The 115,343-nt window shown below is 36.0% G+C and carries 111 protein-coding genes and 1 other annotated feature (2 of these 112 cut by a window edge); of the genes, 80 read left to right on the forward strand and 31 right to left on the reverse strand.

Annotation, left to right across the window (positions count from 1 at the left end):
* Both AMD00_RS21780 and AMD00_RS21785 read left to right on the forward strand, forming a co-directional pair.
* Positions 1 to 683, forward strand: the 3' portion of a protein-coding gene (locus AMD00_RS21780; protein WP_053419101.1) for an NAD-dependent epimerase/dehydratase family protein. It extends 211 nt beyond the left edge of the window; 683 of the gene's 894 nt are visible here — the last part of the coding sequence; its start codon lies off the left edge, out of view; the stop codon is at positions 681 to 683.
* A 132-nt stretch (positions 684 to 815) separates the two neighbouring features.
* Positions 816 to 1,328 (forward strand): DUF2179 domain-containing protein, encoded by a 513-nt coding sequence (locus AMD00_RS21785; RefSeq protein WP_038186334.1) that lies wholly within the window; start codon positions 816 to 818, stop codon positions 1,326 to 1,328.
* A gap of 55 nt (positions 1,329 to 1,383) precedes the next feature.
* Here the strand turns inward: AMD00_RS21785 and AMD00_RS21790 are convergent, their stop codons facing one another.
* Positions 1,384 to 1,785: an NUDIX hydrolase gene (locus AMD00_RS21790; protein ID WP_053419102.1), complete on the reverse strand. Its 402-nt coding sequence runs from the start codon at positions 1,783 to 1,785 to the stop codon at positions 1,384 to 1,386.
* A 283-nt stretch (positions 1,786 to 2,068) separates the two neighbouring features.
* Here AMD00_RS21790 and AMD00_RS21795 point away from each other — a divergent pair, with 283 nt between their 5' ends.
* From AMD00_RS21795 to AMD00_RS21865, 15 genes are all read left to right on the forward strand, one after another.
* Positions 2,069 to 2,674, forward strand: coding sequence for a lysophospholipid acyltransferase family protein (locus tag AMD00_RS21795; RefSeq protein WP_038186330.1), 606 nt, complete (start codon positions 2,069 to 2,071; stop codon positions 2,672 to 2,674).
* 121 nt (positions 2,675 to 2,795) lie between these two features.
* Positions 2,796 to 3,077, forward strand: a complete 282-nt coding sequence (locus AMD00_RS21800) for a helix-turn-helix domain-containing protein (protein ID WP_053419103.1) — start codon at positions 2,796 to 2,798, stop codon at positions 3,075 to 3,077.
* A 203-nt stretch (positions 3,078 to 3,280) separates the two neighbouring features.
* Positions 3,281 to 3,817, forward strand: coding sequence for a signal peptidase I (lepB, locus tag AMD00_RS21805; protein WP_053419104.1), 537 nt, complete (start codon positions 3,281 to 3,283; stop codon positions 3,815 to 3,817).
* 280 nt (positions 3,818 to 4,097) lie between these two features.
* Complete coding sequence (locus AMD00_RS21810; protein WP_053419105.1) at positions 4,098 to 7,235, forward strand: MMPL family transporter; 3,138 nt, start codon at positions 4,098 to 4,100, stop codon at positions 7,233 to 7,235.
* A 146-nt stretch (positions 7,236 to 7,381) separates the two neighbouring features.
* Positions 7,382 to 8,236 carry a KPN_02809 family neutral zinc metallopeptidase gene (gene ypfJ, locus AMD00_RS21815; RefSeq protein WP_053419106.1) on the forward strand — a complete coding sequence of 285 codons (855 nt, stop codon included), beginning with the start codon at positions 7,382 to 7,384 and terminating at the stop codon, positions 8,234 to 8,236.
* A 197-nt stretch (positions 8,237 to 8,433) separates the two neighbouring features.
* Complete coding sequence (locus AMD00_RS21820; RefSeq protein ID WP_053419107.1) at positions 8,434 to 9,147, forward strand: YebC/PmpR family DNA-binding transcriptional regulator; 714 nt, start codon at positions 8,434 to 8,436, stop codon at positions 9,145 to 9,147.
* Between the two features lie 753 nt (positions 9,148 to 9,900).
* Positions 9,901 to 11,001: a glycosyl hydrolase family 8 gene (locus AMD00_RS21825; RefSeq protein ID WP_053419108.1), complete on the forward strand. Its 1,101-nt coding sequence runs from the start codon at positions 9,901 to 9,903 to the stop codon at positions 10,999 to 11,001.
* Positions 10,976 to 11,833 (forward strand): diguanylate cyclase domain-containing protein, encoded by an 858-nt coding sequence (locus AMD00_RS21830; protein WP_053419109.1) that lies wholly within the window; start codon positions 10,976 to 10,978, stop codon positions 11,831 to 11,833. The genes AMD00_RS21825 and AMD00_RS21830 overlap by 26 nt, the downstream gene beginning before the upstream one ends.
* Positions 11,823 to 13,538, forward strand: a complete 1,716-nt coding sequence (locus AMD00_RS21835) for a DUF2334 domain-containing protein (protein WP_053419110.1) — start codon at positions 11,823 to 11,825, stop codon at positions 13,536 to 13,538. Before AMD00_RS21830 ends, AMD00_RS21835 begins: the two co-directional genes overlap by 11 nt.
* Positions 13,531 to 14,802 carry a glycosyltransferase family 2 protein gene (locus AMD00_RS21840; protein WP_053419111.1) on the forward strand — a complete coding sequence of 424 codons (1,272 nt, stop codon included), beginning with the start codon at positions 13,531 to 13,533 and terminating at the stop codon, positions 14,800 to 14,802. Before AMD00_RS21835 ends, AMD00_RS21840 begins: the two co-directional genes overlap by 8 nt.
* Positions 14,799 to 16,925 carry a cellulose biosynthesis cyclic di-GMP-binding regulatory protein BcsB gene (locus AMD00_RS21845; protein ID WP_053419112.1) on the forward strand — a complete coding sequence of 709 codons (2,127 nt, stop codon included), beginning with the start codon at positions 14,799 to 14,801 and terminating at the stop codon, positions 16,923 to 16,925. The genes AMD00_RS21840 and AMD00_RS21845 overlap by 4 nt, the downstream gene beginning before the upstream one ends.
* A gap of 185 nt (positions 16,926 to 17,110) precedes the next feature.
* Positions 17,111 to 17,824, forward strand: a complete 714-nt coding sequence (locus AMD00_RS21850; protein WP_053419113.1) for an AAA family ATPase — start codon at positions 17,111 to 17,113, stop codon at positions 17,822 to 17,824.
* 13 nt (positions 17,825 to 17,837) lie between these two features.
* On the forward strand, positions 17,838 to 18,272 hold the full coding sequence (locus AMD00_RS21855; RefSeq protein ID WP_053419114.1) for a GNAT family N-acetyltransferase: 435 nt from the start codon (positions 17,838 to 17,840) through the stop codon (positions 18,270 to 18,272).
* Between the two features lie 97 nt (positions 18,273 to 18,369).
* Positions 18,370 to 18,930: a YdcF family protein gene (locus AMD00_RS21860; protein ID WP_053419115.1), complete on the forward strand. Its 561-nt coding sequence runs from the start codon at positions 18,370 to 18,372 to the stop codon at positions 18,928 to 18,930.
* An 18-nt stretch (positions 18,931 to 18,948) separates the two neighbouring features.
* A complete protein-coding gene (locus AMD00_RS21865) occupies positions 18,949 to 19,368 on the forward strand; it encodes an NUDIX hydrolase (protein ID WP_322787057.1) in 420 nt (139 codons plus the stop codon).
* A gap of 37 nt (positions 19,369 to 19,405) precedes the next feature.
* On the opposite strand, the gene AMD00_RS21870 is transcribed toward AMD00_RS21865, so the two are convergent.
* Positions 19,406 to 20,443, reverse strand: a complete 1,038-nt coding sequence (locus AMD00_RS21870; protein WP_053419116.1) for an SEC-C metal-binding domain-containing protein — start codon at positions 20,441 to 20,443, stop codon at positions 19,406 to 19,408.
* A 210-nt stretch (positions 20,444 to 20,653) separates the two neighbouring features.
* On the opposite strand from AMD00_RS21870, the gene AMD00_RS21875 reads away from it, so the two are divergent.
* Positions 20,654 to 22,351 (forward strand): M3 family oligoendopeptidase, encoded by a 1,698-nt coding sequence (locus tag AMD00_RS21875; RefSeq protein ID WP_053419117.1) that lies wholly within the window; start codon positions 20,654 to 20,656, stop codon positions 22,349 to 22,351.
* 183 nt (positions 22,352 to 22,534) lie between these two features.
* Here AMD00_RS21875 and AMD00_RS21880 read toward each other — a convergent pair whose 3' ends face one another.
* Positions 22,535 to 24,388: an LTA synthase family protein gene (locus AMD00_RS21880; RefSeq protein ID WP_053419118.1), complete on the reverse strand. Its 1,854-nt coding sequence runs from the start codon at positions 24,386 to 24,388 to the stop codon at positions 22,535 to 22,537.
* 208 nt (positions 24,389 to 24,596) lie between these two features.
* Here AMD00_RS21880 and AMD00_RS21885 point away from each other — a divergent pair, with 208 nt between their 5' ends.
* Complete coding sequence (locus AMD00_RS21885; RefSeq protein ID WP_053419119.1) at positions 24,597 to 25,676, forward strand: AI-2E family transporter; 1,080 nt, start codon at positions 24,597 to 24,599, stop codon at positions 25,674 to 25,676.
* Positions 25,677 to 25,685: 9 nt separating this feature from the next.
* Complete coding sequence (locus tag AMD00_RS21890) at positions 25,686 to 26,306, forward strand: NUDIX hydrolase (protein WP_053419120.1); 621 nt, start codon at positions 25,686 to 25,688, stop codon at positions 26,304 to 26,306.
* Positions 26,307 to 26,763: 457 nt separating this feature from the next.
* Here AMD00_RS21890 and proS read toward each other — a convergent pair whose 3' ends face one another.
* Positions 26,764 to 28,194, reverse strand: a complete 1,431-nt coding sequence (gene proS, locus AMD00_RS21895) for a proline--tRNA ligase (RefSeq protein ID WP_053419121.1) — start codon at positions 28,192 to 28,194, stop codon at positions 26,764 to 26,766.
* A gap of 40 nt (positions 28,195 to 28,234) precedes the next feature.
* Positions 28,235 to 28,434: a binding site (T-box leader), on the reverse strand.
* A gap of 81 nt (positions 28,435 to 28,515) precedes the next feature.
* On the opposite strand from proS, the gene AMD00_RS21900 reads away from it, so the two are divergent.
* The 5 genes from AMD00_RS21900 (at position 28,516) to AMD00_RS21915 (ending at position 30,840) form a co-directional block, all read left to right on the forward strand.
* Positions 28,516 to 29,055 (forward strand): histidine phosphatase family protein, encoded by a 540-nt coding sequence (locus tag AMD00_RS21900; protein WP_053419122.1) that lies wholly within the window; start codon positions 28,516 to 28,518, stop codon positions 29,053 to 29,055.
* A gap of 46 nt (positions 29,056 to 29,101) precedes the next feature.
* A complete protein-coding gene (locus tag AMD00_RS21905) occupies positions 29,102 to 29,569 on the forward strand; it encodes a hypothetical protein (protein WP_053419123.1) in 468 nt (155 codons plus the stop codon).
* 152 nt (positions 29,570 to 29,721) lie between these two features.
* A complete protein-coding gene (locus AMD00_RS24360; protein WP_407701132.1) occupies positions 29,722 to 29,865 on the forward strand; it encodes a hypothetical protein in 144 nt (47 codons plus the stop codon).
* Between the two features lie 113 nt (positions 29,866 to 29,978).
* Positions 29,979 to 30,206: a hypothetical protein gene (locus AMD00_RS23340; protein ID WP_169786380.1), complete on the forward strand. Its 228-nt coding sequence runs from the start codon at positions 29,979 to 29,981 to the stop codon at positions 30,204 to 30,206.
* 28 nt (positions 30,207 to 30,234) lie between these two features.
* Entirely contained in the window at positions 30,235 to 30,840 is a 606-nt protein-coding gene (locus tag AMD00_RS21915; protein ID WP_053419124.1) for an alpha/beta hydrolase, read from the forward strand.
* Positions 30,841 to 30,881: 41 nt separating this feature from the next.
* On the opposite strand, the gene AMD00_RS21920 is transcribed toward AMD00_RS21915, so the two are convergent.
* The 3 genes from AMD00_RS21920 to AMD00_RS21930 all read right to left on the reverse strand — a co-directional run bounded on the left by AMD00_RS21920 (position 30,882) and on the right by AMD00_RS21930 (position 34,771).
* Positions 30,882 to 32,999 carry an MMPL family transporter gene (locus tag AMD00_RS21920; RefSeq protein WP_053419125.1) on the reverse strand — a complete coding sequence of 706 codons (2,118 nt, stop codon included), beginning with the start codon at positions 32,997 to 32,999 and terminating at the stop codon, positions 30,882 to 30,884.
* 138 nt (positions 33,000 to 33,137) lie between these two features.
* The gene (locus AMD00_RS21925) at positions 33,138 to 34,136 is read right to left on the reverse strand and encodes an inorganic phosphate transporter (protein ID WP_053419126.1); all 999 of its coding nucleotides are present in this window, start codon (positions 34,134 to 34,136) and stop codon (positions 33,138 to 33,140) included.
* Positions 34,137 to 34,150: 14 nt separating this feature from the next.
* On the reverse strand, positions 34,151 to 34,771 hold the full coding sequence (locus AMD00_RS21930) for a DUF47 domain-containing protein (RefSeq protein ID WP_053419127.1): 621 nt from the start codon (positions 34,769 to 34,771) through the stop codon (positions 34,151 to 34,153).
* A gap of 240 nt (positions 34,772 to 35,011) precedes the next feature.
* Between AMD00_RS21930 and AMD00_RS21935 the strand changes: the two genes are divergently transcribed.
* From AMD00_RS21935 to fumC, 4 genes are all read left to right on the forward strand, one after another.
* Positions 35,012 to 35,545, forward strand: a complete 534-nt coding sequence (locus AMD00_RS21935; RefSeq protein WP_193741098.1) for an NfeD family protein — start codon at positions 35,012 to 35,014, stop codon at positions 35,543 to 35,545.
* An 18-nt stretch (positions 35,546 to 35,563) separates the two neighbouring features.
* Positions 35,564 to 37,129, forward strand: coding sequence for a flotillin family protein (locus AMD00_RS21940; RefSeq protein ID WP_053419128.1), 1,566 nt, complete (start codon positions 35,564 to 35,566; stop codon positions 37,127 to 37,129).
* A gap of 172 nt (positions 37,130 to 37,301) precedes the next feature.
* Entirely contained in the window at positions 37,302 to 37,817 is a 516-nt protein-coding gene (locus AMD00_RS21945) for a PCYCGC motif-containing (lipo)protein (RefSeq protein ID WP_053419232.1), read from the forward strand.
* A gap of 150 nt (positions 37,818 to 37,967) precedes the next feature.
* Complete coding sequence (fumC, locus tag AMD00_RS21950; protein ID WP_053419129.1) at positions 37,968 to 39,350, forward strand: class II fumarate hydratase; 1,383 nt, start codon at positions 37,968 to 37,970, stop codon at positions 39,348 to 39,350.
* 63 nt (positions 39,351 to 39,413) lie between these two features.
* On the opposite strand, the gene AMD00_RS21955 is transcribed toward fumC, so the two are convergent.
* Together AMD00_RS21955 and AMD00_RS21960 are read right to left on the reverse strand one after the other, a co-directional pair.
* Positions 39,414 to 40,304, reverse strand: a complete 891-nt coding sequence (locus AMD00_RS21955) for a DUF3298 and DUF4163 domain-containing protein (protein ID WP_053419130.1) — start codon at positions 40,302 to 40,304, stop codon at positions 39,414 to 39,416.
* The gene (locus AMD00_RS21960; RefSeq protein WP_053419131.1) at positions 40,301 to 40,798 is read right to left on the reverse strand and encodes an RNA polymerase sigma factor; all 498 of its coding nucleotides are present in this window, start codon (positions 40,796 to 40,798) and stop codon (positions 40,301 to 40,303) included. Before AMD00_RS21960 ends, AMD00_RS21955 begins: the two co-directional genes overlap by 4 nt.
* Before the next feature lie 220 nt (positions 40,799 to 41,018).
* Between AMD00_RS21960 and AMD00_RS21965 the strand changes: the two genes are divergently transcribed.
* A complete protein-coding gene (locus AMD00_RS21965; protein ID WP_053419132.1) occupies positions 41,019 to 41,705 on the forward strand; it encodes an ABC transporter ATP-binding protein in 687 nt (228 codons plus the stop codon).
* A 1-nt stretch (position 41,706) separates the two neighbouring features.
* Positions 41,707 to 43,041: an ABC transporter permease gene (locus AMD00_RS21970; RefSeq protein ID WP_053419133.1), complete on the forward strand. Its 1,335-nt coding sequence runs from the start codon at positions 41,707 to 41,709 to the stop codon at positions 43,039 to 43,041.
* A 52-nt stretch (positions 43,042 to 43,093) separates the two neighbouring features.
* Here AMD00_RS21970 and AMD00_RS21975 read toward each other — a convergent pair whose 3' ends face one another.
* The 6 genes from AMD00_RS21975 to AMD00_RS22000 all read right to left on the reverse strand — a co-directional run bounded on the left by AMD00_RS21975 (position 43,094) and on the right by AMD00_RS22000 (position 51,735).
* The gene (locus AMD00_RS21975) at positions 43,094 to 44,830 is read right to left on the reverse strand and encodes an FTR1 family iron permease (RefSeq protein ID WP_053419134.1); all 1,737 of its coding nucleotides are present in this window, start codon (positions 44,828 to 44,830) and stop codon (positions 43,094 to 43,096) included.
* Complete coding sequence (efeB, locus tag AMD00_RS21980; protein WP_053419135.1) at positions 44,805 to 46,082, reverse strand: iron uptake transporter deferrochelatase/peroxidase subunit; 1,278 nt, start codon at positions 46,080 to 46,082, stop codon at positions 44,805 to 44,807. Before efeB ends, AMD00_RS21975 begins: the two co-directional genes overlap by 26 nt.
* A 7-nt stretch (positions 46,083 to 46,089) precedes the next feature.
* A complete protein-coding gene (gene efeO / locus AMD00_RS21985) occupies positions 46,090 to 46,956 on the reverse strand; it encodes an iron uptake system protein EfeO (RefSeq protein ID WP_053419136.1) in 867 nt (288 codons plus the stop codon).
* Between the two features lie 232 nt (positions 46,957 to 47,188).
* Positions 47,189 to 48,349, reverse strand: a complete 1,161-nt coding sequence (locus AMD00_RS21990) for a class I SAM-dependent methyltransferase (protein WP_053419137.1) — start codon at positions 48,347 to 48,349, stop codon at positions 47,189 to 47,191.
* A gap of 84 nt (positions 48,350 to 48,433) precedes the next feature.
* Complete coding sequence (gene nhaC, locus AMD00_RS21995) at positions 48,434 to 49,819, reverse strand: Na+/H+ antiporter NhaC (protein WP_053419138.1); 1,386 nt, start codon at positions 49,817 to 49,819, stop codon at positions 48,434 to 48,436.
* Positions 49,820 to 50,265: 446 nt separating this feature from the next.
* A complete protein-coding gene (locus tag AMD00_RS22000; RefSeq protein ID WP_053419139.1) occupies positions 50,266 to 51,735 on the reverse strand; it encodes a methyl-accepting chemotaxis protein in 1,470 nt (489 codons plus the stop codon).
* A 240-nt stretch (positions 51,736 to 51,975) separates the two neighbouring features.
* On the opposite strand from AMD00_RS22000, the gene AMD00_RS22005 reads away from it, so the two are divergent.
* From AMD00_RS22005 to hflX, 4 genes are all read left to right on the forward strand, one after another.
* Positions 51,976 to 53,607, forward strand: coding sequence for an AMP-binding protein (locus AMD00_RS22005; protein WP_053419140.1), 1,632 nt, complete (start codon positions 51,976 to 51,978; stop codon positions 53,605 to 53,607).
* Positions 53,608 to 53,786: 179 nt separating this feature from the next.
* A complete protein-coding gene (putP, locus tag AMD00_RS22010) occupies positions 53,787 to 55,274 on the forward strand; it encodes a sodium/proline symporter PutP (protein WP_053419141.1) in 1,488 nt (495 codons plus the stop codon).
* Between the two features lie 78 nt (positions 55,275 to 55,352).
* Positions 55,353 to 56,045, forward strand: coding sequence for a VOC family protein (locus tag AMD00_RS22015; protein ID WP_053419142.1), 693 nt, complete (start codon positions 55,353 to 55,355; stop codon positions 56,043 to 56,045).
* A 240-nt stretch (positions 56,046 to 56,285) separates the two neighbouring features.
* Entirely contained in the window at positions 56,286 to 57,554 is a 1,269-nt protein-coding gene (gene hflX / locus AMD00_RS22020; protein ID WP_053419143.1) for a GTPase HflX, read from the forward strand.
* A 41-nt stretch (positions 57,555 to 57,595) separates the two neighbouring features.
* Here the strand turns inward: hflX and AMD00_RS22025 are convergent, their stop codons facing one another.
* The gene (locus AMD00_RS22025) at positions 57,596 to 59,314 is read right to left on the reverse strand and encodes an ABC transporter ATP-binding protein (RefSeq protein WP_053419144.1); all 1,719 of its coding nucleotides are present in this window, start codon (positions 59,312 to 59,314) and stop codon (positions 57,596 to 57,598) included.
* Between the two features lie 228 nt (positions 59,315 to 59,542).
* Here AMD00_RS22025 and AMD00_RS22030 point away from each other — a divergent pair, with 228 nt between their 5' ends.
* From AMD00_RS22030 to AMD00_RS22060, 7 genes are all read left to right on the forward strand, one after another.
* Positions 59,543 to 61,030, forward strand: coding sequence for a peptide MFS transporter (locus tag AMD00_RS22030; RefSeq protein WP_053419145.1), 1,488 nt, complete (start codon positions 59,543 to 59,545; stop codon positions 61,028 to 61,030).
* A 374-nt stretch (positions 61,031 to 61,404) separates the two neighbouring features.
* Complete coding sequence (locus AMD00_RS22035; RefSeq protein ID WP_053419146.1) at positions 61,405 to 62,355, forward strand: ABC transporter permease; 951 nt, start codon at positions 61,405 to 61,407, stop codon at positions 62,353 to 62,355.
* Positions 62,348 to 63,298, forward strand: a complete 951-nt coding sequence (locus AMD00_RS22040; protein ID WP_053419147.1) for an iron chelate uptake ABC transporter family permease subunit — start codon at positions 62,348 to 62,350, stop codon at positions 63,296 to 63,298. The genes AMD00_RS22035 and AMD00_RS22040 overlap by 8 nt, the downstream gene beginning before the upstream one ends.
* On the forward strand, positions 63,295 to 64,056 hold the full coding sequence (locus AMD00_RS22045; protein WP_038186197.1) for an iron ABC transporter ATP-binding protein: 762 nt from the start codon (positions 63,295 to 63,297) through the stop codon (positions 64,054 to 64,056). The genes AMD00_RS22040 and AMD00_RS22045 overlap by 4 nt, the downstream gene beginning before the upstream one ends.
* A gap of 19 nt (positions 64,057 to 64,075) precedes the next feature.
* Positions 64,076 to 65,056 (forward strand): siderophore ABC transporter substrate-binding protein, encoded by a 981-nt coding sequence (locus AMD00_RS22050; RefSeq protein ID WP_053419148.1) that lies wholly within the window; start codon positions 64,076 to 64,078, stop codon positions 65,054 to 65,056.
* Between the two features lies 1 nt (position 65,057).
* A complete protein-coding gene (locus tag AMD00_RS22055) occupies positions 65,058 to 65,366 on the forward strand; it encodes an antibiotic biosynthesis monooxygenase family protein (protein ID WP_053419149.1) in 309 nt (102 codons plus the stop codon).
* 148 nt (positions 65,367 to 65,514) lie between these two features.
* Positions 65,515 to 66,141, forward strand: coding sequence for a phosphatase PAP2 family protein (locus AMD00_RS22060; protein ID WP_053419150.1), 627 nt, complete (start codon positions 65,515 to 65,517; stop codon positions 66,139 to 66,141).
* A gap of 110 nt (positions 66,142 to 66,251) precedes the next feature.
* On the opposite strand, the gene AMD00_RS22065 is transcribed toward AMD00_RS22060, so the two are convergent.
* Positions 66,252 to 67,445: an MFS transporter gene (locus tag AMD00_RS22065; RefSeq protein WP_053419151.1), complete on the reverse strand. Its 1,194-nt coding sequence runs from the start codon at positions 67,443 to 67,445 to the stop codon at positions 66,252 to 66,254.
* Between the two features lie 248 nt (positions 67,446 to 67,693).
* Between AMD00_RS22065 and zupT the strand changes: the two genes are divergently transcribed.
* Positions 67,694 to 68,503, forward strand: a complete 810-nt coding sequence (gene zupT / locus AMD00_RS22070; protein WP_053419152.1) for a zinc transporter ZupT — start codon at positions 67,694 to 67,696, stop codon at positions 68,501 to 68,503.
* 44 nt (positions 68,504 to 68,547) lie between these two features.
* On the opposite strand, the gene AMD00_RS22075 is transcribed toward zupT, so the two are convergent.
* The 4 genes from AMD00_RS22075 to thrC form a co-directional block, all read right to left on the reverse strand.
* A complete protein-coding gene (locus AMD00_RS22075) occupies positions 68,548 to 69,183 on the reverse strand; it encodes an NAD(P)-dependent oxidoreductase (RefSeq protein WP_053419153.1) in 636 nt (211 codons plus the stop codon).
* Between the two features lie 69 nt (positions 69,184 to 69,252).
* Positions 69,253 to 69,666: an Rrf2 family transcriptional regulator gene (locus AMD00_RS22080; protein ID WP_053419154.1), complete on the reverse strand. Its 414-nt coding sequence runs from the start codon at positions 69,664 to 69,666 to the stop codon at positions 69,253 to 69,255.
* 153 nt (positions 69,667 to 69,819) lie between these two features.
* The gene (gene thrB, locus AMD00_RS22085; protein WP_053419155.1) at positions 69,820 to 70,719 is read right to left on the reverse strand and encodes a homoserine kinase; all 900 of its coding nucleotides are present in this window, start codon (positions 70,717 to 70,719) and stop codon (positions 69,820 to 69,822) included.
* Positions 70,716 to 71,768, reverse strand: a complete 1,053-nt coding sequence (gene thrC, locus AMD00_RS22090; RefSeq protein ID WP_053419156.1) for a threonine synthase — start codon at positions 71,766 to 71,768, stop codon at positions 70,716 to 70,718. The genes thrB and thrC overlap by 4 nt, the downstream gene beginning before the upstream one ends.
* A gap of 209 nt (positions 71,769 to 71,977) precedes the next feature.
* Here thrC and AMD00_RS22095 point away from each other — a divergent pair, with 209 nt between their 5' ends.
* The 12 genes from AMD00_RS22095 to menC all read left to right on the forward strand — a co-directional run bounded on the left by AMD00_RS22095 (position 71,978) and on the right by menC (position 84,781).
* The gene (locus AMD00_RS22095) at positions 71,978 to 73,195 is read left to right on the forward strand and encodes an MFS transporter (RefSeq protein ID WP_053419157.1); all 1,218 of its coding nucleotides are present in this window, start codon (positions 71,978 to 71,980) and stop codon (positions 73,193 to 73,195) included.
* Positions 73,196 to 73,490: 295 nt separating this feature from the next.
* Positions 73,491 to 73,832: a DUF6054 family protein gene (locus AMD00_RS22100; RefSeq protein WP_053419158.1), complete on the forward strand. Its 342-nt coding sequence runs from the start codon at positions 73,491 to 73,493 to the stop codon at positions 73,830 to 73,832.
* Between the two features lie 23 nt (positions 73,833 to 73,855).
* Positions 73,856 to 74,395 (forward strand): P-loop NTPase family protein, encoded by a 540-nt coding sequence (locus tag AMD00_RS22105; RefSeq protein ID WP_053419159.1) that lies wholly within the window; start codon positions 73,856 to 73,858, stop codon positions 74,393 to 74,395.
* A 133-nt stretch (positions 74,396 to 74,528) separates the two neighbouring features.
* Entirely contained in the window at positions 74,529 to 75,275 is a 747-nt protein-coding gene (locus tag AMD00_RS22110) for a gluconate 2-dehydrogenase subunit 3 family protein (protein ID WP_053419160.1), read from the forward strand.
* A gap of 17 nt (positions 75,276 to 75,292) precedes the next feature.
* The gene (locus tag AMD00_RS22115; protein ID WP_053419161.1) at positions 75,293 to 77,005 is read left to right on the forward strand and encodes a GMC family oxidoreductase; all 1,713 of its coding nucleotides are present in this window, start codon (positions 75,293 to 75,295) and stop codon (positions 77,003 to 77,005) included.
* 17 nt (positions 77,006 to 77,022) lie between these two features.
* Positions 77,023 to 77,217 (forward strand): twin-arginine translocase TatA/TatE family subunit, encoded by a 195-nt coding sequence (tatA, locus tag AMD00_RS22120; RefSeq protein ID WP_038186132.1) that lies wholly within the window; start codon positions 77,023 to 77,025, stop codon positions 77,215 to 77,217.
* A gap of 15 nt (positions 77,218 to 77,232) precedes the next feature.
* Complete coding sequence (tatC, locus tag AMD00_RS22125; protein ID WP_053419162.1) at positions 77,233 to 78,114, forward strand: twin-arginine translocase subunit TatC; 882 nt, start codon at positions 77,233 to 77,235, stop codon at positions 78,112 to 78,114.
* Positions 78,115 to 78,324: 210 nt separating this feature from the next.
* On the forward strand, positions 78,325 to 79,122 hold the full coding sequence (locus AMD00_RS22130; RefSeq protein WP_053419163.1) for an MIP/aquaporin family protein: 798 nt from the start codon (positions 78,325 to 78,327) through the stop codon (positions 79,120 to 79,122).
* A 30-nt stretch (positions 79,123 to 79,152) separates the two neighbouring features.
* On the forward strand, positions 79,153 to 80,646 hold the full coding sequence (gene glpK / locus AMD00_RS22135) for a glycerol kinase GlpK (RefSeq protein WP_053419164.1): 1,494 nt from the start codon (positions 79,153 to 79,155) through the stop codon (positions 80,644 to 80,646).
* Between the two features lie 343 nt (positions 80,647 to 80,989).
* The gene (locus AMD00_RS22140) at positions 80,990 to 82,285 is read left to right on the forward strand and encodes an acetyl-CoA hydrolase/transferase family protein (protein WP_053419165.1); all 1,296 of its coding nucleotides are present in this window, start codon (positions 80,990 to 80,992) and stop codon (positions 82,283 to 82,285) included.
* A 176-nt stretch (positions 82,286 to 82,461) separates the two neighbouring features.
* Positions 82,462 to 83,607 carry a M20 peptidase aminoacylase family protein gene (locus AMD00_RS22145; RefSeq protein WP_053419166.1) on the forward strand — a complete coding sequence of 382 codons (1,146 nt, stop codon included), beginning with the start codon at positions 82,462 to 82,464 and terminating at the stop codon, positions 83,605 to 83,607.
* Positions 83,608 to 83,674: 67 nt separating this feature from the next.
* On the forward strand, positions 83,675 to 84,781 hold the full coding sequence (gene menC / locus AMD00_RS22150; RefSeq protein ID WP_053419167.1) for an o-succinylbenzoate synthase: 1,107 nt from the start codon (positions 83,675 to 83,677) through the stop codon (positions 84,779 to 84,781).
* 41 nt (positions 84,782 to 84,822) lie between these two features.
* Here menC and AMD00_RS22155 read toward each other — a convergent pair whose 3' ends face one another.
* On the reverse strand, positions 84,823 to 85,629 hold the full coding sequence (locus AMD00_RS22155) for a GNAT family N-acetyltransferase (protein ID WP_053419168.1): 807 nt from the start codon (positions 85,627 to 85,629) through the stop codon (positions 84,823 to 84,825).
* Between the two features lie 314 nt (positions 85,630 to 85,943).
* On the opposite strand from AMD00_RS22155, the gene AMD00_RS22160 reads away from it, so the two are divergent.
* Positions 85,944 to 86,870, forward strand: coding sequence for a manganese-dependent inorganic pyrophosphatase (locus tag AMD00_RS22160; protein WP_053419169.1), 927 nt, complete (start codon positions 85,944 to 85,946; stop codon positions 86,868 to 86,870).
* Positions 86,871 to 86,939: 69 nt separating this feature from the next.
* Here the strand turns inward: AMD00_RS22160 and AMD00_RS22165 are convergent, their stop codons facing one another.
* Positions 86,940 to 88,319, reverse strand: a complete 1,380-nt coding sequence (locus tag AMD00_RS22165; protein ID WP_053419170.1) for an FAD-dependent oxidoreductase — start codon at positions 88,317 to 88,319, stop codon at positions 86,940 to 86,942.
* A 117-nt stretch (positions 88,320 to 88,436) separates the two neighbouring features.
* Between AMD00_RS22165 and AMD00_RS22170 the strand changes: the two genes are divergently transcribed.
* Both AMD00_RS22170 and AMD00_RS22175 read left to right on the forward strand, forming a co-directional pair.
* A complete protein-coding gene (locus AMD00_RS22170; RefSeq protein ID WP_053419171.1) occupies positions 88,437 to 89,144 on the forward strand; it encodes a DsbA family oxidoreductase in 708 nt (235 codons plus the stop codon).
* 133 nt (positions 89,145 to 89,277) lie between these two features.
* Positions 89,278 to 89,919: an FMN-dependent NADH-azoreductase gene (locus AMD00_RS22175; RefSeq protein ID WP_083446339.1), complete on the forward strand. Its 642-nt coding sequence runs from the start codon at positions 89,278 to 89,280 to the stop codon at positions 89,917 to 89,919.
* A gap of 63 nt (positions 89,920 to 89,982) precedes the next feature.
* On the opposite strand, the gene AMD00_RS22180 is transcribed toward AMD00_RS22175, so the two are convergent.
* The 3 genes from AMD00_RS22180 to AMD00_RS22190 form a co-directional block, all read right to left on the reverse strand.
* On the reverse strand, positions 89,983 to 90,381 hold the full coding sequence (locus AMD00_RS22180) for a DUF2500 domain-containing protein (protein ID WP_053419172.1): 399 nt from the start codon (positions 90,379 to 90,381) through the stop codon (positions 89,983 to 89,985).
* Between the two features lie 307 nt (positions 90,382 to 90,688).
* Complete coding sequence (locus AMD00_RS22185; protein WP_053419173.1) at positions 90,689 to 91,213, reverse strand: YceI family protein; 525 nt, start codon at positions 91,211 to 91,213, stop codon at positions 90,689 to 90,691.
* A 123-nt stretch (positions 91,214 to 91,336) separates the two neighbouring features.
* Positions 91,337 to 92,194 carry a VOC family protein gene (locus AMD00_RS22190; RefSeq protein WP_053419174.1) on the reverse strand — a complete coding sequence of 286 codons (858 nt, stop codon included), beginning with the start codon at positions 92,192 to 92,194 and terminating at the stop codon, positions 91,337 to 91,339.
* A gap of 147 nt (positions 92,195 to 92,341) precedes the next feature.
* On the opposite strand from AMD00_RS22190, the gene AMD00_RS22195 reads away from it, so the two are divergent.
* The 6 genes from AMD00_RS22195 to AMD00_RS22220 all read left to right on the forward strand — a co-directional run bounded on the left by AMD00_RS22195 (position 92,342) and on the right by AMD00_RS22220 (position 97,721).
* Positions 92,342 to 92,647, forward strand: a complete 306-nt coding sequence (locus AMD00_RS22195) for a winged helix-turn-helix transcriptional regulator (protein WP_053419175.1) — start codon at positions 92,342 to 92,344, stop codon at positions 92,645 to 92,647.
* Positions 92,648 to 92,724: 77 nt separating this feature from the next.
* Positions 92,725 to 93,648, forward strand: coding sequence for a UDP-N-acetylmuramate dehydrogenase (gene murB, locus AMD00_RS22200; RefSeq protein WP_211258691.1), 924 nt, complete (start codon positions 92,725 to 92,727; stop codon positions 93,646 to 93,648).
* A gap of 90 nt (positions 93,649 to 93,738) precedes the next feature.
* Positions 93,739 to 94,491, forward strand: a complete 753-nt coding sequence (locus AMD00_RS22205; RefSeq protein ID WP_053419177.1) for an exodeoxyribonuclease III — start codon at positions 93,739 to 93,741, stop codon at positions 94,489 to 94,491.
* 116 nt (positions 94,492 to 94,607) lie between these two features.
* Positions 94,608 to 96,983: a penicillin acylase family protein gene (locus AMD00_RS22210; RefSeq protein ID WP_053419178.1), complete on the forward strand. Its 2,376-nt coding sequence runs from the start codon at positions 94,608 to 94,610 to the stop codon at positions 96,981 to 96,983.
* 19 nt (positions 96,984 to 97,002) lie between these two features.
* Positions 97,003 to 97,374 (forward strand): fluoride efflux transporter FluC, encoded by a 372-nt coding sequence (locus AMD00_RS22215; protein ID WP_053419179.1) that lies wholly within the window; start codon positions 97,003 to 97,005, stop codon positions 97,372 to 97,374.
* Complete coding sequence (locus AMD00_RS22220; protein WP_053419180.1) at positions 97,371 to 97,721, forward strand: fluoride efflux transporter FluC; 351 nt, start codon at positions 97,371 to 97,373, stop codon at positions 97,719 to 97,721. Before AMD00_RS22215 ends, AMD00_RS22220 begins: the two co-directional genes overlap by 4 nt.
* Before the next feature lie 39 nt (positions 97,722 to 97,760).
* Here the strand turns inward: AMD00_RS22220 and AMD00_RS22225 are convergent, their stop codons facing one another.
* A complete protein-coding gene (locus tag AMD00_RS22225; protein WP_053419181.1) occupies positions 97,761 to 98,741 on the reverse strand; it encodes a P1 family peptidase in 981 nt (326 codons plus the stop codon).
* Positions 98,742 to 98,905: 164 nt separating this feature from the next.
* Between AMD00_RS22225 and AMD00_RS22230 the strand changes: the two genes are divergently transcribed.
* From AMD00_RS22230 to AMD00_RS22240, 3 genes are read left to right on the forward strand one after another with little or no spacing between them, the layout of a single operon-like run.
* Entirely contained in the window at positions 98,906 to 99,271 is a 366-nt protein-coding gene (locus tag AMD00_RS22230) for an ArsR/SmtB family transcription factor (RefSeq protein WP_053419182.1), read from the forward strand.
* Positions 99,231 to 101,366: a heavy metal translocating P-type ATPase gene (locus AMD00_RS22235; RefSeq protein ID WP_053419183.1), complete on the forward strand. Its 2,136-nt coding sequence runs from the start codon at positions 99,231 to 99,233 to the stop codon at positions 101,364 to 101,366. Before AMD00_RS22230 ends, AMD00_RS22235 begins: the two co-directional genes overlap by 41 nt.
* Before the next feature lie 29 nt (positions 101,367 to 101,395).
* The gene (locus tag AMD00_RS22240; RefSeq protein ID WP_053419184.1) at positions 101,396 to 102,505 is read left to right on the forward strand and encodes a GNAT family N-acetyltransferase; all 1,110 of its coding nucleotides are present in this window, start codon (positions 101,396 to 101,398) and stop codon (positions 102,503 to 102,505) included.
* A 42-nt stretch (positions 102,506 to 102,547) separates the two neighbouring features.
* Here the strand turns inward: AMD00_RS22240 and AMD00_RS23345 are convergent, their stop codons facing one another.
* The gene (locus AMD00_RS23345; protein WP_157059314.1) at positions 102,548 to 102,703 is read right to left on the reverse strand and encodes a lmo0937 family membrane protein; all 156 of its coding nucleotides are present in this window, start codon (positions 102,701 to 102,703) and stop codon (positions 102,548 to 102,550) included.
* 96 nt (positions 102,704 to 102,799) lie between these two features.
* On the opposite strand from AMD00_RS23345, the gene AMD00_RS22245 reads away from it, so the two are divergent.
* The 9 genes from AMD00_RS22245 (at position 102,800) to AMD00_RS22285 (ending at position 109,035) form a co-directional block, all read left to right on the forward strand.
* The gene (locus tag AMD00_RS22245) at positions 102,800 to 103,108 is read left to right on the forward strand and encodes a late competence development ComFB family protein (RefSeq protein WP_245639582.1); all 309 of its coding nucleotides are present in this window, start codon (positions 102,800 to 102,802) and stop codon (positions 103,106 to 103,108) included.
* 83 nt (positions 103,109 to 103,191) lie between these two features.
* Entirely contained in the window at positions 103,192 to 103,611 is a 420-nt protein-coding gene (gene mntR, locus AMD00_RS22250) for a transcriptional regulator MntR (protein WP_053419185.1), read from the forward strand.
* 26 nt (positions 103,612 to 103,637) lie between these two features.
* Entirely contained in the window at positions 103,638 to 104,498 is an 861-nt protein-coding gene (locus tag AMD00_RS22255) for a CvfB family protein (RefSeq protein WP_053419186.1), read from the forward strand.
* Positions 104,499 to 104,749: 251 nt separating this feature from the next.
* Positions 104,750 to 105,682 carry a DUF1002 domain-containing protein gene (locus AMD00_RS22260; RefSeq protein WP_053419187.1) on the forward strand — a complete coding sequence of 311 codons (933 nt, stop codon included), beginning with the start codon at positions 104,750 to 104,752 and terminating at the stop codon, positions 105,680 to 105,682.
* A 187-nt stretch (positions 105,683 to 105,869) separates the two neighbouring features.
* Entirely contained in the window at positions 105,870 to 106,844 is a 975-nt protein-coding gene (locus AMD00_RS22265; protein ID WP_053419188.1) for a ring-cleaving dioxygenase, read from the forward strand.
* A 36-nt stretch (positions 106,845 to 106,880) separates the two neighbouring features.
* A complete protein-coding gene (locus AMD00_RS22270) occupies positions 106,881 to 107,162 on the forward strand; it encodes a GNAT family N-acetyltransferase (RefSeq protein WP_053419189.1) in 282 nt (93 codons plus the stop codon).
* Between the two features lie 135 nt (positions 107,163 to 107,297).
* Entirely contained in the window at positions 107,298 to 107,756 is a 459-nt protein-coding gene (locus AMD00_RS22275; RefSeq protein ID WP_053419190.1) for a DUF4064 domain-containing protein, read from the forward strand.
* Positions 107,757 to 108,160: 404 nt separating this feature from the next.
* The gene (locus AMD00_RS22280) at positions 108,161 to 108,610 is read left to right on the forward strand and encodes a GNAT family N-acetyltransferase (protein ID WP_053419191.1); all 450 of its coding nucleotides are present in this window, start codon (positions 108,161 to 108,163) and stop codon (positions 108,608 to 108,610) included.
* 101 nt (positions 108,611 to 108,711) lie between these two features.
* A complete protein-coding gene (locus AMD00_RS22285; RefSeq protein WP_053419192.1) occupies positions 108,712 to 109,035 on the forward strand; it encodes a hypothetical protein in 324 nt (107 codons plus the stop codon).
* Positions 109,036 to 109,161: 126 nt separating this feature from the next.
* Here the strand turns inward: AMD00_RS22285 and AMD00_RS22290 are convergent, their stop codons facing one another.
* Positions 109,162 to 110,682 (reverse strand): acetyl-CoA hydrolase/transferase family protein, encoded by a 1,521-nt coding sequence (locus AMD00_RS22290; protein ID WP_038186003.1) that lies wholly within the window; start codon positions 110,680 to 110,682, stop codon positions 109,162 to 109,164.
* Positions 110,683 to 110,909: 227 nt separating this feature from the next.
* Positions 110,910 to 111,560 (reverse strand): LytTR family DNA-binding domain-containing protein, encoded by a 651-nt coding sequence (locus AMD00_RS22295; RefSeq protein ID WP_038186000.1) that lies wholly within the window; start codon positions 111,558 to 111,560, stop codon positions 110,910 to 110,912.
* Positions 111,561 to 111,984: 424 nt separating this feature from the next.
* Here AMD00_RS22295 and AMD00_RS22300 point away from each other — a divergent pair, with 424 nt between their 5' ends.
* The 4 genes from AMD00_RS22300 to AMD00_RS22315 all read left to right on the forward strand — a co-directional run bounded on the left by AMD00_RS22300 (position 111,985) and on the right by AMD00_RS22315 (position 114,850).
* The gene (locus AMD00_RS22300) at positions 111,985 to 112,770 is read left to right on the forward strand and encodes an AraC family transcriptional regulator (RefSeq protein WP_038185997.1); all 786 of its coding nucleotides are present in this window, start codon (positions 111,985 to 111,987) and stop codon (positions 112,768 to 112,770) included.
* 92 nt (positions 112,771 to 112,862) lie between these two features.
* Positions 112,863 to 113,627, forward strand: coding sequence for a membrane protein insertase YidC (gene yidC, locus AMD00_RS22305; protein WP_053419193.1), 765 nt, complete (start codon positions 112,863 to 112,865; stop codon positions 113,625 to 113,627).
* 52 nt (positions 113,628 to 113,679) lie between these two features.
* Positions 113,680 to 113,925, forward strand: a complete 246-nt coding sequence (locus tag AMD00_RS22310) for a hypothetical protein (RefSeq protein ID WP_053419194.1) — start codon at positions 113,680 to 113,682, stop codon at positions 113,923 to 113,925.
* A 169-nt stretch (positions 113,926 to 114,094) separates the two neighbouring features.
* Positions 114,095 to 114,850 carry a M15 family metallopeptidase gene (locus tag AMD00_RS22315; RefSeq protein ID WP_053419195.1) on the forward strand — a complete coding sequence of 252 codons (756 nt, stop codon included), beginning with the start codon at positions 114,095 to 114,097 and terminating at the stop codon, positions 114,848 to 114,850.
* Between the two features lie 54 nt (positions 114,851 to 114,904).
* Here AMD00_RS22315 and cls read toward each other — a convergent pair whose 3' ends face one another.
* Positions 114,905 to 115,343: the 3' end of a cardiolipin synthase gene (gene cls / locus AMD00_RS22320; protein WP_053419196.1), read on the reverse strand. It continues 1,016 nt past the right edge of the window; 439 of the gene's 1,455 nt are visible here — the last part of the coding sequence; its start codon lies off the right edge, out of view — the gene reads right to left on this strand; the stop codon is at positions 114,905 to 114,907.

Here is a 115,343-nt window from a genome sequence, read left to right on the forward strand (position 1 = left end):
ATAATATTTGTTATTCACCAGATGATGCAGCAGTGGCTTGTGCTATCTTTGATAAAAATGTAGGCCATTATATTTTCACTTCGACATTATCAGTGTATTCAGCAGATGGGGTTGCTAAGATAGAAGCGGATTTTGATCCTTATACGTATCCAATTCAAATGGGAGATCAACATGCATTTTCATATAGTGAAGGGAAACGTTTATCAGAAGCTGTATTTTTTCAAAAAGCAACGTTTCCAGTGACAGCAGTCCGATTCCCAATAGTAATTGGTGAAGAGGATTATACAGAAAGACTACTTTTCCATGTTGAACATGTGAAGAATGAAGAAGAAATAGGAATGGTTAATACAGAAGCGCGTATGTCCTTTATCTCATCGGATGAAGCAGGCTCTTTCTTAAAATGGGTTGGACAAGAGCAGGTTACTGGGCCTATAAATGCGACATTAAAAGGCACATATTCATTAGCAGAAATGCTAGAAATTATTGAAGAACAAGTCGGTAAAAAGGCAATTGTTTCAGCTGTAGTGGAACAAGAAAATATTTCACCTTATAATATTCCGGATTCTTGGTATATGGAAACGTCAAAAGCAGAGTCTGCAGGTTATACATTTGCAACATTGGATAGTAGTTTTCCACAACTTGTCCACAAGCTTGTACAAGGAATACATCACGAAACTAGATAAATAAATCATGGATATTAGGGGAGCTACTATTTTTTAGTGGCTTCTTTCAGTTTTAAGTGTATAAATCTATTTTTCGGGAACTATAAAAATATGTAGAGAATTTATTTTGAATGCGACTAGGAGTTGATAACTATGATAGAAATGATTTTACTAATCATTGTGATTAACATTTCTTATATGACTTTAACAACTCTACGGTTGATTTTGGTCATTAAAGGCTATCCGAAAGTTGCGTCCCTGCTCTCGATGGTAGAAGTATTTATCTATTTGATGGGGTTAACTATTGTATTAGACAATTTGGATAATCCGTGGAATATTGCTGCGTACTGCCTAGGTTGGGGATTAGGTGTTTATTCGGGAAGTTTAATTGAACAGCGCCTGGCATTAGGTTATGTACTATTTGAAGTAATAGTTGATGCAAGTGAAGCGGCACTAGTTGGAGAGTTACGTGCTAAAGGTTATGGCGTCACTTCATGGTTTGCAGATGGTAAGGATGGCAAGAAAATAAGCATGACAGTAATAGCTAAGCGCAAAAATGAAGCGAAATTACGGGCAACAATAATAGGTATATCGCCAAAGGCATTTGTTATCTCATATGAACCAAGTAAACTCAATGGAGGGTTTTTAGTAAAGCAAATGCGATAAATAAAAAAAGAGGAAGCATCATATTGTCTAGTTTTCTAGACAGTATGATGCTTTTTTAGTCAGTAGAATCATTATCCATAAGAATCTTCACTACTTCTAATGGGCGTACATCTAATTCGCTTATTTTTGTGAGGGGTATCCAGACAGCTTCATATGTACCATCTTCAATTGAAGATTTTGTGAATTCTTCACCATTTCCTGTGCCAAATTCGCCTGATATTATTTGAGCTGTGAAATAATATTGTGTACCATTGAATGGAACGGTTGTGAGTAACTTTTTGAGCTCTACATGAACACCTAATTCTTCTAAGGTTTCCCTAATCGCTGCCTGTTCAGCTGTTTCGCCATACTCAATTCCACCCCCAGCGAAAACATAATAGTTACCATGACCTTTATTTCTTTTCAATAAAGCTACTTTATCTTCTCGGATAATGACTGTAGCTGCTCGATTTCGCATAAAAATACCTCATTTAACTTAAAATGTTTGAAAAAACAATTAATTATAACCTTTTTTTGTACATTTGGTACAAATTTTATAAATATCGATTACAATAATAGGTAGGGGAATGTAGAATTATGGATTCAATGTATGAACCACCTATTCGTTGCTATCGTTGAATATAATTTCTTTTGTAGATACTATCTCTAGTATAGTATTAGAGCTCTTCAAAATAGTAACAATCGCAGTAAATGAATATCGCTGAAGATAGATATTTATAGTGCAAGTAAGGAGTAGAAAAGTGTATAGATTTGTAGGTCTTTTTGTAGTAAAGTTTTTAGGTTTATTTAATAAGGTGAGAGTTTTTGACAAGCATAATGTGCCAACAGAGGGTGGTTATGTTGTAGCTTGTACTCACACAGGTTGGATTGATATTTTGAATCTTGGTGTTTCTATATACCCGAAACCTATTCATTTCATGGCTAAGAAGCAACTTTTTGATCATAAGCTACTAGGTTGGTTTATTACGAAGATGAATGCTTTTCCTGTAGATCGTGATAACCCAGGTCCAAGTGCAATTAAAATACCAATGAAGTTGTTAAAAGAAGGTGAAGTAGTAGGTATTTTCCCAAGCGGAACACGAAATGCGGAAGGAAACTCTTTAAAGCAAGGTGCGATTACAATTGCTCAATTATCCAAAGCACCTATTGTACCAGCTGCATATATTGGGCCGAATACACCGCGTGAAGTGTTTGCTCGTGAAAAGGGCTACCTTATCTATGGTGAACCCATTTATATTACGGCTAAAGGTAAAGCTGGAAGAGAAGAATTTACGCATCTTCTTGAAGAACAATTAGCTACGTTACAGAAGAAGCTAGAAGAGAAAATTGCTCATGACGCTAGCTGATTTTTATCAGTTAGTGACTATAAAACAACATAGAGTATATCTACTTACTGCGGGGGCAAATCAACTTTAAAGTAGCTGAAAAAGAATCGTTAATACACAATTTCTTTTAGGGGTGGAGCGTATGGTTACTGTTGATTTTTATGAAAAAGACGAGAAAGTTGGAGGTAAGTCTCCGTTAGAAGTAATGGCAGAAAAGCGTAGTCAACTGATTTTCAAACAAAGAATGTCAGTGGGGCTTACGCAGTCTGAATTAGCGGTACAGGCAAATGTAACGCAGAAAACGGTAAGTCGAATTGAACGTGGAGACACAAAGGTTCGTGAAACAACTTTACAAAAGGTTTATGATGTTTTGGGGATAACTGAAGAACATCTTATTGTATTAAAGGGCCATCCAAATACATAAAGAAATACTACTTTTAAGTGCCATATCTGATATGATATGGTGCTTTTTTTTAAGTTCAATTACATAGAAAAAGGATTAATTGGTTGATATGCATAAATAGTTGTAGTGAAAAATTGCGTTAATGAGCTAATAGATGGGATAATATAACTAAAGTTAAGTTATAATGAGATATAAGGAATACCTTTAGTAGGAGGAGAGTTTGAGTGGAAAAAAGTCAAAAAAAAGAAATACTTTCATGGTTACGTCCCATTCTCATCGCTATCATTATCGCTGTTATTTGTCGCCAGTTTTTGATTGCACCTATAACAGTTCGGGGAGAGTCAATGGAGCCAACATATTTTGATGACAATAAAGTGTTGATAAGTAAATTAAGTCATATTGAAAGATTCGATATCATTGTATTTGATGCGCCTGACTCAGACGAGAAATATATTAAAAGGGTAATTGGCTTACCTGGTGACCATGTAGCAATGAAGGATGACACTCTTTACATAAATGGGAAGGTATACGATGAGCCTTACTTAAATATTAAGAAAGAAAATTTATTGGAAGGCCATTTTACATATGATTTTACGTTAGAAGATATAACAGATGAAAAAGTAGTGCCTTCTAATAGCTATTTTGTGCTTGGGGATAATCGTTTGGAAAGCTCAGATAGTAGAGAATATGGCTTTATTTCAAAAAACGCAGTGAAGGGCGAAGTGAAGCTTAAGTTTTTCCCTATATCAATAGTTAAATAACAGAACCTTAATTGATATTTTGTGATGTAAAAAGGTATATTCAATTAAATTGTAAAAACGAGACTCATAGTATGAATATAAAAGGTCTTCCTATTAAGGGAGGTCTTTTTGTTTTTGTATTATTTTGTGTAAAGTGATAAAAAATTGTTTATATATATTTGTATTCATCAAATAATTATAATAGATATAGGGTATGCATTAAAAATAGTAAAGAGATAGTGAAATTGAATGAGAGAGTGTTTAATAATATGCAGTTTTATAGAATAAGAGGTGTAAAGAGTTGAAGAAGTTCATAAATGTTAGGTCAGTAGCATTATTAGCATGGCTAATCATAACAATAGTTATGATTTTGACAATGCCTAATATGGATCGGCTTGTTAAGGAAAAAGGGCAACTGAATATAAGTAATGCAGTGCAAAGTGGAATTGCAGCTGAGATGATGAAAGAAATGAATGATAAAAGTGGTGAACACTATTCCTTCACGGCAGTCTTCCATAGTGATACGGATAAAAAATTATCTGGTGAGCAATTAGAAGAAATTCGTACAGTGATTACTCGTTTAAAAGATCACCAAAATGATTTGGGTATTACTTCCATAATGTCGCATACAGACAATAAGGAAGTGAAATCGCAGCTTGTTTCAGAAGATGGGACGACCATCTTGACGCAAATTACAATAGATAAAAAGCAAGGTGAAATTTCAAATGTTGAGAAAGAATTAAATACATATTTTCAATTGAATAATATAGATACATATTTAACTGGAAATGACTTGGTGATTAGAGATTTTGCAAAGTCTACACAAGATGGCGTTGCGAAGACAGAAGTTATTGCCATTATGTTTATTATAGTTGTATTAATTCTAGTTTTTCGTTCACCGGTAGTTCCATTGATTTCTTTAGTAACAGTTGGCATAGCTTACATCGTTTCTTTAGGAGCTATTGCACATTTAGTGGATAAGTGGAATTTTCCATTCTCCAATTTTACTCAAGTGTTCCTAGTTGTTGCGCTATTTGGTATCGGTACAGACTACAACATCTTACTATACACCCGCTTTAAAAAAGAACTTAGAAATACTAGCGATTATGTAGTGGCTGTAAAAGCAACTTATAAAACTGCTGGGAAAACGGTCCTTTATAGTGGAGTGGCAGTGTTTATAGGTTTTATAGCATTGAGCCTTTCAGACTTTCCTTTATATAAGGCAAGTTCATTAGTAGCAATAGGTGTGGGGGTTTTATTACTTGTCCTTGTCACGTTGAATCCATTCTTTATGGTGTTTCTAGGTAAAAAGATGTTTTGGCCAGTTAGAAATTTCGAAGGTCATGGTGATAGTAAATTATGGTCAATTTTAGCGAAATATGCATATTTTAGACCCGTTTTAGCGCTGCTTTTAGTAGCTATTATATGTACACCGTTTATAATGAAAAATTCTGGTGAATTGAATTACAATGATTTATTTGAGATTGCTGATAGCTATGAATCGAAGCAAGGGATTAAAGTTATTGAAGAGCATTTCCCACCAGGTTTCTCATCCCCAACAAATATTGTTATTAAAGGAAGCAAGACTTTAGATAACCAAAAGTCTCTTCAAGCACTTGATGAATTAACGCAAGCTATTGCAGAAATAAATGGTGTTTCAAAGGTATATTCATCAACTAGACCTGAAGGGAATCGAGTGAAGGAACTTTATTTGAACCGCCAAACTTATCAAGTTAATAGTGGCTTAGGAAATGCACAGGATGGCATTGGTGCAATTCATAATGGTTTATCGACTGCTGGGGATGGACTTAGTAAAGCAGATGATAGTGGGATTGAAAATGTCCAAAAGTTAATTGACGGTACTACAGAAGTAAAATCAGGCATTTTAGCATTGAACTCTGCTATGGAGAAAGTTACAAATGGCTTCCAACATGGAGTAACAGGAGCAGGTCAAATTCAAACAGGTTTACATGAATTAAATACCAATATTACGGAATTATCCGATGGTACCAGACAATTACAGAATGGTTATGCAGATTTATATACAGGCCTTAATACATTTTCACAATATTTTTCATCATTGAGTGATGCAATTATCGGCGCTAGACAAGGATATACACAGATTGAAGTTTCAATGAGGGCTCTGATTAAAACAAATCCAGAATTAGAAAATGATGAAAATATAAAAACTACTCTACGTATAGCACGAGCTGGCCAGCTAGAGTTTTTGGTATTAAAAAACCAAATGAATAGAATTGAACCACAGTATAATGAGGCGATGAATTCATTCAATAAAGCGAATATTTCATTCTCAAAAATTAATAATGGCTTAACGTATGTTGAGCAGGGAGTGAAGCAACTTGAAGATGGAGCACGAGAATTAAAAACAGGATTAGATAAAGGAGAAAATGGATCTGAGCAAATTGCTAGTAATCTACCCTATTTACAAACGGGACTAACTCAAATTAATAATGGTCAGGAGCAATTGAAGTCAGGGCTTTCTGATTTACAACAACACATGAAAACTTTGCAAAAAGGTCTTGCTGATAGTACAGATGGTTTAGATGAAGTTAGTGCAGGTCTAGCGAATGCTCAAGATTATTTAGGAAACGTTAGTAACTCAAAATCAACTGCGAAATTCTTTGTTCCTAAGAATGTTTTAGAGGGTGAAGATTTCCAAAGAAGCTTGGATATGTACATGTCTGAAAATCGGGAAATGACCAGGTTAATGGTTGTTCTTGATGTTAATCCATATTCCAAAGAAGCAATGCACATTGTTGAGAAAATCAATAAACGTATTGAATCAATTTCAAAAACTGGCGAGTTGGAAAATACACAAATTGCAGTAGGTGGAAAGTCTGCTCAAAATCTAGATTTACAAGATGTTTCGAGCAATGATTTTACGAGGACTATTATCATTATGCTTATCGGTATTGGAGTGGTACTAGTTATTATTACTCGTTCACTTTGGAGACCAATAATCATTATTGCTTCATTAATTATTGCCTATTACTCATCACTTGGAATTAGCGAGTTAATTAGTAAATACATTTTAGATATTGATGCCTTAAGCTGGAATGTTCCTTTCTTTGGCTTCATTATGCTAATTTCATTAGGAGTAGATTATAGTATCTTCATGATGATGCGCTTAAATGAACTTGAACAGAAATCGAGTGAAGCAATAATAGAAGCAGCAAAAAATATCGGTGCGGTTGTATTATCAGCAGCGATTATTTTAGGTGGTACATTTGCTGCATTGATTCCTTCAGGCATTTTGACATTGATACAAGTAGCGTTAGTTGTCATAGTAGGTCTTGTATTAATGAGTTTACTATTGATGCCAATTTTCATTCCGTCAATGTTTGGTCTAACTAGTAAACTTATACGTTTTGGCGATAAAAAGAAATTCACTCATAAAAAGAGTTCTTTAAAAGAATAAAATGTAGGCTACTTTACCATTTAGAAAGAAATGTGTAGAGTAGCTTATATTTTTATCTTGAATGGTTTTTCCGGCTATTCGTGACTAAGTACATATATAGATGGGTAAAAATATATGAAGTTAGAGTAATAAGGAGATGTATTACGATGAATTGGAAAGGTAGAAGGCAAAGCTCCAATGTAGAGGATCGGAGAGGCATGAAGAGCCCTGCCGTAATCGGAGGGGGCATAGGCGGTATCGGTATAATTATCGTCCTCCTATATACATTGCTTGGCGGTAATCCACAAGATATTTTGAATGGTTCCGAACAGTCTATTCCTACAGAGCAGCAAAGCTCTACTTATATTCCAACTGCTGAGGAAGAAGAACTAGCGAGTTTTGTCAAAGTTGTCCTCGCAGATACTGAGGATGTCTGGACGGAAATCTTTAAAAAAGAAGGCATGACATATAAAAATCCTACGCTCGTGTTATTTTCAGGTAGCGTACAGTCAGGATGTGGAACAGCTAGTGCGTCTGTAGGTCCATTCTATTGTCCAGCTGATCAAAAGCTATATATTGATTTAAGTTTTTATCAAGAATTAAAGAACCAATTTAAAGCACCAGGTGATTTTGCCATGGCCTATGTTGTTGCTCATGAAGTAGGTCACCATGTACAAACATTGTTAGGAACTTCTGAAAAAGTACACGCGATGAATGGTAAGGTACCGCAAGCTGAATACAATAAATATTCCGTTATGTTAGAACTCCAAGCAGATTATTATGCAGGTGTATGGAGTCATTATGTACAAGGAGAGGGCCTTTTAGAAGAAGGAGATATTGAAGAAGCACTTACTGCTGCGAATGCTATTGGTGATGATACACTCCAAAAAGAAGCACGTGGTTATGTCGTACCAGAAAGTTTTACGCACGGTACATCTAAACAGCGTGTAAAATGGTTTGAAAAAGGATTCGATAATGGGACAATTGAAGGTGGAGACACTTTCAACGCCAAAGACTTATAGGAACTAGAAAAGGGTATAAAACATTGAAAAATACGAAAGAAGGCTAGTTTAGCACCTTTTTCGCATTTGACGAATATATTAATTGCTATGAAAATAGTGTATAATACTACAGTAAATTAATGGCTTATCCTCAAGTGGGCAAAAGTAATGCCCGCGCGTCATTTATATGTAGACTATTTGAAAGAGAGTGAAAATACATGGGACGTAAGTGGAACAATATCAAAGAGAAAAAAGCTGCTAAAGACCAAAGTACAAGCCGTATTAACGCTAAATTTGGACGTGAAATTTATGTAGCTGCTAAACAAGGGGAACCGAATCCAGAATCTAACGGTGCATTAAAAGTTGTTTTAGAACGTGCTAAGACATACAGTGTACCAAAACATATTATTGATCGTGCAATTGATAAAGCTAAAGGTGGCGGGGACGAAAACTTTGATGAACTTCGTTATGAAGGTTTCGGTCCGAATGGCTCAATGGTCATCGTTGATGCTTTAACAAATAACGTAAACCGTACTGCTGCAGATGTACGTGCTACATACGGTAAAAACAACGGGAACATGGGTGTCAGCGGTTCTGTAGCCTATATGTTCGATCCTACAGCTGTATTCGGTATCGAAGGAAAAGAAGCTGAGGAAGTACTTGAAATGCTAATTGAAGCTGATGTTGATGTACGTGACGTATTTGATGAAGGTGAAGCAACAATTATTTATGCTGAACCGTCTCAGTTCAACGCAGTACAAGAAGCATTAAAAGCACAAGGTATTACGGAATTCACAGTAGCAGAATTAACAATGCTACCACAAACTGAAATCCAACTTGAAGGCGAAGATCTAGCAAAATTTGAAAAGCTAATTGATGCACTAGAAGAACTTGATGATGTTCAACAAGTTTATCATAATGTTGAACTTTAATAGCTGAAGGTTCTCTGGTTCAAGAAATGCAATTTATGACTTGAACAATTTAAAGCCAGTGGCAATTTCGCCACTGGCTTTTTTATGAACTTTTGGGGCGTGGACAGTAAATAATACTGATTCCATATATCGGTAACAATAATTAGAGCGGTGATAAATAAAAATAAAACTAAGAGGTATCTCATAAGTCGATTTTTTGGCTTGGGGATACCTCTTTTATATACAAGAATAGAAGGTTTATAGATATTTTTTGCTGTTATTCAAAACTTGTTATTAGAGAAGAGTACAACTATTTTGTATTAAAAAACAATAATTATTTTAACCAAATGTCTATAATTTAGTTATATATTCCTTAATTTTTAATTGTTAAAATAAGTTATAGAGAAGTAAAATAGAATTAAACAATAGAAAGTAATAGTAAATAATTGATTAAAAAGGGTTTTGATATACCGTATTTATATATTGATATAGGAAAAATGTTTTCCTGAATATAAAAAATGTAAGGTATTAATATCTTTATCAAGATAAATTATTTTTAATAAATCAATATAATAGCGAACCGTAATATAGATTGAAAAATATTTAAATCATGAAGTGTACTTAAGAATAGATGCCATTATATTATTTCAATATATGCGAAGAGTGGAAATTTAACTGATGTTTACTAATGACATAAAAGGGTAGCTGATAAACGTGGAAATCTGATTTCCTAATTTTGGTCATCTAGTAGACCTGATAGGAAGGGTATTATATATGAGAATACTAACAATGTTATTGCTATTTTCTGCGCTTATTTTAAGCTCGTGTTCTTCATTTGAACAATCAGATAAGCAATTAAAAGTGCTTCAAGCAGAGGTACCTAAAGTTGAGACAGAAGCATTTACTCAAAAGTACCTTATCCAAAAGGATGGACGTATACGCACTAATTTGACAGATCGAACTGATAACTATTTATCCGAATCAGTTGGATTATGGATGCAATATTTAGTTGAAAGAGATAGCTATAATCAGTTCCATAATCAAGTTGAAGTGCTCCGAAGCTATTTTTTAACTAACGATAATTTAATTGCTTGGGAGCTAAATGGAGAAGAGAAGGCAGCTGCAAACGCTGCTATTGATGATTTGCGTATTTTGGATGCACTATTTAATGCAGGTGAGCGATGGGAAAATCCAGCATATACAAAACTCGCTCAACAGTTAGGGGAAAGTTTTGTTAGTGTCCAATTGAAAGATAACCTAATGGTTGATTACGTAGATTTAAAAAGTAAAAAACAGAGTAATGAAGTAACTCTTAGCTATATCATTCCTTCTAGTTTTGAACATTTACAAAGTGTGGGATTAATATCTTCTGATGTATATGAAGCAAACCGTAATTTACTATTAAAGGCTCCGCTCTCTAGAAATGCATTTTATCCAAAGTATTACGATGTGGAAAAAGCTACTTATTACTATGATGAAGAAATCAACTTAATTGACCAGCTATATGTCGGGTATCATTCGACTCAATGGAAAGGTAATACGGACAAGCTAATGAAGTTTTTGAAAATGGATTTTGCAACAAACGGAGGAAAGCTATTTGGCCGTTATGATGCAGAGACTCTTAGGCCAACCGTAAATTATGAAGCTCCTTCAGTCTATGCATTGGCGATCTTATTTTCATTAGAACGTGGTGATAAGAAGTTTGCTCAGCAACTTTATAATAGAATGCGGATTTTACAACAAAGTAATAAAAAGCAGGAATTTTACGGAGGATACATTGATGTAGAAACGCTAGAAACACATGCATTTGATAATTTATTGCCCTTAATTGCAGAAAGGAAGGGATTGAATGGGGCGGTTTTTAAACACAAATAAGCAAACTCTATTGCTTATTACGATACTTATTTTGTTATTACAAATTCCTTCTTATTTCATGTGGGATTATGAGAGAGAAGGAATTCTTTTATATATTTTTTTAATCCTTTTAATTATTGTGAGCTTGATATTGGGAACAGTAACAGGTCTGATTTTTAGTTTAATCTTTATCTTCATTATTGGTAGTGCTCTAATTTACTTTAATTACACTGATAGTGCGATTGCAAATAGCTTTACGATGCCGATACAACTGTTTTTGGTATATGGACTAATGCTGATTGTTCTAGTGTTAATTGGAGGACGCTTGCAAGAAGTTATTATTGCCCGGGAAAAGCTGAATCAGCGCTTGCAAGAAGAAGTACGCAATTTTATCGCTGTTGATGTAGAAACTGGTTTTGATAACAACTATCGAATGGGAATAACGATAACAGAAGAGATGATGCGTGTTGATCGTTACGGTAAATCATTTACTCTAATTCTATTACAGATCGACCATTTAAAAGATTTTAATAGACTTTATGGTGCTAAAGAGACAAAACATTTGCTTCAGGGATTAGCTCAAACAATGGATAAGGCAATGCGTTTGACAGATAAAAAATTCAGATATGATACAGATCGTTTTGCTATTTTATTGACAGAAACCGGTGGCGATTCAATTGATTTAGTAATCGATAAACTGGCTAGCAAAATAAAAACGCACCAGCTTTTAAGTGGCAAATATGTAACTTTGACATTCCGTACTGGTTATTTTGTATATGAGCCGAAACTAGACACTTCATATGAGGAGATTATCAGTAGGGTTGAAAGTGAGATGGTTTCTCATGAACTATAAACGGTTGATTCTAGGGATTTCCATCATAATTGTGATGTGCATTCAAAGTATACCTACATTCGCTTCAGTCTCAAAAGATCAGAAGAAACCAGCAATATTAGTAGTTTATCAGTCAACGGATGGTATTGCGAATTCAGACACTCTATTCCTTGAAGCAATTTTTGCAGGAATATCTGATCAAGTTCAGTTGTCGAGTGTGCAACAAGTAACAATAGAAACCATAAAAAATATAGATGTCGTCGTATTTGTAGGAGAAGACAGAAGTAATCTACCAACGCAATTTTTAAATGCTATAAAGCAATTTAAAGGCCATTTGATTGCTCTTGGTAAAAATGCTGAACAACTCCCCCGCTTTGAAAAATGGCAATTCTTCGGTAGCAAATCGTTACGTACTTTGGATGGAGAGCCTCTTTCTAAGTTAATGAATATAGAATATGTTAAACCGCCAAAAGGTAGTGAAGTGCTAGTTGAAGGTACTAATTTAAATGATAAATATCCTGTTATTGTGAAAGACAGAAATACATCATATATAGCAAAAACAAATTTTTTATCCAATGATAATTATATTTTGTCACGAGAATTATTTAATTTACTAGACTTGCAAGAACCAATAAAACATCTAGCCTATATTCGTCTAGAAGATATTTCCCCTATATCAGATCCGAAACTTGTGAAGGAAACAGGTGAATATTTGGCACAAAAGGGTATTCCTTTTTACATGGCACTAATTCCTGTTTATGTGAATAGTGAGTCAGGTGAGCAAGTGCAATTAAAAGATAATAAAGAGCTTGTGAAAGTACTACAGCATTTACAAAGCTTAGGCGGTATGGTTATTGCTCATGGCTATACACATACGTATCGATATACAGAAACAGGCGAAGGTTTCGAGTTTTGGGATTCAATAAACAATCAAAAAATTTCATCGATTAGCGCTAGTGATGACCCTATAAAAATGAAAAAAAGAGCTGATTTTTCGACAAAGGAAGCATATCGACACTATTTGGGATCAATCGATGAGATAGAGAAGAAATATATTGAAGATAAAATAAAGCTCTCTATTGAAAAATTAACAGAATTAAAATTGTACCCAATTTCCTTTGAAGCGCCACACTATGCAATGAGTTCAACGGGATATGACATTATTGCACAACATTTCACATCTATATTCGGGCAAGTTCAATTATCAGATGATACGTGGAAAAGAATGGGCGCGCCGTTAATGATAAGTAAGCCATCACTACTAAGTGATATGACATTATATCCTGAAACGATTGGCTTTATTGATCCAAGTAGGCCAGAGCCATTGAAAGAAATGGAAGAGAAAATAAAAAAAGTGCAGCAGGTTCCTGGCTCAGTCATTGGCGGTTTTTATCATCCATATTTAGGGTTGGAGTATTTGCCTGAAATGGTGAGTTTAATAGAAGAGGTACCCAATTTAGAATGGCTCGACTTACGGAAATCGAAACAAATTGTACAGTCTGAAAACATCATGATTCAGCAAGAAGATGGAGAGTTAAAAGTAGTCTCCCATATTAAATGGACAGATAAAGTAAAGCAAAGGATGGGAGAAAATCCATTTGAAATGGTGTTATGGATTTTAGCAATCATTGTCGCATTATTTGTTATAGCATTCTTTATTTATGTTGTGAGTTTACGTACAAAGCTGCGAAAACGATTGTTTGAGGAGCGAAATATAAATGGCTAATATATTATTCTACATTGCGCTATTTTTAATATGGATTATGCTTTTATACCATATGTTCTTAATGCAAGGTGGCTATCTTCACTTTAAGACATTTGAGCGTGTTATTCCTGAGTGGGAAAAGAAAATGGTTGATTTACCCACAGTTAGTGTTTTTATACCCGCACATAACGAAGAGGTTGTAATTGGGCAAACTTTACAAGCAATGTCGCGGTTACATTATCCGAAAGAGAAACTTGAAGTAATTGTTATAAATGATAATTCTTCAGATAGAACAGGTGAAATTGCAAGGCAGTTTTCAGAAAGGTACTCCTTTATTCGCGTCTTAGAAACAGAGCCTCCAAATAAGGGGAAGGGTAAGTCATCTGCGTTGAATGAGGCGTTAAGAAAATCATCTAGTGAAGTAATTGTTGTTTATGATGCAGATAATACGCCGGAGAAAATGTCAGTTTGGTATTTAGTCATGGGGTTAGTAAATGATCCGAAGGCAGCTGCAGTGGTTGGTAAATTTCGAGTAATTAATGCGGCAAAAACATGGCTTACACGTTTTATTAATATTGAAACGATTTGTTTTCAATGGATGGCGCAAGGTGGCCGATTTAAATGGTTCAAGGTGGCGACGATTCCGGGGACTAACTTTGCGATTCGAAGAAGTATCGTAGAAGAACTTGGTGGTTGGGATGTTAAAGCATTAGCTGAGGACACTGAGCTAACCATTCGTGTTTACAATAAAGGCTATCATATTCGATTCTTTCCTAAGGCTATAACATGGGAACAAGAACCTGAAACACTAAAAGTTTGGTGGAAGCAACGAACTCGCTGGGCACGAGGGAATCAATATGTCGTCCTTAAATTCTTGGGTCAATTTTTTAAGTTAAAACGCAAAAGTATTATTTTTGATTTATTTTATTTTTTCTTTACGTACTTCCTATTCTTTTTCGGTGTTATTTTATCAAATACTCTGTTTATCATTAATCTCTTCTATGATTTAAATCTATCAATTGGAAATGTAGCTCTTGCACTATGGATCCTGGCATTCCTTTTATTCTTAGCTGAGGTGATGATTACGCTAAGTATAGAAAAAGCAGAGATGAATCGAACAAATTTCTTTTATGTAATATTAATGTACTTTACGTATTCACAAATGTGGATTGTTTTAGTTGTTTATTCATTATTTTTAGAGATGAAAAGGGTGTTATTTAAACAAGAAGTGAAATGGTACAAGACAGAGCGCTTTGAACAAAAAGATAAAGGGGAAAAAAAATGAAGCAATATCAGTTATTAATAGCGAGTTTATTATGCATAATTATAGTGGCTTTGGCACCGATAAAGACTGAGGCTAACACTATAATTTCAGTCGATGGAATAAAAGTGAATAATACTAAAGGCACGAACCAAACACAACCGATTACCAATTCGCCTATTACATTAAACGGCCCAGCAGGTGAGGTCACTTTCTACTATGAATTAGTAGCGGATGCAAAAGGGCAAGAAAGTAAAATTGTATTGAATACTGAAAACTCTGAGTTACTAATTGCACCATCATCTCTGTCAGTTAGTATAGATAATAAAATGGTAAAGTCGATCGCAATTAATGGGGATAAGCCTGTACGTGAAATGACTGTTCCAATTAAAGGTGATGCTCTGAAAGAAGGAGTTCATGCTGTAACTGTTAAATATTATGGTGTGCTAAAAGAAGGTATTTGCGTTAAGCAAGGTACCTCAGCTAATTGGCTTACACTTAATATCAATTCATATTATCAGTTGAATGGTCTAGTAAAAAAATCAGATGTTTCGTTAGGTGAATATCCAACTAAATTTGTTGGAACTGAGGAACAACCTGTATATATTGTAATACCAGATAAGGCTTCAACAAGTTCGTTAAACAGTGCACTTCAGATGACTAGTTTCTTAACAAATCAATCAGGTAGAAAAAATACAGTACAAATTATTAGAGAATCTAAAATAAAAGAATTAAATCAGAATGTAGTATTTATAGGTGTACCTTCTGAATTTTCAAATTCAAATATAAAAAAACTATGGCAAGATGCTAATGTGAAGCAAACAGCAAATGCACTTAACCTATCCATTCGTACGTTAAAACAAGGGCAGAAAGAAACTTCAGCAATGTTTGTAACAGCAAACAAGGCAGCTGATTTAGAAGATAGAATGGCTATTTTAACTAATCCACAATTTTCAAAACAACTGAGCGGCTTAGATTTGTCAATAAAGGATATACCAAAACAATTAAAATTGACACAGAATGGTAGTGTCACATTAGAACAATTTGGTGCAGAGAATATTACCCTTGATAGTCAGAGTACTAATAGCGCGCATTATTATTACTATGTTTCAGCTGATACGCAACTAAATAAAGCATTTACACTCAATCTAAAATTAAAGAAATCCGAGAGTATTACATCTATAAAAGAACAAACGGAATTAGACACTAGTACGAATATGGAGTTAATCGTAAATGTAAATAATATACCGCATTCGGTGAATCTACGTACCTTAGCAGATAGTAAGGATGGAATTTATAATGTAAGTGTACCAATTGATGCCAAAGCTATTAGAGATAACCGTTTAATAGATTTGCAATTCCAAACTACTGGTTTGGGCGTGAATAATCCTTGTAAAGAAACAGATGAAAAACGTTGGATTTATATTGATAAGGATAGTAGTTTTACATTCCCAATAATACAAAATACAAATGAACAAAAGCGGATTACATTTGCTGCATTTCCTTATCCGTTTGTAAGTAAGGAAGGGATGACGGTTGTTGTCTTACCTAAAAAAGCAGATGTTTCAGATGGACAATTACTCAAGTTATATAGTGCGATTTTGCAAGGTGTTCAACAACCGACTATACAATTAAAAACTGCTGAGCAAGTAACAGCTAATGATGTTGAAAAAGCGAATGTTATATTTATTGGCGGGCCGAATGAACAACCTTTGCTACAAAAAAAGGCAACTGATTTGATAGTCTCATATAATGGGAATAAGGCTGTACTAAGTGATGAGGGCTTTGTTTCGGAAACGGCTCAACAATTTAGCTGGATCCAAAATAACCCTTGGAGTAAAGGCAATAATTCAATTCTTGTAATAGATCATCAAGGGTCAACTCTAGATTATATGGAAAATAATTTTCTTGAAGAAATAATAAACTCAGATGAATTGGCAACAGTCGTTGTACAATCTAGTGACAAGCAATTTTTTACTAATGCTGAATATGTGAAAACAAATAAGCAATTAAGTATCGATAGTAAAAATGGAAATAGTAATAACTCAATTTCAAAATGGTGGATTGTTGGGTTCGCAGGATTACTCTTACTAATTGGATTGTTGATTTTTAGGGTTAAAAGAAGAAAGTATAAGAAGTTAAGATAGATTGAGACAAGACTAGTTCAGATTAAATGGGCTAGTCTTATTTAGAAATGAATTACTAATGAAATCAATAAAAAGGCAGATATTAATTATTATACTTTAGCTATATTTAAATACCCTTGGAGCATTGATAGCTCTTAGGGTATCTTTATTATAATTATGAAAATGTTCAGAAGGAGGGAAATGGCATGTTTCTAAAGAAAGTAACTTTATTAAAAGACGGTACTGAAAATTTAAGTGAATATCCGTTCAGCATTCCTTCATTACAAGTACTTGAAACATTAGAATTTACGCAAAATGTAACATTTTTTGTAGGTGAAAATGGTTCCGGGAAATCAACATTACTAGAGGGTATTGCTGATAAATGTGAGTTTAATACAGCAGGTGGAAGTCGCAATAATTTATATGAAGTACATGCTGCAGAATCTGTATTAGGGAACCACTTACGGTTATCTTGGTCACCAAAAGTGATGAATGGTTTTTTCCTTCGAGCGGAAACGTTTTATCAATTTGCATCACATATCGATTCGGATCCTATGCATTTAAAAGCATACGGGGGAAAATCATTACATCAACAATCCCATGGAGAAGCGTTTCTTTCACTTTTCAAAAATAGATTTGGCAAAAAAGCCATTTACTTATTAGATGAACCGGAAGCAGCATTATCACCCGCTAGACAATTATCATTAATGCGCATTATGAAAGATTTAGAAGGTGAAGCACAGTTTATTATTGCAACACATTCACCTATTTTACTTGGTTATCCAGGAGCGACTATTTATGATTTTGATAGTCAACCGATTCAAGGAGTACGTTATGAGGAAACATTGCATTATATTTTAACAAAACGTTTTTTAGATAATCGGCAAGCTATCTTACATGAGCTTTTTGCCGATGATTAGGGGAGAGAGGAAAATGAATTATACATACATTAAGGGCGTTCCTAATGAAGAGCTTGTCAAAGGCATGCAAGACCTTCATAAGCATATATTTGAAGGCGCAGAGCTAGAGGTAAGCGAGCTGAAGGAGAAGCCTCAATTGTTGTGCTGTGTTGCTATAGATAATGCTAGGTTAGCAGGATTTAAATTGGGGTATGAGATAGAAGAAGGAAAGTTTTACAGTTGGCTTGGCGGAGTTCATACGGATTTTCGTGGTCAAGGAGTTGCTTCTCATTTAATGGAGCTACAGCATAAAGTAGTACAGGAGAGCGGATATAAGAAAATCCGTACAATAGGGAGAAACCACCGCAGAGCAATGCTTATTTTAAATCTTAAGCATGGTTTTAATGTTATCGAAACATTTATAAGTAAAAAAGGTACTCATAAAATAATACTAGAGAAGGATTTATAACGATTTTAATATGTGAATCTTTTCCATCATCTTTATCGTTAACAAATAAAAAGTGGAAGAGGTTGATATGTTGAAAGGTTTAATAAGGAGGCTTTTAATGATTGGAGGAGGCATTGTTGTCGTAGTCGGTTTAACTTTTTGGGTTGTGACAACTAGATGGCTATCTGATGGTGCAGAGCCGAAAGCAGATGGCTCCAATGAGTATGCACTTGTGCTAGGTGCCAAAGTGAAGAAAGGGAGCGTACCATCAAAATCTCTTTCCTATCGCTTAGATGCTGCGTTACAATATGCACAGCAATATCCTCACGTTAAGTTGATTGTGTCAGGTGGTCAAGGGCCGGATGAAGATGCTACGGAAGGGTCTGTTATGCAAGCATATCTAGTTGAGCATGGTTTAAGCCCTGAACGTATTATAATAGAGGGAAAAGCAACAAATACCTATGAAAATATTGTTTATTCTTTAAAGTTATTGGATGCGGATATTAGTGCTTTAACTATCATTTCAAGCGATTATCATTTAGCAAGAGCTAAGATGCTTGCTAATCGATTGGATCTTAAAGTAGATGTAGTTACAGCGAAAACGCCGAAAATAATTGAGGCAAAAGTACGTTTCCGTGAACGTTTTGCACTAGTAAAATCATATATCCTGGGTAGGTAGTTAATAGGAGGCTGTTAAGTGAGTATTTATAAATGGCAAGGTGCGGCAGGGGTTTGTTTAAATGACAACGGAGAAGTATTGATGGTTCTTCAAGCGGCACCAGGTGAAGATAAGAAATGGACAGTACCTAGCGGTGGTGTCGAAGGTAATGAAACGTTTGAGGAATGCTGTCGTAGAGAATTTTTTGAGGAGACAGGTTATGAAGTAAAAGTGATAAGAGAACTTTATACGAAGTCAAACGAACTTAAAGAGCTAGGGATTGAGATTGATGTACATTATTTTCATGTGGAAATCATAGGTGGAGAGCAAGTTAATGCAGATCCCGACAATTTAATTTATGAAATCGCATGGAAAAAGGGTGAAGAGCTATCGTCCTTATCGATGGCATATTCTGACGATGTACCATTGTTGCAGGAATTTATTCGAGCATTAAAATAAAAATAAAAAGGCAATCCCTAATTGGATTGCCTTTTTGTTATTGTGCTAAAAATTCGCTAATTTGGTCGCGATATTTTGACACAGATGAAGCGGATACTTCGTAGTATGCTGCAACATCTTTGACTTTTGATAAACCGCCTTCAGGTATGATAGCAGCAGCTTGTCCAGCAAGCACTGCACCTGCAGCGACAGTATTGGCTTTTTTAGCTTTTACTGTGTTTTGTTCTAAATATTGTTGTAGTAAGGCAGTGAATGCATCAGCAGATAGATTGTATTCAGTTACGTATTGCTGCACTAGTTCAAGAATTTCAGTTTGGAAAGGTGATAGTTCACTTTCTGTTACTGTTTTCTCTACTTCAACAGCTTTAGTCACAGGTACTTCTTCAACAACAGTAGTTGCCACTTCTGATTGAACTTCTGGAGCAACAGCTTCTAGGAACGTTTTGTACAATTCAAATGAATCAGTAACATTACTTTCAAGCTTGCTAGCTAAAGCTTTTGAAATGTTTACTTTGTCATTTGGGATGAAAATAACGCTACTTGTTGCAGTTAAACCATTTTCACCTTTGCGCTTATCTGGCATGAAAATACCGAATAACCAGTTACCGCTGAATTTCTTAGATGGAGAGCCAGTCATCAAATAACGTTTTTTAGATACTTCATCTATTAAAGTAATTAATTCGCCATTTTGCGACTCAACTTTTGCAAGTAAGAAAGTCGGTGTTAACCAAGCTGATAGAATATCTTTTACTTGCGGACGAATAGGTTGTGCTAATTGTTTATTTAAATAGTTTCTCCACAAATTTGGGCGATCAATATAAATATATGTTTCCATAGCAATTGTATCTATTAAACTGTCTGCAAATGCATGATTTAATGCATTTTGCCATTGATGATTGCGTTTTTCTAATGCATGATAGTCAGCTGTATTAAAGGATTCTTTTACAAAACCTTCCACGATGCGATCGATATCTTCACTTACTAGTGTTGAAATATCTCCTACTGCATTTTTACCACAACATTTTTTGTATTTTTTACCACTGCCACATGGACAAGGATCGTTACGACCTATCAATGTAAAGCACCTCACTTTATAATTAGGCATGAAAATAGGTTAGCACAAAATGAGCTAAAACATAAGTCTTTTAGACGTAGTATTTTAAATAAGTAATTAAATACCATTTTTTTAACTAATTACGACAATAATAGTTGCAATATTTCTGAAAATATTGAACAATAAGCTTAACGTTTCGACTATCGAAAGATAAAGGGGAGAAGGATACATATGACAACATTTAAAGACTATGAATATAAAAAACCAGATTTAGCAGCAACTAAAAGTAAATTCCACAAACTTTTAGAGGAATTTAAAGCTGCTCAAACAGTAGAAGAACAAAGTGCAGTGATCAGTGCTATTAATGAATTACGTAATAATTTTTCTACTCAATCTACTTTAGTAGAAATTCGTGCTTCTATTGATACAAATAATGAATTTTATCAACAAGAGAGAGACTATTTCGATGAGATTAACCCTGAGATGGATGATTTAGTCACTGAATACTATAAAGCTCTAACAACTTCAGCGTTTAAAGAAGAATTGCAAGAGAAGTGGGGACAGCAATTATTTGATTTAGCAGAATACCAAATTAAATCGTTCTCACCTGATCTCATCTCATTGATGCAAAAAGAGAACAAACTAACGTCGGAGTATTCTAAATTAGTAGCTTCAGCTCAAATTGATTTTAATGGTGAAGTATTAACGCTTGCACAATTAGGCCCTTATGGAGAATCGACAAACGCTGAAACTCGTAAAAAAGCAAAAGAAGCAAGTTTTGGTTTCTTTAAGGAAAATGAAGCGAAATTTGATGAGATCTATGATGAGCTTGTAAAAGTACGTCATGAAATGGCAGTGAAATTAGGTTATAAAAACTTTGTTGAACTAGGTTATATTCAAATGAATCGTATTGATTATAACGCTGAAATGGTAAAAAAATTCCGTGATCAAGTAAGAGATTATATTGTTCCTGTAGCAAATAAATTATATGAACGCCAAGCAAAACGCATAGGTGTAGATAAATTAAAATACCAAGATGAAGGATTAAATTTCTTAACAGGTAACGCAACACCAAAAGGAACACCTGAATGGATTGTGGAAAACGGTAAAAAAATGTATGAAGAGTTATCCCCAGAAACTGCTGAATTCTTCAATTTCATGATTGACAATGATTTGATGGATTTAGTAGCGAAAAAAGGAAAAGAGGGGGGCGGTTATTGTACATTTATCGATGATTACGAATCACCGTTCATTTTCTCAAACTTTAATGGTACTTCTGGTGATATTGATGTGTTAACACATGAAGCAGGCCATGCTTTCCAAGTATATACGAGCCGTAATATTGGTATCCCAGAATATATTTGGCCAACATTTGAGTCTTGTGAAATCCATTCTATGAGTATGGAATTCTTCACATGGCCTTGGATGGAGCTATTCTTCAAAGAAGATACTGAAAAATACAAATTTGCTCATCTAAGTGGAGCGTTATTATTCTTACCATATGGAGTAGCTGTAGACGAATTCCAACATGTTGTTTATGAAAATCCTGAAATGACACCAGCAGATCGAAAAGCTGCTTGGAAGAAAATAGAGGAAATTTACTTGCCACACCGTGACTATGATGGTATTGAATATGTAGAACAAGGCGGTTTCTGGCAGCGTCAAGCTCATATTTATGCTAGTCCGTTCTATTATATTGATTACACGTTAGCGCAGATCTGTGCATTCCAATTCTGGAAACGCTCAAGAGAAAATCACGAGGAAGCATGGGCAGATTATATCCACCTTTGCCAATTAGGGGGATCACAATCTTTCACTAATCTTGTAGCGGAAGCGAATCTAGTATCGCCTTTTGAAGAAGGTTGTGTTGAATCTGTCATTGATTCAATTGAGGAATACCTAAATTCAGTTGAAGATGACAAATTGTAAAAGGTATCTATTAGGCACCGGTAATATCTCGTCCTTTTTAATCATTTTAATGATTGAGAGGGCGAGTTTTTTCATTTATATTGAGCCTAATAAATAAAATAGTAGATGACCATTTATAATGTAGCAAAATTGTTTATGCATAAAAAAGCCTTATTGAATTTAAGTTTTCAATAAGGCTTTCTACTATTGTCCGATTTGCTCTCGCCGAAGTTGATCGGAGTATTGCAGTATCGTTAATGTATTATTTATATTTTTTTGTGATCTGTTTGTGAGCTTTGCCTTTTTCATTGTTTCCCTCGTTAACAATGAGGCGGGATGTTGAGCACTTGGTGCGATATACATCGTGTGATCGCTTATATAAGAGCCCCCAGGCAAGTAATAGCGCATACCGAGTAGATTATGTTCATATTGGAATAAGTTATGTCCTATGAGCTGTGAAGTAGGTTCAATGCCAAGCAAATTCAAAAGTGTAGGCATTAAATCCGTTTGTCCACCAAGATGTGAAATTTGCTCATTATCAAAAATTCCTGGTACCGTAAATAGTACAGGTACTATGAATCGATCATTCAAATTGTAAGGATGACCAAGCAAATCTTCTAATAGCAATTGGTCTTCTTCTGTTACAGGTTTTCCATGTAAACCAGAATGATCACCATAAATGAGAATAACGGAATTATCGTACATTCCTAACCGTTTAAGATTCGCAACAAATTGACCAATTTGCCTATCTGTATAACGAACTGATTGTAAATAGTCTCCAACATATGTGTCGTTGAATTTCGTTGGTAATTCTAGATATTTGTAGTCTTCAGGCATTTTAAATGGCGTATGGCTAGTTAGTGTAATGATATTGGCGTAAACTCGATTAAATTGTTGTAACAAGCTCTGTACTTGTGATTCAGCAAAACGAAATGTTACTTCATCTGCAGGACCAAACCCGATAATTTGTTGTTCTGGAATATCCTCTGATGTAAAAACATGGTTAAAACCAAGTGCAGGATATAGCTTATTACGATTCCAATACGATATATCATCTGCATGAAATGTGGCTGTACCGTAACCTTCTTCACTCAGCATTCGAGGTAAGGAAGCAACTTCTGAATCCTTTAGCAAATTGACAGTAGGGTCCATGCCTTCAGGATAAAGTCCTGTATGCATAACCCACTCAGCATCTGAAGTGTTGCCTGCACCGATTTGTTGGTAAACATTATTGAAATACGCGCTATCTTCTAATAGCTTATTCAGATTTGGTGTAATTTCTTGTCCATTAATATCTCGGTTAATGACAAAGTTTTGTAATGATTCTACTTGAATTACAAAGACGTTGCGATTTTTAGCGACACCAAATGTTTGGTGCTTGTTAAATGGAACATAGTCATTGCCCTTTAGTTTTTCAAGATCGGCATCAGTTAGCTTTTCTTGAGTAGCAAGTGCGACACCAAAACTTCGAGCATATAATTGGACGACTTGTGATTGCAAGTAGCCATTTTCTTTTGCGAAATAAGATACATCAATCAGTGGTTGCCTAAATGCTAGGCCTGTCGTTATAACACTTATACATGTGAAAGCCAGAAGCCCTTTTCTAGCACCATTGTAGTAAAGTGGTTGTTTGTCTTTAGTGAAATAGTGAATCAAAGGTAGAAATAAAATAATATCTAAGAAAAAAAGGTAATCATAGGGGGTTCCAAGTAATGCAACTGTACCACCGACTGAATGAGATTGATAGATTTGCTTGACGTCATAATAGGAAGGTAAGGTTGAAAAATACCGAGTGTAATACAATATGACGATAAATAAAGTAGATAAAACAGCATTAAAAATCCATACAGCAAGCCATGTACGCTTTTTAAATAACACTACGACAAGAGTAAGTGCCAAAGCCCACATTGGATACTCTAGTAACACAATTTGTGAAACCGAGCGGTTGTGGAAAATCACCGTACGAAATGCGATTATCTTCACAAGTAATACGGCGAGAATGAGAGTATATGGATGTAGTAAATATTTCTTGGCCACATGAGCCCAATTGCTTTTCATTACACCATCACCTTTATGTAAAGTTCTACTAAATAACGTAACAACACCCAACTGGAAAATCAACTAATGTCACTGGAATTACTTATTTTTTTTAGAATATTTGTATTATTGTATTTTCTATTATAACTGTTTGATTTCTTTTCCTACATAAAATATCGTATACTTAATGATAAAATGGGCCCATTAAGGCGATAAGGAAGTGAAGTTTGTGACGAAAAAATTATGGTTTCAAACAGGTGTCGGAATATTACTCGCTTTATTAATAGTTAAGTATTTTTTAGAAATTAAACATTTGTTTTATCCAGTGGTTATTATTGCGAGCGCAATTTTTACTCCACTTTTATTAGGAGGAATTTTATATTACATAACAGAGCCAATTCAGCGTTTTTTAGAGAAACGTAAATTTCCGCGCTGGGCAAGTATTTTGACCATAATTATTGCATTAATAGGGGCACTTGGGGGCTTTGTCTCGTTGATTGGTCCTTCTATTGCAGAGCAGATGAATCATTTAGTAAAGAGCACACCTTATTTAGCAAGTGAAATTACAGATATGGCTGATTATATCCAAGATAATCGTGGAAGTTTTCCAGATCAAGTAAATGAATTTATAGATAAGATGGCAAACTCTATTCAAAAATACGCAGTAATGACAAGTGTATTTTTAGTACAACTAATACAAACGATTGTGTCATGGGCATTTATCTTAATATTGGTGCCTTTCTTCTTTATTTTCATGTTAAAGGATCATGAGAAATTTGCGCCATCAATGTATAAACTGTTTTCTGGGAATCGTCGTGAATGGATAAAGAAAACACTGTCGGATATTGATGATGTGCTGCGCTCTTATATTCAAGGACAACTACTAATTAGTCTATTATTAGCTACTATGATGTATATCGGTTATTTAATAATTGGATTGGATTACGCATTGTTATTAGTTGTTTTTGCATTTTTCATGAATGTCATTCCATTTATTGGACCGTGGATTGCATTTGTCCCAGCCCTAATTATTGGATTTTTACAAGACCCGAAGTTAGCCATTTGGGTGTGTGTTGTAACTTTAGTAGCGCAACAAATTGATAGTAATTTAATTACACCGAATGTTATGGGTAAATCATTAGATATTCACCCACTGACTGTTATTACAATCATTTTGGCCGCAGGTAATATTGCAGGATTCCTAGGTATCTTACTTGGTGTACCAGCTTATGCGGTTGGGAAAGTAATTGTGAAAAATATTTATGAACATCGTAAAGAAATTCGTTCAGCTGCAACAAAGAATGTGTAGGTGCCAAATATGGACAGTGAATTATTAAGAATATTTAATGATGAACATGAACCTATTGGTGAGGCAACTAGAGAAGAGGTACACGCGAAAGGCTTTTGGCATGAGACTTTCCATTGCTGGCTTGTTAGTAAGATAGAAGATAAGTACTATCTTTATTTTCAGCTCAGAAGCGCTTGTAAGAAGGATTATGCAAATCAGTTTGATATAACGGCCGCTGGGCATTTGCTAGCGAATGAGCGAGCTGAAGATGGTATTCGTGAATTACAAGAGGAGCTTGGATTGTCACTTACGGTTGATGATATGAAAAAGCTTGGGGTATTTGAAACGTGTATCCAACAGCCACCGATGATCGATATGGAATTTGCTCATGTGTACTATGTATTTAGTGATGCAGACTTTGTAGGATTTCAATTACAAGAGGAAGAAGTTGCTGGTATTGTTCGAGCAGAGCTAGGTACAGTGCAGGACTTCTACTCAGGTAAGTGTAAAACTCTATATGTCGAGGGGTTTGAAATCATCGAAGATGGAAAGAAGATACCTCTTGTAAAAAATGCTATACACGCTGATTTTGTTGAGCATAATGCATCCTATATGGATAATGTTTTAGCAAGATTAACAGAAGTTTTATAAGAGAAGCACGTTGCAAATGCAACGTGCTTTTTGTTTTGTTGAAGCTAGGTGACGTTTTTTTAGTGAGCAATCTGACACTCAAAGTCAAAGGGAGCCTTTGATTCGACCCTTCCAGTGCTAGTCGAGGGCCGACAGGATGTTGGTCAGATAGCCGTTGCCACAGGACGTGGCGGTTTTAGGCTACCTTCATTTAGACGGGCCACTTCAGCATTAGGAATATCCAGCTTCAGGCGCTAGCGGCTCGGGTCGATTCAGTCGGTCGCTCAAAGTCAAAGTGAGACTTTGGCTTTCTTCTTCCAACGACCTCGCAGCTGACCGAGCGTCTGAAGCATTTAATTAGATATCCAGCTTCAGGCGCTAGACTCTCGGGTCGTTTCGGTCTCTCGGCACAAGACAAAAAGCGTCTTGTGTTCGAGCCCTCCAACGCCTATCGAGTCTGGTCAAGCGCCATCAGCATTTAATATGCCTTGGCCCATACGACCATTTTTTCTGCTGGTTTGCTGCAACAGATACATACTTCTGAGATACGTTCTTGTTCAAATGGCATACATCGGGAAGTTGCACCTGTTTCTTCTTTTATCTTATCCTCACACGCTTGGTCACCACACCACATGGCTTTGATAAACCCTTGTTTTTCTTCAAGCTGTGCTTTGAATGCATCAAATGTTTGAACGCTAAATGTGTTTTCTTCGCGGTGATTTAGTGCTTTATTATATAAATCATTTTGAATTGCTTCTAACATAGCAGGCAATTTTACTTCTAGTTCATCAAGTGACACGATAATTTTTTCTCCTGAATCACGACGGGCTAGAACCACTTGATTATTTTCGATGTCTTTTGGTCCTACTTCAAGGCGTACTGGAATACCCTTCATTTCATATTCATTGAATTTCCAACCTGGTTTTTTGTCACTAGCATCAATACTAACTCGTGCCACTTTTCCAAGAAGTTCTTTTAAATCATAAGCAAAATCCAGGACGCCTTCTTTATGTTGAGCAATTGGTACAATCATTACTTGTGTTGGCGCAATACGTGGAGGAACGACTAAACCACGATCATCACCATGAACCATAATAAGTGCCCCTATTATACGTGTTGTGAACCCCCAAGATGTTTGATGAACAAATTGTTGTTTGCCTTCTTTATCAAGGTATTTAATATCAAATGCACGTGCAAAACCATCTCCGAAGTTATGTGATGTTCCTGATTGTAATGCTTTCCCGTCATGCATTAGCGTTTCGATTGTGTAAGTGGATTCAGCGCCTGCGAATTTTTCTTTCTCAGTTTTTTGACCTTTTAATACAGGAATAGCTAAGTACTCTTCACAAATTTGAGCATACACATTTAACATACGTAATGTTTCTTCTTGCGCTTCATCTTGAGTAGCGTGAGCAGTATGCCCCTCTTGCCATAAAAACTCGAGTGTACGCAAGAATGGGCGTGTTGTTTTTTCCCAGCGGACGACATTAGCCCATTGGTTATAAAGTTTTGGTAGATCACGATAAGAATGAATAATATTAGCGTAGTGTTCGCAGAATAGTGTTTCTGATGTTGGGCGGACAACTAAGCGCTCTTGTAGTTTTTCATCCCCACCATGCGTAACCCATGCCACTTCAGGAGCAAATCCTTCAACGTGATCTTTCTCTTTTTGTAATAAGGATTCAGGTATGAAAAGAGGCATATAGACATTTTCATGCCCTGTTTCTTTTAGTTTTGCATCAAGTTCATTTTTGATATTGTCCCATAATGCATAGCCATAAGGACGGATAATCATAGAACCACGAACGCTTGAATAATCGATTAAATCAGCTTTTGTTACAACGTCTGTATACCATTGAGCAAAATCCTCATCCATTGCCGTTACGTCTTTTACAAATTGTTTTGCCATTATAAACACCTCTTCTTTAAAATAAAAAGCTCCGCCTTAAATAAGGGACCCATTACGGCGGTACCACCCTTATTTAAAGCGAAGCTTTACTCTCAAACATGTTAACGACTGTCGCCGCATCATTTTTCAATGACGAACTCGAAGGTAGGTTCAAGAAGCTGTTAATAAGAATCTTCCACCAATCAATTCTCTCTCTATAAAAACAGGCTATTCTTTACTAATCCTTGTCTTTGTTTTAATTATTGTTGTTTGTGATTATAGTATTGTCTAAATAGTATGTCAATACTATATAATATTATTCAAAAGATGGGGGAGTTGTTAATGAAGAAAATTTATATTATTCGTCATTGTAAGGCTTCGGGGCAAGAAGTAGAGGCAGTGTTAACCGTTGATGGGATTGAGCAGGCTAAACAATTAGCAGAGAGATTACAACAATACGATATAAAGAGAATTATTTCTAGTCCTTTTACAAGAGCAATTCAAACGATAGAACCATTTTCTAAGAAAATGAAAATAGAAATTGAACAAGATGAAAGGTTAGCTGAACGTGTATTAAGTACACAAAATTTTGATGATTGGTTAGAAAAGTTGGAACAAACTTTTCTTGATGAAAATTTGAGGTACATAGGTGGAGAATCAAGCAAAGAAGCAGTTGCACGAATTGAACAGTTAATCAATGAATTACTCGAATCATCTACAACTGATACTGCAATTGTTTCGCATGGCAATCTATTATCATTACTCATTACAAAATACAATTCGAAATTTGGTTTTACAGGTTGGAAAACTATGAGAAATCCTGATGTGTTTTTATTGACGAAAGATGGACAAGATGTTGATATAAAGCGAATTGATATGTAAAAAATGCTATACTAAAGGATGAATGCAAACGAAAAAGGAGTAAATTATGTTAACATTTGAACAAAAACAAGCGATCATCGAAAGTTTCCCTCAATTAACTCGTAAAGAAATTTCGATGAAACGATTAAATTATCACTTTGATGGTAGCCAATATGAGAAAAAAATTGTGGTAGAAAAATTACACCCAAACGGTAACGGTTTTGTTTACGTAGGAGATTTATTACGTTATAAAACAGACGATCGTGGTTTAGTAAATATTCGTGATTTTTCTGAGCAAGAGCTACGAGAAATTATTGAAGATTCCCTTATGTACTTATCTGAAATAGATGAAGTAGTTCCTGAAGTGAGAATTGAGCAAAGTTGGCGTAACCGTAATGATGACCAACTTCTTTTAGTAGAAGAAGATCCTTTTTGGAATGTTTATCATGGCTTCAATTTAGAAGAAAGCTTCGGAACTCGTGATGATGCGGAAAACTATTTATATTCTGAAGGCTTTAAGCCGTCTAAAAAATGATGCTAACAATATCGTTTATTGGCGGTATATGAGCGGCCACCAGTGGACTTGCTGTTACTAGCTGATCCGTCTGAGCACTTGATTGCACAATATATTCGCGATGGTAAATGTTTATCGCGAGTATGGCGGGCGAGTGTTGGGTGGTCGTTTTGTTGATTTATAATACAGAAACTATCCAGATAATGAACATTGCGGTAGTCGTAAAATGGCAAGGAAGTGGCTTTGGTAAGTCACATGTTCAGTACGCCATAAGTGAAGCGACAGCTGGTTCATCGAATTCTAATTGCTACTGGTAACTTTAGCATTGGGCAACTAGCGCTGTATCAAAAATATGGATTCCGCAGGATCGAAATTGAACATGATTATCTTATTAAACATTATAAAGAAGAAATTTTTGAGAACGGCATACATGTCGAGATCGGATAGTTCTCGTAAAGGAATGCTAAAGGAAGTAGGGAATTTTATGTCTGGTAAAAAAACAGTTATTACATTAATTTCTGTCGTAATAATTGCAGTTATATTGATTGTCCTTTCAATTCAACTATTTTATAAGAATCATCCTACGCAAGGTTCCAAAGCATATTCATTGACTCCTAGTACTGTTCAATTTATAATTATCTCGAATTCAAGATATTAATTATAGAATATAGATAGGGGGATTCTCCGTGCAACATATTTTCATTAAAGGTACTGATGATAGTAAGCCAACATTGTTGTTGTTACATGGTACTGGTGGGAATGAACATGATTTAATCTCTTTAGCAAAAGAGATTGATCCAACAGCTTCTCTTTTAGGTGTACGAGGAAATGTAGTAGAGAATGGCATGCCACGCTTTTTCAGACGTTTAGCAGAAGGCGTTTTTGATATGGCTGATTTAGAGGTCCGTACAAAGGAATTGGCTGAATTTATAGACGAAGCAGCTGAGCGATATAGCTTTAATCGAGAGAATGTTGTAGCAATTGGCTATTCTAACGGGGCAAATATTGCAGGTAATTTGTTATTCCGTAATGGGCCAGTTGTGAAAGGTGCTATTTTGCATCATCCAATGGTTCCAAGAAGAGACATTGAAGTGCCAGTATTAACACAGTTACCAGTTTGGATTGGCGCCGGTAAAAATGATTATATGTGCCCTCCTCAAGAATCTAAAGATTTAGAAGGATTGTTAACAGCAGCAGGGGCAAAAGTAGAAGTATATTGGAGCGACTATGGTCATCAATTAACACATGATGAACTAAAAGCAGCAAAAGCTTGGTATGCAACTCACTTTTAATAAATATGAAAAGAGGCAACCTGATTAAGGTTACCTCTTTTTTATTTGCGATTTTTCTTTTGAAACGGCATCCACCAGTTCCAGTCACCTAATAATTTCATCAGACTTGGTACGAGCATTAGACGTATAATTGTCGCATCAATAGCAATGGCAATGGCAATGCCGACACCTATTTGCTTCACAGGCATTACATCTGTGAAGGCAAATGCACCTGTAATAACAATCATAATTAACGCAGCAGATGTAATGATTTTACTTGTAGAAGTAAGTCCATCAATCGTAGCGCGTGTATTACTCGCGCCTTTTTCATATTCTTCTTGAATTCTTGAGATAAGGAATACTTCATAGTCCATACTTAAGCCGAATACAAGGCAAAATGTAATAACAGGTATGATTAATACGATTGTCCCTTCCTCTATTCCGAAACTTCCGTATTGGAAGATATATACGAGAATTCCGAAAGCTGATGATAAGCCAATAATATTCATTAAAATAGCTTTTATAGGAATTAACACAGAACGGAATGCAAGCATTAGAATAAAGAATGTAGAGATAATAATAATGGATAGGGCTATGACGATTTTATTTGAAATTTCATCGAAAATCTCTTGATTAAACTTCGCTTCTCCACCAAGCTTAAAGTTCATGTTTAAATCTTTATCCGACCACTTTCTCACCCAATCTTGTGCCTTTGTAGAAGCTCCTTTAGCATCTAATGTAATTGGGATAAATAACTGTTTGTCATGTATAAAAGTTTCTTTTAAGGGTTTTAATTGTTCGCTAGCAGAAAGGTTTTCCATACTTTGCTGCCAGTCCTCTACCCGATTGATTTTAGATTCCGTGAAAATGGTCTTCACATCGAGGACTAAGTCATCATTCTGTAATGCTTTTTGTAGCTTTAAGATGGCATTTAAACCAGCTTTGGAATCCCATCCATCTTCACGTTCTGCTAATAAGTAAACTGTAGAATTTTTGCCTAAATTAAATTCTTTTTGTAGTTTCTCAAAAGAAGTACGAGAATCATATGAAGTGGGTAAAGCATCCATTGTTGGAATGGTTAGTTTCATATCCTTCACAGGGACAATACCGATTCCTAAGATAATCAAGGAAATAATAGCAATTGTCACTGGACGTTTCATAACTAGTGTTGCAAAATTACGCCAACGTGATTCACTATTCGGTTTCACCCGAATAATCGTCCATTTATTTAAGCGATCACCTAATAACAATATGCTTGCAGGTAACAAAGTTAATGAAGCAACAACTGCTAGGAAAACTGCAATCGTACCACCTAGTGCGATATTATGGAATATTTCTACTTGGATAACAATCATCGCACCGAGACCAATCATGACACAAAATGCAGAAAAAATAATCGAGCGTCCGGCAGTTTGAATCGTTGTTTGCACAGCTTGTTGAATGGTAGAGTGCAATCTTTCCTCACGATAACGATTGATAAACAATAATGCGAAATCTATGCTGAGTGCGAGTCCAAGCATAGGAATAATATTCATTATGAAGATCGATAAATCAAACTGTCCACTCAGCATAGATAGTATGCCAAACGCAGATACGACAGTAATGATACCAATTACAATTGGGAGAATTGAAGCGACAACGCTACCAAATGCTAGTAATAACACAAGTACTGCGATGGGCAATCCAATTGCTTCTGCGTTAGCTAAATCCTTTTGACTGGCTGTATTAAGATCGGATGAGATCACCGACCCACCTGTAATAGTAATTCCTTGTTTATTGTTTATTTTATCTCGTATCTTCGGTACTACAATTGCCATATCTTCTATGGTATTATCGAAATTTAAAATAGCATAGGAGATATTTTTTTTATGAAGTTCAGAGTTTTTTAAAGGAGATTGAATAGAATCGATTTCCTTTACCTCTTCGATTTTCTGTAAAGTCGCTTTAATATCTACGTCTTTGACATTATCAAATACGACAAATATGGTTTCAGCAGGTAGACCAAATTCTTCTGTTAGTTCGTTCATAACCGCTTGATGATCGCCATTTACTTTAAAACCATCGCCTTTTAATTGACCAGGTATTTGAATAGCAAAGTAAGCAAAGATAATGAACAATGCACACCAAACCGTTGCGATTATTTTATAATATTTTGTTATAAATCGAGATAAGTATTGCAAATGTATGTACCACCTTTCTTAAACAACTCTATGAATTAGTGTAAAGCATACTGTCTTACTTTGTCGTTAAACAGTCAAAAATTTTTACATAAAAAAAGTTCCCATCCGATAACGAATGGAAACCTATTAAGGTCATTATTAAATAAATAAGTTGAGAACAAAGAAGATGGCTGCTCCCATTATTGCAGATGTTGGTAAAGTGATAATCCACGTAAGAACAATTTTCTTTGCTACGCCCCATTTAACACCTTTAACACGTTGAGCTGAACCAACCCCCATAATAGAAGATGAGATAACATGTGTTGTACTTACAGGTAAGTGAAGTTGTGTAGCTCCGAAAATAACAGCGGCAGAAGCTAAATCAGCAGCTGCACCGTTAACAGGTCGGATTTTCATGATTTTACCGCCAACAGTTTTGATAATTTTATATCCACCAATAGATGTACCTAATCCCATTGCTGTTGCAGCTGCAATTCGTACCCACATTGGAATATCGTCACCAGTTTGTAATCCAGCAGCGATTAAAGCCATTGTAATAATACCCATTGATTTTTGGGCATCGTTTGTACCATGGGTAAAAGATTGTACCGCAGCAGTGAAGATCTGTAGTCTACGGAATCCTTTATTAGTACGGTATAAGTTTAAGTCTTTGAATAACACTTTGAAAATGGACATCATGATAAAACCAGCTACGATAGCAATAAATGGCGAGTAGATTAATGCTTTAATAATTTTGATAAATCCTTCATAGTTCAATACAGCAAAACCTGCAGCAGCAATCGCTGCACCAGCTAAGGAGCCGATTAGAGCATGCGATGAACTAGATGGAATACCATAATACCAAGTTACTAAGTTCCAAATAATTGCGGATAACAAAGCGGCTAAAATAATGATAACCCCGTTATCAATTGAAAAAGGGTCAACGATATCTTTGGCCAATGCTTTTGCTACCCCTGTAAATGTTATTGCACCTATAAAGTTCATAGTTGCGGCCATTAAGACAGCTACACGAGGAGGTAATGCACGTGTAGAAACAGCAGTTGCGATGGCATTTGCAGTATCGTGAAAACCATTAATGAAGTCGAATAATAGTGCGAAAACTACAACAAGAATGGTTAAAAATAGAACAGTATCCAATATATCTACATCTCCTAGGCGTTACGCATTATAATTGTATCCATAGTATTAGCAACATCTTGGCAATAATCAGCTACTTCTTCAAGTTGTTCGTAAATATCTTTGAATTGAATTATGCGAATAGGATCTTTTTCATGTAAGAATAGTTGTTTAATTGATGTGCGAAGAACGTCATCACATTTGCGCTCATAGTCTTTAATGAGGATGGAATGATCACGCATAGCGATCAGTTTTTTGTTTGTTAAATGTCCCATTGCTGCGACAATTTCATCTGTACTTTTTACGATGTATTTAAGGAAATCACGCATATAGTCGTCTACCTCTGTTAATGAGAACATTTCGAAGTGGGCGATACAGCCTTCAATGCCATCAAGTACATCATCCATACGTACAGCTAATTCCAAAATATCTTCACGTTCGATCGGTGTCATAAATGATTTGTTTAACATGAAAATTAATTCATGAATTAATTTATCTCCATCGGTCTCATACTGTTTTAATGTTACGCTAAGCTCTTTTAAATCTGCGATGCTTGTAATTTTAAAATCATTTGCATAATGAACAGCTTCATTAACTGATTCTGCAATTTTCAACAGCGACGCAAAAAAAGGGTCTTGTTTTTTTGAGCTAAACATGTGAATCCTCCTAGGTTGAATATCAACTTATCAATCTCTTTTAACGCTACACAATCATAACAAAATGCAATAGGAATCCCCACATTATTTACATAATTTCGACTAAAATTTACATTCCCGTAATATTAGAAATAATTCTAAATAAAATGTGTAAAATATTTGAAAAAAATGAAACTTTCCCTCCGCTTAACCGTATAACGTATTGTAAGGAAAATAACATAAGTATGAGAGGTGAGTCTAATAGAACTGTTTGGTATAGCAATCCAACAAGTGTATTTATATTCCCTAATAATTCTTGCGGTATGCATGGTCTTATTTTTATTTTTCGGAGATGTAATTGATGGTGTAGGAGAAGGTATTCCGTTTTTTAATCCAGCGGTTATTCTTTCTTTTCTAACATTCTTTGCAGCAATTGGTTTCATCTTTGAAAGTTTAACGTCATTTTCTAGTATCGTGATCATCGCATTTGCAACAATTATCTCTACCGTATTAAGTGTATTACTCTATTTCTTTATCTTATTACCATTAAAATCAGCAGAAGTATCAATGGCGTATACAGATGAGTCATTGGCAGGGCAAATTGGTAAGGTAATTGTACCTATTCCTGTTGATGGGTTTGGTGAAGTTGTTATTGAAACTGTAAATGGTTTAATTTCAAAACGTGCTGTCGGTTTTGATAATGAAGAAATTGAGTATAACCAACAGGTCCTTATAGTAGAAGTAAAAGAAGGCACGGTCTATGTCAGAGCATATGAGCCGATGTTTTCAAAATAGATAAAAGGGGGAAATGAAATGGATTTTGGAAATATAGGATTATTAGTCGTAATAGGAATTGTAGCTTTTGTGTTATTAGCGATTATTGGTGTTTATGTTACTAAATACCGAACAGCAGGTCCAGATGAAGCGCTAATCGTAACCGGGAGTTACTTAGGCTCAAAAAACGTACATACAGACGAATCAGGTAATCGAATTAAAATTATCCGTGGTGGTGGTACATTCGTACTTCCTGTATTCCAGCAAGCAGAACCATTAAGCTTATTATCTAGCAAACTAGAAGTCACAACACCTGAAGTATATACAGAGCAAGGTGTTCCAGTAATGGCGGATGGTATTGCAATCATTAAAATCGGCGGTTCTATTTCTGAAATTGCGACAGCAGCAGAGCAGTTCTTAGGAAAACCTAAAGAAGAACGTGAAAATGAGGCGAAGGAAGTTTTAGAAGGTCATCTACGTTCTATCTTAGGTTCTATGACAGTTGAAGAAATTTATAAAAATCGCGATAAATTCTCACAAGAAGTTCAACGTGTTGCATCACAAGATTTAGCTAAAATGGGTTTGATCATAGTTTCATTTACAATTAAGGATGTACGTGATAAAAACGGTTACCTTGATTCATTAGGGAAGCCAAGAATCGCGCAGGTAAGACGTGACGCTGACATTGCAACAGCAGAGGCAGAAAAGGAAACACGTATTAAACGTGCTGAATCAGATAAAGAAGCACAAAAAGCAGAGCTTGAACGTGCTACTGAGATTGCAGAAGCAGAAAAAGAAAACCAATTAAAAGTAGCTGAATTCCGTCGCGAGCAAGATATTGCTAAAGCCCGTGCTGACCAAGCATATGAGCTAGAATCAGCTAAAGCAAAACAAGAAGTAACAGAACAAGAAATGCAAGTTCGTATCATCGAGCGTCAAAAACAAATTGAGTTAGAAGAAAAAGAGATTCTTCGTCGTGAGAAACAATACGATTCCGAAGTGAAGAAGAAAGCTGACGCGGATCGTTATGCAATAGAGCAAAACGCAGCAGCAGATAAAATGAAACAATTAGCTCAAGCCGATGCGGAGAAATATAGCATCGAAGCAAGAGCGAAGGCTGATGCAGAAAAAGTACGTTTAGATGGTCTTGCAAAAGCTGACTCAGAACGTGCACAAGGTGAAGCCGAAGCAGATATTATCCGTCTTAAAGGTCTTGCAGAAGCAGAAGCGAAACGTAAGATTGCCGAAGCGTTCGAGCAATACGGCCAAGCAGCTGTACTTGATATGGTCATTCACATGATGCCTGAATACGCGAAACAAGTTGCTAGTCCGCTTTCAAATATCGACAAAATAACAGTCGTTGATACAGGAAGTGGTGGTGAAGGCGGCGGTGGTGCAAACAAAGTCACTGCTTATGCAACGAACTTAATGTCTACTTTACAAGAATCTCTTAAAGAGACATCGGGGATTGATATGAAAGAGCTAATAGAAAACTACTCGGGCAAAGGTACGATTCGCCCAAGTATCGAAAGATTAGCAGATGAAATCCAAGGTAAGTCAACTGCATCAACAACTGCAGTTATTGAACCAAAAGAAGAAGCTTAAATGAAAGGGCTGGCTCATGAAAATGAGTCAGCTTTTTATGTATAAAAAGAATAAGACTTGTCTAATTATATAAAAAGCCTACTACTTAATAATAATGTTGCTTATTTGTCATACAAGTTTAAATACTTATTAAGGTACAATAGGGGAAAAGTGTGTGAAGGAGTTATTAGTAATGAAATTTAAATGGCTTACGTTATTACTAGCTGGTTCTATGATATTGACTGCTTGCGGTAGTGGTGAGGACAAGGCAGATGAACCGGTAAAACAAGAACAACACAATGAAGAATCAGGACATCAACACACTGTAGCTAATGGTGATATTCAAGAGACGACAGCTTCAGCAGATGTTCTTCCAAGCTTTTTAGATAAACAATCTGAAGATTTGAAGCTTGTTTATAAAGCGACAGGTCAAGCAACAGAGATTCTTAAATGGATACCTTGCTATTGTGGGTGTGGAGAAAGTGCAGGCCATAAAAGCAATATGAACTGCTTTGTTAAAGAAGTGAAAAAGGATGGCTCAATCGTTTGGGATGATCATGGAACAAGATGTGTAGCTTGTGTAGAAATTGCAATCCAATCAATTAAAATGGCGCAAGAAGGTAAGTCATTAAAAGAGATTCGCAAAGTAATTGATGAAGCTTATAAAGAAGGTTACGCTAAACCGACGCCAACGCCAACACCAGCTTAATATAATTTTCAAACCTTGTACTAGCTTTTGAGTACAGGGTTTTTTATATCTCTTATGCAAACAGCATTTAAGACATTCTAATAAGAAAGCGTTATCATAAATGGTGGAAAGGTAATAAGTTTCGTAGAAAAACAAGGGAGATGGATGACTTTGGATTATCGTATTGAACATGATTCTATGGGAGAGATAAAAGTAGCATCAGCACATAAATGGGGAGCTCAAACACAGCGTAGTAAGGAAAATTTTAAGATTGGTACAGAACAAATGCCAATTGAATTTATTTATGCGTATGCACTCCTAAAAAAAGCAGCAGCTACTGTTAGTGCCGAGCTTGGTAATCTGTCACCAGTTAAGGCCAGTGCCATTGTTCACGCAGCTGATGAAATTATTGCAGGTAAATGGGATGAAGAATTCCCACTTGTTGTGTGGCAAACGGGTAGTGGTACGCAAACCAATATGAATATCAATGAAGTGATCGCCCATCTTGGAAATGCATATTTGCAAAAACAAGGTAGTGATGAAAGACTGCACCCAAATGATGATGTTAACAAATCTCAAAGCTCTAATGACTCATTTCCGACAGCTATGCATATTGCAGCTATTACTGTTGTTACGAATGATTTACTACCTGCTCTACAAGAGATAAAAGCAACATTGCAGGCAAAAGCTGAGCAATTTAAAATGACGATTAAAATTGGCCGTACGCATTTGCAAGATGCAACACCTTTAACACTGGGTCAAGAGATAAGTGGATGGTTGCATATGATTGAGAAATCAGAGCAAATGATTAAGCAAAGTAAAGAACATTTATTAGAGCTTGCGATTGGAGGAACGGCAGTAGGGACGGGAATCAATGCACCTAGTGAATTTGGTGACAGAGTAGCTAAAGCTTTAGATGAAGAAACTGGACTCCATTTCATTTCATCTGAAAATAAATTTCATGCACTCACAAGTCATGATCAAATTGTACATGTGCATGGTGCTTTAAAGGGCTTGGCAGCAGATATGATGAAAATTGCCAATGATGTTCGTTGGCTTGCAAGTGGTCCTCGAAGTGGTATTGGCGAAATCACTATTCCTGAAAATGAACCGGGTAGCTCGATTATGCCGGGTAAAGTAAACCCAACACAATGTGAAGCTGTTACGATGGTAGCGACTCAAGTTATGGGCAATGATGTGACGATTGGTATTGCAGCAAGCCAAGGGAATTTTGAACTCAATGTATTTAAGCCTGTTATTCTATACAACTTCATGCAATCTGTCAGTTTGTTAAGCGACGTTATCCGAAGCTTTAACGAACACTGTTTAGTAGGCATTGAGGCAAATGAAGAAAAACTAGACCATTTTGTGAAAAATTCACTTATGTTAGTGACGGCACTTAATCCACACATTGGTTATGAAAATGCAGCCAAAATAGCGAAGCATGCACATAAAAATAACCTGACATTAAAATCAGCAGCGCTTGCAACAGGATTATTAACTGAAGCTCAATTTGATGAAATAGTAGACCCGGTGAAAATGATTCAATTTTAAATTACAACATTAAAAGGCCTTGCACTTCAGCAGAAGAAAAACTGCTGAATGCAAGGCTTTATATTATTTAATATAGTGATTACTTACAAGGTCTTTTTGTATAATATTTGTTGGGATTTTGAATTTAACTGTACCCATATAGCCTGGTGCAACCTCAAATTGATCAAAGTAGATGATAAGCTCATTATTCTTTGTAATAGAGAAGTTTTGATCTTCTTTAATTTTGTCAAATCCATCGTTTACATCTGATTCTCCTGCAATAAAGTATGTTTTCTCAACATCAGCAGCCATTTGTTTACGCATTTCATCTTTAATATAATTTGAGATGGTTTCGATATAGTCATTATCTTTGAATAGACTTGGTAAAGTAATGAGTAGTTCATTCTTTTTGTCTATTGTATCGTTGTGAATTGTCTCATAGCTTGAAGCTTGTGTTTCTACAGTATAGCGACTAATTGAAAGTAAATCTTCTGTATCTGTTAATACTTTATAGCCGGCGTCTACCCCTAAGTGTCCTCCGCCTTGTTCTTCAATTTTGGCCATTTTTTTTTGGAACTGAGCAAATAGCTTAGCATTTTCTTGCTCGTATTTTGAATTCAATGTTGCTTCCAATTCTTTGTTCTCAAGGCCAGTAATTTGAGGAGTTGAAATGTTGGCTTGCGAATTGTCATTACCATCAGTTAATTCGTTGATTGAGATGACTTTAATAATTGAACTTAAGACAGGAATGTTAGACATTGATTGTGCAAAGGCAGGACTTATGTTTACACTACCTGCAAATATTATTGCAGCAGCTGCGGCCCCTAGTCCAAAATTTTTAAGAGGGTTCATTTTTTTTCGCTTATTATTTTTCATTGGGTTAGCTTCCTTTATTGCTTTTTGGACAACAAAATTTAGTTCATCAGGAATTTCAATATTGTCGAATTTTTTTTTGGCGTCGTTAATTTTACTCATGATTCCACATCCTCTTTCATTTCTATGCGTAGCTTACGCAATGCGGCATAAAGCCTCGTTTTAATTGTGTTGCTATTTTCCCCGAGCATTTCGGCAATATCATCGATTTTCATATCCTCGAAGAAGCGCAAGATGATAATGGTTTTGTAAGTAATGGGTAAATGATCAATGGCGTCATATAAATCTAAATCATGTAAATTAATTTCTTGGTTTGGTAAGTGAAAATCTAAAATTTCATCTGGAGAAGCAATTGTTCGTTTGTTTCTTTTTATATAATCGATAGATGTATTGATTAAAATACGATAAAACCATGTTTTAATATATTCAATTTGTTCTATATAATCGATTGATTTGAGTGCTTTAACAATGCTCTCCTGTACGATATCTAGTGCATCTTCTTTGTTTTTTACATAGCTAAATGCTAGGCGATAATATGAATGCTGATTTTCTATTATAAATGCTTCTACAAGCTTGTATTTTTCCTCTTTTGTCATGACTAGTTAAACTCCTTCACAAATATAGCGTATCGCGAAAACACTACAATATTTTGACTTGGAAGTACCTCGAAAAGTTTGCATCTATCAAAATTTAATTAAAAACCTTAACGCCACTATATCTAATCTTAAGAATTTCTTCATCTTTATCCTTCTTATTACTTAAGAATCTATGTATATACTTAGTTTCAGTAAGTAAATGGAGAGGGGCTAAAATAAATTGATTGAAATAAAAAATGTAAGTCATACATTTGCTATAGGAAAAAAAGGAAAAGAAAAAAAAGTACCTGTGTTGAAGGATTTATCATTCGATGTGGCAAAAGGAGAAATAGTTTCTATTGTTGGTAAGAGTGGATCTGGTAAATCGACCTTGCTAAATACTATCGCTGGTTTTATGACACCTGAGCATGGGTCAATTGTTATCAACGGTCAAGAAACAGCATCTATGAGTGAGGTTACCCATGCACAGTTTCGATTAGAAAATTTCGGTTTTATCTTTCAAAATTTTCAATTGATGCCCGGTTTAACGGCATTTGAAAATATTGAATTACCGCTGAAAATTAAAGGTATCCCGTCGGCAAAGCGTAAAGTTAAGGTGAAAGAACTATTACAACAAGTTGGACTTGAGAACGTTTCAGATCATTATCCAAATGAATTATCAGGTGGACAGCAACAACGTGTTAGTATTGCCCGTGCTTTGGTAACTAATCCACCCATATTATTAGCGGACGAGCCTACAGGAAGTTTAGATTCGGAAACAGAGCAAGATATTTTACTCCTTATTCAAAGCCTTAATAAAGCGTTGAATTTAACGTTTGTCATTATTACACATGATGAAGAAGTGGCTAATATAGCACATCACAAATTCAGAATGCACGATGGCGAATTAGTTAAGGAGGTATTGTAATATGTTATTTAAGGATCAAGTAGATTTTGTTAGACAACACTTAAAGAAAAATAGGCTACGTGTGTTTACAACTGTTTTAGCAACTACTATGGGATGTGCGTTTTTAATTGTATTAGCATCCATCGGTTTTGGTTTACAAGGGTCGATGGAAAGAGAAATCTTAACAGATCAAAAATTGACAGAAATTGAGGTATACGGAGATCCTCAAAAGAAAATCGATGTAGATGCCATTAGAAAAATGGAGAATGTCAGAGCAGTGGTTGAAAAAACAAATGCTCAACTATCGGCTAACGTAAAATTTGAGGAACGTACAAATAGCGTACCAGTAAACATGACTGAATTTGATAACGAAGAAAAGGTCGGGAGTAAATTATCTGAAGGTCGTCTACCTCAAAATTCTGATGAAATTGTAGTTGGTTATCATTTTGCAGAGAATTTATTATCGAAAGCAGAGTTGAAAGAGCAGGAAAAGCTAAATGAGGAATCTGCAGAAAATGATACAACTTCTACTAAGCAAGCAAAGAAACTTGGTTACAAGGAATCGCTAGTAGGTAAAACAATTTCAGTAAAACTACAAGATTATGATAATGATAAGGCAATTAATAAAGAGTTAACATTCAAAGTGGTTGGTGTATCAGAAAAACCGGCAAAAGATTGGCTTATTAAAAATACGATACTATTTAGTCATGAACTAAAAGGCGAGTTTTATAATATTTATAAGGCATCTGTAAAAGATTCGAAAAACATAAAAGCTGAAAAAGATATGTTCTATCCGGAGATAAAAGTACATGCTACGAATTTAGAAGCAGTAAAAGGTGTAATAGCCAAACTGAAGGATAAAGGTTTAAGTGTTTACTCAGTTACTGAGCAATTAGATGATATCAATGTTATATTCTTAGCATTTAAAGTAGGTTTAATCTTTGTAGGGACGATTGCTGTATTAATTGCTTCTATTGGTATTTTCAATACAATGACAATGGCCGTTACTGAGCGTACTCGTGAAATTGGGGTCATGAAGGCGATTGGGGCAAGTCCGAAATTGATCCAGCGATTATTCTTAATGGAAAGTGCTTGGATTGGTATTTTAGGAACAGCGATTGCAATTGTTATATCATACGGTATTAGTTTCTTATCAAACTGGCTATTGCCAATTATTATTGATATGGCTACTGATTCAAAGCAATTCCAAGAAGCGGGTATTGTGTTCTCACATATTCCATGGCAACTCATACTTGTAGCTTCAGTAATTAGTATTGGAGTAGCATTACTTTCAGGCTGGAGACCAGCACGTAAGGCAACAAAAATTGATGTCATCCAAGCTTTGAGACAGGAATAATAATAATAAAAAGAGCGATTAGCCATTAGGCTAATCGCTCTTTTTTATAGTTTCATCCAGTCACTTTTTCGTTATGTCGTTTGTAGAAGAAAGTAATGATTACTAAAACGATTAAAATCACTTGTCCAATAATTGTTTCGATTGTAGGGTAGAAACCGATTGAAGCCCATACAGGCAGATTGCTAATAATGGATGTTGGTAGCACATTTGTTAACTGCAATGTATGAATACTAACACCAATAATTTTAAATGCTAATAAATAGATTAAAACGGTTGCGACAGCAAAGAAGTAGTGGATTGGGATCTTGCCACTTGCTCGCAGTAATACGATGGCTACAATAATTAAAATTGCAAGGGCAATGCCAATTCCTAAAGTGAAGTCAAAAGTCGACATTTTAGGTGCAATTCCAGCGTAGAATACAAGCGTTTCAGCACCTTCACGGAAAACAGATAAAAAGCTGATAAAGGCCATGGCCCATACACTTTGTTTAGACATCGCATGATTCATTTGTTTTGAAATGTAATTATTCCATGATTTGATGTTGGATTTGCTGTGCATCCACACACCGACACCAATCATCATCGCAGCAGCTGCAAGCCCAATATAGCCTTCTAGCATTTCACGGCTCGTATTAATAGTTGTCGAGTTAAATAATGTTGACATTAAAATCGCTGCCACAGCACTTAAACCAATTCCTATACCAGCTCCAATATAAATCCATCTTTCCATATGTGTTTGTCCAGATTTTTTTAAGAAAGCTACAAGTGCAATAATGATTAATAAAGCTTCTAGACCTTCACGTAAAAGGATTAATGCTGCATCCCAGAAGCTATAGTTCTGATCTCCTTGGATAAGCTGAATTTGCTGTTTAAAGGTGTTTAACTGAGATATGATGTCCTTAGCATCTATAGAATCTTTCATTAAATTGCTGGCGATGATCGGCATATCACTTTCGATTTTCGTATATAGGCTGGCGTTTTTAGTACGAATATCGCCCTCAACATTAGGCCATGTAGTGATGAATTTTTTTATAGTTGCCGATGCTTTAGAGTATTCTTCATCATCAATTTGATCTTTTGCATCATCAATTAAATCTAATAATGTTTGCAAGGAGTAGGTACCAGATTGAGTAGCTGTTTTTTTTCCGGCAGCAAAGTTATCTATTGCTTGTTTTAATGAGTTGAATTGATCTGTTAATGAATCAATATTAGGATTGTCATCTGCAAGTGTCATTCGCATAAAGGACATTTGTGTTTCTATTTGTCCGTATGCTGCAATATCATGCTCTCGTACTGGGCGTTCAGTTCTTTTCCAAAAAGTATTGAACTGCTTGTACTGCACTTCAATTTTTTCTAGGTCACCAGTTTGAATGGTTTGACCTAGTGAGTTCAATGCAGGTGTAATCGTTTTTAAAAATCCAGCACGTTCTGCCATTTCGTCTACAGGATTTTCTGCTTTCTCTAAAGCTGTTAAAGCTTTTGATAGCTTTGTAAGTGCAGTAAGACGGTCTTCTTTAGAAGAGGCGTTTAAAGCTTCATCTAAAGAAGATTCGATGGTCTTTGTCTCACTAGATGTTTTTACATCAGCTTTTATCCAATCGGACTGGAATGTCTTTATAGCATCAATAGCTGCTTTATCTTGATCCTGCTTAGAGTTCATAATGGCATCACTAATAGAAATGTATAAATGACTATAGGATGCAGCAGCATTTACAGAATGTATTGATGTTAAGATGATTAATCCAAGAATAATAGTGATCTGACTACAGCGTTTTAAAAAGTGCTTCACCGATATAACTCCCTTTTTGTATTCCAGGGAAGCAAGCGAATAAGGCACTGCCTCGATGGGTAATATATTCATTCATTTTATCTAATCGACCTAGACTATTTTGAATTTTAATGAATTGATCAGGATTTTTTTGGAATGAAACAAATAGCAAGCCAGCATCATATGAGCCTGTTGCATCCATAACGCCTGATGAGTATGAATACGAGCGACGTAATATGCGTGCATCGACAGATTTCGCCAAGAAGACATGGGATGTTTCAGGGACTATATAATTTCCCTTATCGTCTTTTCGATCAATATCCATCGCTTCAAATTCGTCTTTTTTACCAATAGGTGCACCACTATCACGATGACGTCCGAATGTATTTTCTTGTTCTTTTAAAGAAGTACGGTCCCAAGTTTCTAAATGTAATTGAATTCGGCGAGCAACTAAATAAGAACCCCCAGTCATCCAACCTTTTGATTCTCCAGATTGTACCCAAACAACTTCATTCATATCTTTTTTACTAGAAGTAGTGGGATTTTCTGTGCCATCTTTAAATGCAAATAGATTACGAGGAGTCTGTTTTTTCCCTTTAGAAACAGGGAATGCATTGAAGCCAGCTTGTGACCATTTCAAAGATACTTTTCCAGAAGCGGCACGTACAAGATTGCGTACTGCGTGGAACGCAACTTGTGGGTCGTCTGCACATGCTTGAATGCAAATATCCCCTCCAGTGTAAGCAGTATCTAGCTGATCTTTTGGAAAGTGAGGTAAGTCTTTTAATTCGTTTGGTTTTTTAGAAGCTAGTCCGAATTCCTCTTTCTCGAAAAGGGATGGTCCAACTCCAAAAGTGATACTTAAATTTGTTGCATCAAGACCTCTTGCTTCACCGGTATCTTTTGGAGGAATCATCCCATTAGTTGTTGGATCGCCAATCATTTCGCCATTCATTAAACGAACTGCAAGAGGTGTCCACATTTTGAACAACTCTTGCAACTCTTGTTTAGAAGTAACTAAAACATTTAAAGAAGCGAAATAGATATTAGTTTGCACATCTGTTGCAATTCCAGATTGATGTTCACCATAGAAATCTACCTTGTTAGTAGAAGTTGAATCGTCATCAAAAAAATCCATGCCAAAGGTTTTGATGACGCCACCAAAACCTGTAGCACCAATGGCTACGCCGGCAGCCCCAAGACCGGTCATTTTCAACATTTGACGACGTGAAATTTTTTTATCAAAGATTTTTTCTTCTTTTGTTTCAGTCATTGTAATCTCACTCCATTATGATTGCCATTTGGCTTAATGGTTCGCCAAGGTTGTTTACTGCTTCAGCTAATGCTTTTGTATCGTCTTTAGTAAGTTCAGTGTATGAAATATAACCATCTTTTGTTTCATGTTTAGCTAACAAATCGTTAACTGCTTTAAATTTCTCTGTTAGGTTTTTAGCTAATTCAGGATCTTTAGCTTCGATTTTACTTTCTAAAATAGTGAAGATTTTTTCGGCACCTTCAACGTTAGCTTTGAAGTCATATAAGTCAGTATGAGAAAAGATTTCTTCCTCACCAGAAATTTTTGATGTAGAAACTTCGTTTAATAAATCGATTGCCCCGGTCATCATTAAATCAGGAGTTACTTCAACTGTTTCAACACGAGCGCGTAATTCTTTTGCATCTTTAAGTAGTTGATCGGCAGTTTTTTCGTAGCCTTTTGTTGTGTTTTCTTCCCATAATCCGTATTCAATTTTATGATAACCGCTCCAGTCTTCTTTTCCCTGACCTTCTTCTTCAAGGTCAGCTAAACGAGCATCAATACGTGGATCAAGGTCACCGAAGCTTTCCGCGATTGGTTCAGAACGTTCGAAAAACATACGCGCGTTTGGATAAATGTTTTTTGCTTTATCAATATCGCCAGCTTTTACAGCGGCAACAAATTTTTCTGTTTCTGTTGTGAATTGATCCATTTGATCAAGTGCGAATTCTTTATATGCATCTATTTCAGTCTGTAAATCAATTACTTCTGTATCGTTAGTTGTTGCTTCAGTTGATGAATTCTTAACAGAAGATTCTTCATCTGAGTTATTACATCCTGTTACGATAACGCTTCCTGCTAATAAAATGGCTAATAATGATTTTGACTTCATTGATATCCTACTCTCTGCGATTCGATTTTATATCTAAACTAATGATAATCATTATCAGTGAAAAGTCAATGCTTTACAAGACAAAAAATTCTAGTTAATGGAATTAGTTTCCTTTTATAGCGGAAGTGTAACATTTGAAGAAGTGGAGTAGATATGATTTTTCTCACAATGTTACTTACAATATTTCTAATTACAAAAAAACCTGCACCAAATATTGGAGCAGGGGAAATTGTTAGTCGAGATATTCCTTTAATTCTTTTTCTAAGAAAGGTTTTGCAGATAAAAATTTAGTAAAGGCATCATAGCGTTCCTTTTGAATAACGGTTGGCTTTTTACCTGTGAAGTATGCGCGAATTAATATATTTTTTGGTGTATTCTCCATATCGATAAATTCTAGCAGCTGTGTTTCGTAACCAACAAGTGTTAAAATCTCGGCACGAATAGAGTCTGTAGCTAGTGCAGCAAATCGCTCTTTTACTAAACCATGTTGAAGCATAATATCGAGTGGTGAAGATTGAATTTGAGTATTTAATTCATGTTGGCAGCAAGGAACACTTAAAATCACTTTCGCTCCCCATTTTACTGCGCGAGCTAATGCCATATCTGTAGCAACATCACATGCATGTAAAGTAACAACCATATCGACAGCTGTTTCATCATTATAGTCATTAATATCACCTACCAAAAATTCAAGCTGGTCATATTCTAGATCCTTGGCGATTTGCGCACAATGCTCAATGACTTCCTTCTTTAAATCTAAACCTGTTACACGAATATCTAGACCTTGCTCAATTTTTAAATAGTGATAAAGTGCAAAAGTTAAATAGGATTTACCTGATCCGAAATCGAGTATACGAATGGTACGGCCCTTTGGTAAATAGTCGAGTGAATCATGAATAAACTCGATAAAGCGGTTAATCTGTTTGAATTTATCATACTTTTGCTTTTTCACTTTACCATCAGTAGATTGCACCCCTAGGCGGATAAGGAATGGATAAACAGTGTCAGGATCTAACAAGTAATTCTTTTTGCGATTATGTGAAAGGTCTACTGTTTTATTTGCTGTTTGTTCAACTTTCCAAAGTACTTTGTTTTTCTTGGAAAGTTGGATTTGTATATTCTCACTAGTGAATTCTCCATGGAACTGACGGAATTGCTCAAATAGCTCATTAACTGTCATTTCAATAGAAGATAACGGTATATTTTCATGCTTTAAAATACGTTCATATTGATATTCAAGTTGAATATGATAAATACCTTTTAGTTCAATTGGCTTTAATTTAATACGTTTAATTTCATTTGATTTTGTACGTGGCTGGCTAATTGTAGCAGCTACTAATTCTTTATTTAACAATCGTTGCAATAACGCTTGTGTCATTTCTTGATAATCCATTGTTACTCGCCTTCTTTATTGTTTAATAGTTGGCATTAGTGTACCATAATTCGCCCTCATCAAAGAATAAAAGAAGTTGAGTAATTATTTTTCATCAATGTATGAAAGTGTTTTGCCCGTCCAACCAAATACGATTGTTAAGATAGGTGATAACAAACAGAAGAAGGCAAATGGCAAGTACGCCCAAGTTGAAACACCTAATACATTGGTGATGAAAATACCACATACACTCCAAGGAACGAGTGGGTTTACAACGGTACCCGCATCTTCCATTACACGTGCAAGGTTTTTACTTTTCAAGCCAACCTTTTTGAACTGTGCTTGGAATGCTTCACCTGTTAATAGAATTGATAAGTATTGTTCACCAATTAATGTGTTAATACCGATTGCTGTAACGGCTGCACCTGTAATAACAGAACCAGTACTTTTAAAGAAGCTTTCTACTTTTGATAATAGTGCTTGCACGATACCAAGAGTGAATAACAAGCCACCCATACTAAGTGCTAAAAGGACAAGTCCGATTGTGAACATCATGCTATTAATTCCGCCACGTGACAGTAGGGAATCAATGTCTTCAATACCTGTAGTAGATTTGAAGCCGTTAAATAAAATATCCATTACTTCACTAAATCCAAATTGTGTATGGAAATAAGAAACGATAATAGCTGAAATAGAGCTAACTGCTAATGTTAAAATAGCTGGTGTTTTTTTCAAAGTGAACATGATTAGAACAACTAATGGAATGAGCGTGTACCAATGCACCATACCTGTTTGTAACAAACCGTTTTGGAATGCATCAATTTTGTCTGCGTGTTGTAATTCTTTGTTCGGCGAAATCACACCGTAAACAATTAATGATATGAAAAATGCAGGGATTGTCGTCCATCCCATATTTTTAATGTGTTCAAATAAGTCTACACCGACAATGGCAGATGAAAGGTTCGTCGTATCAGATAAAGGTGACATCTTATCACCAAAAAAAGCACCTGAAACGATAGCACCGGCAGTGATCGCTAAGGAGATATCCATTGCGCTAGCCATGCCGATAAATGCAACTCCCACTGTTGCAGTAGTAGTGAGTGAACTACCAATCGCAACACCAACAATACAAGTAACAAGAAATACAACTGCATAAAAGAAATGTGGTGTAATAGTTTGGAAGCCTAAGTAAATCATTGTCGGGATGGTACCACCCATCATCCAACTACTAATCAAAATACCGATAAAGAAGAAGATGAAAATGGCGCTTAACCCTGCTCTAGAACCCTCGACTAGACCTTCTTCTAGTTGTTTATAAGAAACTTTTTTGATTAAGCCGTAAGCGATTAATAATAAAATACTCATAATAATTGGCATATGAGGTACTGCATCAAATTTAGCAATACTAATCCCCATTGTGGCAATAATGATGCCTACGAGAAGTAATGCTTCAAAAAAAGATGGTGTAATTTTAGATTGAATACGAAACATGGAAATCCTCCTATATATTAAAATGGCATAAAAAAATCCTTCTATCCCTATAAAAAGGGACGAAGGAGAACTCCGCGGTACCACCCTAATTGTTGAATAATTATATCCAACCACTTCATTAAAACGAGTATCTAATGGTGTAATTCATCTATTGTACAGACCTAAGTTTGCACCAAATACTTAGTCTCTAATTGCTGTCTGTAAAATAACTACTATGTCCATCACTCGGGATATATACTTTGTCGCTTCAACGCATTGAAGTTAATAAAGATTCTACCATGTTTGAGTATATAGTCAATAGATTTGACTTAAATATATTATTTGAAACAGTATTTTTATATCTTAATTAGAAAGAAAGTTTGTTGATAGTGTATATCTAGGTATACATAAATTACCCATAAAAAAACTATCGGCAAATTGACGCCGATAGTGGAGAAGATTATAGATTATGCTTTTATTGAATTTGCCACTTCATATGTTTGGTTAACATAACTAGCTATTTGATCTTGTTCCTCAGTTAAGTTCACTAAGGTCGCATTTAGCTCTTCGAGAGCTGCTGTACTTTCTTCAATAACAGCGGCAAACTCAGTAGTACTTTGTTGAATAGTTTCGGAATTGCCTTCTATTTGCGCCATACTAGTCAATAGTTGGTCCATTTGTTTTTGCAATGTATCCATAGTTTGATGTAGCTCATTAAAGGCAGTTGAAGAGTGTTCAGCCTCTGATACCTGCTTGTATATTTTATTCATTCCATCTTCTAATTTAATGAGAGTTACTTCATTATATTCATTAACGTTACGTAAGTTTGAATCAATTTTCACGAGTGTTTCATCCGTTACACTAGCAAGTTTACGAATTTCATCTGCTACGACAGCAAAACCTTTCCCATGTTCACCAGCACGAGCTGCTTCAATGGATGCATTTAATGCTAGTAAATTAGTTTGCTCTGTAATTTGACGAATGGATACTGTAAAGGTATTTGTTTCAGATATTTTTTCTGTTAAATCTTTGAAAGCCATACTTAAATCGATAAAGAACTTAGTAAAGTCATCTATATCATTTTTCATGACTTGCATCCGTGTAGCACCATTCGTTGCTTGGGTACCCGCCTGGCTGGATTGTTGCACAGCCTCTTTCAGTGAAGTAGAAACACTACGGATTGTCTGTGCTGTAGCTTCTGAGTTTAGTACGATATCTGAAATTCGATCAGCTTGTTGCTCCGAACCTGCGCTAATCTCGTTAACGGCGATCAGCATCTCTCGTTGTGCAGCTGTAGCACTGTTAGTATTCTGTGTAATGCTTTGAAGATTTGTTGTGATCGTTTGAACTGAAGAAGAAAGTTTGTCCATTAACAAAGTTTCTTGATGAGATTTCGCTTCTAATTGTTCATATAGTTTCGCGTTATTATTTGCGTTGTGAGTATTCTGATGAATTTGTAAAAAGATTGCAATACCCGATAGGAAGTGCACAAGTAATAAGTTTTTATATTGTCCAGACATCATATCCACTTGTCCAAAATATCTTTGGTTAAAAAACATCGAAATCGCGCTTAAAAGGTAACCAAAGATCAGAAGCTTTTTACTTGAATGAATACTAGATACCATTAATAAGAAAAAAGATAATGCTATAGAACCCAATGTGCTAACGCCTTCACCAAGTATTGAACCCATAATAGTGAAGAAAACCATTAACAGAATGAAGTACGGAAAGAAACGTTCGAAAATAGCTAATTTACGTTCAATAAGAAAAGAAATTAATACGAGTGTAAAAATACTACCTATCACAAGTTTGACCATTGGGTGCGAGTCGAAAAGTAATTGTGCTAAAAAACCTATGCCTGAAGCGATGATTGTTACTAGGAAAATAAAAAAGTTCTTTCTCTTCCAATCTTCTTTAGATAATAATTGCATGTTCATAGGAAAGGACCTCCTTAAGTGAATTATTTTTTAATTTTTGTAGATAGGTATATGGTATCTTTATTGTTGGTGTTTTATGAAACTTATTAACTAATAATAATGTAGAGAACAAAAGATTACTATACTTTATTGGAAAAAATGATAATAACTAATAAACTCTACCATTTTAATGAGTTAATTAATCAGAATTTTGTGATAAAATAACAGGAGATAATACTTCGAACAAAGGGGGCTTGTTTTATGTTATTACATAAGACTGTTGGAGAAGTTTTACGCAATACAATGGAAGCGTTTCCGAATAATGAGGCATACGTGTATCCGGAAAATAATGTGAGAAAAACTTATGCAGAATTTAATCACGAAACAGATGAATTAGCGAAAGCCTTTATCGGCATGGGTATTGCAAAAGGGGAGCATATTGCCATTTGGTCGGATAATAAGAGAGAATGGCTACTAAGTCAGTTTGCATCAGGGAAAATGGGAGCTGTTCTTGTAACAGTAAACACGAATTATCAAGAAAAAGAACTTGAATATTTGCTACAGCAATCGGACTCAACGACATTAATTTTAGGAGAAGAATTTAAAGGTACTTCTTATATTAATATCATCCAAAAAATATGTCCGGAACTAATGAACTCTAAAAAAGGTGATATTCAATCAGAGAAATTACCACAATTCAAACGTGTAATAGTTATGAGTGAAAATGATTATCCGGGCATTTATAAATGGAGTGAACTCGTAGAATTTGCTGAGCAAGTGACTAATGAAGAATTAGAAGACCGTTTTCAATCTCTGGATCCAGGTGATGTTATTAATATTCAATACACATCAGGCACAACAGGTTTTCCGAAAGGGGTCATGTTAACACATAATAATGTTGTTAATAATGCTCAGCTAGTTGGAGAGTATATTCACTTAACGGAGCATGATCGTTTGTGCATCCCAGTACCATTCTTCCACTGCTTTGGTTGTGTGATGAGTACATTAGCTTCTGTATTACGTGGTGCCACAATGGTCGTATTGAAACAATTTGAACCGGGTTTAGTGTTACAAACCGTTCAAGATGAAAAGTGCACAGCTTTACAAGGGGTACCTACAATGTTTATCGCAGAACTAAATCATCCTGGCTTTGGGAAATTTGAATTATCTTCCCTACGTACAGGGATTATGGCGGGGTCAATTTGTCCAATTGAGGTAATGAAAAAGGTCATTAACGATATGGGTGCTCGTGAAATTACGATTTGCTATGGTCAAACAGAATCTTCACCAGTTATTACACAAACAAGCACGGACGATTTGATTGAAAAGCGTGTATCTACAGTTGGTAAACCACATCCGAATGTAGAGGTAAAGATTATTGATCCAGTGACTGGAGATGAAGTGAAAGATGGTACACCGGGTGAATTATGTGCTCGTGGTTATTTAATCATGAAGGGTTATTATAATAATCCAGAAGCTACACATGCCGCAATTGATCATGAAGGTTGGCTTCATACAGGAGATATCGCAGTTATGGATGAGGATGGTTATATCGATATTACGGGGAGGATTAAGGACATGGTGATTCGTGGCGGTGAAAATATTTATCCACGTGAAGTGGAAGAATTTTTATATGAGCATCCACAAATACAAGATGTTCAAGTTGTCGGAATACCGGATGAAAAATACGGGGAAGAACTAATGGCTTGGGTCATATTGAAAGAGGGGGCATCTGTCACGGAAGAGGAGCTTAGAGCATATTGTAAAGGGAAGATCTCCTATCATAAAATTCCGAAGTATATTCAGTTTACAGATGAATATCCAATGACAGCATCAGGGAAAATTCAGAAGTTTAGATTAAGAGAATTATCGCAAGCACACCTAGTTAAGTGAGTTGTTATGAGAGCAAGTTAAATGCTGAAGATTTGTATATTTCGTTCGCGCTTTTAGTAATTTAATAGATGAGAAATGTTGGCGCGTTATGAATAAATATACTACCCTAGTTACTTATGCTAGGATAATCATGATAAAATGGCTATATCATATAGGTGAAGGGAAGAGTGAGATTTATCATGTCTGATAATACGTATCAACTCATTGCAATCGTTATTTATATGATTGCAATGTTAGTAATCGGCTGGTATGCATTTAGGCGTACAACTAATTTGACAGATTATATGCTCGGTGGGCGTTCATTAGGGCCAGCAGTCACAGCATTAAGTGCTGGAGCAGCAGATATGTCGGGTTGGTTATTAATGGGGCTACCAGGTGCGATTTATGCAAGTGGATTAATAGAGGCTTGGATTGCCGTTGGTTTAACTGTAGGAGCATATTTAAACTGGATGTTTGTTGCACCACGTTTACGTATGTACACACAAGTATCAAACAATTCAATTACAATTCCAAGCTATTTAGATAACCGCTTAAGAGATAAAACGAAGTTACTTCGCATTGCTTCAGGTTTAATTATTCTTGTATTCTTTACTTTCTACGTTTCTTCAGGAATGGTTGCAGGTGGCGTATTTTTCGAGAGTTCGTTTGGATATGATTATCATACGGGTCTATTAATTTCATCTGGTGTTGTAATAGCATATACACTATTTGGAGGATTTTTAGCTGTTAGTTATACAGACTTTATTCAAGGATTAGTCATGTTTTTAGCCCTTATAATTGTTCCGATTTTCGGTTTATTCTTAACAGGTGGAATTGGAGAAACTGTAGATTCAATTAAAGAAGTTGATCCGAAATTATTAAGTTTATTTGCTGGTACAACGATTACAGGAATTATTTCTACAGTGGCATGGGGGCTAGGTTATTTTGGTCAGCCGCATATTATCGTTCGTTTTATGGCTATTAAGAGTGTTAAGGAAACAAAGCAAGCTCGTAGAATCGGAATAAGCTGGATGTTATTAAGTTTATTTGGTGCTATTGCAACAGCGCTTGTTGGTGTTGCCTATTACCAACAAAATGCAGGAGTATTAAAAAATCCTGAAACAGTATTTATTGTTTTAGGGCAAATTTTATTCCACCCATTCATTGCGGGTATTATGCTTGCTGCTATTTTAGCCGCAATAATGAGTACGATTTCATCTCAATTAATTGTAACGTCATCTGCATTAGTGGAAGACATTTATAAAGCTGTATTTAAATCAAATGCTTCAGATAAACAATATGTATTTTTAGGACGTATGGCGGTACTTTTAGTATCTATTTTGGCTATGGCTTTAGCTTGGAAACAGGATAACAAAATTTTAGATTTAGTGTCCTTTGCTTGGGCAGGTTTTGGTTCAGCATTTGGCCCTATTATTTTATTGACATTATACTGGAGAAAGGTCACAAACTGGGGTGCTTTAGCTGGTATGGTAACTGGCGCAATGACAGCTTACGTTTGGGGCTCAAATGAAAAGCTTCATGCAGCTATGTACGAAATCGTACCAGGATTTATCATCTGTCTATTCGTAGCGGTTGTTGTTAGTTTATTAACGTATAAACCTAATAAAGAAATTGAAGAAGAGTTTGATAGAACAATAGAGTTATTGAAAGAAGAACAAGAAGGCTAATCATTCTTGTGTCCGTAGTTGGCTATGCTTGCATACACACAGCTACGGACTTTTCTATATACATAAGGGGTGATAGGGATGTTTGAATTAGATCATGTCGTATATTTCACAACAAAAAATCCACAGCAGGTAGTCGAACAGGAAAAAATTGAAGGTTTGCATCCTGTTGAAGGTGGGCAGCATTTGGATTGGGGAACGTATAATGCACTATTTTATACAAAGAATAGTTATATCGAATGGTTGGCTGTAGAACATGAAAATATAGCAGAACAATCAACTCAGCCTTTAGTGAAACAACTTTTATATGATATTGTCGATGGTGAAGGTTTTGCATCATTATGCCTACGTTCAAACGATTTAGAAAAGAAGAATCGCTATTTTCAAAAAATGGGATATCGTACATCGGGTATTATCCCTGCTGAGAGAAGAACGTCCAATGGCGGCTTGCGCAAGTGGAAAATGCTTTTCATTGATCATAAAATTGACCATACTTTACCTTATCCATTTTTTATACAGTGGGAGCAGACAGATGAAGAACGATATTCGTCATTAAGAGAAGATGGAACAGTCAAACCAGAAAATGAAGAATTGACGATTAAGCGCTGTATCTTCCATGTGAAAAATGTAGAAGAGAAGCTTATTCATTGGTCAAGATTATTATCGTTATCTACAAAGGGGAATACATTGAAACTTGGGAATACAGTATTTGTTTTTGAGGAAAAACATGATAGTAAGGAACGATTGCATACAATCGAAATTACAAAAGGTTGAGAGTTAAGAAATGAATGTGTTAGGATAAATTCACCTTTTCAAATAAAGGTTTTGTAAATGGAATTTGGACGGTGCTTTTTATTTTACGGAGTGATTATAAAGCAGCAGTTTGTTTAGAAAATTTTATATTTAATAGTAAGAGAAGAGTAGATATATCATTTCTACTCTACTGTTAATTTCAGTTGGAAGTTAAGGATATATTTATACTCTTTGTTCTGCGTAGTAAGAGGAGGAAATTTGTTGGATGAATTAATTGAAAAAGCCGTAATAGTTGGTGTTAATTTACGAGGGGATGTTCATTTTGAATATTCACTTGAGGAGCTTCGAAATTTAGCGGAAGCGCTAGATGTAGAAGTAGTTGGCACCGTTACGCAAAATTTAGAACGTGTAAATCCATCTCATTATGTTGGAACAGGTAAAATAGAAGAAATTAAAAATTTCTATGATGAATCAGACGCAAATTTAGTCATTTTTGATGATGAGTTATCACCATCTCAAATACGTAATCTTGAAGCTGATCTAGAATGTAAAGTTATTGATCGAACAATGCTGATCTTAGATATATTTGCTAGACGTGCAAAATCGAAAGAAGCACAAATGCAAGTAGAATTAGCACAGTTACAATATATGCTACCACGCTTAGTAGGTTTGCATGCGTCCCTTAGCCGCCAAGGTGGAGGAACAGGCGGTGGTTTCAAAAACCGTGGTGCAGGTGAAACAAAACTTGAACTAGATCGTCGTAAAATCGAAGATCAAATTGCAAAATTACGCCGTGATTTAGAAGTGGTCAAAGAACAACGTGAAACACAGCGTAAGCAACGACGTAAAAATGAAATACCTGTCGTATCCATTGTAGGATATACGAATGCTGGGAAATCGACGATTATGAATCAGTTGTTACGTAAAACTGAACATGAAGAACATAAGCAAGTATTCGAAAAGGATATGCTTTTTGCTACTCTTGAAACATCGGTTCGACAGATTGAATTACCGGATCATAAAAGCTTCTTATTAACCGATACTGTTGGTTTTGTTAGTAAATTACCTCACCATTTAGTAAAGGCATTTCGCTCTACTTTGGAAGAAGCACGAGATGCAGATTTACTTTTACATGTTGTGGATTCTTCAAACGAAGAATATCAGTATATGATGGAAGTAACGAATGATACATTACATGCTGTTGGGGTTGAAGATGTACCAACAGTATATGTGTATAATAAGGCTGATCTTGCTAATGCAGAGTATCCGCAAGTAAGTGGGGATACGGTATGGATGTCTGCAAAAGAGGGAGTGGGATTAGATGAACTTTTACAGGTTGTTCGTCGCCACATTTTCTCTGATTATGTAACATGTCGTATTTGCATACCATATGATAGAGGGGATATTGTCTCATATTTAAATGAGTATAGTAATATTCAAGAAACAGTATATGAAGAAGAAGGTACTGTGTTGAAAGTTGAAATGAGAGAGGCAGACGCAAATCGCTTTGCTGAGTTTATCTTGAAATAAGAAAGAGTAGAGAGTCGATGTTAAACCGACTCTCTACTCTTTTAGTTTTGATTAAATTGAATGTTGTGTAGCTTTGTGAAAATTCCGTTTGCTGCGACAAGTTCATCGTACTTCCCTTCTTCAGCAATTCCGTCTTCAGTGACGACGACTACTCGATCGGCATCTCGTATTGTTGCAAGACGGTGAGCGATGACGAGGGTCGTACGATTTTTTGCAAGTTCATTTAAAGCGCGTTGAATAATTTTCTCTGTTTCTGTATCTAATGCAGATGTTGCTTCATCTAAAATGAGAATAGGAGGATTTTTTAGGAACATCCGTGCAATTGCTAGTCGTTGTTTTTGACCACCGGATAACTTCAATCCTCTTTCACCAATTTGTGTATCATAACCATCTTGAAGACCTTCGATAAATTCCTCTAAATGAGCCTTTTTTGCAGCCGCTTGGATTTCTTCAAATGAAGCCCCAAGTTTACCATATGCAATATTATCGCGGACCGTTCCGGTAAATAAGAAGACGTCCTGTTGTACGATGCCGATTTGTGAGCGTAAAGAGTGTAATGTCATATCACGTACATCAATGCCATCAATTGAAATCGAACCTTCAGTGACATCATAAAATCTTGGTATTAATGAACAAATTGTTGTTTTACCAGCACCTGAAGGACCAACGAAAGCAATTGTCTGTCCTTCTTGAATCGATAAATTAATATTGGACAAAATCTCTTTATAAGACTCGTATCTGAAATGTACATTTTTAAATTGAATATTTCCAGACAATGCATGATTATCGATTGCATTCTTACGATTTTGGATGTCAGGTTCTTGGTCAATAAGCTCACGAAATCTCTTGAATCCAGCCATTCCTTTTGGATACAGCTCCAAGAGAGCGCTAATTTTATCGACTGGTTTAATCAGTACATTTGAATAGAGTACAAAACTAACTAGCTCACCGTAAGTTAGCGATCCGTTGAAGCTCAGCCACGCCCCAACAACTAATATGATTAGTGTGACAAGGCGGGTCATCATATAAATGCTAGAATGTGTACCAGCCATGATTTTATATGCGGAAAGCTTTGCAAGACGGAAACGACCGTTATTTACTTTGAAGCGATCCATTTCAAATTGTTCGTTTGTAAATGCTTGTACAACACGTACGCCTGACACGCTATCTTCTACACGAGCATTGACGTCTGCAATACTGCCATACATCGATTTCCAAGCTACATTCATTTTAACATTACAATATGTTACTAACCAAACTAAGAAGGGTACCATTATTATAGCGATAATGGCTAGTTGCGGATTAATACTGAACATAATAGCAAAAGCACCAAAGAACGTCATAATGGCAATGAAGAGATCTTCCGGACCGTGATGAGCGAGCTCACCAATATCAAATAGATCATTCGTAACCCGACTCATAATATGGCCAGTCTTCGTGTTATCAAAGAAGCGGAATGACTGTTTTTGTACATGATTAAAGAGTTCTTGTCGCATATCTGTTTCAATATTAATACCAAGTTTATGACCTAAGTAGCTGACAATATATTGCAACAAGGTACTGAAAAGATAAATGATTAATAGTAGTACGCTCACTGTCACAATTGTGCCCCATTCACCGCTTGGTAAAAGTTTATCAATAAACCATTGTACGGCAATTGGGAAAGCAAGTTCTAAAATTGCGACGATGACAGCACTTGTAAAATCGACAATAAATAATCGCTTATGTGGTTTGTAATAGGAAAAAAACTGTTTTAGCATGTATTTGCTCCTCTGTAAATTCAATTATTTGTATTATAACGAAAAAGTTAGATAAATGTAATGACTCATCCAAATGATAATTATTTAACACTTCAAAAAAATGCTAAAATAATCAATATTTTGAAAACTTCTATTCTTTGACATGCGTACAACTGTCTATTTATAATAGACTTACTGTTTTTTCAGAAAATAGATATCCTATTTACTTATTGGAAAGAGGGAATTTAAATGATAACGAAAGAAGATATCGTTAAGTCGGTACCCCAAAAAGGTTTTGTTGGTCATCCTAAAGGACTATCAACCTTATTCTTTACTGAATTCTGGGAACGTTTTTCATACTATGGCATGCGGGCCATTTTACTTTACTTTATGTACTATAGTTTAAATGATGGTGGTCTAGGATTAGATCGAACGACAGCTAACTCAATTTTCGCTATATACGGCTCACTTGTATATATGTCAGGGATTATTGGTGGTTGGATTGCTGACCGTGTATTAGGTACCAGAAGAACCGTGTTTTACGGTGGTGTCTTAATAATGCTAGGTCATATTTGTTTGGCATTCCCAGGTGGATTGACAATGCTACTAATTTCAATGGTATTCATTGTAATGGGGACAGGCTTATTAAAACCAAACGTTTCAAGTATTGTTGGTGACATCTATGCTGAAAGTGATAACCGTAGAGACGCTGGATTCAGTATTTTTTATATGGGTATTAACTTAGGTTCATTCATTGCACCTTTAATAGTAGGAACAATTGGACAAAAGTACAGCTTCCATTTAGGTTTTAGTGTTGCTGCAGTCGGAATGTTTATTGGTTTAGTTATGTATGTAATTACTGCTAAGAAATATCTAGGTTTAGCAGGTAAACAAATTAATAATCCATTAACAAAAGATGAATTCTCAAAATTAGCAATAAAAACAATTATTGGTGTTGCAATTGTTGCGGTACTCGCAGTGATTGCTTATATTAACGATCAATTAACAATAAATAATGTTATATTATTTATTTCTATTTTAGGGATTCTAATTCCTACTGCGTTTTTTGTGGTGATGTATAGAAGTCCAAAAACTAACGCAGAGGAAAAATCTCGTGTGTTGGCATATATACCAATGTTCATTGCTGCTGTAATGTTTTGGGCAATCCAAGAGCAAGGTTCAAATATTCTTGGAACGTATGCAGACTCACGTACTGATTTAAACCTTGGTCCAATTAAATTGGAATCTTCTTGGTTCCAGTCATTAAATCCGTTATTTATTATTACAATGGCACCGTTATTTGCTTGGATTTGGATGAAACTTGGAACGCGCCAACCGTCTACACCAGTTAAATTTTCATTGGCATTATTTTTCTCCGGGTTCTCATTCATTGTCATGGTAATTCCCGCGTTTCTTTCTGGTGGTACAGCTTTAGTAAGTCCATGGTGGCTAGTACTAAGCTTCTTCCTAGTAGTAATAGGAGAATTATTAATTTCTCCAGTAGGGCTATCTGTTACAACGAAATTAGCACCAAAGGCATTTAGTGCACAAACCATGAGTTTATGGTTCCTAACGAGCGCAGCAGCCCAAGCGGTGAATGCACAGTTAGTAAAAATATTCGATAAAATTAGTGAAGTTGCATACTTCGGTACAATTGGTACTGCGTCTGTACTTCTTGGTATCGTAATGTTATTAATTTCACCAATGATTTCGAAAAAGATGCAAGGTATTCGATAATAAACAATTTTAAAAGCGCTGAGATTGACTAAATCTCAGCGCTTTTTTATTTTTTAAGAAATATAAGAAATTAATGCATAAAATCCTAGGATATTATGTATTTATAATGAAATTAGTCAGAATAAACAAGAATAATTAAAATCCAATAGAGTGAGAAATGTTGAAAGCGTTTTACTTTAAAGTCATACTATAGCTGTGATTTATGGCAACGATCAACTTTCTAAATTCACAAAACTGTCATTGTAGTGTGATAATCATTTTCATTTAAGGTTGACGGGAAAAGTCGTCATGTTATAATGGGAATTGTGAGCCAATGATAATCATTTTCAATAAGAAGATTATCAACTCATAAAATGAATACATCGGGGATTACAATGAAGAAACGATACCTTTTTATAGCTCTTATCTTGTTATCATTAATATCGCTTTTTGTGGGAGTGAGCCGAATCTCTCCGACAGATTTGCTAGATTTTGAATCTGAAGAAACTCAAATTTTCTTAATTAGTCGTGTACCTAGACTAGTAGCCATCATTTTAGCTGGTATGGGAATGAGTATTGCAGGTTTGATCATGCAAAGTTTAAGTAGAAATAAATTTGTTTCGCCAACAACTGCAGGTACATTAGATGCCACTAAGCTAGGCATACTAGTATCAATGTTACTGTTTGCGAATGCATCTTTAATTGAAAAAATGGCGGTTTCATTTGTATTTGCGTTAGCCGGCACGCTTTTATTTATGCAAATTTTAAATCGTATTAAATTCAAGGATGCCATTTTTATTCCACTTGTTGGATTAATGTTCGGTAATATTTTGTCGTCTATTACGACGTTTTTCGCATATAAAGCGGATGTTATTCAAAATATATCTTCTTGGTTACAAGGTGATTTCTCTATGGTTATGAAGGGGCGTTATGAACTTTTATACATAAGTGTACCTATATTAATCATCGCTTATTTATATGCGAACCGATTTACGGTTGCGGGTATGGGTGAAGATTTCTCGAAAAATCTTGGACTTGCTTATAAAAGAATCGTTAACTTTGGTTTAATCCTCGTGGCACTCGTTACAACAACCGTTGTGCTAACGGTTGGGATGATACCTTTCCTTGGTTTAATCATTCCGAACATTGTATCGATCTTCAAGGGAGATCATTTACAAAAAACACTTCCGCATACCGCATTATTAGGTGCAATTTTCTTATTAGCCTGCGATATTCTAGGTAGGATATTGATTTATCCATATGAGATTTCAATTAGCTTAATGGTTGGGGTAATTGGTAGTGGCGTCTTCCTATACTTGTTATTTAGGGGGAAGGCGTATGCGTAACAGTACAAAAATGATACTATTAGCAGCATTTGCTGCAGTATTTTGTGGATTATATTTGTTTCAAGGTTTAAATGGAAGTTATGACTATGCATTGCCTCGCCGAGGAATTAAAGTGCTAGCAATGGCCATAACGGGTATTGCAATTGCGTATTCAACAGTTGTTTTCCAAACAATTACGCATAACCGCATTTTAACGCCGAGTATTATGGGACTAGATTCACTTTATTTGCTATTGCAAACAGTGATTATCTTCTTCTTAGGTTCCGGGCATATAGTAGTTCTCAATACAAAAGTAAACTTCGTTCTATCATTAGTCGTCATGATTGGGTTCGCACTTCTACTATACAAATTTCTTTTCCGTACAGGAAAACAGCCAATTTATTTCCTACTGCTTGTAGGTATTATTCTTGGTACTTTGTTAGGTAGTATCACTACATTCATGCAGGTATTAATTGATCCAAATGAATTTATGCGCGTGCAGGATAAAATGTTTGCTAGTTTCAATAATGTAAGTGGAGACTTAGTATGGTTTGCATTAATTATCGTACTAGTTACGATGATATACGGGTGGCGAATGGTTCGCGACTTGGATGTATTATCTCTAGGGAGAGATAATGCCATCAACTTAGGTGTTCCTTATGATAAAGTCGTCAAACGTATGCTTGTTATTTCAGCAATTTTAATTGCTTCGTCTACTGCACTAGTAGGACCGATAACTTTCTTCGGTTTAATCGTTGCGAATTTGTCTTATCAATTCTTTAAAACGTACAAGCATACAGTGTTAATCACTGGTGCTGGTCTAATGAGTTTAGTGGCGTTAATTGGTGGGCAATGGATTGTTGAGCGTGTATTCACATTCTCAACAACATTAAGTGTTATCGTCAACTTTGTCGGTGGTATCTACTTCATCTATCTATTATTAAGGGAGAGTCGATCTGCATGATCCAAGTAAAAGAAATATCTAAACTATTCGGCAAGAAAGTTGTAGTTGATAAGGTAAGTGTCGACATTCAACGTGGCAAAATCACGTCTTTTATCGGCCCAAATGGTGCAGGTAAATCTACGCTTCTGTCGATGGTAAGTCGTTTACTTGATGCAGACACTGGAGATGTATTACTAGATAGCTCAGATGTAAAAAAATTAAAATCAAATGATTTTGCTAAACGAGTATCAATTTTAAAACAATCAAACTATATGAATGTGCGTTTGACGATTCGTGAGCTTGTATCTTTTGGCCGTTTCCCATATTCTCGAGGTCGCTTAAATGAGGAAGATGTAAAAATGATCGACCAAGCGATAGAGTATATGAATTTAGAAGAAATCCAATATGATTTTTTGGATGAATTATCTGGTGGCCAACGTCAACGTGCTTTCATCGCAATGGTTATCGCACAAGATACCGAATATATATTACTTGATGAACCACTCAACAACTTAGATATGAAGCACTCAGTGCAGATTATGAAAATCCTAAGAAAACTTGTGGATGATTTAGGGAAAACAGTAGTCATTGTTTTGCATGATATTAACTTCGCTTCTGTTTACTCAGATCGAATTGTTGCTTTGAAAGATGGGCGTATTGTAAAAGATGGTCCAACCAATGACATTATCAACTCAGAATCATTAAAAGAAATTTACGATATGGATATACCTATTCAAGAAATGAATAGTTGCCGTATTTGTGTCTATTTTAATTCATAACAAAAGGAGACTTTACCCAATGAAAAACTGGAAATTACTTACGTTAGTTTTTGCAATGCTTTTAGTATTAGCAGCTTGTGGCTCTAAAGACGATAAAAAGGAAGAATCAACTTCAGGTTCAAAAGCAGAAGAAATTACGATTACAAATGACTTCGGTATTTCAAAAGATGACGGAACTTCTGATAACGTGAAAGACGAAGTAAAAGTTAAGAAAAATGCTGAAAAAGTTGTAGTATTTGATATGGGATTCTTAGATACTCTTGACACTTTAGGAGTTAAAGTTGCTGCATTACCACAAGATTCAGTTCCAAGTTACCTTGAAAAATATAAAAGTGATGATTATAAAAACGTTGGTTCTTTAAAAGAACCTGATTTTGAAGCGATTGCTGCTTTAAAACCAGATGTAATCTTCATTTCTGGTCGTCAAGCTAGCCTTTACGAACAACTTAAAGAAATTGCTCCAACTGTTTATGTAGGATTAGATACTTCAAAATACATGGAATCATTCAAAGCTAATACAGAATTAGCTGGTAAAATCTTCGATAAAGAAGATCAAGTAAAAGAAGAACTAGCTAAAGTTGATGATAAAATTGCTACAATTAATGAAAAAGCGTCTGCTTTAGATAAAAACGCATTAATCATCCTAGGTTCTGAAGGTAAAATCAGTGCTTATGGTCCAGCATCTCGTTTTGGTGTAATTCATGATGTATTTGGTTTTAAACCTGCTGATGAAGGTATTGAAGTTTCAACTCACGGACAAAACGTATCATTTGAATATGTACTAGAGAAAAATCCAGATATTATCTTTGTAGTTGACCGCGATGCAGTAGTAACTGAAGGTGCATCTGCTAAAGACGCAATCGAAAATGCTTTAGTGAAGAAAACAAATGCTTATAAAGACGGTAAAATGTTCTACTTAAATCCAGAAGTTTGGTACCTATCAGGTGGCGGATTACAATCAGTATCATTAATGATTGATGAAGTAGAGAAGGCGCTATAATATGTTTTATCAAATGAAACGAATCATTGTACAGGAAGGTTTTTCTGGACAGGTTGTAGAACGTTTTAGTGGCGATACACCATTAGCAAAGCAACCTGGTTTCGTTGATTTGAAAGTGCTTGTGAAGAAAGTTAGACGCGGAGACGAGGAAGTAATGATCCTCGTTCAATGGCAAAGTGAAGAGGATTGGAAAAATTGGGAGAAGAGTCCGGAGCACATCGCTGGTCATAAAGCGAATATCGGCAAGCCCAAACCAGAATATATAATTGAATCAAGCCAAAACGTCTATGAAGTAAAAGTAACAAAATAAAGTAAGCTCCCCTAGCTTATTATTACCGAAAATGCTCTAGCTTGATGCTAGAGCATTTTTTATTGTTTTTGTTCATATTGCTATTACATCGAGTAGAAAAGAGATATAGTAGAAGAAATGTTAATCGCAAGCGTGAGGAGGGATTAGTATGAAAAAGTTGTTTTATCCACTTGCGATAGTTACCGCAATCGTTTATATCGTGCTCTTTTTAAATATAAAAAGTAGTTGGGTATTCAATTTAGATCAGTGGGTTTCAGATTTGTTGAAGGGTAATAACTTTTTAGGTTTTTTCCATTACTTTGGTGAACCAGCTTTCGTTGTTATCGTCGCCGTTATTCTAGTAGTAGTGTTATGGATAAGGGATCATAATTATCGTGGAATGTTTTTTGCCCTTGTAACAATAGCAGCTGGTAACGTGCTTAATCAGTTATTGAAAGTGTGGGTGCAAAGACCACGTCCTGACATACCTGATCAGCTTAAAAGTTTTAGTTTTCCATCAGGACATTCCATGACCGGGATTTTATATTTGTTTACATTAGCCTATATAGCAAATGAATATCAATATTCTAAAAAGGTAAAGATATTTACTTGGATTGGAGCTATTATCCTGACGGTGCTTATTGGTATGTCACGTGTTGCTGAGAGTCGTCACTTCGCTTCAGACGTGTTAGCGGGTTGGTCAATGGGCTACACTTGGTTTATCCTTGCAGTAATATGGTATGAACGAAGAAAACGAATATTTAAAGAGTTAGCACAGGAAAAAATAGAGGAATAAGAAGTACTTAGTATTACGTTATTTGGAATTAATCATCAAAAAAACAACCAGTCGTCGAGTAAGCATCGACAACTGGTTGTTTTTTTGTTAGTTACCTAACCTCATTTTCCCTATAGAGCTTGCTCATGCAGAGTTTTACGTAAGTAAAAAGCTAAGATAAAAGAGGCAAGTAGAAAACTTGTAATCATACCAATAATCCCATGCCAGCCATATACGGTCCAGAAGATTCCACCTACCGTTCCGCCTACACTTGAACCTACATAGTAAAAGAATAAGTACAATGAGGATGCCTGTGCTTTATCGTGTGTAGCGCGTCGACCAACCCAACTACTAGCAATAGAGTGTCCACCAAAGAAGCCGAATGTGAAAATGGCGATGCCAGCTATCTTTAAAAGTAAGTGGTTTTCTAGCGTGATAATACCACCGATAAACATAATAACTATTGCAATGACTAACATTTTATATTTTCCAAAACGATCTGAAAGACTGCCAAACCATGTAGAACTAAATGTACCTACAAGGTAGATAATGAATATCCAACCAACAATTGTTTGACTTAAAGAAAATGGCGGTTCTACTAATTGAAAGCCGATATAATTATAAAGTGTGACAAAGCTCCCCATTAATAAAAAGCCTAATCCAAATAAACTTAGTAAAGCAGGATCTTTTAAATGAAGGATTAATGAATGTAACAATGCTCTTACATTAAGTTTCTTCGCTTTAAAATGTTTAGAAGATGGTAATAAAAAGTAGAAGGCAAAGCTCACTATAAAACTAATTAGCCCAATTGCAATCATCCCAATACGCCAGTTGAATAAATCGGTCATCGTCCCAACGATGATTCGCCCACCTAATCCACCAATTGTATTACCACTAATATATAATCCCATAGCAATCCCTAAACTTTTAGGGTCGATTTCTTCTCCTAAATAAGCCATAGCAATGGCCGGAAGCCCGGCAAATACAATGCCTTGTATAACTCTTAATGTAAGTAAAATTGAATAATTAGGTGCAAAAGCAATAAATAAGGTTAAAATAGCACCTGCAAACATGGATAATGTCATAATCTTTTTTCTGCCCCAAGCCTCTGATAATGAGCCAATAATAAGCATGCTGAAGGCTAATGTTAAAGTCGTTACAGATAATGACAAACTAGCAACTGTAGGCGAAATGTGGAACACTTTTGTGAAAGTCGGCAGTAATGGTTGTGTCATATATAAATTTGCAAATGTACTAAAAGCTCCTGCGAACAATGCTAAATTCGCATTTCGGAAGCTAACGGTACCACGTCTAATATAGTCCATTAGAGTTCACTCCAAAATTGAATTATTTAATACTTATTATAAGGATGTACAAATCATAATAACAATTGTTTAGATTTGTAAATGTATTTAAAAGGGTATTCATGAAAGCTGTATATGTATATAAAAGTGTTATGATTACTAAAATTTTCTTTCACCCACTATATTTTTGAGAGTTAAAGAAAGTTGCATCGAGGAAACATTTTGCATACAATGAAATTAACATTTTAATAGAGAAAGTAGTTGAGTATATGGATGGAAATGTCGTTTTTGCTTTAGCGTTAACGCTCTTTGCTGGTTTAGCAACAGGAGTAGGTAGTTTAATAGCATTTTTTACATCAAGAACGAATACGAAGTTCCTATCGTTTTCTTTAGGTTTCTCTGCTGGTGTCATGATTTATGTTTCTCTTGTTGAAATATTTGTGAAAGCTAAGGACTCTCTCGTTGGTGAGTTAGGGGAAAAGCAAGGATACACATTCACGGTAATTGGTTTTTTTGCCGGTATGCTGTTAATCGCACTCATTGATAAAATGATTCCAAAACATGAAAATCCTCATGAAATAAAAAAGGTTGAAGATATGCAGGCAGGACCATCAAATGATGAATATGATAAGTTAATGAAAATGGGTATATTCACCGCGCTTGCAATTGGAATTCATAACTTTCCAGAGGGAATTGCAACATTTGCATCTGCCTTGCAAGATCCGAATCTCGGTGTTGCGATTGCAATTGCGGTTGCTATTCATAATATTCCAGAGGGAATAGCTGTCTCTGTCCCGATTTTCTTTGCGACAGGAGATCGTAAAAAAGCATTTAAACTTTCATTTTTATCAGGTTTAGCAGAACCGGTTGGAGCATTTGTAGCATATTTGATTTTAATGCCATTCTTAAATGATATTGTGTTCGGAATGCTCTTTGCTGGTGTTGCCGGTATTATGGTATTCATTTCGTTAGATGAATTATTGCCAGCCGCAAAGAAATATGATGAGGCTCATACATCTATTTATGGTGTTATTGCTGGCATGGCTGTAATGGCTATTAGTTTAGTATTATTAGTTTAAAAAACAGGTCCCATCATTATGGGACCTGTTTTTTAGTGTGCCACTTAGTTTTCAGATGCTACGGTGAATCTTTCATTCAAATGTTTTGGGTTTTCTAGTTCGTCTAATACAGCGATTGCATAGTCAGCATAACTAACGTAGCTTTCACCTTTAGTGTTGACTAATAGATGGTCTATTCCTGCGATATATTGACCAGTGCGTGGACCTTCTGGATCGAAGAAAGCAGATGGACTTAAGAAAGTCCAAGTGATAGATGATGCTTTCAAGTCCTCTAAGTTTTTGCCTTGGTTTTCAGCTGTTGGTAAGTAAATTGCAGGGAAATCTGGTGTAGACATCACTGTCACTGTTTTTTCTGGATCAACAAAAAGGCTACCTGCTCCGCCAATTACAAATAGTTTTGTGTCTCGTGCATCTTGTAGAATATTGATAAGGTTGCGTCCAGCTTCTACGTGTAAATGTTCTTCACCTGCTGGGGCCCCGAATGCATTAACGATAACGTCAAACTCCTGTACATCTTCTGTTGTTAATGAAAAGATGTCTTTCTCTATTACAGCAACATTCTCTGCCTCTAATTTTGAAGCACTACGAATGATTGCAGTTACCTCGTGTCCGCGAGATACTGCTTCTTTTAAAATGAAGTTACCAGCTTTACCTGTTGCACCAATAATACCAATTTTCATAATGATTTCCTCCTTAAAATATGTTGTAACTAATATGGTTACAAGTTGTTTGTAAAAAAAGATCGCCTCTTAGTGAAAGAGTTGATCTAATACATCTTGTAGCGTTTCTTCTGTCAATTTATCTTCCATTGCTCGCTGAACAGATTGAAATACGTTATCTAAAGTGGATTGAATTTTTTTTCCGACAGCACATTCCGGGTTCGGGTTATCGTGTATTGCAAATAACTCCTCCGGTGCCTGTACGGCTTTATATATGTCTAGAAGCGTAATGTCTTTCGGTTCTTTGACTAATTGATATCCAGCAACTCCTGCATTGGAGGCTATTAAGTTTGCCTTTTTTAACTGGCTACTAATCCGTCGTATAACGACGGGATTAGTGTTAACACTGCTAGCAATCCATTCAGATGTAAGTTGGTTAGAATCATTTGTTGTAGCGATTAAAGAAAGAATGTGTATAGCGACAGAAACACGACTGTTCACCATATCGGTCACCGCCTAACATGTAATCATTATAGTTACAGGGTGGGGGTAATGTCAATTCATTTGAATTAGGAAAGATCATAACTTTAACACATCGGTGATTTTTGCCAAGAAAAAATGCCAAGTTGCACATACTCTTGGCATTTTCCATTTCTATTATTCGCTTGTTACTTGAACACCTTTTGTATCGACAGGAACGGCTTTAATATCATAAGAAGGGAATAGGGGCTTCATCTTTGCAACGAAAGCATCTATGCGATCTTTTGAGATTAAAGAGATAACAGTCGGACCAGCACCGCTTATAGCTGTACCAAAGGCACCCGCATCCTGCGCAGTTTGACGAATTTCATGATAATTAGGAATTAAATTTGCGCGGAATGGTTCATGAAATAAATCATGCTCCATGAATTTGCCTGCACGTTCATAATCCTTTATTAGTAATGAAGCAGTTAACATATTGGCATGGGCACTTGCGTGAACAGCGTATGCTTTGTCATAGTTTGACGGTAATGCTTTACGAGCTTCCTCTGTTTTTAATTCAACATTTGGAATGAATACAGCGAATGCAGCGTCAACATCGCGTGCATTAATCAATTCTAATTGACCGTTTGGCAATGTTGAAGCAATCGTTAGACCACCATATACGGATGCAGCTGCATTGTCAGGATGCCCTTCAATTTTCGAAGCAAGTTTACAACGTTCTTCAATAGAGAGTTGTAGATTACATACTTGATTTGTAAGTTCAATACCCGCCACAATAGCAGATGCACTACTTCCAAGTCCACGAGCAAGTGGTAGTTCACTGTGCATCACGACTTTACAAGAAGGAAGTGTGGCTTTGTATCGTTCCGCTGTTTCTTTAGCAACTTTATAGACGAGATGGTCTTCAACTTTAACATTTGCGGGAAGGTGTTCTGAACTGTGCTCAAACTCCCAATGATCTTGTAAAGTTATGTCTAATGTTAAATAGAGACCTAATGCTAGTCCAATAGAATCGAATCCTGGTCCAAGATTAGCGGTGCTTCCCGGAACAGATATGGACCATTTTGTTGTCATAGCAATCCCTCGATGTAAGTACGGATTTCCGCTTCGTCATTTGCTAAAGAAATCATATCGACTGTAGAAGCTTTTACGGCTGTATCAGGGTCTTTTAATCCGTTACCTGTTAATACAGCAACAACACGACTCCCCTTAGGGATTGAGCCATTTTCAACAGATTGTAGAACACCAGCAATAGAAGCGGCTGATCCTGGTTCTGCAAAGACGCCTTCTTTAGAAGCTATTAAGCGGTATGCATTTAAAATCTCTTCATCCGTAACTGCAGCGACTTTACCTCCAGATTCATCACGAGCAGCTTCAGCTAGTTTCCAACTTGCTGGATTCCCTATACGAATAGCAGTAGCAACAGTTTCAGGGTGGGCTATTACTTCGCCACGCACAATTGCTGCAGCACCTTCTGCTTCGAAGCCAAACATTTTTGGTAGACCCGTTTGCTTTTTGGCATTGTATTCTTTAAAGCCTTTCCAATAAGCGCTAATGTTACCTGCGTTGCCGACAGGGATTGCAAGAATATCTGGTGCACTGCCTAGACCGTCGCAAATTTCAAAAGCAGCTGTTTTTTGACCTTCTAATCTATATGGATTAACTGAGTTTACTAATGTTACAGAAGTGTTTTCACTAATGTCACGAACAATTTGAAGTGCTTCATCAAAATTACCATCAATTTCAATGATTTTAGCACCATACATGTAAGCTTGTGCTAGTTTACCAGCAGCTACTTTACCTTTTGGGATAACGATAATAGCTTGAATGCCCGCACGTGCTGCATATGCAGCGGCTGCAGCTGATGTATTGCCTGTTGAAGCACAAATAACAAATTTACTTCCAGCTTCAACTGCTTTTGCTACGGCCATTACCATGCCACGGTCCTTGAATGAACCTGTTGGATTTAAACCTTCATATTTAACATAAAGATCAATTTCTAGTTCCTTTGATAACGTATTTAAATGAATGAGTGGTGTATTACCCTCATGTAAAGTAAGAGCGGGTGTATTTTCTGAGACAGGTAGATATTCTTTATAGTGATTGATAAGACCTTTCCACATATAACATTCTCCTTTTTGTTCATCCTGAAAAAACATTTGTTTTTCTATAAGAGACATTTTAACTCATTTTGGGTATATGTTTCAATAGGTAATTGCTAAATTTTCGGAACAATTGAATATCTTTTGCATCTTGTCACAAAATATAAAGATGTGTATAGTTAGGGTAGTCAATTGTGTATTCAAGTGTAAAGACATACGGGGGAATAATAATGACAACGAATCAACAAGCAGGTACTAAGGTAATATCTCGTAATAAGCTTCTAGGTATTGCGGGAGTTGGGTGGATGTTTGATGCATTAGATGTGGGGATTTTATCTTTTGTCATAGCGGCTTTAGCAAAAGAGTGGATGCTATCACCAAGTGAAATGGGGTGGATTGGTAGTGTTAACTCAATCGGAATGGCGGTTGGAGCCTTTGTATTTGGTATATTAGCCGATCGCATTGGCCGTAAATCAGTATTTATATGGACACTTGTAATTTTCTCGGTTGCTAGTGGTTTATCGGCGTTGACGACGACTCTAGCAGCATTTATGATTTTAAGATTTTTCATTGGTATGGGTCTTGGTGGTGAATTGCCAGTAGCTTCAACGCTTGTTTCTGAAAGTGTTGCATCACATGAACGTGGACGCATTGTTGTCTTATTAGAAAGTTTCTGGGCTGGCGGTTGGTTATTAGCAGCACTTATTTCATACTTTGTTATACCAAACTACGGCTGGCGAATTGCTTTATTATTAACGGCTCTTCCAGCAGTTTATGCGATATACTTGCGGTTACATTTACCTGATTCGCCTCAGTTTACAGCTAAAAAAGATGTTGTACGAAATATTAGCCAAAATATTAAAGATGTTTGGTCGAAAGAATATGCTCGTCGTACATTAATGCTTTGGATTGTTTGGTTTACAGTTGTCTTTTCTTATTATGGCATGTTTTTGTGGTTGCCTAGTGTTATGGTTATGAAGGGTTTTAGTTTAATAGCAAGTTTTAAATATGTGCTGATAATGACGCTAGCACAATTACCAGGTTATTTTACAGCTGCTTGGCTAATTGAAAGAGCAGGCAGAAAATTTGTCTTAGCTACCTATTTGTTAGGAACTGCTGTAAGTGCACTTGTTTTTGGAAATGCTGAAACAATTGGTCTTTTACTTGTAGCTGGAATGTTCTTATCATTCTTTAATCTAGGAGCCTGGGGTGCACTGTATGCTTATACGCCTGAGCAGTATCCAACTATTATTCGTGGTACAGGCGCTGGTATGGCTGCCTCTGTTGGCCGATTAGGAGGAATATTTGGACCGTTGCTTGTAGGTTCACTTGTAGCAAAAGGATATGAATTGAATTTAATCTTCGGTATCTTCTGTATCTCGATAATAATAGGTGTAGTTGCAATTATTGCACTAGGTACGGAGACAAAACAGACAGAGTTAGAATAGGGATTTATAAGAGGGACTATCCTTCTATAACCCTTTATAATATTAATAACGATCTTCTTTCACTATTTAATAGAGAGAAGATCGTTTTATTTTGTAAGTACCTTCACTGAAGAGACATTATGTTATTATTACGGATTCAAAATTAGAGCGATATATTGTAAATCAGTTTAGCGATACAAATGTTCAATTAATTCTTGCCCAAGATTAATCTTTATATTATTAGAATTTTCCCTTAATTTGAAACTAATAGTAGATTCATAACGTAATAAAGTTATACATAAAAGGAGTGAACGTTATGGATGTAACAGAATTTTACGTATCGATTGAACCACATGATGTATTAAAACTTATTAAAACAAACATTGTGGAGGGCAGTTTTTCTGGAAAGCTTATTGATCAATATGAACGTATTATAGGGGATCAACAAGTAGTAGTTTGTATACTTGAAAAGTACTATATGCGTACTAGTAATCGTGCAAGCTTAACAGTAACAGTTGACAATTTAGAAGGTAAAACGAAAATTCATGCGGTCGCTTCTGGTGGTGGAGAAGGTGCCTTTTTCCGTTTTGATTGGGGAGTGGGTAATACTTTCGTTAATAGTGTAGCGAAGGCGTTAGAAGAGTTCATTATAAAGTAGTGAAAAAGCTAGGGGGATGTTAGGTGAAATACCCAACGAAGCATCAAAGGGTTTTGATTATTGGATCTGGAGGGGCAGGGAAATCAACATTGTCTCGTACATTAAGTAGATTATGGGAATTGCCTCTCATTCATTTAGATGCTATGTATTGGAAATCTGGTTGGCAGAAATCTGATAAAGTAGATTTTATAGAAAGGCTTCAATTAGAACTTGAAAAGCCTGCTTGGATAATTGATGGAAATTTCGATTCGACACTAGAAATAAGAGCTAAATATGCAGACCTTATCATTTTCCTCGATTTTTCTAATAAGCTTTGCACTTATCGAGTATTAAAACGTACTATTCAATATCGAGGGAGGACAAGGCCTGATATGGGGGAGGGGTGCCCTGAAAAGGTTGATGCAGAGTTTCTACGATGGATTTGGCGCTTCCCTGTTGATGCCAGACCAGGGATAATGAATATTATGATCCAATCTAATGTAAACAGTATTATATTTTCTTCTCCTTCCCAGCTAAAAAAATGGTTGAGAAATTGTAAAAAAGGGCAAAGTAGTCTCAAATGAGGCTGCTTTTTTATTTTTATGAGTATAAACACCGGACTTTTTAATTTGAATACAACTTATAATTTCAGAACAATCAGTTTACTTATAGGATAAATAGCCGCTATCACGACTTTTGTTAAGGAGGATTGTCTATATGAGCCAAGAAGGGAAGAACTTATCGAGACGTGATTTTTTGAAAACCACGGGTATTGCTACAGGAACATTAGTCGGTGGTGGAATAATTGGCGGTTTGATTGGCTACAACACCAATAAAAAATCTAAGCCATCTAATAATGCCAATAATACAACAGGACATGATGAGCATTCTGGCATTCCGGCCCGAATGTTCTTTATGAGTCAGACGGATTTTCAAGTCTTATCAAATGCCACTGAACGTATTTTTCCAAAGGATGATCTAGGGGCAGGTGCTATTGATTTAGGGGTACCTTACTTTATTGATCGTCAATTAGCAGGGAATTATGGTAGTAATTCAAGAGAGTATATGAAAGGTCCGTTTGCTGTAGGAGCACCAACACAAGGCTATCAAAGCCATCTAAATCGTGCAGAAATATTCACACAAGGCATTATAGCTCTAGAAAAAGAGAGTAAAAAGCGCTATAAAAAAGGATTTTCAGATCTTAGTGAAAAACAAATGGATGAAGTGTTAACTGCATTTCAAAAAGACGAAGTTAAGATACCAGGTGCATCTTCTGCAATGTTCTTCGGGTTACTTCGTTCAGCTACGCTTGAAGGGGCATATTCTGACCCAATGTACGGAGGTAACAAGAATTTAGAAGGTTGGAAAATGAAAGGATTCCCTGGACATCAAATGGCATATATCAGTGAAATTGAAAAAGATGAGTTTAAAAAATATGAACCTAAGTCTTTAGGGTCTATCTAGTATGGAGGTGGATAGTAATGGTTAAGACTTTACCAAAAGTAGATGTTGTAACGGTAGGGGTTGGTTGGACTGGAGGAATTATTGCTGCAGAATGTGCAAAAGCCGGTCTAAAAGTAGTAGGACTTGAACGTGGACAGAAACGCGGTACATCGGATTATCAGCAAATTCACGACGAATATCGTTATGCTATACGTTATGATTTGATGCAAGATTTATCGCGTGAGACGATAACGTTCCGTAATAATCGGAAAATGAAGGCATTACCAATGCGTCAATTAGGATCCTTTTTATTAGGAGAAGGTTTAGGAGGATCAGGAACGCACTGGAATGGACAAACATTCCGCTTTTTACCCTATGATTTTCAAATAAAAACAATGACTGAAAAAAAATATGGTAAGAATAAGTTAAGTACCGATTATTTAATTCAAGATTGGGGTTTAACTTACGATGAACTTGAGCCATATTTTGATACATTTGAGAAAACAACTGGTATTTCAGGTGATGGTAAAAATAAACATGGCGGTAAGAGATCAAATCCATATCCTACACCTGCGATGAAAACAACGCCCCTTTTAAAAAAGTTTGAGAAGGCAAGTGGGAAATTAGGTTATAGCCCATATATGATGCCGTCTGCTAATTTGTCGGAACCATACAAAAACCCCGATGGTGAACAAATAAATGCCTGTCAATATTGTGGCTTCTGTGAACGTTTTGGCTGTGAATACGGAGCAAAAACATCACCAGAAATTACTGTTGTTCCAACAGCGACTAAAACAGGGAACTTTGAACCTCGATTTCATGCCAATGTTGTAGAGGTTGTAAAAAAGGGCAATAAAGTAACAGGTGTTAAGTATATAGATACAATATCAGGTGAAGAATTTATTCAGCCAGCTGATGTAGTAGTGCTAACAAGCTATGTCATGAATAATGCAAAATTACTTATGGTATCGAATATCGGTGAAATGTATGATCCGACAACAGGAAAAGGAACATTAGGTCGGAATTATTGCTATCAAATTTTACCTGGTGCTTCAGGCTTTTTTGATGAACAATATAATACATTTATGGGTGCAGGTGCTTTAGGCATGTGTTTTGATGATTTAAATGGTGATAATTTTGATCACTCAGATTTAAAATTTATTCATGGTGCTAATGTCGCTTTAACGCAAACGGGCACGAGACCAATTGGTACAAATCCTATTTTACCTGATACTCCTACTTGGGGAGCAGAGTTTAAAAAGCAATCTATTGAAAATTTTACGCGCTCATTAGGAGTTGGCGGTCAAGGTGCATCAATGCCTCATAAAGAGAACTATTTATCGTTAGATAATGTTTATAAAGATTCCTATGGTGTCCCATTGTTACAAATGACGTATAACTTTACAGATCAAGACAAAGCATTACACAAACATATTTCGAAAAAATGTGGAGATATTTTAAAAGAGATGGGCGCGAAAACAGTTGTAGTCAATTCAGATCTTGACCAATATAATATTGTCCCTTATCAATCAACTCATAATACTGGTGGAACCGTTATGAGTTTAACACCAGAGGAAGGTGTTGTGAACAACTACTTACAACATTGGGATGTTGATAATTTATTCGTGGTAGGTGCTGGGAACTTCTCGAATAATAGTGGCTACAATCCTACTGGGACAGTTGGTGCTTTATCTTATCGCTGTGCAGAAGGTATTATCAAATACAGTAAAAAGGGCGGCTCGCTCGTTTAATAAAGGAGGAAGGCAATATGTTTAGTCCATCAGCAATTGGCATACCAGGTTTAATCATTATTTTAGTTATTGTTCTCATTGTCTTTGGTCCAAAAAAATTGCCAGAAATCGGCTCGGCAGTGGGGAAAACTTTTGCAGAATTCAAGAAGTCTACCAAGGGATTAATGGATGACGACGATGAAACACCACCTGAAAAGAAAAAAGAAATTTAGGTAAATATTTAGCCTATGGATCCTTATGAAAATAACAATAAAAAAATATTGAGCCCTTTAGACAAAGAACCTTATGAGCCAGAGACAACAATAAAAAAGGCACTAGCAAACAAGGGACAAGAAACTACCGTTGTTTCTACATTACCCTCTACTGATTCTCCTGCTACTGAATGGGCAGTCAAAGATGTGGTTGAATCATTATTTGATCATTTAGCAGATTTGCGTAAGCAGCTCATTAAAGGATTAGCGGTTTTTCTTTTTTTCTTCTTTGTTGTATTTGCAACAGTTAACTGGTGGTTTCCTTTTATTACGAAAGGGCATTCACTTGTTATTTTAGGGCCGTTAGAGGTTGTGAAGTTTTATATGTCGATCTCTAGTACTATGGCTCTTGGGCTAGCTTTACCTTTTCTAATGCATTTCTTATGGAGTTTTATAAAACCAGGATTGAAGGAAAATGAAAGGCGTTTCCTTGGTATGTATTCTCCAGTCATGTTATTCCTATTTTTACTTGGCATTTCATTTGGTTTTTTTGTAGTTAACCCACTTAGCTATAAATTTCTAATCAGTATCGGTCAGGCGAATTTTGATGTTATGGTTTCAGCGAGTGAGTATATGCATTTCTTAATAATGACAACTGTACCCGTAGGCATTTTATTTGAGTTGCCAATTGTCGCTCTATTTTTATCTTCAATTGGTTTACTTACAGCGGATATAATGAAAGCAATTCGAAAATGGGCATATGTATTTATGGCTGTTTTTGCATCAATGACTACGCCACCGGATTTTGTTAGTCATTTATTAGTTTTAATCCCGATGATTTTGTTATATGAAATCAGTATTTTTTTAGTTAAGAAAATAGAACGTAAACAAATGCTGAAGAATGCAATTAGTGAGTAAATAGCGCAACTAGATGACCTTTCGGATAACTGAGTTATTTGAAGGGTTTTTTTATTTGCATAATAATGTATTATTTTTTAAGCATATTTTTTTACATAGCAAACCTTGAAACATATTATTATTATTGAATTAGCATAACTTAAATTCTATGAGAATATATTTTATTGTTTACGCTTTCATTATATCGTTATGAAAAAGGAGGAGTACGGTATGTCAACTTTTATGGCCGAGATGGTAGGGACAATGATTTTGATATTGTTCGGAGGCGGCGTGGTTGCGGCTGTTTCTTTGAAAGGTTCTAAAGGAAAAGATGGTGGATGGATTGTTATTACTATTGCCTGGGGTCTTGCAGTAGCTATGGGAGCATTTGCAGTTGGAGGGATAAGTGGTGCACATTTAAATCCTGCATTGACAATTGCATTGGCAACGATTGGAAAGTTCGAGTGGGCAGATGTTCCAATGTTCATACTTGCTCAAATGATTGGAGCGATTATCGGGGCTATTTTAGTCTACTTAACTTATTTAGCGCATTGGAAACCAACTGAAGATCCGGATGCTAAACTAAGTGTATTTTGTACAGCGCCAGCATATAATCATCCGTTATCAAATTTAACAACGGAAATGATTGGCACATTTATCTTAGTTCTTGGTATTTTAGCTATAGGCACAAATAATATTACAGATGGTTTAAATCCCTTAATAGTAGGTGCTTTAATTATCGTAATTGGTATGGCACTTGGTGGCCCTACAGGGTATGCTATTAATCCAGCACGTGATTTAGGGCCTCGTATAGCACATTTCTTCCTACCGATTCCAGGGAAAAGAGATTCCAACTGGAGTTATTCATGGGTACCAGTAGTCGGTCCCATTATTGGTGGATTATTTGGAGCATTATTTTATAAGCAAGTTTTTGAAGGAGAAAATAGTATCACATTTTGGATAGTTGGAGTAATCGTGCTAGCAATTTTCGTAGGAGCACAATCTACAGTGAATAAAGTTGTAAGATAGAATAATAAATTAAAATCTGGAGGTCATCATATGACAAAAAAGTATATTCTGGCATTAGACCAAGGTACTACAAGCTCACGTGCAATTTTATTTGACGAAGAGGGCAATATTTTTAATAGTGCTCAACAGGAATTTCCGCAATATTTTCCACAATCAGGATGGGTAGAGCATAATGCAGAGCAAATTTGGAGTTCAATTTCATCTGTCATAGCGGGTGTCCTTTCAGAGAAAAATGTCCACGCAGATCAAGTACAAGGGATTGGTATCACCAATCAACGTGAAACGACAGTTGTTTGGGATAAAAATACGGGAGTACCAGTGCACAATGCCATCGTATGGCAATCACGCCAAACTGCAGGCATTTGTGAAGAGTTGAAAGAGAAAGGCTATAATGATTTATTTAGAGATAAAACGGGATTACTTATTGATGCATACTTCTCAGGCACAAAAGTGAAGTGGATATTAGATAATGTTGAAGGGGCAAGAGAAAAAGCGGAGAATGGTGATTTATTATTCGGTACGATTGATACGTGGCTGATTTGGAAACTAACAGATGGGAAAGTACATGTAACCGACTATTCGAATGCTTCTAGAACATTAATGTATAATATTTACGATTTGAAATGGGATGAAGAGCTATTAGAGATTTTGGGTGTCCCAGCGTCAATGCTGCCAGAAGTTCGTCCTTCATCTGAAGTATATGGCTTAACGGATGGAAATCACTTCTTTGGTCAAGAAGTACCTATTGCTGGTATTGCGGGGGACCAACAAGCTGCTTTATTCGGTCAAGCTTGTTTTGAAAGTGGTATGGTGAAAAACACTTATGGCACAGGTTGCTTTATGCTTATGAACACAGGTGAAAAGGCTGTTAAATCCGATAATGGTTTGTTAACAACGATTGCTTGGGGAATTGATGGTAAAGTAGAATATGCATTAGAAGGTAGCATTTTCGTAGCAGGCTCAGCTATTCAATGGTTACGTGACGGGTTACGGATGTTCCATGATTCAAAAGAAAGTGAGCGTTATGCAGAAAAGGTTGACTCGACTGAGGGTGTATACGTTGTTCCGGCATTCGTTGGGTTAGGTACACCGTATTGGGATAGTGACGTACGTGGTGCTGTATTTGGTTTAACGCGTGGTACAGAAAAAGAGCATTTCATACGCGCAACACTTGAGTCATTAGCGTATCAAACAAAAGATGTGTTGGGTGCTATGGAAGCAGATTCAGGCATCTCGTTAAAAACATTACGAGTGGATGGCGGGGCTGTCATGAATAATTTGTTAATGCAATTCCAAGCAGATTTACTTGATGTTCCAGTAGAACGTCCATCAATTAATGAAACTACAGCACTAGGTGCAGCGTATTTAGCTGGATTGGCAGTTGGATTCTGGAAAGATCGTGACGAAATTTCTAAGTACTGGGATTTGGATACACAATTCAGTCCGAATATGGAAGAAGATAGACGCGAAAACTTATACAAAGGCTGGAAAAAGGCTATACATGCAGCCCAAGCGTTTAAATAATAGTTATACACATGTAGCAGTTCACTTTTCATTGGTGGACTGCTTTTTTGATAGCATTTTGTGTATAGTGGGGATAAAAATGTGTATAGTGGATAAAAAAATGACTTTTATTGATAGTCATTTAATTCTCTCTGGTTAATTTATAGGTTTTTCCACTATTTTTTAAAAAAATGTGGATATCTCTAAGAATATTGTTAATAGTATTTCGGAGAAAGGGAATCATATGATTTCCCTTTCTTTTTTGTATGTAAAAAAACCAGAGAAATACGAAGATTATGTTACGCTAAGGGAAAGGTGATATTTTTTAGAGAAATGCATGTTTAATGTAGAAATGGAGAGTTATATGGTGACTATTTTTCAAGGGCTTTACAAAGCGAAATTAAAAAAACCTCAAGATGTTCTCTCATATATTGAGGACGGAGCAGATATTATTATACCAATAGCGAATGGAGAACCAGTAAAGCTATTGGATATTTTGGAAGAGAACGCAGAATACTTAAAAGATGTACGTATTCATCAGATGTTAACGATGCATCCTCGTAAATATATAGACGGAGCTTATAAAGGGCACTTATCACATGTCTCATACTTTTTGAGCGGTGCTACACGTAAGGCTTATCATAATAGGCATTGTGAATTGATGCCAAATTATTTTCATGAAGTACCAAGTATTATGAAGGATTATACGAAAGCATCTCTTGTTATGGCAGTTGCTTCACCAATGGATGAGCACGGATATTTTACTCTTGGAACACAAGCCGATTATGCTGCATGTTTTATAGGTAATGCTCCCTTTTTCTTGGAAGTAAATGAGCATATGCCAAGAACATTTGGTCAAAATTTAATACATATTAGCCAAATAGAAGGCTTTATTGAGCATCATGCACCGCTAGTGAAAAATCCGGAACCAGTAATCGAAGAAAAAGACATACGTATTGCAGAGTATGTTGCAGAATATATTAAAAACGGTGATACATTACAAGCTGGGATAGGTTCCATTCCAAATGCAGTTATTAGTTTACTAAATGATCATCGCCATTTAGGTATTCATACGGAACTGATAACGGACGGGGTAGTTGGTTTAGTAGAGAAAGGTGTAGTCGATGGGTCTCAGAAGAAAACGAATAAGGGGAAAATCGTCGGTACTTTTGCGTTAGGGACGGATAAATTATATGAATTTCTGCATAATAACCCAATTGTTGAATTCCAAACAGTTGATGTCACGAATGATCCACGCTTAATTGCCAAAGAGGATAATATCGTTTCAATTAATGCCACAACGGAAGTGGATATATATGGTCAATGCGCCTCAGAAACAGTTGCAGGCAAGTATTATTCTTCCACTGGTGGGCAATTTGATTTTGCACGTGGAGCAAACTTTGCGGGAAATGGCCGTGGATTTATATGCATGCATTCGACTACGAAAAACGATACGATATCAAGAATAAAAGTTTTATTAACAAATGGCTCAGTTGTAACAACCTCAAAAAATGAAGTAGATAAAGTAGTAACGGAGTATGGTGTAGCCGAGCTAAAAGGCAAATCGATATCAGCGAGGGCCAAGGCGTTAATCGAAATTGCGCATCCGAAATTTAAGGACGAGCTAATATTTGAAGCAAGAAAATTAAATTTAATGTAAGAAATACTAAACCCGTTTTTTCACTAAACGGGTTTTTTTGATGAATAATAAACATTGTTCACGATATCAAATCGGCATGTTACATATATATACCTATAAGAGAGAAAAAAATTATGTTAGGAAAAGCTAAGTATAAAAATATATTTTCAAAAATAAATAGATAGGAGACGCTTATGATGAAGGAGCAGTTAACATTACTTGAACCACAATTGAAAAGTGTTTTTAAGTATCTGCATGAAAATCCTGAAATTAGCTGGAAAGAAAGGCGGACTACAGATTATATTAAAGGAATATTAGAACAAGAAGGGTACGAGGTGCATACGTTTGCAGATAGTACTGGTTTATATGTGGAAATCGGTGAGGGGAGACCGGTTGTAGGTCTACGAACTGATATCGATGCCTTGTGGCAAGAAGTTGATGGTGAATTTCAGGCACATCATTCTTGTGGTCATGATGCACATATGACAATGGTGATTGGTGTTTTACTATTATTAAAGCGCTTGAAAAGAACGTGGCGAGGTACCATTCGGGTATTATTCCAACCTGCTGAGGAAAAAGGACAGGGAGCATTGTCATTTGTTGACCGTGGACTGGTCGACGATATGGATTATCTATTTGGTGTACATGTCCGTCCGGTGCAGGAGCTAAGCGATGGCACATTTTGCCCAGCGCTATATCATGGCGCATCCAGACTACTATGTGGCCAAATTAACGGTGTGGAATCACATGCCGCAAGACCTCATTTAGGTAAAAATGCCATTGAAATTGGAGCAAGCTTAATCGAAGCACTTAAAACAATTCATATAGATACAATGATCCCGTTTTCGGTAAAAGTAACGAAATTTCAAGCGGGTGGAGAATCGGGGAATATAATTCCGGCGAAAGCCTATTTCACGATTGATGTACGTGCGCAAACAAATGAAGGAATCGAGCAATTGCATGATGGCATAGAGCGTACCATAAGAGCAATTGAATCCTTATATGAAGTTTCAATTGATTTACAAGAACAAGTTAGGGTTGCAGCAGCTGAAGTAGATGACGAAGCAAAGGATATAATTGAACAAGCAATTATTGAATCAGTAGGTGAAGAGTATTTACGTCCCCCTGTTATTACACCAGGTGGAGAAGATTTTCATTTTTATACTGTTAAAAGGGCGAATGTAAAGGCAGCCATGTTAGGACTTGGTTGCGGATTAACGCCAGGGCTGCATCATCCGAAAATGACATTTAATAAGGATCAGTTAATTGTTGGAGTAGAAATTTTGGCACGTACAGTATTGGGTGCTTTTGCACAAGCAGAAAAGGAAGCCCTCTCTTGCTGAAAAACGTATATTAGCGTATGTTTTATTAAAGCGTTAATTTAGGTTGGATAGTGGAAGGTGCGGTAGTGTGAAGATAACAGAAATTAAAATTCGGCAACTAAGTATGCGAATGAAATCGCCATTTTCAACAAGCTTCGGTACATTGCAAGATAAGCAGTTTTTAATATTAGAAGCTAAAGATGCTAGTGGAATATCTGGGTGGGGGGAAGGGGTTGCTTTTGAAATCCCTTGGTATACAGAGGAGACAGTTAAGACGAGTTGGCATATGCTTGAAGATTTCCTTATTCCACTAGTACTTAATAAAGACATTCAGCATCCAGATGAAATAAGCGATATGTTCAAAGTAATCCGCCAAAATAAGATGGCAAAGGCGACTCTTGAATGTGCGGTATGGGATCTATATGCCAAGAAGACAAAACAGTCGCTTTCTAATGCATTAGGTGGAGCGAAAAAGAAAATTGAAGTGGGTATAAGTATCGGTATTCAGCCGACAATTGATCAGCTGTTACAGTGCATTGAAAATTATATTTCAGCAGGATATAAACGTATGAAGGTTAAGATTAAACCAGGCAAGGACATTGATGTCATTCAGGCAATTCGAGCAAAGTTTCCAGAAATTCCGCTAATGGTGGACGCCAATTCGGCTTATACTTTAGATGATATAGAGTTGCTTAAAAAACTAGACGAGTACAATTTAATGATGATTGAACAGCCTCTTGCATCGGATGACATTATCGATCACGCTAAGCTACAAAAGCATTTAAAAACGCCAATTTGTTTAGATGAAAGTATTTGTTCTTATGAGGATGCACGTACAGCGATTGAGCTTGGAAGCTGTGGTATCATCAACATCAAGTTTGGTCGTGTTGGTGGTTTAACTGAGGCAAAACGGATCCATGATTTATGCCAGCAACATAATATTCAAGTTTGGTGTGGTGGTATGTTAGAATCTGGTATTGGCCGAGCGCATAATGTTGCACTTACGACGCTAGAAAACTTTGTATTGCCAGGTGATACTGCAGGCTCTAGTCATTATTGGGACCAAGATATTATCTCTCCTGAAGTGCATGTTGAAAATGGCTACATTTCAGTGCCAGAAAGTTTTGGTATTGGCTATGAACCGAATATAGAATTAATGGATCAACTTACTGTAAGTCAAAAAGTTTATCGATAAACTAAAAAAGCTATGCAAAATTTGCATAGTTTTTTTAGTGATTATATATTTAATAGTTTACTCATATAAATTTCATTTTCAAATTCATCGTTTATTTTCAATGATTGTTTACGCTCTCCATCTATTGTAAAGCCGAATTTGTTGAACATATTGATTGCGATAGCATTTGATTTACAAACACTTAATTCAAGTCTTTGAATACTATTTGATATTGCCCATTTTTCAGCATCTTTTAAAAGTAATGTACCAATGCCTTGGTTAGTAAACTTCTGAATGATACCGATGTAAATCGATGCACGGTGTTTAGCACGTGGAGCTTTATTACCTGAAATAGAGATCAAGCCCCCTATTTGCCCTTCAACAACGGCTACTATAATGGAACTAGAATTGTTTTTACGCAAGTTAGTAATTTTCTTGCGTACACTTTGAACAGATGGATCGCGTTCGTTTTTACCATAGAGCATAAAATCTGTCTCTGCATCTAACTTAGATAATAATTTGGCTAAATCACGTGCATCATCCGTTTCAATGGAGCGAGTGATAAAAGTATTTTTGGCATTTTCTAAACTATCCAATTCAGCATTACTGTTACTTGAAGGTTTTTCAAACGTTACATGATAACCAGGCTGTATCGTGGTTACATAGTATCCTTGTTCTATCCAAGCTAGATAATGTTTTAGAGGAGGTTTAGTTTTCTTCCACCAACTCTTATTTAAATAGGAGGAGTTAGGTAATGAATGTCCCATAATTGTTTCTATTTCTGTGAAGGAAAGTTGAATTTTATCGTCTGTAGCGGAGCTGAAATATTCAGCTAGCGGTATGTATTTCTTTTCAATCTTATTTTCCATTATTACCCCTCTTTATTATATGTATATATTATATTAGAAATAGTAACATAGTATTAAGTCTAATTACATGAATTTTACGATTATTATTTATTTTTATGGATAAAAAAGACTATGTTGTTCTAAAGGGATATTGGAGCAGATGATGTGGATTTGTAAAATTAAACTTTATAAAATAGAATCCATGAATAATATACTTTTAACAAAGGACATAATAATGTTTGAACATTAATCATCAAAGCGCTGGCATTCTTTTTCAGTGCTATGTGTGATAAGATATATTCGGAAATTATTGATATCTAGGAGGAAAAATTTAAATGAGTAAAGTACTTGTATTCGGACACAAAAACCCAGATACTGATACAATCACATCTGCGTTAGTATATGCATATTTAAAAAAACAGCTAGGCGTTGATGCTGAAGCAATTCGCCTTGGCGAATTGAACAACGAAACAGCTTATGCTTTAGAGAAATTTGGATTTGAAGCACCACGCTTAGTGGAAAAAGTTGCAGGGGAAGCTGCTCAAGTAATCCTAGTTGATCATAACGAACGTCAACAAAGTGCTGATGATATTGCTGAAGTTCAAGTAATGGAAGTTATTGATCATCACCGTATTGCTAACTTTGAAACAGCAGATCCATTGTACTACCGCGCTGAACCAGTTGGTTGTACAGCAACAATTCTAAATAAAATCTTCAAAGAAAATGAAGTTGAGATTCCAGCTAACTATGCAGGTCTTATGTTATCTGCTATCATCTCGGATACATTATTATTCAAATCGCCAACATGCACTGAGCAAGATGTAAAAGCAGCAAATGAATTAGCTGCTATTGCAGCTGTTGACGCTGCGGAGTATGGACTTGCAATGTTAAAAGCAGGTGCTGATTTAAGTGATAAATCATTAGAAGATTTACTTTCTCTTGATGCAAAAGAATTCAGCATGGGAGATCATAAAGTTGTCATTGCTCAAGTAAATGCTGTTGATGTAAATGACGTTTTAGATCGCCAAGCTGATTTAGAAGTTTTATTGAACAACTCTGTTGCAGAAAAAGGTCTGGACCTATTCTTCTTCGTTGTAACGGATATTATAAACAATGATTCTGTTGCTGTTGCAATAGGTGCACAAGCTGAAAAAGCTTATGCAGCATTTAACGTTGTTGCAGATAATAATCGTGCGCTATTAAAAGGTGTAGTTTCTCGTAAAAAACAAATTGTCCCAGCATTAACTGACTCATTAAAATAATCCTCATTAGAGGAGGAACTGCCTATTTCGATTGGAATAGGCGGTTTTTTTTATTGCTGAAAATTACACTTATAATCCACTTAGGTCAAGTGGATATACTGCTGGCCCTTCAAGTACTGCACCATCCTTTGAAAAACGTGAGCCATGACAAGGACAGTCCCATGTTTCATCTGCTTCATTCCATCTAGTTTTACAACCTAAATGAGTACAACGAGGCATAGCACGACGAGTGACATGACCGCCGACAAAATCCTTCGTTACTTTTCCGCCTAATTTTAAAGCTTGTAAAACAGCATCTCCGAATTTAGTATGCTTCGGAGAATAAAGAGAGAGTCCGACATTCTGTTTTCCGACAATACCATCTCGAAGTAGTTGTGCGGCCACAATTGAATTAGCTAACCCCCATTTTCTGAAACCAGAAGCCATCCAAATATTCGGTAAACGTGAACTAATCTGCCCAACATAAGGAATTAAATCTACCGTTTCAGGATCTTGCGCTGACCAGTGATAGTTGCAGTTGCTTGCTGCGAATTTATCTTTAGCCTCTAATTGCAGCGCTTCATAATACATGGAGGTATTGGAAATAGTACCTGCAGGGTGGCTATCCCCAGCTAATAATATAAAAGGTTTGTCATCGATTAATGTTGTTCGAATAGAGCGACCAGGTTTATCGATAGATAAATACTGACCTTTATACAATTCGCTTGCTTCAAAAGCTACGATATAAGAACGAGTGACTTCCAGTTTGAAAATTTGCATACCAATAATAGCTTCTAGTGGATAATGGGAGCATAGGATTAGCTCTTTATAACAAACTGTATGACCATTCTCTAGTTCTACACATGGTTTTAAAATATTGACCTTTTGCACGCGTGAATGCTCGTAAATCTCTGCTCCTGATTGGATTGCCTTTTCTGCAATAGTCCGTCCAAAGCGTACTGGATGGATTTGAGCTTGTTTGGGCATTTTTAAGGAAGCTGCAATGTCATATGGAATTTCGCAATCAGCGTTCCATTCTCCAGGAATACCAAGAGTTTGGTAAGCCTTCCATTCATCTTCTAAAGCCTTTTTACCGTCAGCTTTCTGTGTATATAAGAAGGAATCAGCATGATGCACACAATCGGGTTCTGCTAAATTAAATGATAGTTCCACAGCTTGCTGGTTGAGCTCATAATATTGTTGTGCTGCTTCCATACCAAATTTAGTGATAAGTTGGCTATATAATAGGCCTTGTTGTGCAGTTACCTTCCCAGTGGAATGGCCGGTAGTACCTGAAAATAAAGTATTGCCTTCTAATAAAGTAACCTTCCGACCAACTTTTGAGAGTAAGTAAGCAGCAAGTATGCCAGAAATACCACCACCAATAATACAGATGTCAGTTTCGATTGATTGTTCGAGTGAAGGTCTTGCAAAAGGTGCTTGTTTATCTAGCCAAATTGAAGATGCCATAAGATGCCTCCAAGTACATTTTTTTTAGCATGTGGAGTATTTGAGAAATTATGTATAAGCAGATAAATTGCTGTTTTGTATGTTCACATATACAATATCTGCAAGAGGTGAGCATTGATGAAAATTGAAATTTGGTCAGACTATGTATGTCCATTTTGTTATATCGGTAAAAGACAATTAGAAAAAGCTTTGCAAGATACGGGATTCAGTGAACAAACGGAAATAATATTCAAGAGTTATCAGTTAGATCCAAACACTCCAGCTACTTCGGATTTATCTATGTACGAAGCCCTTGCTAAAAAATTTGGCTCTACAATTGAAGCGGCAAAAGCCCAAACAGTTGGTGTTGCAGGCCGTGCAAAAGAAGTAGGATTAGATTTTGATTTTGAAAATATGAAACCTGCTAATACGTTCAAATCCCATCGTTTAGCAAAATACGCCGAAGCAGAAGGTAAAGCTGCTGAAATGACTGAGCGTTTATTACGTGCGCATTTTATTGAAGCAAAACAACTTGGCTTAACTGAAGTATTAGTAGAGTTGGCAGCAGAAGTTGGTTTAAATCGTGAGAGAGTACTAGATGTACTAAATTCAGATATTTATTCATCAGAGGTATTGGCTGATATTCAAGAGGCTTCACAAATAGGTGTTAGAGGTGTCCCATTCTTTGTCTTAAATCGTAAATATGCAATTTCAGGTGCTCAGCCACAAGAATTATTCGAAGAGACAATTCGAAAAGTGGCAGCTGAAGAGGGGATTCAACCGACACTTAAAATGATGGGTGCAGAAGGTACAGGCATTTGTGAAGATGGCAAGTGTGAGCTTTAGTCTTTAATCTTCAGTCAAAAGTATGAGGGCAGATGCATTGACAGTGCATCTGTTTTTTTATAAAATAAAATTATCTTGAATTTGAGATATTTTTTTCGAGAACTATTTTTAACTAAGAGAGTGAGAGATTAAATTGACAAACGTATTAGTTGTTAAAGCAAATAACCGTCCTTCTACTGAAGGCGTTTCTAGTAAAATGTATGAAGTATTCATGGAGGAAGTAAAAGGTGCACAAGATTTAAACGTGACTACATTTGATGTATTCGCTGAAGATCTACCATACTTCGGACAAGATTTATTCAACGCATTTGGTAAAGTACAAAATGGTGAAGAACTTACAGATGTAGAAGGTCGCCTACTTGCTGCAAAACAAAAAGCAATGGACGCATTAACTGCTGCTGACGTAGTAGTATTCGCATTCCCATTATGGAACTTAACAATTCCAGCTAAATTACAAACTTTCGTTGATTACGTATACCAAGCAGGTTTTGCTTTCAAATATGATGCAGAAGGTAACATGATTAACTTAATGCCAGAGAAAAAAGCTATTCTTTTAAGCGCTCGTGGTGGTATTTATTCAACTCCAGAAACAGCACCAATGGAAATGGCTGTAAACTATATGCGTAATGTATTCGGTGGCGTATTCGGTATGTCAGTTGAAGAAGTAGTAATCGAAGGCCATAACGCAATGCCAGACAAAGCAGAAGCAATTATCGCTGAAGGTATGGAACGCGTTAAAGAAGCAGCAAAATCATTATCAGCTGTTCACGCTTAATTTTAAAATAATAGTGAATGCCTAATTTTAGTTAGGTTATTTATAAAGAAAGAGGGAAGTCCATTAAATGGTGCTTCCCTCTTTTCCATTGCGTTCAAAACTTTTATAACGAGTGCCTTGAAAAGTTAGTAAACCAAGGTCCCCCTCAACGAGCATACCGTATTCACGTCCGTTTAAAGGCAGCTCAATTCGGTCGCCACTTTGTACCTCGAAGGTCGTATAATAGCTAGTGCTAGCTGATGTATCTCCACTGCCACCAGACGTTTTTGACCGCTTTGTAACAACCTCTGCGGGCACAGTTAAAATAGGAGAAGCGTTATTTTTAGACCACTGAGAAATTCCTTTTACAATAACAAATATAAATGCACTAACAATAATAAGGAAAACGATGACAAAAAATACTCCGAATAATCCAGTACCTACAAAAAAAGATATATCATCACCGAACAATCCATCCAACATAATCAGCACCCCCATACTTTCTATATAATATCATTTACGGAAACACCATTAGAATAGTTTCAAAAAAGGTGATGATAACCTTTTCTGGCTGTCGTTCAAGATATAGGCTACTTTAATAGCTTCTCTTGCTGAAGGTATAAATAAGTTGGTTGCAATTCTTCTTGTTAATCCATATTTACTCGTATTAATAAGGAAGTCACAATTGTACTTTGCTTTAATGCAAATACAACAAAATAACCAGTCACATTTTTATGACTGGTTAGGCTTGCTAAGCTAATAGCAAATTGGTTATAAGTTTATATTTGACTTAAGCAGGGTTTGCTTCAAGTTCGATATTAATTTTGATATCATCGCCAACTAGTACGCCACCAGTTTCAAGTGCTGCGTTCCAAGTTAAACCGAAGTCTTTACGATTAATTTTAGTTTCCGCTTCAAAACCTACAACTTCTTGACCCCATGGGTTAGTACCTTTACCACCGTATTCAGCTTCAAAAGTCACAGATTTTGTTACATCTTTAATTGTGAAATCTCCAGTAATTTCGTATTCACCGTCACCAGTAGATTTAATGTTTGTTGCAACGAAAGTCATTTTAGGGAACTGCTCAACATCGAAGAATTCAGCTGACTTTAAGTGGTTATCACGGTCTTCATTATTTGAATTTACACTTGCTACATCAATTACAAATTTAATTGAAGCACCAGTTAAATCTTCTGGATTAGCATCGATATCAGCAGTGAAAGAACCGAAGTTACCTTTAACTTTTGAAATCATCATGTGTTTTACTTGGAAACCTAAATGAGAGTGAGCTTGGTCTACGTTATATTTTGTCATTTTTAAATTCCTCCTAAAAAGTGTTTGTTATTTAGTACATTTATCATATTACAAAAGTATCTCGAAATCAAGAGTTTTTAATTAAAGATAATTTCGGTGTTATGTTACAGATAAATTTTATGTTTATACATAGAAAATCATGTCACTCTTATTTAAATCTTTTACAATTATTTTCCCCTCTTTTTCAGAGAATGAAACATTGTAGGTTTGTAAACTTTCTTTCAGTTTGTAAAATTCATCTTCTGAAGATAGCTTAAGAGAGTAGCCTATTAATCCAGTAGCATTTTCTGGTGGGAGTGGAGCACCTACTCCTTGCCAAATATTTGTTGCAATGTGGTGATGATAACCACCAGCAGACATAAAGAAAGCTGAATCCATAAAGTTAGTCATTAAATCTAATCCTAGAGCCTCTAAATAGAAGCGGCTTGTTGCATCGTCTAAGTTCGTAACGTTTAAATGCATATGGCCTAAAATTGTACCTTCCGGGAACCCTGTCCATGTACGCTCAGATTTATATAAAGCCATTATGCCTTTGAAATCGATCGGTTCAGTAGCTGTGTTCACTTGACCGTTTGGTTCAATCAGCCACTCACTTCTTGGTAGATCTCGGTATATTTCAATTCCGTTGCCTTCTGGATCACTTAGATAGAAAGCTTCAGAGTAAAGGTGGTCACCTGCTCCAGAGATAGGAGCACCAATTTCTAATAAATTTCCGATAACATACGCTAAATCTTCGCGACTTGGTACTAATATTGCGAAGTGGAAAAGACCTGTAGTACGTGTAGGTCTAGGAACAACGTCCTGTGTAGTAGTTAATATTAGAATTGGTTGAGTACTACCTGCACCAAATATAACTTCTGTAGTGGATTCCTTAATAATATGGAATCCTAACATTTGATAAAACTCTTTTTGTTTTTCTAGAGATTGTACACGTAACTGTACATATCCTAACGCCATTTTGGGATCTAGTTTGAAAGTCAAAGTAGTTCCTCCTCTCAAATAATTCTTACCACTTACTTTTCGTAACTAACTATAAAATAATAAATTACTTACGTCAAGTAAATAAGTTACCGAAAGTTTACTTTTTAAAATAATCCCGCTACAATAGCATATATAGAGGTGAAACAAATGAAGGAATCAGCATTATGCCCTCGTTTAGCAAAATCTATGGATTTGATAGGTAAACGCTGGATGGGCTTAATTTTATATCAATTATTAGATGGACCACAGCGCTTTAATGAAATTGAGTCATCGATGCCAATTAGCGGGCGACTGCTATCTGAGCGTCTAAAAGAACTTGAAAAAGAAGGTATTGTAGAGCGCCATGTGTATACTGAAGTGCCTGTTCGAGTAGAATATACTTTGACAGAAAAAGGCCAAGGTTTAAAAGGTGCAATCGATGAGATTGAAAATTGGTCAAAAAGATGGCTTTAAGTGAAAATCACTTGTAAAAATGCCGTTGTCTATTCATACTATGAAGGAATAGAAGTTTAGAAAGGAAAGGTCTTTCAATAATGAAACAACAATGGGCAGCAAAATTATCTACTATAGTAAATCCAGCAAACGTTAAAATAGATGAACCACTAGATCAATACACGATGACAAAGCTTGGCGGTAGCGCCGATGTATTTGTCATGCCTTCTACTGAAGAAGAAGCAGTTGCAATCGTAAATTATGCGACTAACAATGATATCCCGATTTTGTTATTAGGGAATGGCTCTAATATGGTTGTACGTGATGGAGGAGTTAGAGGAATTGTCCTTAACTTTTCGAAATTGGATGAAATCCGTATTGATGGCACAACTGTTTATGCACAAGCAGGTGCATTGCTTAAAGACGTATCAATAGCAGCGGCAGAGGCAACTTTAACAGGTCTAGAATTCTCATGTGGTATTCCAGGATCTATTGGTGGCGCAATGGCTATGAATGCCGGTGCATATGGCGGGGAAATAAAAGATGTTATTTTACAATCAACTGTACTAACACCAACAGGCGAAAAATTAGTTTTAAACAAAGAACAACTTGATCTAAGCTATCGTAAAAGTATTATCTCTAAAAAAGGCTACTACGTATTATCTTCTGAGTTTGAATTACAACGAGGCGATCAACAAGAAATTGATGCAAAAATTGCTGAGCTAACATTTTTGCGTGAATCGAAGCAACCGCTTGAATATCCTTCAGCAGGAAGTGTTTTTAAGCGCCCTCCAGGTTACTTTGCGGGTAAACTGATTCAAGACAGTGAACTACAAGGTAAAGGTGTAGGTGGTGCAGAGGTTTCTACGAAACATGCTGGCTTTATCGTAAACAAAGGCGGCGCAACAGCTACTGATTACATCAACACAATAAAAATGGTGCAAGCAACTGTGAAAGAGAAATTTGATGTTGATTTAGAATTAGAAGTGAAAATCGTTGGTGAAGAACCTTCTAAAAACTGATCATTGTAAATTTTATTAAACTAAAAACTACAGAGAACGCCTTTCGTATTACATGCGGAAGGCGTATTTATATTTAAAGGGGAGCTCACTATGAAATTTGTATCTTGGAATGTTAATGGAATTCGAGCGTGCTTAAAAAAGGGTTTTTTAGATTATTTTAATGAAATGGATGCGGACTTTTTCTGTATTCAAGAGTCAAAATGCCAAGATGGACAAGTTGAATTAGATTTGCCCGGCTATGAGCAATATTGGAATTATGCAGAGCGCAAAGGCTATTCAGGTACGGCTATTTTTACAAAACATACGCCATTGTCCGTTAAATATGGTGTTGGTGACCAATCAACGCAAGAAGAGGGACGTATCATTACATTAGAATATGAAGATTTCTATTTAGTAAATGTGTATACACCAAATTCAAAACGGGACTTAGCGCGTCTTGATTACCGAATCGAATGGGAGGATGAATTACGAGGCTACTTACAATCCTTAGACGAGGTAAAGCCTGTTATTTATTGTGGTGATTTGAATGTTGCTCATGAAGAAATAGATATAAAAAATGCTAAGGCTAATATAGGGAATTCTGGTTTCACAGAAGAAGAGCGTGGCAGAATGACAACATTGTTAGGTTCAGGATTTACAGACACTTTCCGTTATCTATATCCAACGCAAACAGATACTTATACGTGGTGGTCTTATATGAATAAAGTAAGAGAGCGGAATATTGGCTGGCGAATCGATTACTTTATCGTTTCAGATCGTTTGCAAGAGAAAATAGAAAGTGCGGAAGTACATGCTAGTATTCTAGGGAGTGACCATTGTCCAATCGTATTAAAAATAAAATAATATGTTTTATATAGAAAAATCACGTTTTTTGTCGAAAAATCGTGGTTTTTTATTTTATTTAAAAGGGGAAAACACTTCGAGAGCCGAATATAATAGGAGTAAGGGGAGGCGAAATTATGGTCAAAGAGAAAAAGCGTGGACGATTATGGAAATGGCTAAGCTGGACTATAGGTGTTTTAATACTTATTGCATGTGGTGCACTTATTTTTGTTAACGGTTACATAGGAAAGTCTAAACCAAAAATTGATGGCGAAATGCAAGTAGCAGTATTGGATGAAAATGTGAAAGTAGTAAGAGATGACAAAGGAGTACCACATCTTACAGCTAAATCGGATGCAGATTTATATCGAGCGCAAGGTTTTGTGCAAGCTCAAGATCGATTATTCCAAATGGATTTAGCGAGAAGACAGGCAAGCGGTAGACTGGCAGAGGTCGTCGGTGAGTCTGCAGTAGATACGGATAAGTTCTTCCGTACATTTAGTTTGCGTGCGGCTGCCGAAAAATCTGAAGCGGGTTATTCACAAGAGGCTAAGCAAGTTTTAGCTTGGTATGCTGAAGGTGTAAATGCATTTATGGAACAGGCAAAGAAAGAGGGTGCTTTATCGTATGAATTTCGTTTGCTTGGCTATGAACCTGAGCCTTGGACAGCAGTGGATTCATTAACGATTGGTAAATACATGGCTTATGATTTAGGTGGCCATTGGGATATGTTAGCGTTTAGACATTGGGCATTAAACAATTTATCTGATGAAGAAGCTAAGGAATTATTCATTAAGTATCCAGAAAATGCGAAGTCAATTATTGCAGCTAATAAAAAAACACCTGTTAATGTTGCAGGACAGTTCGATGCATCACTAATACCTCATGAATTTAATGGTAGTAATAACTGGGTAGTATCGGGTAGTAAAACAGAGTCAGGTAAGCCTTTACTAGCCGATGATCCACATTTAGGTTTAAGTACACCATCAATTTGGTATCAAATGCATTTGGAAACACCTACGCAGAATGTAAGTGGAGTTATTTTCGCGGGAATACCTGGTATTATTTTAGGGCATAACGAGAAAATAGCATGGGGCGTGACGAATGTTGGTCCAGATGCGCAGGATTTATATATAGAAACACCCAACCCAAGTAATGCAACTGAATTTAAATATGAAGGCAAATGGGAAAAGGCTACAGTACGAGATGAACCAATCAAAATTAAAGGTGGTAAAACGGTAGACTTTGAAGTTGTAGAAACGAGACATGGTCCAATTATTTCAGATTTAGCATTTAAGAAGGAAAAACCAACTGCAGTCTTCTCAATGCAATGGACCGCTCTAGAACCAACGCTAGAATTACAAGCGATCCTGAATATGAACCGTGCTGAAAATTGGGAGCAATTCGAAACAGCTTTAGAGGATTTCCAAGCACCAGCACAAAATTTTGTTTTTGCTTCAGAGGACGGTACGATTGCTTATAAAGCCAATGGTCGAATTCCAATTCGTAAAAAAGGTGATGGGCAGCTACCGGTTCCAGGAGACTCAGCAGAATATGATTGGAAAGGGTATATTGATTACGATAAATTACCAAAAATCGTGAACCCAGCTGAAGGCTTCATTGCGACAGCGAATAATGAAGTGGTTGGTGATGAATATCCATATCATATTTCGGACTTTTGGGCACAACCATATCGATATGAACGAATTTCTGAAGTGCTAGAAAGCAAAAATAAGCTAACAGTAAAAGATATGCAAAACTTGCAAATGGATCAGAAGGACTTATATGCAGGTGAGTTTTTGAAAGATATGCTAGGCTCGGTAAAACAAGTTGATAGTAAAAAAGAATATAAGGACATTTTGAAAATGATGGAGGACTGGAATCAAGTCGATTCAAAAGAATCTGGTGCCCCGTTAGTATTCAACTTGTGGATTATTAATATTCAGAAGGAATTGTTTGAAGATAATTTACCAAAAGATGTGTACGAAATGATGCCTGGTAAATACAATATTACAGATGAAATTATGCGCCAAGCCTTTGCAGGAAAACAAGGTGCATGGGTGACCAAAGCAGGTGGTATTGATAAGCTTATGTACAATTCCTTTAAAAGGACAATTCAAGATATTGAAGCTGAGTTCGGTAAAAACGCCGAAAAGTGGCAATGGGGAGATTATCATCAGTTAACATTTAACCACCCATTATCGGCAGCTTCTCCAATTCTAGCAAAATTACTTAATCCAAAGCCAGTACCAATCGGAGGTTCTAAATTTACAGTACAAGCGGCTGCAAACAAAGAAAATGGTAATGTAAATCACGGGGCATCTTGGCGTTTTGTTGCAGATTTAAGTGATTTATCGAAGGGATATCATATTGTGGGACCTGGGCAAAGTGGTCATATGAAGTCTGAGTGGTATAACGACCAAGTTGACGATTGGGCGAATGGCAAGTATCATGAAACCATTATTACAGGTGATGTGCCTAATGGTAAGAAATTATTATTAAAGGCTCAATAACTTAGAAGGTGTTTTATTAATGGTAGAAATAATATCGGTAGCTCTGGGTGGTATGATAGGAGCAATACTTCGCTATTGTGTGACTATAACAGTGCCCACTGAATGGATGTTGTGGGTTGTCAATGGTATTGGAAGTGCCATATTAGGGATTCTAAACGGTCTATTTATTAGATATAAACCATCCAATTCATTGCGACTTCTCTTAACAACAGGTATGTTAGGAGCATTTACGACATTTTCCACTTTTTCTGCAAGTTGGTTTGCTCTCATGCAGACTAACAAGTTATTAGCAATCTGTTATGCAATTATGATGACAGCTGTTTGCGTTGCTTTAGCCTCTTTTGGTTACTTATGCACAGCACCAAAAGTAAAAGCAGGTGAACGATTATGATTTGGCTATTAATTGCTGCAGGTGGTGGGCTCGGTGCTACCACTCGCTATGGTGTGATAGAGTGGATGAAGCATAAGGAGCAGCCCTTTTTTATAGCTACCTTTCTTGTAAATAGTGTTGGTTCGCTATTAATGGGGATGGCTTTACATCTAGGAGCAGAACAAGCGACGCTTTCTTCATTCTTCACAATTGGCTTTTTAGGTGCATTCACTACATTTTCTACATTTGCTTTTGACGTTGTAAAATTAATAGAAGAACGTGATTATCGGGCAATGCTATTGTATCCAGTACTCACATTATTTGTCGGGATCGTTTTCGTAACGCTTGGTTGGCAAATATTCTCTTAATACCAAAAGGAAGCTCGGCAAAAATGCCAAGCTTCCTTTTTATAATTGTCCTTTGCTAATCATACGATTCTTCCGTCCAGTTGTCGTTTCAGCATGTAGTAAAGATTGGTATATAGATTCTTCAGTTGCCTCAATCACTGCTTGGAAAAGGTTATTCATAACGTCTGTATCATCACGTAATATTGAATATTCTTCAGTCATTGAATTTGATGTGTGCGGAATTGTATATGCATTTGAAAAGCTGATAATAATATCACCACTACCATTGTGGATATGTGTACCTGTTCTACCTAAGCCAATGGAAGCACGTTTAGCCAAGCGTTTTAGTTGACGTGCATCAACTGGAGCATTGGTGGCGACAACGATAATGACTGAACCATCTGGTTTGTCGATTTGTTCCTGTTGCCAGTTAGCGAATTTGCATTCATGGGCATTACCAAAGTTGGTTAAGGATAATACTCCAACTGTATACGGTTGATCTTCGTTCTCTACAATTCTAGAAGAGGAGCCAATTCCTCCTTTGACACCATAACAAATCATACCTTTACCAGCACCCACAGCTCCCTGTTGAACATAGCCACTCTCAGCGTGTTGGATTGCATTTTGTGCATGCTCGGGTCTAACGGCCATTAAACGCATGCTATTTAAATGACTATCATTACACTCTCCAACAACAATATTAAGTGAACTAGTAGAATCTCCAATTGACGGATTTTCTTGCAACATATGCTGCAAAGTGCCTTCTAAAACTGCACCAACACTAAATGTGTTTGTTAGCATGATAGGAGATTCTAATACACCCAACTCTTCTATTTGTATAAGGCCTGCTGTTTTACCAAAGCCGTTTAATACAAAACTTGCAGCAGGTACTTTTTGTTCAAATAGATTTTGGTTATGAGGTAAGATGGCTGTTACACCAGTGCAAATTGTATCTTCTTCATCAATCTTCTTATGTAGTGTGACATGGCCAACATGTACATTTGGGACATCCGTTATAGCATTCCATCGCCCTTTATTCATACCTAATCTCTCCTAACAACCTTTTCATTAATTATATTGAATATTCCGAATATAAACAATGAAGAAAAATGTCTTGAACAATCAAACAGATATTTGAATAATATATGTAAAAAATGTATACTGTTATCAACAATCAAATGGATGTTTGAATGAGGAGGTACAAGATGCAAAAAGATTTGTGTGAAGTAACTAAAGTACATGAAGAAGCGGTAGAACGAGTACAAAGTCAAATTCCTGAATTGCAGAAGTTAGCCCAATTCTTTAAAGCATTTTCAGATGAAACACGATTAAAGATTCTATACGCATTAACAATTGAAAAATCATTGTGTGTCTGTGATGTAGCAGCCATTATTGGTTCATCCACAGCCACAGCTTCACATCATTTACGCTATTTACGTGAAAATGCTTTAGCAAAATCACATCGCGAGGGAAAACTAATTTATTATGAACTTGCGGATGACCATGTTGAACAGCTTGTGAAAATTGCATATGAACATTCGAAAGAAGGGGATTGCATTGAAGAAAAGTGAGCAACAGGAATATCGATTGCAGAATTTATCTTGTGCAAGTTGTGCAAAAAAGTTTGAGAAAAACATTCAAAATATCTCTACAGTAGAAGAAGTCCAATTGAATTTTGGAGCAGCTAAGCTCACTGTAATAGGAGAAGCATCAATAGAGCAACTTGAAGAAGCAGGTGCCTTTGATGGCATAAAAATTAAACGTGCAGATGACAAAAGGGTAGAGAAAAATACTCCCTTTTTTAAAAAGAAAGAAAATATTTTAGCTGGTATTTCGTTAGTATTCGTTTTAGCAGGCTATTTAATAGCATCGTTTAAAGGCGATGATTATTTACCAGCAATTGCGCTATTTTTATTAGCCATAGTGATTGGTGGATATGATATTTTCAAAACAGGATTTAAAAATTTATTCCGATTAGAATTTGATATGAAAACGTTAATGACGATTGCGATTATTGGAGCTGCAATAATAGGTGAATGGCAAGAAGGGGCAGTTGTTGTCTTTTTATTTGCTGTTAGTGAGGCGTTAGAAGCGTATTCAATGAATAAAGCCAGACAGTCAATTAGTAGTTTGATGGATATTGCACCAGCAACTGCAATGGTACGCAGAGGTAATCAATTAGTAGAACTTGCTACAGAGGACATTCTAATTGGTGATATTTTAATTGTTAAACCCGGTCAAAAGATTGCTATGGACGGTAAAGTACAAAGTGGTATTTCAAGTGTTAACCAAGCTCCAATTACGGGTGAATCTATTCCAGTGAAGAAAGAAATAGGTGACGAAGTATTTGCTGGAACATTGAACGAAGAGGGCGCATTAGAAATCGTTGTTACGAAGCATGTAAAAGATACAACGATTGCGAAAATTATTCATTTAGTAGAAGAAGCCCAGGCAGAAAAAGCTCCTGCCCAAAAGTTTGTAGATCAGTTTGCAAAATATTACACACCACTGATTATTTTAATCGCTCTATTAGTGGCATTTGTAACACCGCTATTTTTGGGAGATTGGAATCATTGGATATATCAAGGGTTGGCTGTTTTAGTAGTAGGTTGCCCATGTGCACTTGTTATTTCAACCCCAGTGGCTATCGTTACTGCAATTGGAAACGCAGCAAGACAAGGAGTTCTTATAAAGGGTGGAGTTCATCTAGAGCAACTGGGGCGTATAAAGGCAATTGCTTTTGATAAAACAGGTACCTTAACAAACGGTGTTCCTGAGGTAACAAATGTATTAGTAGCGGATCATATAACGGAAGAAACTTTGATTCGTTTAGTAGCTGCAGTGGAACAGTCATCACAGCATCCGTTAGCTCGAGCGATTTTACAATATGCTAGAGAACACAAAGTACAACCAGCTATTGCAGAGCAATTCCAATCTGTTACAGGTAAGGGAGCCTATGCGGAAATAGAGGGTGCACGTATTTCTGTAGGGAGTTTAACGTGGATTCAAGAAACCGTAAGTGTTCCTAAAGCTATGCAATCTGCTATTAGCAATCTTCAAAAAGAAGGGAAATCTGTCATTGCTGCAATGTCTGGGGAAACTTTCCTTGGTTCTATAGCAATAGCGGATAAAGTTCGTAGTAATAGTGTAAGTGTTATTCAAAAACTTCGCGCCAATGGTATTGCACATACGGTCATGCTAACTGGTGATGCTGAGCCCACAGCCCGAGCGATAGCACAGGAGCTTCAGTTAACAGATATTCGTGCTGGATTATTACCTGAAGATAAACTACAGGCAATGAAGGAATTACAGTCACAGTATGGTTCTGTTGCTATGGTTGGTGATGGTATAAATGATGCTCCTGCCTTAGCGAATGCAACAGTTGGTATTGCGATGGGTGGTGCTGGTACAGATACAGCATTAGAGACAGCGGATGTCGCATTAATGGCTGATGACCTTGAAAAGTTGCCATATACGATAAGACTTAGTCGAAAAACGTTGCGAATTGTTAAAGAAAATATTATGTTTGCATTAGGGCTAAAATTGATAGCATTACTTCTAATAATTCCAGGATGGTTGACACTCTGGATTGCTATCTTTGCAGATATGGGTGCAACCCTACTAGTAGTATTAAATTCGTTACGTTTAATGCGCATGCAGAAATAACGGTATCGTGTAATCGGAGGTCGAGTGTTGTGAAACTAATAGAGTGGACAATGGAGGAACAGGAGCAGTTAATTCATTTTATGACGATGAATACGTGGCCGTATCACGTCAATTCTCATCCTGGTCGTGAACTAATTGAAAAAGCGATTGATGAGGGTGGCTACGAATCAGAAGAAGTGAAGACGTTCTGGTTAGAAAGCAATGAAGGTGAAAAGGTAGGTATGGTGAAAATCTATGATTTACAAGATGAAATACCCCTTTTTGACTTACGTATTGCGGAGAATTGGCGAGGATTAGGGCATGGAACTGCTGCATTAAGACTTATATCAGATTATGTATTTCGTATGCCTGAAAAGAAAATTCGTCTTGAAGGGCATACACGACAAGATAACTTCCCTATGCGCAAAACGTTTGAACGTGCAGGTTTCTTAAAAGAAGCACATTTAAGACAAGCGTGGTTTGTGCCAAAAGAATATGCATATTACGATGCTGTCACATACGGCATCACTCGTGAAGACTTTTTAGAAGGTAAAACAACGCCAGTTAGTTGGGATGATGAAAAAGTGAAAGAGGAAGTTCGTTTCCAAAAAAACTGGGACTTCCCTAACTCATTTAATTCTGAAAGATTGATAATACGTATGCCACTTATGGAAGATGCCGAAGTAGTTTGGGATTCGATTATTCAATCAGCAAGTTCATTAAAACAGTATATGCATTGGGCGCAAACTTTGCCTAAATCTGAAGAGACAAGAGAGAATATTCGACTAGCTATTGCAGATTTTTTTGCTAGAAAAGAATTGAGATTGCATATATTTTTGAAAGAAACAGGGGAATTTATAGGTAGCTCTGGTTTACACAAAATCGATTGGGATATTCCGAAATTTGAAATTGGCTATTGGTTAGATGTACGTCATGAAGGTAAGGGTTATATGACAGAAGCAGTCGAGCGAATTACACAATTCGCTTTTGAAGAGTTACACGCAGCACGTATAGAAATTCGTTGCGATACTGAAAATCTTCGTAGTCGGGCCGTTGCTGAACGAGCACAGTATCAGTTAGAGGGTATCTTTAAAAATGATTCCCTTTCTGCTAACGGTAAAGCATTGCGAGATACTTGTATATACGCGAAAACACAATAAAAAAAACGAATGCCAATGCGTTTACGCATTGGCATTCGAATGTTATAATGATTTCCTTCCTGCCAGTAACTGAACGAAGAACAGAATACCTGCAAGAACTAAGATAATGTGGATGAGACCGCCGCCGATTTTAAAAAGAAAGCCAAGTAACCAAAATACGATTAAAATACTGATAATCCACCATAGCAGTTTCCCCATTAGGAACACCCCTTTTGTTGTTATGCATAAACAATTCCCCTTATTTAAAAACTTAAACATAAGGGAATTGTCGGAAGTAATTGAAGGAGAGATAATATGACGGAACAAATGAATACCTCGCCAGTTACAGAAGAAGCACAATTGTTGAACGTAACTGAAGAAATCGTGCGAGGGCTTGTGTCGTTCACCATTCATGGTCCTGACTATCCAACATTTTGTCGCTGTCAAAAATGTGAATTAGATATATGTGCTATTACGTTGAATCATTTAGATAATCACTTTGTGACAACAAAAGAAGAACGTGAGAAAGTGTACGCTATTTTAAAGACACCCGATAGTATTGAACAAATCAATAGACAAATTATTCATGCAATTCACATTGTCAGCCATAAATCTGGACATTAAAAGACAATCCTCTGATATAGGTTACGTTTTATTAGTGCTTGTAGTAAACTATAGAGTAGGATACGGAAAGAGAGGGACATGAGATGCCGACACCGAGTATGGAAGACCACATCGAACAAATCTATTTATTAATTGATCAAAAGGGCTATGCACGCGTTTCGGATATCGCTGAAGCATTGTCAGTTCTTCCTTCCTCTGTTACCAAAATGGTTCAGAAGCTTGATAAAGATGGTTACTTAGTGTACGAACGTTATAGAGGCCTCATGTTGACCCCTAAAGGCTCCAAGCTAGGCAAGCGTTTAGTAGAACGACATGATCTACTAGAGAATTTTTTAAGACTAATTGGTGTAGATGAAGAACGAATTTACAATGATGTTGAAGGAATCGAGCATCATTTGAGTTGGAATTCCATAGACCGTATTGCAGATCTTATACAAGTAATGGAAGAAAATCCTGCATTTATTCAACAGCTTGAGGAGTTAAAAACTCAGCAAAGTGAATGATATGTCATATGAAGGGAGCTAGATGTATGGCAGAATTACAATCAGGCGATATCGTTAAACTATTTGTGAAAGAAAAACAAGATTCAAAGTATATTCTTACTAATGATTTTGTTGATATTCCACTTAATATTTCGGAAGTAACGGAGCCTTTAGAATTAAACAGTAAAATTGAGGTATTTTTATTCGCTGACCGTAGAGGAAATCTATCAGCTACAACAGCTATACCTAATATTAATAAAGATGAATACGGCTGGGCACGCGTATTACATGTAAAAGATCGTGATGGTGCTTATGTTGATATTGGTACTTCAAGAGAAGTATTGGTACCAGCGGAAGACTTACCGAAGCTTAAGCCGCTATGGCCAGAGCCAGGTAATCATTTATTCATCACGTTGCGCACAGATCGTGATGGAGGGTTATTCGGACGACTTGCTACAGAAGAAAAGGTATTGGAAATGTATGAAGATGCAGAACCAGAACTTTTCAACCAAAATATTATTGCTCGTCCGTATCGTTTATTGCCAGTTGGAACTTTCCTTATTGGCGTAGATAAGCCTTATCGTATTTTCGTACACGAATCAGAGCGTAATGCAGAGCCTCGCCTTGGTGCAGATATCTCAGTACGTGTAATTGAAGTGAAAGAAGATGGTACGATCAACGCTTCAATGTTGCCACGTAAGTATGAACGTCTATCAGATGACGCTGAAAAAATCTTCGCTTACTTACAAGAAGTTGGCGGTAAAATGCCATTCGGAGATAAATCGTCACCTGAGGAAATTAAAGAGATGTTCCATATGAGTAAAGCAGCATTTAAACGTGCTTTAGGAACATTAATGAAGGCCGGTCGAATTACACAAGTAGATGGCTGGACAGAACTTAAAGACTAAAATTGAAGGAGCAAAAGTAGAAAGTTTCCATACTTTCAGAAACTTTTTGCTCCTTTTTTTCGTATTAATACATAGAGGTGAGAAAATTAAATTATAGTTACAGCAATTGCCATCAAAATAATGCAATGATGTAGTTACATGATCAGTTTTCCTATGTCTCATTACTAATAATTGTTCTTGAACGCATCATTATGAAAAAATCGACTCTAATAATGTATATGAATAACATGTAAATGAGGGAGGAAGAAAAGATGAAGAAGAAATTTTTAGCCGTTTTAACGGCAATGTTTTTAACAACTTCAGTTGTAGCACCATCTATTAGTTTTGCAAGCACAACTGATACTTCAACAAAAAAAGGGATTAATGAAAAATTAGGAGTGCCAATCGTTGTATACGGTGGCAACCTATCAGATACAGAAAAAGAAAGCGTAAAGAAAAGTCTAGATGTAGCAAGTGAAGCGGAAGTAGAAGAGATTACAGTAACAGGTGCGGATTTAGTAAAGTACATCTCAGATGGTGATGCACGTTCTCGCATGTATTCATCAGCGAAGATTACGCGTAAAGATGCTGGAGCGGGATTAGTCATTAATATCGTAACACCACAAAATATTACGCAAGTAACATCAGATATGTATTCAAATGCTATGTTAACAGCTGGTATTGAGGATGCGGTAGTAGAAGTAGCAGCTCCAAAAGCAGTTACAGGACACTCTGCACTTGTAGGAATTTATAAAGCATATGAAGTAACTACTGGAGAAAAGCTTGACACAGAACGTACAGATGTGGCGAATGAAGAACTTTCTGTCGCAACAGATTTAGCACAAAATTCAGGTGTTGATGATGAGAAAGTAAGTCAATTATTAACTGAAATTAAAAAGCAAATTGCAGAACAAAAACCAGCAACAAAAGAAGATGTTGAGAAGATAGTAAACGAACAACTTAGCAAATTAGAGATAAATTTAAACGATAAGGATCGTCAATTACTAATTGATTTGATGAATAAAATCAGTAACTTAGATATCGACTTTAGTAAATGGGGAAGCCAGTTAGAGGACTTAAGTAGTACAATAAAAGATAAACTAGGTAGTATTACAGAAGATATTAAGAGCGATACAGGCTTCTGGGCAAGTGTAAAAAACTTTTTCCAAAATATAATGGACGGTATTAGTGGTATTTTTAACTAAGAGCTGATAATGCCAATTTAAGAGACAACTTCGTACCATCGGTATGAAGTTGTCTTTTTATGTGGTGGAAAATTAATTGAGCATTGTAATTGCAATAGAAATATTAGAGTGATAATATGTGAGTAATAAATATCTCGAATTCGAGATATATTAAAAGCGATTTTTTATATAATAGGAGGCATTTTATATGTCATTACATTTAGCAGGAATTCACCATGTTTCAGCAATTACAGCTAGTGCAGAAAAAAACCATCATTTTTTCACGAAAATTTTAGGGTTGCGTCTTGTAAAAAAGACAGTTAACCAAGACGATACATCTTCATATCATTTATTTTACGCGGATGCAGTCGGTACACCTGGATCAGATATGACGTATTTTGATATTCCAGTAGCAGGTCGTACTCATCCAGGGGTTTCAAGTATTAACAACATTGCTTTTCGAATAAAATCTAAAGAAGCATTACAATATTGGATGAATCGCTTTCAAGAATTAGATGTAGAGCATGATGAGGTGATGGAGCGATTCGGCCGCCAAACGCTAACATTTCGGGATTTTGAAGGCTCACGATTAATGCTTGTAGTAGATAATGGGGAAGGTGTCCCTTATGGAAAAGCATGGACAGAAACGGATATACCAGCAGAGTATGCGATAGTTGGGTTAGGACCTGTAACATTAACTGTCCGTATAGCAACGCCAACTGAAACCGTATTATCGAAAGTTTTGGGGTTTGATAAAGTGGGAACATATCCATCAGCTATACCTAATATGCCAGATATTATTGTCTATAAAACAGGTCAGGGTGGTGCCGGTGCTGAAGTGCATATTGAAGAACGGCCAGATCTTCCACGTGAACGCCCAGGTAGAGGAAGCGTACACCATGTCGCTTTCAGAGTAAATACTTTTGAAGAGTATGATTTATGGGAAGAAAAATTGAGAGAGTATGGCTTCCATACTTCAGGCAAAGTAGATCGCTTTTATTTCCGTTCAATTTATTTCCGTGAACCAAATGGTATTTTATTTGAATTAGCAACAGATGAGCCGGGCTTTACATCAGATGAACCTCTTGAAAGTTTAGGGGAACAATTAGCATTACCACCATTCTTAGAGCCTCAACGTGAAAAAATTGAAGCGAAATTGCGACCGCTAACACTGTCAGAATAAATTGTGCTACACTAAATTAAAAAAGGGGTGTGTAATATGGAATTTCAATTTAATAATCGTGGCAACGAAGAATTCGCTTTTGAGTACAAAGAAAATGATGAACTATTAGCGGAAATTTGTTGGACAAAATTAGGGGATATTATGGTTGTCGACCATACATTTGTTTCCGAGAAATTACGTGGACAAGGTATTGCTAAAAAACTATTAGATCGTGCGGCTGATTATGCTAGAGAAAAAGATTTCAAGATTGAAGCTGTTTGCACCTATGTAGTAGCTTCTTTTGAAAAATCTAACGCATATGATGATATTAAAATATAATTACTTTCATACAATTGAACAGTAGGTTTAGCGAAACAGCTCACTAAAAATTTAGTGGGCTGTTTTTAATAAAAGTGAAACCAAATTAAAGGAAAATCGTATAGTAAGTAGAAATGATAATTAAGAGGTGATTAGATGAAGAGAACTGGAGAAATGGCTTTAGGTATTATTGGTTCTGTATTAAATGTATTTGTAATTATTGCACTTGCTATATTGATGTTTGGTATCTCAACGTTTGCGAATGATTCAACATTCACAGATGGAGTATTGTCAGAAATGCAAAATGATCCTAATTTAACTGCAGGAGAGATTGAAGCGGCAACTACTTTAATTGATAATATGCCAACTTACATAAATGCTTTTGGATGGCTTGGTGTTGTTCTATTAGTAGTATCGCTTGTGTTAGGCATTTTAGGTGTCGTGTATATTAGAAAGAGTGATAAACAAAATGTAGCAGGCACTTTCTTTATATTAGCAGGTGTATGTGCAGGAATTATCTCACTAACTGCAATTCTATTTTATATTGCAGCAATCATGAGTTTTGTAAGAAAGCCAAAAGTTGAAGAAATTGATACTTTTTATGTAAATGAATAGAACAAAAGAGCTCTCAGTAAAAAACTGAGAGCTCTTTTTATTTATTGATGAAACAGTTTTCCTTGTACTAGCTCAAAAGTATGTGATGAATATCTTCAGGTATTGCTTGCAGATTAAGATTGGGTTCGTAAATCTGTTTATGCGTTAGCATTGCAAGGAATGAACCAATCAATCCTACTAGAAACGCGTTTATTATCGAAGTAATAATATAGTGATAATATTAATTATCTCTAGGTGTAATATTCTTAGAGAACTTTAAAATCTTTTTGAATAGGGTGGGAAAAGCAATGTGAACTATTCTTGAACCTATTTCAAAATTGTCCGATTTTTTTGTTTACTAAGTAGTAATTGGGTCGAAAAGGTATAGAAAATGTGAAATAATGAATACTAAGGAGTGATATATAATGGCATGGAAAGAACAGACATTTGATGAGTTAACAACAACAGATCTATACCGCATATTGCAATTGCGCATAAACGTATTTGTAGTTGAGCAAAAGGCATATTATGCAGATCTGGATGACCATGATCAAAATTGTGTACATGTAACATATGAAAAGGACGGCAAACTAATTGCTTATGCACGAATTGTACCACCAGGCGAAAAATTTGAGATGGCTTCATTTGGACGGGTAATCGTTTTACCAGAAGCCAGAGGAACAGGGCTATCACAAGAACTCATAAAAAGAGTAATGGCAATTCTAGAACGCAATTGGCCAGAAGCAGACCTATTTATAGAAGCTCAAGCCTATTTACAAAAATTCTACGGTGCATTTGGGTTTGAGGCTGTTTCGGAGGAATATATTATGGAATGTTTACCTCATATAGATATGGTGTGTAAACGAAAAAAATAGTAGTATTTTGCAAGGTGAATTGAAATGTCATGTTTAGTTATTTGGATATAAGGTAAATAACATAGTATGATGGAACAAAATATTGGAAGGAATGATGTTCAATGGCAAAAGGTAAATCTTTAGTGATCGCTGGTATAGCAGCAGGTGCGTATGCATATTTCCGAAAAAAAGAAAACCGTGATAAAGCGGTAGTGGCGTTCAATAATACAAAGGTAAAAGTAAATTCATTTATTGAAGCGCAAAAACACAATTATTCTGAGCTAACTGAAGCAGGACACCCAAACCCTTATGACGAGGGTGATTCTAGAATGGTAGATGAAGGGGCGCTAACTAGCGTTCAATATTATAATGCAGAGGTGCAGGATGATGGACAAGATAATTCTTTTGACGATCCTGAACAGCCTGCAGATGATAAAAAAAAATAATATTATAAAAGCCAACCGTAATTTGACTTACGGTTGGCTTTATTTTTGTATCAATAAATACAAAAAAGAGGAGCCCAAATCTTCGGAATTTCAAAGATTTGAACAGCCTCTTTTAGAACTGAATTATTATTTTACTTCTTCAAGTTCTGGAGTTAACATTTGACCGTATTTAGCAAGGTTTGTATGGAATTCAAATGCCTTTTCTAATACGTGAGGAGTTTGTCCACCACGTGCATTTGCTTCTTCTACATATGCATTTAATGCAGATTTGAATTTGGGGTGAGCACAGTTTTCAATAATTAGTGCTGCACGTTCACGAGGAGCAAGTCCGCGTAAATCAGCATAACCTTGTTCAGTTACAATTACGTCTACGTCATGTTCTGTATGGTCAACGTGAGATACGAATGGCACTACTGAAGAAATTTTGCCGCCTTTAGCGTATGATTTAGTAACGAAGATAGATACACGAGAATTACGTGTGAAGTCTCCTGATCCACCGATACCATTCATCATTTTCGTACCGCTTACGTGAGTTGAGTTTACGTTTCCGTATATATCAAGCTCAAGAGCAGTATTAATCGCGATTAATCCCATACGACGGATTAATTCTGGATGGTTAGAAATTTCTTGTGGACGTAATAATACTTTTTCTTTGTATTTTTCTAAATTGTGATAAACAGATTCCATTTTCTCTTGAGAAAGTGTTGTAGAGCAACCACTAGCAAATTTTACTTTACCAGCATCGATTAAGTCGAATACAGCATCTTGTAAAACTTCAGAGTAAACTTCTAAATCCTTGAATTCAGAATCTAACATACCGTGAAGCACTGCGTTTGCAACTGAACCAACACCAGATTGCATTGGAGCAAGTTCTTCAGTTAAACGGCCTTCTTTAATTTCGTTACGTAAGAAACCAAGTAAGTGAGAAGCAATTTGATCTGTTTCAGCATCTGGTGGTACGATTGCAGATTCAGAGTCTTCTTGATTTGTAATGACAATACCAGCGACTTTATCTAAATCTAAAGGAATACCGATTGTACCGATACGATCAGAAGCATTTAACAGTGGAATTGGACCACGTTCACCTTGATTATCTGGAATGTAGATATCATGCATACCTTCAAGAGCTGGATAAGAAGCAAGGTTTAACTCGATAATTACTTTATCTGCAGTTTTTACGAAAATTGGTGAGTTACCAACAGAAGTAGTTGGAATTAACATACCATCTTCAGTAATTGCTACTGCTTCAATGATAGCTACGTCTACGCCTTTCATAGCGCCTTGACGTAAGTACTCAGCAGTAATAGATAAATGTTGATCGATATAGTACATGTCACCATTGTTAATATGACCACGCATAGCGCTATCAGATTGGAAAGGTACACGTTTACCAATAATACCAGCATCAGACATAATAGTATCGATATCAGATCCTAGAGATGCACCTGTATATACATCAACTTTGAACTTTTCGTTTTTAGAGCGCTCTACTAAAGCCATTGGTACTGCTTTTGCGTCTCCTGAACGTGTGAAGCCACTTAGACCTAGTGCCATACCATCTTGAATGAAAGATGCAGCCTCCTCAGCTGTAATTACCTTTTTCGCAAGTTCTGCATGACGAAGTCTTTCTTCGATTTTTACTGTCATTACTATCATCCTCTCTGCTTAATGAATGCTTTTTAATCATTATTACATAAAATTTCTGTTTCTATAAAATAGCCAGGAATGAATATTATACCTATTTTTTATATTATCATCGAATTGTCACATTTGCTCGAAAAAAGCATGAAAAGGCTTAAAACTAGCTCGAAAGAGAAAAAAAGTGCATGAACGAGAAAAAGCTGCCTTAAAAGACAGCTTTTTCTTATGTTTACTTAGAATCCCAGTGAACGACGGAAATAGCTTGCGTAACGTTGACTGACAGGAATTCTTGTCCCATCTTTCATAATTAATAAGAAGGTTGAATGAGAATCTGGTTGGATTTCTTCAATAAAATCGATATTAACAATGTATGAACGATGGCAACGGATGAAAGAGTCCGGAGATAAGAAAAGCTCTAGATCACTTAAGTTCAAACGATGGTAGCCTTCTTTGTGCATTGTTTTCACAAAAGTTTTACGTAGTTGAGTTTCTAAATAGATAACCTCTTTATGTTTGACAGGGTACCAACAGTCATCAATTTTAATCGTAATGTAGTTTGTAAGGAAAGGAGATGGCTTTTGTGGAAAAATAGCTGTAATAGCCCCTTTGGTTTCCCCTTCTTCCATTAACGGGATACTCATTCCATAGTAAGGAACGCCGAACACTTCAGGTTCGATAAATGAATTGATTTTTTGTCCGTAACGAAGAGCTTGGTGAGTTGCTGAACCTTCAGGGATTAAATCACCCGGTTTGATTTTTAAATCAACTTTTTTGCTTGGCTGATAATATAAGTATTCTTCAGTATCTGAAATAACGATTGAAGTGTTATCAGGGAAAAACTCCTTAATAATCTGTATCAATTCCTCGATAGATCGTGGATCCATAAATCCTTACCCCGTTTCTTTCCATTCTTAAGTTCTTTCCTAACATTTTACTATAGTTTAAAGAGGAATTTAAGTAAATAGAATGATTGGAATTTTGAAAAATTATTTGTTGAATTTTGGGTGAAACAAAAGGTACATACTATGCTTAGTTCATACTATAGTTTTGTCATAAGAGTTTGTAAAGAATTGTAGCTTACATGCCAATATGAATAAAAAATATGCCCTTTAATTATTATTAATGGATAAATTATGTATAATATATATAAATCACCTGTAAAATTAGTGAGAATAACGACCTATAATATCTTTTTTTACAAATTTTGCTTAGAAAGGCATAAAACTATTTTCATATTACCAATTTCGTTATATAGTTATTTAAAGTCTATTATAAAACATGCGCATATTGTAGAAAGATGGGGAGTATATGCTACAACACCAATATTCTATTTCAGAAGCTATTTCAAAGAGGTATTTCCAAGAGATTGAAACGATGAACCGTTATGAGGGTATTGAAAGATTTTTTGAAATTGAGTCCCAATTGTTGAGAGAGATTTATCAACTAGAGGCTGAAGCTTCTAAGGAATCTTTGCGTCGTCTTATCGATATACTATCAGAGCGATCAGGGAAGCATTTTTTCAGAGCAATCAGGCATTATTTTGTTGTACTTTCATCAGTAGTCACCAGAAGGCTTATTGAAAACCAGGCACCATCTAAAAAGGCATTTGCCTTTAACGCCGCTTGCGTTGAGATGATTGATCAACGTATGAATGATGCAGAATTTTTGCAGTTTGCGGATGATTTAATAGAGTTCTATATTTATGTGATTTCTGAAAGAAAACAACCTTCTTACAAGCATCAAACCGTCAATAAAGTCATTATGTTTATCGATGATGAGGTGGAGACAGACTTATCCGTAGAAGATATTGCTTTGTACTTTACAATCAGTACAAGCCATCTGTCGCGTATCTTTAAGGAGCATGTGGGAATTACATTAGTAGAGTATTTGAACGTAAGACGTGTAGAAGAATCGCAGTATTACTTAAGGCATACAAATAAAAGTATTTCAGATATTTCAGAGCAATTTCACTTCTGTAACCAGAGCTACTATACACGTATTTTCAAGAAGTATGTGGGGCTGACACCAAAGCACTTTAGGGATCAACCAAATCACGAGTACTTTCGTTTTCAACTGCCAGACCGAAATATTTGAAAATATTGATAGTTTGCTTCTTCTTTGATTTGATATGTACCTTATATTTAAGGTATACTTCACTATAGTTTGAGAAATTGTAGGTGAGAAAATTGAAGAAGAAACTTGGGTTACTCTCAATGCTTGGTTTAACGCCATTTGTGCTAGCTGGTTGTGATTCAGTGAAAAACCAAGAAGGCTTTTTTTATAGCTTGTTCGTAAAGCCAATGGAATTTGTTTTAGATTTCTTTGGAAATACGTTATTTACAGATAGTTACGGATTGGCGATCATCTTAATTACGGTTCTTATTCGACTTATCTTGATGCCGTTTATGCTTAAAAACTATAAGCATCAACAAGGTATGAAGACGAAAATGGATAAGTTAAAACCTGAAATGGATGATATCCAAAAGAAATTAAAAGCAGCAAAAACAAAAGAAGAACAAATGGCATTGCAACAAGAAATGATGGGTTTATATCGTAAACATGGAGTCAATCCATTGAATATGGGTTGTTTACCAGTAGTGATACAAATGCCAATCATCATGGGTCTTTATTATGCAATCCTTTATTCAACTGAGGTTCAAGCCCATCAATTCTTATGGTTTAGCCTAGGTAAACCAGATATTATTATGACTTTGGTTGCTGGTGCGATTTATTTCGTTCAAGCACAAGTATCGTTATGGACTGTTCCTGAACAGCAAAAATCGCAAATGAAATTGATGATGTATATTTCACCAATTATGATTATGTTCATCTCATTCTCTAGTATGGCAGCATTACCACTTTATTGGTCTGTCAGCGGTGCGATTTTAATATTCCAAACATACCTTGGTCGTAAGTTCTATTCGCAACATCCAGAAAAAGCAGCAGAATAGTAATACAATGATCGGGGCAGATAGTGTCCCGATTTTTTTGGAGGAAAATACTTTGAAAGCAAAACAAATTACCGGTGTACTTGTTGTCATTACGAGTTTATTGGCTCTATATTTCATCATTAAACAGAACTTTAATGTAGCTATACTCTTCATGACATTAATGTTCACCGTGACAAATGGATTTAGAGCAAAAGATTTTAAGGAAAAAGGTTTTGAAAAAGAGGCAAAATGGATGCGAGGAATGTCTATTTTCTTCGGTGTAGCTACGTTAGCAATTTTAGTAGTGAATTTCATATAACCTTATTATGAAACGGTATCTTGCGATTGCTAGATATCGTTTTTATTGTTAAACGAAACATTACTGCAAATAAATCGTCTATATAAAAGAGAATTGGTAATTGGTAATTCAATAGGATCACTATAAAGTGATGAAAAATATACAAAAGAAGGATAGGTATTGATTTGTAATGAGTAAAAATAACCATATCGAATTTCCATTTAAGATGATGGCTTCATTTGCCGTTTTTGCGCTGATGATGTCAGGTTGTGGAAATGAAAATACCGAAAATAAGGATGAACAATCATCAAAAACAACTGAAACATTCCAAGAGGATTTAGAAAAGAAAGATCCCCCAAAAAATGAACAAGAAGTAGAACGTGATGCTGGTGGCTATATTGTGGGACAAGAACTTCCTAAAGAAGCAACTTATATAAGCGATCTGTTAATCGCGAGTAAAAGGTATCCTTTACCTGCTGATTTTGCTCCAGGTGAAGATCCTGAAGCACGTGCAGCTTTTGAAGAATTAAATGCTGCTGCTGTACTTGAAGGATATACTTTTAATGCTTTTAGTACTTATCGTTCTTATGATCGTCAAGTTGAGTTGTATGCGAATTATGTAAATAGGGACGGCAAAGAGGCAGCAGATACATATAGTGCTCGTCCTGGTTATTCTGAACATCAAACAGGGTTAGCTTTTGATATCGGTGAGGTAGGAAATGAACAGCTTTTTGCCGATGAAGGTTTCGGTACAACTGCAGCAGGGCAATGGCTTGAAAAAAATGCCCATAAATATGGTTTTATCATGCGCTATCCAGAAGGAAAAGAAGATGTTACAGGTTATATGCATGAATCTTGGCATTTCCGTTATGTAGGTAAAGATATTGCTAAAGATATCTATAAAAATAAAAGTACATTAGAAGAATACTTAGAAATCGAAAAATAAAATACTATACAATAGGAAAGCCTTCTGAATATAAATTCAGAAGGCTTTTATTGTTTATAAAATTGGTGATAGTAACCGAGATATTGATTCTTTCATTTTAATAATACGAGAACGGTTAGCGTATCTTTCAGGTGTTAATTCTGTACTTAACTGCATATCTTGCTCAAATAGTTCTGCTAATTGATGGGAAGTTTCTCGATCATAGATAAATGCATTTACCTCAAAATTCAGTTTGAAGCTACGGAAGTCGATATTAGCTGTACCTACTGTGGAGGCTTCATCATCAATAACGATCATTTTTGAATGCAAGAAGCCATTTTCATAAATGTAGATTTTAGCCCCAGCTTTAATGAGTTGCCCAATATATGAATAGGTTGCCCAGTAAACAAACATATGATCAGGTTTGTTAGGAATCATAATACGCACATCAATTCCTGATAAACAAGCAATCCTAACTGCATCCATAAAACTATCATCAGGAATGAAATATGGT

It is taken from the genome of Viridibacillus arvi (assembly GCF_001274945.1).
Taxonomy (GTDB): Bacteria; Bacillota; Bacilli; order Bacillales_A; family Planococcaceae; genus Viridibacillus; species Viridibacillus arvi.

What these genes read in the sequence shown, in the direction of transcription:
- AMD00_RS21785 (WP_038186334.1), top strand. Translation starts at nt 816, where the DNA reads ATGATAGAAATGATTTTACTAATCATTGTGATTAACATTTCTTATATG.
- AMD00_RS21790 (WP_053419102.1), bottom strand. Translation starts at nt 1,785, where the DNA reads ATGCGAAATCGAGCAGCTACAGTCATTATCCGAGAAGATAAAGTAGCT.
- AMD00_RS21800 (WP_053419103.1), top strand. Translation starts at nt 2,796, where the DNA reads ATGGTTACTGTTGATTTTTATGAAAAAGACGAGAAAGTTGGAGGTAAG.
- ypfJ (WP_053419106.1), top strand. Translation starts at nt 7,382, where the DNA reads ATGAATTGGAAAGGTAGAAGGCAAAGCTCCAATGTAGAGGATCGGAGA.
- AMD00_RS21820 (WP_053419107.1), top strand. Translation starts at nt 8,434, where the DNA reads ATGGGACGTAAGTGGAACAATATCAAAGAGAAAAAAGCTGCTAAAGAC.
- AMD00_RS21825 (WP_053419108.1), top strand. Translation starts at nt 9,901, where the DNA reads ATGAGAATACTAACAATGTTATTGCTATTTTCTGCGCTTATTTTAAGC.
- AMD00_RS21830 (WP_053419109.1), top strand. Translation starts at nt 10,976, where the DNA reads ATGGGGCGGTTTTTAAACACAAATAAGCAAACTCTATTGCTTATTACG.
- AMD00_RS21835 (WP_053419110.1), top strand. Translation starts at nt 11,823, where the DNA reads ATGAACTATAAACGGTTGATTCTAGGGATTTCCATCATAATTGTGATG.
- AMD00_RS21840 (WP_053419111.1), top strand. Translation starts at nt 13,531, where the DNA reads ATGGCTAATATATTATTCTACATTGCGCTATTTTTAATATGGATTATG.
- AMD00_RS21845 (WP_053419112.1), top strand. Translation starts at nt 14,799, where the DNA reads ATGAAGCAATATCAGTTATTAATAGCGAGTTTATTATGCATAATTATA.
- AMD00_RS21850 (WP_053419113.1), top strand. Translation starts at nt 17,111, where the DNA reads ATGTTTCTAAAGAAAGTAACTTTATTAAAAGACGGTACTGAAAATTTA.
- AMD00_RS21855 (WP_053419114.1), top strand. Translation starts at nt 17,838, where the DNA reads ATGAATTATACATACATTAAGGGCGTTCCTAATGAAGAGCTTGTCAAA.
- AMD00_RS21860 (WP_053419115.1), top strand. Translation starts at nt 18,370, where the DNA reads ATGATTGGAGGAGGCATTGTTGTCGTAGTCGGTTTAACTTTTTGGGTT.
- AMD00_RS21875 (WP_053419117.1), top strand. Translation starts at nt 20,654, where the DNA reads ATGACAACATTTAAAGACTATGAATATAAAAAACCAGATTTAGCAGCA.
- AMD00_RS21880 (WP_053419118.1), bottom strand. Translation starts at nt 24,388, where the DNA reads ATGAAAAGCAATTGGGCTCATGTGGCCAAGAAATATTTACTACATCCA.
- AMD00_RS21890 (WP_053419120.1), top strand. Translation starts at nt 25,686, where the DNA reads ATGGACAGTGAATTATTAAGAATATTTAATGATGAACATGAACCTATT.
- proS (WP_053419121.1), bottom strand. Translation starts at nt 28,194, where the DNA reads ATGGCAAAACAATTTGTAAAAGACGTAACGGCAATGGATGAGGATTTT.
- AMD00_RS21900 (WP_053419122.1), top strand. Translation starts at nt 28,516, where the DNA reads ATGAAGAAAATTTATATTATTCGTCATTGTAAGGCTTCGGGGCAAGAA.
- AMD00_RS21905 (WP_053419123.1), top strand. Translation starts at nt 29,102, where the DNA reads ATGTTAACATTTGAACAAAAACAAGCGATCATCGAAAGTTTCCCTCAA.
- AMD00_RS23340 (WP_169786380.1), top strand. Translation starts at nt 29,979, where the DNA reads ATGTCGAGATCGGATAGTTCTCGTAAAGGAATGCTAAAGGAAGTAGGG.
- AMD00_RS21930 (WP_053419127.1), bottom strand. Translation starts at nt 34,771, where the DNA reads ATGTTTAGCTCAAAAAAACAAGACCCTTTTTTTGCGTCGCTGTTGAAA.
- AMD00_RS21940 (WP_053419128.1), top strand. Translation starts at nt 35,564, where the DNA reads ATGGATTTTGGAAATATAGGATTATTAGTCGTAATAGGAATTGTAGCT.
- AMD00_RS21945 (WP_053419232.1), top strand. Translation starts at nt 37,302, where the DNA reads ATGAAATTTAAATGGCTTACGTTATTACTAGCTGGTTCTATGATATTG.
- AMD00_RS21955 (WP_053419130.1), bottom strand. Translation starts at nt 40,304, where the DNA reads ATGAGTAAAATTAACGACGCCAAAAAAAAATTCGACAATATTGAAATT.
- AMD00_RS21960 (WP_053419131.1), bottom strand. Translation starts at nt 40,798, where the DNA reads ATGACAAAAGAGGAAAAATACAAGCTTGTAGAAGCATTTATAATAGAA.
- AMD00_RS21970 (WP_053419133.1), top strand. Translation starts at nt 41,707, where the DNA reads ATGTTATTTAAGGATCAAGTAGATTTTGTTAGACAACACTTAAAGAAA.
- efeB (WP_053419135.1), bottom strand. Translation starts at nt 46,082, where the DNA reads ATGACTGAAACAAAAGAAGAAAAAATCTTTGATAAAAAAATTTCACGT.
- efeO (WP_053419136.1), bottom strand. Translation starts at nt 46,956, where the DNA reads ATGAAGTCAAAATCATTATTAGCCATTTTATTAGCAGGAAGCGTTATC.
- AMD00_RS21990 (WP_053419137.1), bottom strand. Translation starts at nt 48,349, where the DNA reads ATGGATTATCAAGAAATGACACAAGCGTTATTGCAACGATTGTTAAAT.
- nhaC (WP_053419138.1), bottom strand. Translation starts at nt 49,819, where the DNA reads ATGTTTCGTATTCAATCTAAAATTACACCATCTTTTTTTGAAGCATTA.
- AMD00_RS22000 (WP_053419139.1), bottom strand. Translation starts at nt 51,735, where the DNA reads ATGAACATGCAATTATTATCTAAAGAAGATTGGAAGAGAAAGAACTTT.
- AMD00_RS22005 (WP_053419140.1), top strand. Translation starts at nt 51,976, where the DNA reads ATGTTATTACATAAGACTGTTGGAGAAGTTTTACGCAATACAATGGAA.
- putP (WP_053419141.1), top strand. Translation starts at nt 53,787, where the DNA reads ATGTCTGATAATACGTATCAACTCATTGCAATCGTTATTTATATGATT.
- AMD00_RS22015 (WP_053419142.1), top strand. Translation starts at nt 55,353, where the DNA reads ATGTTTGAATTAGATCATGTCGTATATTTCACAACAAAAAATCCACAG.
- AMD00_RS22025 (WP_053419144.1), bottom strand. Translation starts at nt 59,314, where the DNA reads ATGCTAAAACAGTTTTTTTCCTATTACAAACCACATAAGCGATTATTT.
- AMD00_RS22030 (WP_053419145.1), top strand. Translation starts at nt 59,543, where the DNA reads ATGATAACGAAAGAAGATATCGTTAAGTCGGTACCCCAAAAAGGTTTT.
- AMD00_RS22035 (WP_053419146.1), top strand. Translation starts at nt 61,405, where the DNA reads ATGAAGAAACGATACCTTTTTATAGCTCTTATCTTGTTATCATTAATA.
- AMD00_RS22040 (WP_053419147.1), top strand. Translation starts at nt 62,348, where the DNA reads ATGCGTAACAGTACAAAAATGATACTATTAGCAGCATTTGCTGCAGTA.
- AMD00_RS22045 (WP_038186197.1), top strand. Translation starts at nt 63,295, where the DNA reads ATGATCCAAGTAAAAGAAATATCTAAACTATTCGGCAAGAAAGTTGTA.
- AMD00_RS22050 (WP_053419148.1), top strand. Translation starts at nt 64,076, where the DNA reads ATGAAAAACTGGAAATTACTTACGTTAGTTTTTGCAATGCTTTTAGTA.
- AMD00_RS22055 (WP_053419149.1), top strand. Translation starts at nt 65,058, where the DNA reads ATGTTTTATCAAATGAAACGAATCATTGTACAGGAAGGTTTTTCTGGA.
- AMD00_RS22060 (WP_053419150.1), top strand. Translation starts at nt 65,515, where the DNA reads ATGAAAAAGTTGTTTTATCCACTTGCGATAGTTACCGCAATCGTTTAT.
- AMD00_RS22065 (WP_053419151.1), bottom strand. Translation starts at nt 67,445, where the DNA reads ATGGACTATATTAGACGTGGTACCGTTAGCTTCCGAAATGCGAATTTA.
- zupT (WP_053419152.1), top strand. Translation starts at nt 67,694, where the DNA reads ATGGATGGAAATGTCGTTTTTGCTTTAGCGTTAACGCTCTTTGCTGGT.
- AMD00_RS22075 (WP_053419153.1), bottom strand. Translation starts at nt 69,183, where the DNA reads ATGAAAATTGGTATTATTGGTGCAACAGGTAAAGCTGGTAACTTCATT.
- AMD00_RS22080 (WP_053419154.1), bottom strand. Translation starts at nt 69,666, where the DNA reads ATGGTGAACAGTCGTGTTTCTGTCGCTATACACATTCTTTCTTTAATC.
- thrB (WP_053419155.1), bottom strand. Translation starts at nt 70,719, where the DNA reads ATGACAACAAAATGGTCCATATCTGTTCCGGGAAGCACCGCTAATCTT.
- thrC (WP_053419156.1), bottom strand. Translation starts at nt 71,768, where the DNA reads ATGTGGAAAGGTCTTATCAATCACTATAAAGAATATCTACCTGTCTCA.
- AMD00_RS22095 (WP_053419157.1), top strand. Translation starts at nt 71,978, where the DNA reads ATGACAACGAATCAACAAGCAGGTACTAAGGTAATATCTCGTAATAAG.
- AMD00_RS22100 (WP_053419158.1), top strand. Translation starts at nt 73,491, where the DNA reads ATGGATGTAACAGAATTTTACGTATCGATTGAACCACATGATGTATTA.
- AMD00_RS22110 (WP_053419160.1), top strand. Translation starts at nt 74,529, where the DNA reads ATGAGCCAAGAAGGGAAGAACTTATCGAGACGTGATTTTTTGAAAACC.
- AMD00_RS22115 (WP_053419161.1), top strand. Translation starts at nt 75,293, where the DNA reads ATGGTTAAGACTTTACCAAAAGTAGATGTTGTAACGGTAGGGGTTGGT.
- tatA (WP_038186132.1), top strand. Translation starts at nt 77,023, where the DNA reads ATGTTTAGTCCATCAGCAATTGGCATACCAGGTTTAATCATTATTTTA.
- tatC (WP_053419162.1), top strand. Translation starts at nt 77,233, where the DNA reads ATGGATCCTTATGAAAATAACAATAAAAAAATATTGAGCCCTTTAGAC.
- AMD00_RS22130 (WP_053419163.1), top strand. Translation starts at nt 78,325, where the DNA reads ATGTCAACTTTTATGGCCGAGATGGTAGGGACAATGATTTTGATATTG.
- glpK (WP_053419164.1), top strand. Translation starts at nt 79,153, where the DNA reads ATGACAAAAAAGTATATTCTGGCATTAGACCAAGGTACTACAAGCTCA.
- AMD00_RS22140 (WP_053419165.1), top strand. Translation starts at nt 80,990, where the DNA reads ATGGTGACTATTTTTCAAGGGCTTTACAAAGCGAAATTAAAAAAACCT.
- AMD00_RS22145 (WP_053419166.1), top strand. Translation starts at nt 82,462, where the DNA reads ATGAAGGAGCAGTTAACATTACTTGAACCACAATTGAAAAGTGTTTTT.
- AMD00_RS22155 (WP_053419168.1), bottom strand. Translation starts at nt 85,629, where the DNA reads ATGGAAAATAAGATTGAAAAGAAATACATACCGCTAGCTGAATATTTC.
- AMD00_RS22160 (WP_053419169.1), top strand. Translation starts at nt 85,944, where the DNA reads ATGAGTAAAGTACTTGTATTCGGACACAAAAACCCAGATACTGATACA.
- AMD00_RS22165 (WP_053419170.1), bottom strand. Translation starts at nt 88,319, where the DNA reads ATGGCATCTTCAATTTGGCTAGATAAACAAGCACCTTTTGCAAGACCT.
- AMD00_RS22170 (WP_053419171.1), top strand. Translation starts at nt 88,437, where the DNA reads ATGAAAATTGAAATTTGGTCAGACTATGTATGTCCATTTTGTTATATC.
- AMD00_RS22180 (WP_053419172.1), bottom strand. Translation starts at nt 90,381, where the DNA reads ATGTTGGATGGATTGTTCGGTGATGATATATCTTTTTTTGTAGGTACT.
- AMD00_RS22185 (WP_053419173.1), bottom strand. Translation starts at nt 91,213, where the DNA reads ATGACAAAATATAACGTAGACCAAGCTCACTCTCATTTAGGTTTCCAA.
- AMD00_RS22195 (WP_053419175.1), top strand. Translation starts at nt 92,342, where the DNA reads ATGAAGGAATCAGCATTATGCCCTCGTTTAGCAAAATCTATGGATTTG.
- AMD00_RS22205 (WP_053419177.1), top strand. Translation starts at nt 93,739, where the DNA reads ATGAAATTTGTATCTTGGAATGTTAATGGAATTCGAGCGTGCTTAAAA.
- AMD00_RS22210 (WP_053419178.1), top strand. Translation starts at nt 94,608, where the DNA reads ATGGTCAAAGAGAAAAAGCGTGGACGATTATGGAAATGGCTAAGCTGG.
- AMD00_RS22215 (WP_053419179.1), top strand. Translation starts at nt 97,003, where the DNA reads ATGGTAGAAATAATATCGGTAGCTCTGGGTGGTATGATAGGAGCAATA.
- AMD00_RS22220 (WP_053419180.1), top strand. Translation starts at nt 97,371, where the DNA reads ATGATTTGGCTATTAATTGCTGCAGGTGGTGGGCTCGGTGCTACCACT.
- AMD00_RS22225 (WP_053419181.1), bottom strand. Translation starts at nt 98,741, where the DNA reads ATGAATAAAGGGCGATGGAATGCTATAACGGATGTCCCAAATGTACAT.
- AMD00_RS22230 (WP_053419182.1), top strand. Translation starts at nt 98,906, where the DNA reads ATGCAAAAAGATTTGTGTGAAGTAACTAAAGTACATGAAGAAGCGGTA.
- AMD00_RS22235 (WP_053419183.1), top strand. Translation starts at nt 99,231, where the DNA reads ATGAACATTCGAAAGAAGGGGATTGCATTGAAGAAAAGTGAGCAACAG.
- AMD00_RS23345 (WP_157059314.1), bottom strand. Translation starts at nt 102,703, where the DNA reads ATGGGGAAACTGCTATGGTGGATTATCAGTATTTTAATCGTATTTTGG.
- AMD00_RS22245 (WP_245639582.1), top strand. Translation starts at nt 102,800, where the DNA reads ATGACGGAACAAATGAATACCTCGCCAGTTACAGAAGAAGCACAATTG.
- mntR (WP_053419185.1), top strand. Translation starts at nt 103,192, where the DNA reads ATGCCGACACCGAGTATGGAAGACCACATCGAACAAATCTATTTATTA.
- AMD00_RS22255 (WP_053419186.1), top strand. Translation starts at nt 103,638, where the DNA reads ATGGCAGAATTACAATCAGGCGATATCGTTAAACTATTTGTGAAAGAA.
- AMD00_RS22260 (WP_053419187.1), top strand. Translation starts at nt 104,750, where the DNA reads ATGAAGAAGAAATTTTTAGCCGTTTTAACGGCAATGTTTTTAACAACT.
- AMD00_RS22265 (WP_053419188.1), top strand. Translation starts at nt 105,870, where the DNA reads ATGTCATTACATTTAGCAGGAATTCACCATGTTTCAGCAATTACAGCT.
- AMD00_RS22270 (WP_053419189.1), top strand. Translation starts at nt 106,881, where the DNA reads ATGGAATTTCAATTTAATAATCGTGGCAACGAAGAATTCGCTTTTGAG.
- AMD00_RS22275 (WP_053419190.1), top strand. Translation starts at nt 107,298, where the DNA reads ATGAAGAGAACTGGAGAAATGGCTTTAGGTATTATTGGTTCTGTATTA.
- AMD00_RS22280 (WP_053419191.1), top strand. Translation starts at nt 108,161, where the DNA reads ATGGCATGGAAAGAACAGACATTTGATGAGTTAACAACAACAGATCTA.
- AMD00_RS22285 (WP_053419192.1), top strand. Translation starts at nt 108,712, where the DNA reads ATGGCAAAAGGTAAATCTTTAGTGATCGCTGGTATAGCAGCAGGTGCG.
- AMD00_RS22290 (WP_038186003.1), bottom strand. Translation starts at nt 110,682, where the DNA reads ATGACAGTAAAAATCGAAGAAAGACTTCGTCATGCAGAACTTGCGAAA.
- AMD00_RS22295 (WP_038186000.1), bottom strand. Translation starts at nt 111,560, where the DNA reads ATGGATCCACGATCTATCGAGGAATTGATACAGATTATTAAGGAGTTT.
- AMD00_RS22300 (WP_038185997.1), top strand. Translation starts at nt 111,985, where the DNA reads ATGCTACAACACCAATATTCTATTTCAGAAGCTATTTCAAAGAGGTAT.
- AMD00_RS22315 (WP_053419195.1), top strand. Translation starts at nt 114,095, where the DNA reads ATGAGTAAAAATAACCATATCGAATTTCCATTTAAGATGATGGCTTCA.